General features: G+C 71.3%; 105 protein-coding genes and 3 pseudogenes (2 of these 108 running past the window's edge). 36 read left to right on the top strand and 72 right to left on the bottom strand.

What is annotated here, in order from left to right; all coding sequences use genetic code 11:
* Positions 1-1,037, bottom strand: partial view of an XdhC family protein gene (locus AB0F98_RS15050; RefSeq protein ID WP_357734486.1) — the 5' portion only. It extends 115 nt beyond the left edge of the window; only the first 1,037 of its 1,152 coding nucleotides appear in the window; it begins with the start codon at positions 1,035-1,037; its stop codon lies off the left edge, out of view.
* 196 nt (positions 1,038-1,233) lie between these two features.
* On the opposite strand from AB0F98_RS15050, the gene AB0F98_RS15045 reads away from it, so the two are divergent.
* The 3 genes from AB0F98_RS15045 to AB0F98_RS15035 are packed head-to-tail and all read left to right on the top strand — an operon-like array spanning position 1,234 to position 4,929.
* Complete coding sequence (locus AB0F98_RS15045; protein WP_281251414.1) at positions 1,234-1,713, top strand: (2Fe-2S)-binding protein; 480 nt, start codon at positions 1,234-1,236, stop codon at positions 1,711-1,713.
* A complete protein-coding gene (locus AB0F98_RS15040) occupies positions 1,700-2,695 on the top strand; it encodes a xanthine dehydrogenase family protein subunit M (RefSeq protein ID WP_357734483.1) in 996 nt (331 codons plus the stop codon). Before AB0F98_RS15045 ends, AB0F98_RS15040 begins: the two co-directional genes overlap by 14 nt.
* Positions 2,692-4,929 carry a xanthine dehydrogenase family protein molybdopterin-binding subunit gene (locus tag AB0F98_RS15035; protein WP_357734480.1) on the top strand — a complete coding sequence of 746 codons (2,238 nt, stop codon included), beginning with the start codon at positions 2,692-2,694 and terminating at the stop codon, positions 4,927-4,929. Before AB0F98_RS15040 ends, AB0F98_RS15035 begins: the two co-directional genes overlap by 4 nt.
* Before the next feature lie 123 nt (positions 4,930-5,052).
* Here AB0F98_RS15035 and asnB read toward each other — a convergent pair whose 3' ends face one another.
* The gene (gene asnB, locus AB0F98_RS15030; protein ID WP_357734478.1) at positions 5,053-7,014 is read right to left on the bottom strand and encodes an asparagine synthase (glutamine-hydrolyzing); all 1,962 of its coding nucleotides are present in this window, start codon (positions 7,012-7,014) and stop codon (positions 5,053-5,055) included.
* Between the two features lie 168 nt (positions 7,015-7,182).
* Here asnB and AB0F98_RS15025 point away from each other — a divergent pair, with 168 nt between their 5' ends.
* Together AB0F98_RS15025 and AB0F98_RS15020 are read left to right on the top strand one after the other, a co-directional pair.
* Positions 7,183-8,664, top strand: coding sequence for an aminopeptidase P family protein (locus AB0F98_RS15025; RefSeq protein ID WP_357734475.1), 1,482 nt, complete (start codon positions 7,183-7,185; stop codon positions 8,662-8,664).
* Positions 8,665-9,159: 495 nt separating this feature from the next.
* A complete protein-coding gene (locus tag AB0F98_RS15020; RefSeq protein WP_357734472.1) occupies positions 9,160-11,583 on the top strand; it encodes a hypothetical protein in 2,424 nt (807 codons plus the stop codon).
* Between the two features lie 166 nt (positions 11,584-11,749).
* On the opposite strand, the pseudogene AB0F98_RS15015 reads toward AB0F98_RS15020, so the two are convergent.
* Positions 11,750-11,984, bottom strand: a pseudogene (locus AB0F98_RS15015) (alpha-1,6-glucosidase domain-containing protein); the annotation flags it as partial.
* A gap of 64 nt (positions 11,985-12,048) precedes the next feature.
* Positions 12,049-12,387 carry a cellulose binding domain-containing protein gene (locus AB0F98_RS15010; protein ID WP_357734469.1) on the bottom strand — a complete coding sequence of 113 codons (339 nt, stop codon included), beginning with the start codon at positions 12,385-12,387 and terminating at the stop codon, positions 12,049-12,051.
* Between the two features lie 10 nt (positions 12,388-12,397).
* Between AB0F98_RS15010 and AB0F98_RS15005 the strand changes: the two genes are divergently transcribed.
* On the top strand, positions 12,398-12,658 hold the full coding sequence (locus tag AB0F98_RS15005) for a hypothetical protein (RefSeq protein ID WP_357734466.1): 261 nt from the start codon (positions 12,398-12,400) through the stop codon (positions 12,656-12,658).
* Between the two features lie 12 nt (positions 12,659-12,670).
* Positions 12,671-12,814 (top strand): hypothetical protein, encoded by a 144-nt coding sequence (locus AB0F98_RS15000; RefSeq protein WP_357734463.1) that lies wholly within the window; start codon positions 12,671-12,673, stop codon positions 12,812-12,814.
* A gap of 4 nt (positions 12,815-12,818) precedes the next feature.
* On the opposite strand, the gene AB0F98_RS14995 is transcribed toward AB0F98_RS15000, so the two are convergent.
* From AB0F98_RS14995 to AB0F98_RS14985, 3 genes are all read right to left on the bottom strand, one after another.
* On the bottom strand, positions 12,819-13,481 hold the full coding sequence (locus AB0F98_RS14995; RefSeq protein ID WP_357734460.1) for a hypothetical protein: 663 nt from the start codon (positions 13,479-13,481) through the stop codon (positions 12,819-12,821).
* 107 nt (positions 13,482-13,588) lie between these two features.
* Positions 13,589-13,978 carry a hypothetical protein gene (locus tag AB0F98_RS14990; RefSeq protein WP_357734457.1) on the bottom strand — a complete coding sequence of 130 codons (390 nt, stop codon included), beginning with the start codon at positions 13,976-13,978 and terminating at the stop codon, positions 13,589-13,591.
* Positions 13,979-14,015: 37 nt separating this feature from the next.
* Positions 14,016-14,699 carry a hypothetical protein gene (locus tag AB0F98_RS14985; RefSeq protein ID WP_357734454.1) on the bottom strand — a complete coding sequence of 228 codons (684 nt, stop codon included), beginning with the start codon at positions 14,697-14,699 and terminating at the stop codon, positions 14,016-14,018.
* A gap of 356 nt (positions 14,700-15,055) precedes the next feature.
* On the opposite strand from AB0F98_RS14985, the gene AB0F98_RS14980 reads away from it, so the two are divergent.
* Positions 15,056-15,238: a hypothetical protein gene (locus AB0F98_RS14980; protein WP_139337880.1), complete on the top strand. Its 183-nt coding sequence runs from the start codon at positions 15,056-15,058 to the stop codon at positions 15,236-15,238.
* 10 nt (positions 15,239-15,248) lie between these two features.
* Here AB0F98_RS14980 and AB0F98_RS14975 read toward each other — a convergent pair whose 3' ends face one another.
* Both AB0F98_RS14975 and AB0F98_RS14970 read right to left on the bottom strand, forming a co-directional pair.
* Positions 15,249-16,919, bottom strand: a complete 1,671-nt coding sequence (locus tag AB0F98_RS14975; protein WP_357734450.1) for a right-handed parallel beta-helix repeat-containing protein — start codon at positions 16,917-16,919, stop codon at positions 15,249-15,251.
* A 156-nt stretch (positions 16,920-17,075) separates the two neighbouring features.
* Entirely contained in the window at positions 17,076-17,456 is a 381-nt protein-coding gene (locus tag AB0F98_RS14970) for an ArsC/Spx/MgsR family protein (protein ID WP_357734446.1), read from the bottom strand.
* A gap of 741 nt (positions 17,457-18,197) precedes the next feature.
* On the opposite strand from AB0F98_RS14970, the gene AB0F98_RS14965 reads away from it, so the two are divergent.
* Positions 18,198-18,860, top strand: coding sequence for a C39 family peptidase (locus AB0F98_RS14965; protein ID WP_357734443.1), 663 nt, complete (start codon positions 18,198-18,200; stop codon positions 18,858-18,860).
* A 62-nt stretch (positions 18,861-18,922) separates the two neighbouring features.
* On the opposite strand, the gene AB0F98_RS14960 is transcribed toward AB0F98_RS14965, so the two are convergent.
* On the bottom strand, positions 18,923-19,561 hold the full coding sequence (locus AB0F98_RS14960; protein WP_357734440.1) for a DedA family protein: 639 nt from the start codon (positions 19,559-19,561) through the stop codon (positions 18,923-18,925).
* 214 nt (positions 19,562-19,775) lie between these two features.
* On the bottom strand, positions 19,776-20,132 hold the full coding sequence (locus AB0F98_RS14955; protein ID WP_357734758.1) for a VOC family protein: 357 nt from the start codon (positions 20,130-20,132) through the stop codon (positions 19,776-19,778).
* A 155-nt stretch (positions 20,133-20,287) separates the two neighbouring features.
* On the opposite strand from AB0F98_RS14955, the gene AB0F98_RS14950 reads away from it, so the two are divergent.
* Positions 20,288-23,140 carry an aconitate hydratase gene (locus AB0F98_RS14950; RefSeq protein WP_357734438.1) on the top strand — a complete coding sequence of 951 codons (2,853 nt, stop codon included), beginning with the start codon at positions 20,288-20,290 and terminating at the stop codon, positions 23,138-23,140.
* A gap of 147 nt (positions 23,141-23,287) precedes the next feature.
* Here the strand turns inward: AB0F98_RS14950 and AB0F98_RS14945 are convergent, their stop codons facing one another.
* The 12 genes from AB0F98_RS14945 to AB0F98_RS14890 all read right to left on the bottom strand — a co-directional run bounded on the left by AB0F98_RS14945 (position 23,288) and on the right by AB0F98_RS14890 (position 34,025).
* A complete protein-coding gene (locus AB0F98_RS14945; RefSeq protein WP_357734435.1) occupies positions 23,288-23,890 on the bottom strand; it encodes an ATP/GTP-binding protein in 603 nt (200 codons plus the stop codon).
* On the bottom strand, positions 23,871-24,257 hold the full coding sequence (locus tag AB0F98_RS14940; RefSeq protein ID WP_357734432.1) for a DUF742 domain-containing protein: 387 nt from the start codon (positions 24,255-24,257) through the stop codon (positions 23,871-23,873). The genes AB0F98_RS14945 and AB0F98_RS14940 overlap by 20 nt, the downstream gene beginning before the upstream one ends.
* A gap of 5 nt (positions 24,258-24,262) precedes the next feature.
* A complete protein-coding gene (locus AB0F98_RS14935; RefSeq protein ID WP_355144411.1) occupies positions 24,263-24,685 on the bottom strand; it encodes a roadblock/LC7 domain-containing protein in 423 nt (140 codons plus the stop codon).
* Positions 24,686-24,776: 91 nt separating this feature from the next.
* Positions 24,777-24,983: a hypothetical protein gene (locus AB0F98_RS14930; RefSeq protein ID WP_357734428.1), complete on the bottom strand. Its 207-nt coding sequence runs from the start codon at positions 24,981-24,983 to the stop codon at positions 24,777-24,779.
* The gene (locus tag AB0F98_RS14925; protein ID WP_357734425.1) at positions 24,967-25,440 is read right to left on the bottom strand and encodes a hypothetical protein; all 474 of its coding nucleotides are present in this window, start codon (positions 25,438-25,440) and stop codon (positions 24,967-24,969) included. Before AB0F98_RS14925 ends, AB0F98_RS14930 begins: the two co-directional genes overlap by 17 nt.
* Positions 25,441-26,153: 713 nt before the next feature.
* Positions 26,154-26,771 (bottom strand): ATP/GTP-binding protein, encoded by a 618-nt coding sequence (locus AB0F98_RS14920; RefSeq protein WP_357734423.1) that lies wholly within the window; start codon positions 26,769-26,771, stop codon positions 26,154-26,156.
* Positions 26,752-27,132, bottom strand: a complete 381-nt coding sequence (locus AB0F98_RS14915; protein WP_357734419.1) for a DUF742 domain-containing protein — start codon at positions 27,130-27,132, stop codon at positions 26,752-26,754. Before AB0F98_RS14915 ends, AB0F98_RS14920 begins: the two co-directional genes overlap by 20 nt.
* An 8-nt stretch (positions 27,133-27,140) precedes the next feature.
* On the bottom strand, positions 27,141-27,563 hold the full coding sequence (locus tag AB0F98_RS14910; RefSeq protein WP_076467596.1) for a roadblock/LC7 domain-containing protein: 423 nt from the start codon (positions 27,561-27,563) through the stop codon (positions 27,141-27,143).
* A gap of 15 nt (positions 27,564-27,578) precedes the next feature.
* A complete protein-coding gene (locus AB0F98_RS14905; protein ID WP_357734416.1) occupies positions 27,579-29,981 on the bottom strand; it encodes a nitrate- and nitrite sensing domain-containing protein in 2,403 nt (800 codons plus the stop codon).
* A 179-nt stretch (positions 29,982-30,160) separates the two neighbouring features.
* Positions 30,161-31,726 (bottom strand): prenyltransferase/squalene oxidase repeat-containing protein, encoded by a 1,566-nt coding sequence (locus tag AB0F98_RS14900; protein WP_357734754.1) that lies wholly within the window; start codon positions 31,724-31,726, stop codon positions 30,161-30,163.
* 31 nt (positions 31,727-31,757) lie between these two features.
* Complete coding sequence (locus AB0F98_RS14895; RefSeq protein WP_357734413.1) at positions 31,758-32,666, bottom strand: terpene synthase family protein; 909 nt, start codon at positions 32,664-32,666, stop codon at positions 31,758-31,760.
* Positions 32,667-32,678: 12 nt separating this feature from the next.
* Positions 32,679-34,025: a cytochrome P450 gene (locus AB0F98_RS14890; protein ID WP_357734751.1), complete on the bottom strand. Its 1,347-nt coding sequence runs from the start codon at positions 34,023-34,025 to the stop codon at positions 32,679-32,681.
* Positions 34,026-34,854: 829 nt separating this feature from the next.
* Here AB0F98_RS14890 and AB0F98_RS14885 point away from each other — a divergent pair.
* Positions 34,855-35,109, top strand: a complete 255-nt coding sequence (locus AB0F98_RS14885; protein WP_357734410.1) for a DUF2630 family protein — start codon at positions 34,855-34,857, stop codon at positions 35,107-35,109.
* A 99-nt stretch (positions 35,110-35,208) separates the two neighbouring features.
* On the opposite strand, the gene AB0F98_RS14880 is transcribed toward AB0F98_RS14885, so the two are convergent.
* The 3 genes from AB0F98_RS14880 to AB0F98_RS14870 form a co-directional block, all read right to left on the bottom strand.
* Positions 35,209-36,144, bottom strand: coding sequence for an RIO1 family regulatory kinase/ATPase (locus AB0F98_RS14880; protein ID WP_357734407.1), 936 nt, complete (start codon positions 36,142-36,144; stop codon positions 35,209-35,211).
* Positions 36,145-36,400: 256 nt separating this feature from the next.
* Complete coding sequence (locus AB0F98_RS14875) at positions 36,401-37,045, bottom strand: HAD family hydrolase (RefSeq protein WP_357734404.1); 645 nt, start codon at positions 37,043-37,045, stop codon at positions 36,401-36,403.
* Between the two features lie 55 nt (positions 37,046-37,100).
* Complete coding sequence (locus AB0F98_RS14870) at positions 37,101-37,964, bottom strand: carbon-nitrogen hydrolase family protein (RefSeq protein ID WP_357734401.1); 864 nt, start codon at positions 37,962-37,964, stop codon at positions 37,101-37,103.
* A gap of 99 nt (positions 37,965-38,063) precedes the next feature.
* On the opposite strand from AB0F98_RS14870, the gene AB0F98_RS14865 reads away from it, so the two are divergent.
* From AB0F98_RS14865 to mug, 6 genes are all read left to right on the top strand, one after another.
* Positions 38,064-38,636 (top strand): TetR/AcrR family transcriptional regulator, encoded by a 573-nt coding sequence (locus AB0F98_RS14865; RefSeq protein WP_076467611.1) that lies wholly within the window; start codon positions 38,064-38,066, stop codon positions 38,634-38,636.
* A gap of 91 nt (positions 38,637-38,727) precedes the next feature.
* Positions 38,728-39,657, top strand: coding sequence for a TIGR04222 domain-containing membrane protein (locus AB0F98_RS14860; protein ID WP_357734398.1), 930 nt, complete (start codon positions 38,728-38,730; stop codon positions 39,655-39,657).
* Positions 39,654-40,472 (top strand): DUF692 domain-containing protein, encoded by an 819-nt coding sequence (locus AB0F98_RS14855; protein ID WP_357734394.1) that lies wholly within the window; start codon positions 39,654-39,656, stop codon positions 40,470-40,472. The genes AB0F98_RS14860 and AB0F98_RS14855 overlap by 4 nt, the downstream gene beginning before the upstream one ends.
* Complete coding sequence (locus tag AB0F98_RS14850; protein ID WP_357734391.1) at positions 40,469-40,969, top strand: hypothetical protein; 501 nt, start codon at positions 40,469-40,471, stop codon at positions 40,967-40,969. Before AB0F98_RS14855 ends, AB0F98_RS14850 begins: the two co-directional genes overlap by 4 nt.
* A gap of 24 nt (positions 40,970-40,993) precedes the next feature.
* Positions 40,994-41,755: an SDR family oxidoreductase gene (locus tag AB0F98_RS14845; protein WP_357734388.1), complete on the top strand. Its 762-nt coding sequence runs from the start codon at positions 40,994-40,996 to the stop codon at positions 41,753-41,755.
* Positions 41,756-41,802: 47 nt separating this feature from the next.
* Positions 41,803-42,426, top strand: coding sequence for a G/U mismatch-specific DNA glycosylase (mug, locus tag AB0F98_RS14840; protein WP_357734385.1), 624 nt, complete (start codon positions 41,803-41,805; stop codon positions 42,424-42,426).
* Positions 42,427-42,534: 108 nt separating this feature from the next.
* Here the strand turns inward: mug and AB0F98_RS14835 are convergent, their stop codons facing one another.
* From AB0F98_RS14835 to AB0F98_RS14820, 4 genes are all read right to left on the bottom strand, one after another.
* Entirely contained in the window at positions 42,535-44,514 is a 1,980-nt protein-coding gene (locus tag AB0F98_RS14835; protein ID WP_357734748.1) for an ABC transporter ATP-binding protein, read from the bottom strand.
* A gap of 117 nt (positions 44,515-44,631) precedes the next feature.
* Positions 44,632-45,399 (bottom strand): enoyl-CoA hydratase/isomerase family protein, encoded by a 768-nt coding sequence (locus tag AB0F98_RS14830; RefSeq protein WP_357734382.1) that lies wholly within the window; start codon positions 45,397-45,399, stop codon positions 44,632-44,634.
* A 46-nt stretch (positions 45,400-45,445) separates the two neighbouring features.
* Positions 45,446-45,673, bottom strand: coding sequence for a helix-turn-helix domain-containing protein (locus tag AB0F98_RS14825; protein WP_007462679.1), 228 nt, complete (start codon positions 45,671-45,673; stop codon positions 45,446-45,448).
* Between the two features lie 281 nt (positions 45,674-45,954).
* Complete coding sequence (locus AB0F98_RS14820) at positions 45,955-47,559, bottom strand: ABC-F family ATP-binding cassette domain-containing protein (protein WP_357734378.1); 1,605 nt, start codon at positions 47,557-47,559, stop codon at positions 45,955-45,957.
* 242 nt (positions 47,560-47,801) lie between these two features.
* Here AB0F98_RS14820 and AB0F98_RS14815 point away from each other — a divergent pair, with 242 nt between their 5' ends.
* On the top strand, positions 47,802-48,710 hold the full coding sequence (locus AB0F98_RS14815; protein ID WP_357734375.1) for a neutral zinc metallopeptidase: 909 nt from the start codon (positions 47,802-47,804) through the stop codon (positions 48,708-48,710).
* Between the two features lie 129 nt (positions 48,711-48,839).
* Here AB0F98_RS14815 and AB0F98_RS14810 read toward each other — a convergent pair whose 3' ends face one another.
* The 10 genes and pseudogenes from AB0F98_RS14810 to AB0F98_RS14765 form a co-directional block, all read right to left on the bottom strand.
* Positions 48,840-49,502: an acVLRF1 family peptidyl-tRNA hydrolase gene (locus AB0F98_RS14810; protein ID WP_357734371.1), complete on the bottom strand. Its 663-nt coding sequence runs from the start codon at positions 49,500-49,502 to the stop codon at positions 48,840-48,842.
* Between the two features lie 87 nt (positions 49,503-49,589).
* A complete protein-coding gene (locus tag AB0F98_RS14805) occupies positions 49,590-50,213 on the bottom strand; it encodes a LysE family transporter (protein ID WP_357734368.1) in 624 nt (207 codons plus the stop codon).
* A 424-nt stretch (positions 50,214-50,637) separates the two neighbouring features.
* Entirely contained in the window at positions 50,638-51,009 is a 372-nt protein-coding gene (locus AB0F98_RS14800; protein ID WP_076467628.1) for a metal-sulfur cluster assembly factor, read from the bottom strand.
* Positions 51,006-51,476 (bottom strand): Fe-S cluster assembly sulfur transfer protein SufU, encoded by a 471-nt coding sequence (sufU, locus tag AB0F98_RS14795; protein ID WP_076467630.1) that lies wholly within the window; start codon positions 51,474-51,476, stop codon positions 51,006-51,008. The genes AB0F98_RS14800 and sufU overlap by 4 nt, the downstream gene beginning before the upstream one ends.
* Positions 51,476-52,780 carry a cysteine desulfurase gene (locus AB0F98_RS14790; RefSeq protein WP_357734363.1) on the bottom strand — a complete coding sequence of 435 codons (1,305 nt, stop codon included), beginning with the start codon at positions 52,778-52,780 and terminating at the stop codon, positions 51,476-51,478. Before AB0F98_RS14790 ends, sufU begins: the two co-directional genes overlap by 1 nt.
* 17 nt (positions 52,781-52,797) lie before the next feature.
* Positions 52,798-53,571, bottom strand: a complete 774-nt coding sequence (gene sufC, locus AB0F98_RS14785; protein ID WP_076467634.1) for a Fe-S cluster assembly ATPase SufC — start codon at positions 53,569-53,571, stop codon at positions 52,798-52,800.
* Positions 53,571-53,897 (bottom strand): non-heme iron oxygenase ferredoxin subunit, encoded by a 327-nt coding sequence (locus AB0F98_RS14780; RefSeq protein WP_357734358.1) that lies wholly within the window; start codon positions 53,895-53,897, stop codon positions 53,571-53,573. Before AB0F98_RS14780 ends, sufC begins: the two co-directional genes overlap by 1 nt.
* Positions 53,897-55,039 carry a Fe-S cluster assembly protein SufD gene (gene sufD / locus AB0F98_RS14775; protein ID WP_357734355.1) on the bottom strand — a complete coding sequence of 381 codons (1,143 nt, stop codon included), beginning with the start codon at positions 55,037-55,039 and terminating at the stop codon, positions 53,897-53,899. The genes AB0F98_RS14780 and sufD overlap by 1 nt, the downstream gene beginning before the upstream one ends.
* A 131-nt stretch (positions 55,040-55,170) precedes the next feature.
* Entirely contained in the window at positions 55,171-56,601 is a 1,431-nt protein-coding gene (sufB, locus tag AB0F98_RS14770) for a Fe-S cluster assembly protein SufB (RefSeq protein ID WP_357734352.1), read from the bottom strand.
* A pseudogene (locus AB0F98_RS14765) lies at positions 56,598-57,366 on the bottom strand (HTH domain-containing protein). Before AB0F98_RS14765 ends, sufB begins: the two are co-directional and overlap by 4 nt.
* Positions 57,367-57,518: 152 nt before the next feature.
* Between AB0F98_RS14765 and AB0F98_RS14760 the strand changes: the two are divergent.
* Positions 57,519-58,466 (top strand): COX15/CtaA family protein, encoded by a 948-nt coding sequence (locus tag AB0F98_RS14760; protein ID WP_357734744.1) that lies wholly within the window; start codon positions 57,519-57,521, stop codon positions 58,464-58,466.
* 145 nt (positions 58,467-58,611) lie between these two features.
* On the opposite strand, the gene AB0F98_RS14755 is transcribed toward AB0F98_RS14760, so the two are convergent.
* From AB0F98_RS14755 to AB0F98_RS14745, 3 genes are all read right to left on the bottom strand, one after another.
* A complete protein-coding gene (locus tag AB0F98_RS14755) occupies positions 58,612-59,532 on the bottom strand; it encodes a hypothetical protein (protein WP_357734348.1) in 921 nt (306 codons plus the stop codon).
* Positions 59,533-59,539: 7 nt separating this feature from the next.
* Positions 59,540-59,869 carry a hypothetical protein gene (locus AB0F98_RS14750; protein WP_076467644.1) on the bottom strand — a complete coding sequence of 110 codons (330 nt, stop codon included), beginning with the start codon at positions 59,867-59,869 and terminating at the stop codon, positions 59,540-59,542.
* A 290-nt stretch (positions 59,870-60,159) separates the two neighbouring features.
* Complete coding sequence (locus tag AB0F98_RS14745) at positions 60,160-61,116, bottom strand: heme o synthase (RefSeq protein ID WP_357734344.1); 957 nt, start codon at positions 61,114-61,116, stop codon at positions 60,160-60,162.
* Between the two features lie 264 nt (positions 61,117-61,380).
* On the opposite strand from AB0F98_RS14745, the gene tkt reads away from it, so the two are divergent.
* The 6 genes from tkt (at position 61,381) to pgl (ending at position 69,915) form a co-directional block, all read left to right on the top strand.
* Positions 61,381-63,516, top strand: coding sequence for a transketolase (gene tkt / locus AB0F98_RS14740; protein WP_357734341.1), 2,136 nt, complete (start codon positions 61,381-61,383; stop codon positions 63,514-63,516).
* Positions 63,517-63,533: 17 nt separating this feature from the next.
* On the top strand, positions 63,534-64,712 hold the full coding sequence (tal, locus tag AB0F98_RS14735; protein WP_357734338.1) for a transaldolase: 1,179 nt from the start codon (positions 63,534-63,536) through the stop codon (positions 64,710-64,712).
* A 55-nt stretch (positions 64,713-64,767) separates the two neighbouring features.
* Positions 64,768-66,417 (top strand): glucose-6-phosphate isomerase, encoded by a 1,650-nt coding sequence (locus tag AB0F98_RS14730; protein ID WP_357734335.1) that lies wholly within the window; start codon positions 64,768-64,770, stop codon positions 66,415-66,417.
* A gap of 2 nt (positions 66,418-66,419) precedes the next feature.
* The gene (gene zwf / locus AB0F98_RS14725; protein ID WP_357734741.1) at positions 66,420-67,970 is read left to right on the top strand and encodes a glucose-6-phosphate dehydrogenase; all 1,551 of its coding nucleotides are present in this window, start codon (positions 66,420-66,422) and stop codon (positions 67,968-67,970) included.
* Between the two features lie 88 nt (positions 67,971-68,058).
* Positions 68,059-69,072: a glucose-6-phosphate dehydrogenase assembly protein OpcA gene (locus AB0F98_RS14720; RefSeq protein WP_357734332.1), complete on the top strand. Its 1,014-nt coding sequence runs from the start codon at positions 68,059-68,061 to the stop codon at positions 69,070-69,072.
* A 72-nt stretch (positions 69,073-69,144) separates the two neighbouring features.
* A complete protein-coding gene (gene pgl / locus AB0F98_RS14715) occupies positions 69,145-69,915 on the top strand; it encodes a 6-phosphogluconolactonase (RefSeq protein WP_357734329.1) in 771 nt (256 codons plus the stop codon).
* A 98-nt stretch (positions 69,916-70,013) separates the two neighbouring features.
* Here pgl and AB0F98_RS14710 read toward each other — a convergent pair whose 3' ends face one another.
* The 8 genes from AB0F98_RS14710 to rapZ form a co-directional block, all read right to left on the bottom strand.
* A complete protein-coding gene (locus tag AB0F98_RS14710) occupies positions 70,014-70,355 on the bottom strand; it encodes an RNA polymerase-binding protein RbpA (protein WP_357734326.1) in 342 nt (113 codons plus the stop codon).
* Between the two features lie 130 nt (positions 70,356-70,485).
* On the bottom strand, positions 70,486-70,746 hold the full coding sequence (gene secG, locus AB0F98_RS14705; RefSeq protein WP_076468253.1) for a preprotein translocase subunit SecG: 261 nt from the start codon (positions 70,744-70,746) through the stop codon (positions 70,486-70,488).
* A 98-nt stretch (positions 70,747-70,844) separates the two neighbouring features.
* The gene (gene tpiA, locus AB0F98_RS14700) at positions 70,845-71,636 is read right to left on the bottom strand and encodes a triose-phosphate isomerase (protein ID WP_357734323.1); all 792 of its coding nucleotides are present in this window, start codon (positions 71,634-71,636) and stop codon (positions 70,845-70,847) included.
* Positions 71,636-72,835 carry a phosphoglycerate kinase gene (locus AB0F98_RS14695; protein WP_357734320.1) on the bottom strand — a complete coding sequence of 400 codons (1,200 nt, stop codon included), beginning with the start codon at positions 72,833-72,835 and terminating at the stop codon, positions 71,636-71,638. The genes tpiA and AB0F98_RS14695 overlap by 1 nt, the downstream gene beginning before the upstream one ends.
* Positions 72,836-72,887: 52 nt before the next feature.
* Positions 72,888-73,892, bottom strand: a complete 1,005-nt coding sequence (gene gap / locus AB0F98_RS14690; RefSeq protein WP_357734317.1) for a type I glyceraldehyde-3-phosphate dehydrogenase — start codon at positions 73,890-73,892, stop codon at positions 72,888-72,890.
* A 324-nt stretch (positions 73,893-74,216) separates the two neighbouring features.
* The gene (gene whiA / locus AB0F98_RS14685; RefSeq protein ID WP_043967505.1) at positions 74,217-75,197 is read right to left on the bottom strand and encodes a DNA-binding protein WhiA; all 981 of its coding nucleotides are present in this window, start codon (positions 75,195-75,197) and stop codon (positions 74,217-74,219) included.
* Positions 75,198-75,251: 54 nt separating this feature from the next.
* Positions 75,252-76,223 (bottom strand): uridine diphosphate-N-acetylglucosamine-binding protein YvcK, encoded by a 972-nt coding sequence (gene yvcK, locus AB0F98_RS14680; protein WP_357734314.1) that lies wholly within the window; start codon positions 76,221-76,223, stop codon positions 75,252-75,254.
* On the bottom strand, positions 76,220-77,122 hold the full coding sequence (gene rapZ / locus AB0F98_RS14675; protein WP_357734311.1) for an RNase adapter RapZ: 903 nt from the start codon (positions 77,120-77,122) through the stop codon (positions 76,220-76,222). Before rapZ ends, yvcK begins: the two co-directional genes overlap by 4 nt.
* A gap of 292 nt (positions 77,123-77,414) precedes the next feature.
* Between rapZ and recQ the strand changes: the two genes are divergently transcribed.
* Positions 77,415-79,256 (top strand): DNA helicase RecQ, encoded by a 1,842-nt coding sequence (gene recQ / locus AB0F98_RS14670; protein ID WP_357734308.1) that lies wholly within the window; start codon positions 77,415-77,417, stop codon positions 79,254-79,256.
* 9 nt (positions 79,257-79,265) lie between these two features.
* On the opposite strand, the gene uvrC is transcribed toward recQ, so the two are convergent.
* From uvrC to rsgA, 4 genes are all read right to left on the bottom strand, one after another.
* A complete protein-coding gene (gene uvrC / locus AB0F98_RS14665) occupies positions 79,266-81,248 on the bottom strand; it encodes an excinuclease ABC subunit UvrC (protein ID WP_357734305.1) in 1,983 nt (660 codons plus the stop codon).
* Positions 81,249-81,644: 396 nt separating this feature from the next.
* Entirely contained in the window at positions 81,645-82,136 is a 492-nt protein-coding gene (locus AB0F98_RS14660; RefSeq protein WP_357734302.1) for a Rieske (2Fe-2S) protein, read from the bottom strand.
* 319 nt (positions 82,137-82,455) lie between these two features.
* Positions 82,456-85,398, bottom strand: a complete 2,943-nt coding sequence (uvrA, locus tag AB0F98_RS14655) for an excinuclease ABC subunit UvrA (RefSeq protein ID WP_357734299.1) — start codon at positions 85,396-85,398, stop codon at positions 82,456-82,458.
* Positions 85,399-85,736: 338 nt separating this feature from the next.
* Positions 85,737-86,816 (bottom strand): ribosome small subunit-dependent GTPase A, encoded by a 1,080-nt coding sequence (gene rsgA, locus AB0F98_RS14650; RefSeq protein ID WP_357734296.1) that lies wholly within the window; start codon positions 86,814-86,816, stop codon positions 85,737-85,739.
* Between the two features lie 179 nt (positions 86,817-86,995).
* Here rsgA and AB0F98_RS14645 point away from each other — a divergent pair, with 179 nt between their 5' ends.
* Complete coding sequence (locus AB0F98_RS14645) at positions 86,996-87,712, top strand: maleylpyruvate isomerase family mycothiol-dependent enzyme (protein WP_357734293.1); 717 nt, start codon at positions 86,996-86,998, stop codon at positions 87,710-87,712.
* Positions 87,713-87,719: 7 nt separating this feature from the next.
* A complete protein-coding gene (locus tag AB0F98_RS14640; protein WP_357734290.1) occupies positions 87,720-88,373 on the top strand; it encodes an MBL fold metallo-hydrolase in 654 nt (217 codons plus the stop codon).
* Between the two features lie 6 nt (positions 88,374-88,379).
* Here AB0F98_RS14640 and AB0F98_RS14635 read toward each other — a convergent pair whose 3' ends face one another.
* Positions 88,380-89,003: a VTT domain-containing protein gene (locus AB0F98_RS14635; protein WP_357734287.1), complete on the bottom strand. Its 624-nt coding sequence runs from the start codon at positions 89,001-89,003 to the stop codon at positions 88,380-88,382.
* Between the two features lie 114 nt (positions 89,004-89,117).
* Positions 89,118-89,813, bottom strand: a complete 696-nt coding sequence (locus tag AB0F98_RS14630) for a 50S ribosomal protein L11 methyltransferase (RefSeq protein WP_357734284.1) — start codon at positions 89,811-89,813, stop codon at positions 89,118-89,120.
* A 175-nt stretch (positions 89,814-89,988) separates the two neighbouring features.
* Between AB0F98_RS14630 and AB0F98_RS14625 the strand changes: the two genes are divergently transcribed.
* Positions 89,989-90,192, top strand: a complete 204-nt coding sequence (locus tag AB0F98_RS14625; protein ID WP_076467683.1) for a cold-shock protein — start codon at positions 89,989-89,991, stop codon at positions 90,190-90,192.
* Positions 90,193-90,243: 51 nt separating this feature from the next.
* Here the strand turns inward: AB0F98_RS14625 and AB0F98_RS14620 are convergent, their stop codons facing one another.
* From AB0F98_RS14620 to AB0F98_RS14605, 4 genes are all read right to left on the bottom strand, one after another.
* Positions 90,244-91,605, bottom strand: coding sequence for an MFS transporter (locus tag AB0F98_RS14620; RefSeq protein WP_357734280.1), 1,362 nt, complete (start codon positions 91,603-91,605; stop codon positions 90,244-90,246).
* On the bottom strand, positions 91,602-92,177 hold the full coding sequence (locus AB0F98_RS14615) for a metalloregulator ArsR/SmtB family transcription factor (protein WP_357734277.1): 576 nt from the start codon (positions 92,175-92,177) through the stop codon (positions 91,602-91,604). The genes AB0F98_RS14620 and AB0F98_RS14615 overlap by 4 nt, the downstream gene beginning before the upstream one ends.
* A 108-nt stretch (positions 92,178-92,285) precedes the next feature.
* Positions 92,286-93,197: a hypothetical protein gene (locus AB0F98_RS14610; protein WP_357734274.1), complete on the bottom strand. Its 912-nt coding sequence runs from the start codon at positions 93,195-93,197 to the stop codon at positions 92,286-92,288.
* 300 nt (positions 93,198-93,497) lie between these two features.
* On the bottom strand, positions 93,498-94,010 hold the full coding sequence (locus AB0F98_RS14605) for a MarR family transcriptional regulator (RefSeq protein ID WP_357734736.1): 513 nt from the start codon (positions 94,008-94,010) through the stop codon (positions 93,498-93,500).
* A gap of 110 nt (positions 94,011-94,120) precedes the next feature.
* Here AB0F98_RS14605 and AB0F98_RS14600 point away from each other — a divergent pair, with 110 nt between their 5' ends.
* The gene (locus AB0F98_RS14600; protein WP_357734271.1) at positions 94,121-96,241 is read left to right on the top strand and encodes an MMPL family transporter; all 2,121 of its coding nucleotides are present in this window, start codon (positions 94,121-94,123) and stop codon (positions 96,239-96,241) included.
* Between the two features lie 366 nt (positions 96,242-96,607).
* Here AB0F98_RS14600 and AB0F98_RS14595 read toward each other — a convergent pair.
* Positions 96,608-97,957 (bottom strand): annotated as a pseudogene (locus AB0F98_RS14595) (DedA family protein); the annotation flags it as partial.
* A gap of 136 nt (positions 97,958-98,093) precedes the next feature.
* Here AB0F98_RS14595 and typA point away from each other — a divergent pair.
* Together typA and AB0F98_RS14585 are read left to right on the top strand one after the other, a co-directional pair.
* Positions 98,094-99,962: a translational GTPase TypA gene (gene typA, locus AB0F98_RS14590; RefSeq protein WP_357734269.1), complete on the top strand. Its 1,869-nt coding sequence runs from the start codon at positions 98,094-98,096 to the stop codon at positions 99,960-99,962.
* 225 nt (positions 99,963-100,187) lie between these two features.
* Positions 100,188-101,042: a serine hydrolase gene (locus AB0F98_RS14585; protein ID WP_357734266.1), complete on the top strand. Its 855-nt coding sequence runs from the start codon at positions 100,188-100,190 to the stop codon at positions 101,040-101,042.
* Positions 101,043-101,086: 44 nt separating this feature from the next.
* Here AB0F98_RS14585 and AB0F98_RS14580 read toward each other — a convergent pair whose 3' ends face one another.
* Positions 101,087-101,236 (bottom strand): hypothetical protein, encoded by a 150-nt coding sequence (locus AB0F98_RS14580; protein WP_357734263.1) that lies wholly within the window; start codon positions 101,234-101,236, stop codon positions 101,087-101,089.
* Between the two features lie 142 nt (positions 101,237-101,378).
* On the bottom strand, positions 101,379-102,176 hold the full coding sequence (locus tag AB0F98_RS14575) for a tyrosine-protein phosphatase (RefSeq protein ID WP_357734260.1): 798 nt from the start codon (positions 102,174-102,176) through the stop codon (positions 101,379-101,381).
* Positions 102,177-102,345: 169 nt separating this feature from the next.
* Between AB0F98_RS14575 and AB0F98_RS14570 the strand changes: the two genes are divergently transcribed.
* Positions 102,346-103,443, top strand: coding sequence for a dipeptide epimerase (locus tag AB0F98_RS14570; protein ID WP_357734257.1), 1,098 nt, complete (start codon positions 102,346-102,348; stop codon positions 103,441-103,443).
* A gap of 53 nt (positions 103,444-103,496) precedes the next feature.
* Positions 103,497-104,429, top strand: a complete 933-nt coding sequence (locus AB0F98_RS14565) for a C40 family peptidase (RefSeq protein ID WP_357734254.1) — start codon at positions 103,497-103,499, stop codon at positions 104,427-104,429.
* Positions 104,430-104,573: 144 nt separating this feature from the next.
* On the opposite strand, the gene AB0F98_RS14560 is transcribed toward AB0F98_RS14565, so the two are convergent.
* From AB0F98_RS14560 to pnuC, 3 genes are all read right to left on the bottom strand, one after another.
* Complete coding sequence (locus AB0F98_RS14560; RefSeq protein WP_357734251.1) at positions 104,574-105,572, bottom strand: TerC family protein; 999 nt, start codon at positions 105,570-105,572, stop codon at positions 104,574-104,576.
* Between the two features lie 382 nt (positions 105,573-105,954).
* Complete coding sequence (locus tag AB0F98_RS14555; protein ID WP_357734248.1) at positions 105,955-107,046, bottom strand: AAA family ATPase; 1,092 nt, start codon at positions 107,044-107,046, stop codon at positions 105,955-105,957.
* Positions 107,043-107,711, bottom strand: a complete 669-nt coding sequence (gene pnuC / locus AB0F98_RS14550) for a nicotinamide riboside transporter PnuC (protein WP_357734245.1) — start codon at positions 107,709-107,711, stop codon at positions 107,043-107,045. Before pnuC ends, AB0F98_RS14555 begins: the two co-directional genes overlap by 4 nt.
* A gap of 92 nt (positions 107,712-107,803) precedes the next feature.
* On the opposite strand from pnuC, the gene AB0F98_RS14545 reads away from it, so the two are divergent.
* A complete protein-coding gene (locus tag AB0F98_RS14545) occupies positions 107,804-108,097 on the top strand; it encodes an antibiotic biosynthesis monooxygenase family protein (protein ID WP_357734242.1) in 294 nt (97 codons plus the stop codon).
* Positions 108,098-108,250: 153 nt separating this feature from the next.
* Here AB0F98_RS14545 and AB0F98_RS14540 read toward each other — a convergent pair whose 3' ends face one another.
* The 5 genes from AB0F98_RS14540 to uvrB all read right to left on the bottom strand — a co-directional run bounded on the left by AB0F98_RS14540 (position 108,251) and on the right by uvrB (position 113,062).
* Entirely contained in the window at positions 108,251-109,111 is an 861-nt protein-coding gene (locus tag AB0F98_RS14540) for a helix-turn-helix transcriptional regulator (protein ID WP_357734239.1), read from the bottom strand.
* An 84-nt stretch (positions 109,112-109,195) separates the two neighbouring features.
* Complete coding sequence (locus tag AB0F98_RS14535) at positions 109,196-109,468, bottom strand: hypothetical protein (protein WP_357734236.1); 273 nt, start codon at positions 109,466-109,468, stop codon at positions 109,196-109,198.
* Positions 109,469-109,661: 193 nt separating this feature from the next.
* Positions 109,662-110,030: a VOC family protein gene (locus tag AB0F98_RS14530; RefSeq protein WP_357734233.1), complete on the bottom strand. Its 369-nt coding sequence runs from the start codon at positions 110,028-110,030 to the stop codon at positions 109,662-109,664.
* 58 nt (positions 110,031-110,088) lie between these two features.
* The gene (locus AB0F98_RS14525) at positions 110,089-110,937 is read right to left on the bottom strand and encodes an AraC family transcriptional regulator (RefSeq protein WP_357734229.1); all 849 of its coding nucleotides are present in this window, start codon (positions 110,935-110,937) and stop codon (positions 110,089-110,091) included.
* Between the two features lie 16 nt (positions 110,938-110,953).
* Complete coding sequence (gene uvrB, locus AB0F98_RS14520) at positions 110,954-113,062, bottom strand: excinuclease ABC subunit UvrB (protein WP_357734226.1); 2,109 nt, start codon at positions 113,060-113,062, stop codon at positions 110,954-110,956.
* Positions 113,063-113,404: 342 nt separating this feature from the next.
* On the opposite strand from uvrB, the gene AB0F98_RS14515 reads away from it, so the two are divergent.
* Positions 113,405-114,272, top strand: the 5' portion of a protein-coding gene (locus tag AB0F98_RS14515) for a hypothetical protein (RefSeq protein WP_357734223.1). Its footprint extends 626 nt past the window's final position; 868 of the gene's 1,494 nt are visible here — the first part of the coding sequence; its start codon is at positions 113,405-113,407; its stop codon lies beyond the right edge, outside the window.

Below are 114,272 nucleotides of genomic sequence, written 5' to 3'. Positions count from 1 at the left end.
CCGCCCAGGTCGAGCCCGATCGGCGAGGCGAGCCGGGTCAGCTGCTTCGGCGTCACGCCCGCCTCGCGCAGGCGCTTGCGCCGCTCGTCGTGTGTACGGCGGGAGCCCATCGCTCCGACGTACGCCATCGGGTGGCGCAGCGCCAACGCGAGCACCGGCACGTCGAACTTCGGGTCGTGGGTCAGCACGCAGACGACCGTCCGCCCGTCGACCCGTCCCGCGTCCAGCTGCGCCTGCAGGTAGCGGTGCGGCCAGTCGACGACCACCTCGTCCGCGCCGGGGAGACGCCGAGCGGTGGCGAACACCGGTCGGGCGTCGCAGACGGTCACCCGGTAACCGAGGAACGAGCCGATGCGGGCGACCGCCGCGGCGAAGTCGATGGCACCGAAGACGATCATGCGTGGTGGTGTGGTGTACGACGCGACGAAGAGGCTGACGCCGCTGCCGCGGCGCTGTCCGTCGTAGCCGTACCGGAGCATGCCGCTGCGGCCCGCGACGAGCAGCCCGAGCGCGTCGGCGGCGACAGCGGCGTCCAACCGTTCGCTGCCGAGCGAGCCGAGGACCCGATCGCCCACGAGCACCAGCCGGCGGCCCAGCCGGCGGCCCGGGTCGGCGGGGACCCCGCCGGGCTGGTCGCCGGAGTCGGCCGCGACGCAGGTGACGACCGCCGCCGCCGTCCCGGCCCGACGGGCCACGGCGACCGCGTCGAGCTGCGGAAAGCCGACCGGCTCGATCCGTTCGACGAACACCTCCAGCACTCCGCCGCAGGTCAGGCCGACGTTGAACGCGTCGTCGTCGCTGACGCCGTACCGGACCAGCTCGGGCAGGCCGCTGCCGAGCACGCCACGCGCCCGTTCGTAGAGGTCCGCCTCGACGCAGCCGCCGGAGACGCTGCCGGTGACCGTGCCGTCGGCGGTGACGAGCATCGTGGCGCCGGGTGGCTGGGGCGCCGACCGCCAGGTGGCCACGACCGTGGCGAGGGCCACCGCTTCGCCGGCCCGCCAGCGGCGGTGCAGTTCGTCGAATGCGTCCTGCATTCGCACCGTCCCACCTCCCGGCGCGCCGCCGGGCTCTCACCGCCAGACGGGTTAAGTCCGGCCATGCCTGCCAAAACGTAACGATTCGGAATATATGGTCGGCCCGACGACTAGGGGGTGCGAGTTGGCGAAGTCTCACCAGGCGATCCAGACCGCGCCGGCCCCGGACAGCGCGGTGGTCCGAGGTCCGGACGAGGTGGAGGTCCGCCTGCGGGTGAACGGGACCACCCGGAGGATGTTCATCGAGCCCCGGGTCAGCCTGCTCGATGCGCTTCGCGACCGGCTCGACCTGCACGGCACCAAGAAGGGCTGCAACCAGGGCGCCTGCGGCGCCTGCACGGTCTGGGTGGACCGGCGGCGGGTGCTCGCCTGTCTGACCCTCGCGATCAGCTGCGAGAACCGCGAGATCACCACGATCGAGGGCCTGGCCGAGGGCGACACGCTGCACCCGATGCAGCAGGCGTTCCTGGACGCGGACGCGTTCCAGTGCGGCTACTGCACCCCCGGCCAGATCATGTCCGCCGTCGCGCTGCTCACCGAGGGACACGCCCGTGACGACGACGAGATCAAGGAATGGATGAGCGGAAACCTCTGCCGCTGCGCCGCGTACCCACACATCCGCCGAGCGATCCGGCGGGTCCGGGACGAGCAGGGAGGCGAACGTGCGTCCCATTAGCTATTCGCGGGTCTCGGACGTCGGGACCGCGATCGGCACCGTCGCCGCCGACCCCGACAGCGCCTTCCTGGCCGGCGGCACCACCCAGGTCGACCTGCTGCGCATCTACGTCGAACAGCCCCGCCGCTTGGTGGACATCAACGACCTGCCGTTGAAGCAGGTCGAGGAGCTGCCCGGCGGCGGGCTGCGGCTCGGCGGGCTGGCCCGGATGAGTGACGTGGCCGAGCACCCGACGGTACGCCGGCGCTATCCGATGGTGACCGAATCACTGCTGCTGGGCGCCTCGCCGCAGCTGCGGCACATGGCGAGCGTCGCGGGCAACCTCATGCAGCGGGTTCGGTGCTCATACTTCCGCGACACCGAGGCGTCCTGCAACAAACGCGCACCCGGCACGGGGTGCAGTGCCATGGAGGGAGTCAACCGGGGGCACGCCGTGCTCGGCACGAGCGAGTGCTGCATCGCCACCCATCCGTCCGACCTGGGGGTCGCCCTGATGGCGCTGGACGCGGTGGTGCAGACCGAGGGCCCGGCCGGGCAGCGCAGCATCCCGATCGACGATTTCTACCTGCTGCCGGGGCGGACCCCGGAACGGGAGCACCCACTGACCCACGGCGAGCTGGTGACCGGCATCGACCTGCCACCGCTCCCCGTCGCGGCCCGCTCCCGCTACATCAAGATCCGCGACCGGGAGTCGTACGAGTTCGCGCTCGCCGCGGTCGCGGTGGCCATGTCGGTGGTGGGCGGGCGGATCGCCGAGATCCGCCTGGCCCTCGGCGGGCTGGCGACCAAGCCGTGGCGGGCCCGCGCGGCCGAGCGTGAACTCGACGGCGCCCCGGCGACCACCGAGTCCTTCGCCAGGGCCGCCGAGGCGGAGATGGCGGGCGCGACACCGCACGGGATGAACGCCTTCAAGATCGAGCTGGGCAAGCGGACGATCGTCCGCGCCCTCACCGAGATGGCGGAGCGGGAGGGATCGGCATGAGCCCGGCGATCGGCGCCACCCTGAACCGGGTGGACGGCCGCTACAAAGTACGCGGCGAGTCCCGGTACTCGGCCGAGGTGCCGGTGACCAATCTGGTCCACGCGGTAGTGGTGAACGCGAAGGTGGCCAGCGGGCGGATCACCTCGATCGACACCAGCGCGGCGGAACGCGCCACCGGGGTGCTGGCCGTGCTCACCCACCGCAACCTGGGGCGGGTCGCCAACGTGCCGCGGCTGCTGCCGTCGCTGGCCGGGCTCGCCGCGCCCGGCCAGACGTTCTTCCCGATGCAGGACGAAACCATCCACTACGGCGGCCAGCCGGTCGCCATCGTGGTCGCCGACACCATCGAGCGCGCCGACCACGCCGGCACCCTGATCCGCATCGAGTACGAGACCACGCCCGCGACCACCCTGCTCGATCAGGCCCGCGACCGGGCATACGTGCCGGAGCGGATCTTCGGCGGCCTGCTGCCGGGGCAGGGCTCCCGCGGTGACGTGGCGAAGGCCCTGGCCGAGGCGGAGGTACACGTCGACGCCACCTACCGGTTCGCGCCCAACCACCACAACCCGATCGAGATGTCGGCCAGCACCGCGATCTGGGAGGACGTCGACCGGCTGACCATCTACGACTCGACGCAGGGACCGAACGCCGTCCAGCTCACCGTCGCCGAACTGCTCGGCCTGCCGCCGATCTCGATCCGGGTCGTCAGTCACGCCGTGGGCGGCAGTTTCGGCTCCAAGGCGATGGTCTGGCACCACCCGACGCTGGCCGCGCTGGCCGCCCGGCACGTGGGCCGGCCGGTCCGGCTGGTGCTCACCCGGGAGCAGATGTTCACCTCCTGCGGGCACCGTGAGGAGCAGGAGCAGCGGATCACCATCGGCGCCCGCGCCGACGGACGGATCACCGCGCTACGCCATCACAAGATCTCCCTGACCTCGCCATTCGACGACTGGGCCGAGCCGTCGTTGCAGAGCGCGGCGGTGGCGTACCTCAACCCCAACTACGAGGGCATCTACCACCTGGTCCGGGGCAACACCATCACCCCCACCTTCATGCGGGCGCCCGGCGAGGCGAGCGGCATGTTCGCGCTCGAGTGCGCGATGGACGAACTGGCCGAGCGGGTCGGGGTCGACCCGCTGGAGTTGCGGATGCGCAACTACTCGGACACCGACCCGGAGAGCGGGAAACCCTGGTCCAGCAGCGGGCTCCGGGAGTGCCTCCAGCGGGCGGCCGAGCTGTTCGGCTGGCACGACCGGGACCCGCGGCCCGGGTCCCGGCGCGAGGGGCAGTGGCTGATCGGGACCGGCTTGGCCAGCGCGCTCTACCCGGTGACCCAACCGATCAACCCGCAGCGCGCGAGGGCTCGGATCTACAACGACGGCACGGCGGTCATCGAGGCCGGGGTCTCGGAGTTCGGCACCGGCGTCTTCACCGCGATGACCCAGGTCGCCGCCGACGCGCTGGGCCTCCCGGTCGAGCGGGTGCGGTTCGTGGGTGGCAGCAGCGACCTGCCGAACATCACCGCCGCGGTGGGGTCGGCCGGCACCAGTGCGGTGGGCTCCGCCGTGCATGTGACGGCGTGCGAGCTGCGTGACCAGTTGATCCGGCGCGCCGTCGGCGACGACCATTCACCGCTGCACGGTGCCGACCCGGCCAGGGTGGAGGTCCGCGACGGCAAGATGGTGCTGTCGGACCGTCCCGACGTCGGCGAGACGTACTCCGACCTGCTGCACCGCACGATGACGCCGGACGTGGAGGTGCTCGGCACCTGGAACCCGCCGCCGCAGGACGCCGGGTACGGCATCCACACCTTCGGGGCCCAGATGGCCGAGGTGGCGGTGGACGCGGACCTGGGTGTCGTGCGGGTACGCCGGATGGTCGGCGTGTTCGCACCGGGACGGGTTCTCAACCGCAAGCTGGCGCACAGCCAGCTCATGGGCGGAATGCTCTGGGGGCTGGGCCAGGCGCTGCTGGAGGCCACCCGGATGGACCCGCGGCTGGGACGCTGGGCCAACGCCAGCCTCGCCGACTACCTGGTGCCGGTGAACGCGGACGCGCCGGACGTGGTGGTGGACACCATCGAGATGCGGGACGACGTGGTGAACCCCATCGGGATCAAGGGAGTGGGTGAGATCGGCGTGGTGGGCGCGGCCGCCGCCATCGCCAACGCCGTCCACCACGCCACCGGTCGCCGCATGTACGAACTGCCGATCACCCTGGAGAAGCTGCTCTGAAGCCGCGCGGGTTCGAGCCGCGAGATGAGCAGGGGCCTGCGTCGCGGCGGACGCAGACCCCGTGCTCATCGGGTGACGCGGTCCGGACGCCCCGCCGGGGCGGGTCGCCGGGCGCGCGACCCGTCAGCGGACCATCGAGCCGACCACAGGCTTCGTGAGCAGGGCCGACTGGTTGCGCTGGATGCCCGGGTCGAGGGTCTTGGCCACGAAGATGGCGTGCCAGATGCAGAAGATCAACACGGTCCACACCTTGCGGGAGTGGTCCGCCTCCTCCCGCTTGTGCTCGTCGAGCAGGCGCATCGCGTACGACAGGTCGAGCAGGTCACCGGCGCCCGAGGTGGCCAGCACGTGCCGCGCCCACTCGTACATCTCGCCCCGCAGCCAGACCCGCGTCGGGGTCGGGAAGCCCAGCTTCTTCCGGTTGACGATCGCCGGCGGCACCACGCCCTGCAATGCCTGGCGCATCGCGTACTTCGTGGCGTCGGAACGCGGCGGCAGCTTCAGATCCACCGGGATCTTCGCCGCCACGTCGAAGACCTCACGGTCGAGGAAGGGCACCCGCACCTCGAGTGAGTGCGCCATCGAGATCCGGTCGGCCTTCACCAGGATGTCGCCGCGCAGCCAGGTATAGAGGTCGACGTACTGCATCCGGGTGACGTCGTCCAGCTCGGTGCTCTCGGCGTAGATCGGCGCGGTGACGTCGGTGTAACGCACCGAGGGGTCGTACCGGCGCAGCAGGTGCTGCTTCTCCTCCTCGGTGAACATCCGGGCGTTGCCGTAGTACCGCTCCTCCAGCGGAGTGGTGCCACGTTCGAGGAAGCTCTTACCCTTCACCCCCTGCGGGATGGCCTTGGAGACCGCCCGCAGCCCCTTCTGCACACCACCCGGCAGGTTGTTCACCGAGCTCAGCGAGAGCGGCTCCCGGTAGATGGTGTAGCCGCCGAAGAACTCGTCCGCGCCCTCGCCGGAGAGCACCACGGTGACGTGCTCGGCGGCCTTCTTCGCCACGAAGTAGAGCGGCACCAGGGCGGGGTCGGCGACCGGGTCGTCGAGGTGCCAGACGATCTTCGGCAGCGCCTCCATCATGTCCTGCGGCCCGATCTTGGTCGGGATGGTGGTGACGTCGAGGTGCCGCGCCGAATCCTGGGCGACGTCGATCTCCGAGTAGCCGGGCACGTCGTAGCCGACGGTGAAGGTGAGGATGTTCGGGTTGAACTCGCGGGCCAGCGCCACCACGGCGGTCGAGTCGATGCCGCTGGACAGGAACGAGCCGACCGGCACGTCCGAGCGCATGTGCATCCGGACGCTCTCCCGGAGCGTCTCCCGGATCTCGTGGTACAGCTTCTGCTCGTCGGGCACCGGGGCGGGCCGGAACACCGGCCGGTACCAGCGGCGCACCTCGATCCGGCCACCCGGGGTCCAGGTCAGGTACTCCCCCGAACCGATCCGGTGGACCCCCTTGTGCAGGGTGCCCGGCTCGGGGACGTACTGGAGGGTCAGGTAGTGGCTGAGGTTCGCCGCGTCGATACCGGCGTCGCCCTCGTAGTTCGAGTGCGCGAAGGGCAGCAGCGCCTTCTTCTCCGAGGCGAGGTAGAGCCCGTCCGCGGTCTCCAGGTAGTGCAGCGGCTTGATGCCGAAGTAGTCGCGGCCGCCGAAGGCCCGCCGCTCCTGCCGGTCCCAGATGACGAACGCGAACATGCCGCGCAGCCGGGTGAGCACCTGCTCGCCCCAGTAGTGGTAGCCGGCCACGATCACCTCACCGTCGCCGGCCGTGGCGAACTGCGCACCGAAGTCGCGGATCAGCTCGTCCCGGAGCTCGATGTAGTTGTAGATCTCGCCGTTGAAGGTCAGCAGGTAGCGGCCGTTCGCGTACGGCAGCGGCTCGTGACTGGAAGCCACATCGATGATCGCCAGACGCTTGTGCGCGAAGACCGCGTCCGCGTACCGGCCCGACGCGTCGCCCACCAGCTCGACCCCTGTCTCGTCGGGGCCACGGTGGTGCAGGCACTCCAACGCGCCGGCGATGTGGTCGCGGTGCGCGCCGGCGTCACCGCGCGCGCTGAAGAAGGCCAGGAGTCCGCACATGGTCGTCATCTTTTCACGCGCGGAGAAGAGCCGTCGCGGCCGTCCGGCGATCCGGAGGGCCACTCACGCCGCTGCGGGTGGCGGGCCGGTCGCCGCCTCCCGCGGGTTCACGAGCGAACGGGTACGCAGGTACCGTCGGCACCAGGATCCACGCGAGAGGAACACAGCATGACCGAGGAGCGCGCCGCCGAAAAGCCGACGGATGGTACGGAATCACACGATCCGGCCTTCCCGGAGGCGTTTCTGTCCTTCATGCGGCAGGGCTGGCGGGACAGCGAGCTGGCGGTCACCCCCGCCCTCCAGGCACCCAACCACGCCAAGCGCCGGGCCGCCCTCTCGGCCGCCTTCCCAGGCGAGACGCTGGTGATCCCCACCGGGAACGAGAAGGTACGCGCGAACGACACCGCCTACCCGTTCCGGGCCGGCAGCGACTTCGCCTATCTGACCGGCGATCTCGAGCCGGACAGCGTGCTGGTGATGCGGCCGAACGGCTCCGGACACGACGCGACGCTGTACATGCGCCCCCGCTCGTCCCGGCAGACCGACGAGTTCTTCCGCAGCCGACACGGCGAGCTGTGGGTGGGTCGACGGCCGACGCTGACGGAGAAGTCGACCGAGCTCGGTCTGCCCACCGCCGACCTGGCCGAGCTGGACGTGGCCCTCGCCGACCTGGCGCCACGGCGTACCCGGGTGCTGCGCGGTTTCGACTCGCGGGTCGATGCGGCCGTGCGCCCGTACGACGGCCCGCGCTCCGAGGGCCAGCCGGCCCGGGACCACGAGCTGGCCGTCGTGATCTCCGAGCTGAAGCTGGTCAAGGACGAGTGGGAGATCGCGCAGCTCCAGGAGGCGATCGACGCCACCGTACGAGGCTTCGAGGACGTGGCACGGGTCCTCCCCGCCGACCGGGGTGTCTCCGAGCGGCTTCTGGAGGGTGTCTTCGCGCTGCGGGCCCGGCATGACGGCAACGACGTCGGTTACGGCTCGATCGTCGGAGCCGGGGAGCACGCCACCACCCTGCACTGGGTGCACAACCACGGCGCCACCCGTCCGGGTGAGCTGCTGCTGATGGACATGGGCGTGGAGAACCGCAACCTCTACACCGCCGACGTCACCCGGGTGGTGCCGGTGAACGGCCGCTTCACGCCGCTGCAGCGCCAGGTCTACGACATCGTGTACGCGTCGCAGCAGGCCGGCATCGACTTCATCAAGCCGGGAGTCGAGTTCCGCGAGGTCCACCGGACCTGCATGCGGGTGCTCGCCGAGGGCCTGGCCGACCTGGGCCTGCTTCCGGTGAGCGTGGACGAGGCGATGGACGAGAAGTCGACCGTCTACCGTCGCTGGACGCTGCACGGCTTCGGGCACATGCTCGGCATCGACGTGCACGACTGCGCCAACGCCTCGAAGGAGAAGTACCGCGAGGGCACTCTCGGCGAGGGCTACGTGTTGACGGTCGAGCCCGGGCTCTACTTCCAGCCGGATGACGAACTGGTCCCCGAGGAGCTGCGCGGCATCGGCATCCGCATCGAGGACGACGTGCTGGTCACCGCGTCCGGTGCGGTGAACCTCTCGGCCGGCCTGCCGCGGGCGGCCGACGAGGTGGAGACCTGGCTGGCCGCGCAGCGGGAGGCGGGTCCCCGCCTCCCGAGCTGACCCCGCACCCACGACCCCACGGCGGGCCCCGCCGCCGACGTCTGCGACGCATCTCGTCGTCAGGACGCCGGCGGCGGGGCCCGTCGGCGTCGTGGCCTGATCTCGCCCCTCCACGCCGGAGTTGCCCGGCCTGCGGTCCCTCGACCCGAATCTGCCATCTGCAGGGCACCACGAGCCAAGCGTGCCCGATCATCACCCTCGCCCCTCCGGGGTATCCGCGCACGCTTCTCGCCGCCAGCCATGCCCTGGTGGCATCCGTGGGCTCTCCGTCACCGGGCGCGCTCCGAGCACCAGTCGTGCCAGGCATGACTTGGGCGTCCCAACTTCGGCCATCCGCGCCGCACATACCTAATGTGGGGTTATCTCAGGTATGGCCGCATAGTGAAGAACTCTCCCATACGGTGTTGTTCAGCAGCTACAACCGATTTGTAGCGAAGGCCGCCTCGCATGGCGAAGCGACCTTGTCTGGGTACAAGGAGAGGGCAGAGAGCTCCGATGTCCAACCACCTTCGCAAGAACGATGACGCAACTGGCGAGAAGACCTCGCCGTTCCGCCGGCGCCGGCTCTGGCTCGTCACAGGCGTTGCGGGCCTCGCGGGAGCGGTCGGCCTCACAGGCGTCGCGTACGCCACCACCGGGGTGACCGGCGCGCACCGACTGGCTGACGTCAAGTGGTCGACCTCCCAGTTGGTCAGCGACGACGGCAAGGACCAGGCCAAGGACGACAAGGACAAGGACGACAAGGGCAGGGACAAGGACGACCGCGACGAGGTACGGGAGGTGAAGTGCGACGACGATGACCTCGTCGAGGCCCTCGAACTCGCCAACCGTGACGACGGCGGAACCTTGAAGCTGGCCAAGGACTGCACCTACGAGCTCGACCAGCACGACAAGAAGTCCGAAGCGGGCCTGCCGACGATCAAGCAGGAAGTCACCATCGAGGGCAACGGCGCGACGATCAAACGGGAAGCCGAGGAGGGTTTCCGGATCTTCCGGGTCGCCGACGGCGGCAACCTGACCCTGAAGGACGTCACGGTCCGCAACGGCGCCGCCGGCGAAGACCGCAAGGACGACAAGGACAAGGACAAGCACGACAAGGACAAGGAGCCGCCGAAGAAGTGGGTTCCCGGCAACCAGTCCGGGAGCTGGGGCGGGGCTCCGGCCGCGCCCGCCGCTCCCGCTGCGGCTCCGGCCCAGGCTGCGGCACCCGCCCAGGCTGCGGCACCGGCCCAGGCCCCCGCTCCGGCCAAGGCCGCCGCCCCGGCCAAGGCCGCCGCCCCGGCCAACGCTGCCGCCCCGGCCAACGCTGCCGCCCCGGCCAACGCTGCCGCCCCGGCCAACGCTGCCGCTCCGGCCAACGTTGCGGTCGAGGCCGCCGCACCGGCCCAGGCTGCCGCCCCGGCTGCGGCCGAGGCTGCGGCACCGGCCCAGGCTGCCGCCCCAGCTGCGGTCGAGGCTGCGGCACCGGCTGCGGCCGTCAAGGCACCCGCCGCTCCCGCTGCGGCTCCGGCCGCCGCTGCGGCTCCGGCCGCCGCTGCGGCTCCGGCCGCCGCTGCGGCTCCGGCCGCCACGTCCACGAAGCCGGCCGAGGACAAGAAGGAGTGGGACGGCAAGGACAAGCACGACAAGGACGGCAAGGACAAGCACGACGAGGACCGCAAGGACGACAAGGAGCACGAGGGCGACGGCGGTGGCCTGCTGGTCGAACGCGGCGGCGAGGCCCACCTGGTGAACGCCAAGTTCGTCCTCAACAGCGCCGAGAACAACGGCGGCGCCATCGCCAACTTCGGCCGGGTCAAGGCCGAGGGCAGCACCTTCGACAACAACCACGCCGGAGAGGACGGCGGCGCCATCTTCAACGCCGGGGTCCTCGACGTCAAGGGCAGCGACGGCAAGGGCCCTGAGTCCCGCATCAGCAACAACACTGCGGGCAAGGACGGCGGCGGCATCGCCAACGGCCACAGCGACAAGAAGAAGGACGAGCACGACAAGAAGGACGAGCACGACAAGAAGAAGGACGAGCACGGCAACACGAGCCTGACCAGCGGTGGCTGGAACGGCGAGGAGTCCGGCAAGGACAAGGACAAGGACAAGCACGACGAGGACCGCAAGGACGACAGGGCCGGCACCGTCACGATCGAGAAGACTCTCATCGAGGGCAACACCGCCAAGAAGAACGGCGGCGGTCTGTCCAGCAGCGACGGCTTCGTCGAGGTCAGGTGGACGTTCATCAAGAACAACACCGCCGGCGAGAACGGTGGCGGCATCGCCGCCGTCGACACCGTCCTGACGGTCAAGGACAGCTCCGTCGAGAAGAACAAGGCTCACAAGGACGGCGGCGGCATCTACAACGTCAGCAGCGACGACGACAAGAAGCACAACTCCTGGAACGGCAAGGACAAGGACAAGGACGAGGAGGACCGCGCCTCCGCCACCGTCACCGACAGTGAGATCTTCGAGAACAGCGCGGGCCGCTTCGGTGGCGGCATCTTCAACGGCAAGCCGTTCGAGGACAAGGACCAGGACAAGGACTGGCACAACGGCGCCAACATGGCCGGCCCGACCGCCTGGGACACCTCGTGGTGGAAGGACAAGGACGGCGAGGACCGCAAGGACCTCGGTGCCAGCCTGGCCCTGCGCGACACCAAGATCAAGGAGAATTTCGCCGGCAAGAACGGCGGCGGCATCTACAACAACGAAGGCAAGGTGACCCTGACCAACACCAAGGTCACCAAGAACAAGGCCGACAACGGCAACGACCACGACAACGGCAAGGGCAAGGACGGCGACAAGGACCACAAGGGGATCGCCGGCGGCATCTTCAACAAGGATGGGAAGGTCAAGCTCGACGACGACTCGACCATCAGCGACAACGACCCCACCAACTGCGCCAACACTGTCGAGGACTGCTTCAACTGAGCAACGCGACAGCGAAGCAACGACGCAGAAGTTCGGCCCCCTGCCACTCCCGGTGGCAGGGGGCCGACCCGTGCGAACTGACGCTGCACGAAGACCGCCACGCTGCGGGCCGGCACGCGTCCGCACTCCGCAGCCCGGGCAACCGCCCAGTCGCCGCCCGTGGGGTGTCGATCGCCGCGCAATCCGGCAACAGCGCCGGATCGGCCAGCAGTGGCCTTGCGTACGACCACTTGTCCTGGTTCGCCGCCGGAGGCAGGCCGGCACCGAACCCGTTGCCCCGGGTGCAGTCCCAACGGATCTGGTTGAACCAGTCCCCCCGAGTCGTACGAGTTCCGGTCCAGCGACTTCGAACGCGGCCGTTCGGTGCCGGCGGTGACGCAGCCGCTGCCCTGCCCGAACACCAATTGCTGAGGAACGCGACGCCGCGGGCCTACCGCCCGTACCGCAAGTTCGGGGAAAGAGGAGTCAGAGGCCGGCGCAGGTGACGCCGTTGACCGAGCACGCAACCGGGTGGGTGTCTGCCCCCTCCGCGACGAACATGAGTCGCGCCGACGCGCCGGGCGCGAGGTCAACGCCGCTTCTGTAGGTGTAGGGGTTGTCGTCTTCGCTCGGCTCCCCCTGCACGGCGTTCATCACCCAGGCTCTGGTCACGCGACCACCGGAGAACTCCAGCCGTACCTCCCAGCCCTGTGCGCTCCCGGAGACGTTGCTGACCCGCACCTCCCCGATGAAGCCGCCGCTGAAGGTGCTGTTGACCCGGTAGCGGCCGGTCACCGTGGCCGGTGCCGGCGGTGCCGCCGACACCTGCGGCGCGTTGGAGAGCAGCGGGCTCGGGGTGGCCGAGGGCGATCCGGGCGGAGCCGCCGTCGCACTCGACGACGCCGACGCCGACGACGTCGGGGCGGCCGAGGTCAACGAGGGTGTCGGCGTGGACGACATCGACGGTGGACGCGTCCCGCCGGTCGAGTCGGCGGACGCGGAACCGGTCGGCGACGCGGACAGCCAGGGCGGCGTCGGCATCGGCGCTCCGATGTCGAACCCGCGCGGCACCTCCGAATCGGAGCGGCCCCGGTAGGTGCTGAGCACGATGACCAGCAGCACCACCATGACCACCACGCCGGCGAAGACCACGATCCAAGGCGAGGACGCCACGGCCCTGCCATGTCTGCGTCGGGTGCCCCGATCCGTGCCGGACATGTCCCTCCCTCTCCTGGTCGCCCGGGGAGCGTAACGGGTCAGGCGAGGACGCACTCGTCGCCGTTCACCGTGCACGCGCTGAGCTGGTCGCCGCGGCTGAACCGCAGACGCAGTTCGACGCTTCGCCCCTGCGCGAGCGAGCCGTGACCGCGCAGCACGTACCGGCCGTCACCTCGGGGCACGACCCGGACCGGCGCGCCGAAGACCCGCAGGCCCCGGACCCGACCGGTGAAGCTGAGCTCGACCGTCCACTCCTCGGCGTGGCCGGTTTCGTTGCGCAGCACCAGCTCCGCGGCGACCTCGTTCCGGTCGGCGTCCCGCACCCGGTAGGTGGCCGTCAACGCTCCGCCGTCGACCGACGCCGGCTGGTCGGATCGGGGCGCGGACGGGGACCGGGGCGCGGTCGCGGACGGCGACGGGCGTACGGCTCGGGACGGACGTACCGCAGCGCGGGAAGAGCTCGTCCTCAGGGTGGGCGACGCGGCGGTGGAACCGCTCGTCGCCGCCGGCGGAACCGGTGACACCGGCGGGGGCCCCGGGGCGGCAGCCGGTTCCGGCTCACGGACCCGGAAGGACAGCGACGCGACGAGCAGGAGGATCGCCAGGGTGAGCACGCCGAGCAGTACGACGACCCACGGTACGGACGCCACCACCTTGGACGCGGTCCCCGGTTCCGGCGCCCCGGCAGGCCGCACAGGCATGTGTCCCCTCTCCTCGAAGCCGACCCGCAGCGTAGTAAGGCTCGACGGCGAGGGAAACGGCATCTCGACGGAAGGGACCGGCCGTCCGGACGGAAGGCACGCTCCGGTCAGCCGGCACGTACGACGGTACAGATGACCGGGCCGGTGTCGGTGCCGCGCAGCAGGTACCGGTAGCGCTCGCCCGGCACCCGCGCGCCGGCGCTGTCCAGGAACTCCCACTCCACGGCAACCATGGTGAGCAACGCGGAGACCGGTTGCACGTCCTCAATGAGCGCGTGCGCGGCGATCAGCTCCCGTTCCCGGTAGTCCGGTGCCGCACCGATGAAGGAGAGCGCCACCGCCGCCAGCGAGCTGAAGGAGAAGCTGTAGGTGCCGGCGACCACCAGCCCGGGCAGGGCGTAGCAGCCGGCGAGGGCGGGCACGTCGCCCGCGGTCAGCGCCACACCGTACCGGTCGAAGAAGTCGGTCAGCGTATCGAGATCGGTGGAGGCTCTCACAGCGCAAGCAGTTGCCGGTCGTCGCCGTCGCCAAACCTCAACGCGGCGGAACGCGTACCTCGATCTCGGCGCCGAGCCGGGCATTCCCGGCCAGACCGAGGTCGTCGCCGCTCCAGAACCGGCCCGGGTCGTACCAGTTCGGACGCCGGCCGGATGGCAGCAGACCCATCGCCTCGTAGGTCACCGCCACCACCTCGGCGCAGTACGCCGTCTCCAGCGCCCGGTCGGGAATCCTCGCCGACCGGGACGAGCTGCTCCCACCAGCGCGCGACAGCATGTCACGGCCGGGCTGGGGCAGCTGCGGCAGACGGCCACGCAGCCAGCGCCAGGCGAGCTGGGCGGTCGACGGGAACGGAGTGCCGTCGAGCCGGGCGATCGTACGGAGCACCGCCTGCTCCATCTCCGCGCCCGCTGGCGGATCGAGCTGGCGCAGCCAGGCACGCTGCCCGTAGCGGTTGGCCCAGACACGGACGGCGTCCGCCAGGTCGTGCAGCTGCACGCCGCGCTGGTGGCCGCCGGACCACAGATCCGGGAGCGACTTGCCCAGCTCCGCGTGCCACATCAGGGGAGGCATGTCGTCCAGCACCACGGCCATGCCGACATGGTTCACGGGGCTGTTGGTGGTGAGCTGGATGGCTCGGTCCGGCACGCTGCGGCCACGGAACACCCACAGGTCCCCGGTGCGGGCCAGCTCCACCGCCTCGTCGAGGCTGACGCTCATAGGCGCTGAGCCTATGCCGATGTCGCTGCCATGGACATGTTCGACTCGGTTTCGGACGGACGCCAGGCGCATGCTCCGGTGGCCGAGGCCGGACGGGGGACGCGGCATGATGAATCGGCGCTGCCAGCCGGTGGGGCGCGGTCGCCGTCCTCGTCGGCAACGCGGGTGGCACCAGCGGGCCCGGCTGTACCGAGGCGGACGCGGGTGGCACCAGCGGGCCCGGCTGTACCGAGGCGGACGCAACGTGCGGGGACGTCCTGCTCTCGTGCCAACCGGCGCTGGAGGCCACGCCCCGATGGACTCGCCCCGGCCAGTGACGCACCTGCTCGCGACGGCCGGGCGTCTACGCTGGACCGATGCGGCGACGGATGCGGTGGTGGAAGGTGCTCGGATTGGCCGGTCTCGCCGGTGTGGCGGCCACCGGGGTGGTGATCGCGCGCGCCGAGCGGCGCCGCCGCGCGTACACCCCGGAGGAGATCCGGGCACGACTGCTCGCCCGGCACGCGGAGGCCACGGCGCAGGGCGACGACGTCCGCTGAACGCGGCGAGTCAGTCCTCGTCGTGGTGGTTGTCCTCCCAACGCCCACCGGTCGGCGGGGTGTCCAGCCGTAGCGGGCCTTCGGCGTTGCCGGCGAAGTCGTTGTCCTGGACCCGGCAGCTGACGCAACTTCCCCCCGAGGTGACCCAGATCCCGTACGTCTGGCCCTGCTCGTCGCGGCGGTCCCAGATCCGGTTGCCCCGTACCGTGGCCGAGTCGAAGGCCGCGTTCACGGTGATACCGGCCCGCACCGGCGGTGGTTCCGGCAGCTCGTACCTGGTGCCCGGGCCAGGAACGGCTTCGTTCCAACCGGTGGTGGCGTCCGGGCGCACCTCGGCGAGGCTGAGCTCCGTGTCGGTGTTCCTCGCCACCAAGGCCACCCGGGAATCGACCCGCACCGCCTTGCCCCGATGGCCGTCGGTGGGCCAGCGCGCCGTCCGGTCCGTCACGGACCGTGGGCCGTACCGCACGGCTTCGCCGCCGCCGGTGGCGGCGGGAGCGCGTCGGCGGCCGTTGTTGCGGATCCGGTTGTTGACGATGACGGCATCCGCCATCGGACGGTCGATCCGGATCCCGTCGAGGCCGTTGTCCCAGATCTCGTTGCTGTCGATCACGACGTGCTCGGCAGGGCCCGGGTAGGCCGGCCCGAGGTCGTGCTCGTGGTGGCCGTGGGCCCCGTTGCCACTGATCCGGTTGCCCCGCACGGTGTACGGACCCGGCGTGTTGCCGATGCTCACGCCGTCTCCGACGTTGCGGTCGATGACGCAGTCGGTCAGCAGGCCGCCGCGACCGGCGACGCCGGCGGTGCCGTTGCCCGAGACGTCGAAGCCGGCCTCGAGGTTGCCGGTCAGCGTGCAGGCCGACACGATGAGGCCGTCCGCACCCCAGTCGGAGATGCCGAAGCGGTTGGCCTGGCTGTGGCAGCCGATGATGCGGAACCCTCGCGGTGGCGTCCAGTAGTCCTTCTGCAACTCGAGGAAGATGCCGTTGGTGCCGTTGCCGACCGTGGTGCAGTTGGCGATGGTGAGACGCTCCACCGCGCCCCAGCCGCCGATGCCGACGCCGATCCCCGCACCACCTATCTCCTCGCCGCTGTCCAGTCGGCCGCAGCCGACCACCACGCACCCCTCGATGAGGCTGTCCTGCAGGAAGTCGCAGCCGAGACCGGTCGCCGCGGTGTGGTGGATGTACAGGTTGCGGAACACGCCCCGTACCACGTATTGGAGCCCGAGCCCCTTGGCGAGGTAGCTGTACTCGGCCATCGCCACCCCGGATCCGTCGATCTCGAAGTCGGCGAACGAGCAGTCGGCGATGTGCCGGTCCCGGTCGGCGCCGTGCTGCACAGTGGTCCAGTACGCGAGGGGCGTCGGATCGGCCCGGTTCCCCTCGTTGCTGAGCACGAAGCGGGTGGCCGCCGGGCCCGCCCCGATCAGCGACACCCCGCTGCGCCAGACCGTGCCGGCGTCACGAATCGAGTAGATGCCCGGCGGACAGTAGATGACCCGGGGACGGCCGTCGGAGACGTACCCGGCGCCGAGGCGGTCGACGAGAGCGGAGAGCGCCGGCTGGTCGTTCGTCACACCGTCGCCCTGCAAACCGCACTCGCGCGCGTCGCAGTAGAGAGGCGCGCCGGCGACCGGCGTGGGCCGCTGCGCGACCGTCGGCAACCCGTGCTGCGACACCCGGCGCTCCTTCCGCGGTCGGTCCCGTCAAGCGCCGCACGCATTCCCGCTCGCCTCGGCCGAAAACGCCCGGCCCCGGCACGCCACCCTCGAAGAGCCACCCGGCCGTCGGCCCGGCGACAGGTCCGGCCTCGGGAGCACGGGTCGGGGGTACGGTCAGCCCTCGGTCGACCGATCGACAGCCAGCCGCAACGCCTCCGGGGTACGGCCGACCAGCGCGCCCCCGTCGTCCAGCAGCAGGATCGGCCGCTGGATCAGTTCCGGGTGCGCGACCATCGCCTCGATCCAGCGCGGTTCGCACGCCTCGTCCTGGGGCCAGTCGGCCATGCCCAGCTCACGCGCTGCCGGCTCCTGCGTCCGGCACACCTCCCACGGCCGCGCCCCGAGCCGCTGCAACACCGTCGTGAGCTCTGCGGCGCTGGGCGGCTGTTCCAGGTACGCCCGCAGCCGGTAGGGCACCCGGGCCTCGTCGAGGGTCGCCCGGGCGGTCGCGCACTTCGAGCACGCAGGGTTGTTCCAGATCTCCACGCCCGCCATCGTCCCAGCGCCCCCGATCCGACCATGTCCGGGGACCAGCGGAACCAGCGGGCGTGGCGGGACCAACGGGCACGGCGGGCCCACCGGGCGTGGCGAGACCGGCGGGATCGGCGCGGTTGATCGACTCGGGCTCGTTGATGTCGGGGTGTCCCCGGCGTCCGGTTACGCCGACTTCAAAGAAGCCGAGTCGATCATGCCTGCGCCGCCGACCCGGCCGGGCCGATCATCCGGTTCGACGGCCGGCGGATCACCCGCAATGCCCGGTATCGGGGGTGGACGTCCGGTGTCCGAGGCCACCCTGGCGCTGGAATCATGCCGGGGGCCGGGTCGTTGAAAGAACAGGCCGCGCGGCCCCGGTCGCCGGCACCGGGGACAGCACCCCGACCGGGAATCACCACCCACCCCGGCTCGTTGAATCCCCCAGCCGCGTAGGACACGTAGCGCGGCCATGGGCGACCGGCGACGGCACCGGGAACGATCAGCGCCCGACGCCCGTTGAGCACCACGGCCCGACCGTCGGGTAGCCGCGCGCGGCGTCCGGGTGGGCCGCACCTTCACACCCGGGATCGCCCGCGCCAGGCCACGTCGGCGGGCATCACCTCGTCCTCACCGTGGGCGGACACCAGTTTTCCGGTGTCCTCTGGCTGCCCGTCCGGCCCCGTCCACCCGGCCCCGACGCACCACGTGCACACCGCTGAAGGCCGCACGTGGAGCAGATCCCCGACCAGAAAGGCACACATCATGCGTACCGATCTGATCCGCAAGACCGTCCTGACCGCCGCTGGAATCGCCGCCGCAGGCGGCGGCATCGCCGGCCCCGCCATCGCCGCCAACGCCGCGCCTGCCGAGAAGCCGAACACCACGGCCTCGCAGCAGAGCGACCGCAAGGGCCACAGCGAGCACGAGCTCACCATGCACTACCAGGCCCAGCCGAACTTCTTCTACTGCGGCCCCGCCGCCGCCCGCAACGCCCTCTCCGTCCAGGGCAAGGACATCAGCATCGACGCCATGGCCAACGAGATGGGCACCAACGTGCACGGCACCAACTCCATCTTCGACATCACGCCGGTGCTGAACAAGGAGACCGGCAAGAACGCGTACCACAGCGTCGAGATGTCCAGCCCGAGCGCCGACGACAAGCAGACCAACCAGCTCCAGGCTGACATCGTCCGCACCGTCGACGACGGCCGCGCCGTCGTGGCCAACATCTTCGGCACGGCCACCGACACCGACGGCAACGTCCACTCCTACGAGGGCGGCCACTACATCAGCGTCATCGGCTACCGCGACGGCGGCAAGACCGTCACCATCGCCGACTCGGCCAACCCGAACATGGCCTCCTACCGGATGAGCGTCGACAACCTCGCCGACTGGATCGCCACCCGCGGTTACGCCACCAGCTGACCGGAGTAACCAGCACTACCGACCGAGGGCCGGCCCCCTGTGGGGACCGGCCCTCGTGCGTGTCAGGGAGTTCCGCTGGAAACCGTCTCGTCCTGCTCGGGCGTGCGGTGCGCCCGTCTCCGCAGCCACCAGGTGCTGCCGACCCCGGCCAGCAGCGCCACGGCCAGCCCGGCCCAGGAGAAGTTCTTCAGCCAGTGCTCGGCGACCCGGCCGAGGTGGAAGAGCAGGTATGTGGTGGCGAAGGCCCAGACCAGGCCGCCGGTCGCGTTCGCGAGCAGGAACCGGCGGTACGGCACGTGCAGCGCGCCGGCCAGCGGGCCGGCGAGGATGCGCAGCAGCGCGATGAACCGGCCGAAGAACACCGCCCACACGCCGTGCCGGGCAAAGGTCTGCTCGGCACGGGCGAGGTGGTCCGGGCCCAGGTGCCGGGGAAAGCGCCGACCGAGCCGGACGAGCAGTGGTCTGCCACCCCGGCGTCCAACGGTGTAGCCGAGCGAGTCACCGACGATCGCGCCGAGCGCGGCGGCCACCGCCACCCATTCCGGCTCGACGACGCCGGTCGCGGCGAGCAGCGCGGCGCTGAGCAGGGTGATCTCGCCGGGCAGCGGTATGCCCATGCTCTCCACCCCGATGATTCCGGCGACGGTCAGGTAGATCACCAGCGGCGGCAGCGCCCCGAGCCACTGTTGTACGTCCAGCACGCCACCCTCCCCGCTTCGGCGCTCGAACGCTACCTGCGCCCGGTAACGACCGGCGAGGCGGACTGAGGCGTTTCCCGTCACGCCGGGGGCCGCTCGCCCGCAGACGCCTCACCTGGAGCGCCGGCCGGCACACCTGACCGCCGTGACCAGGGCGAGGCGACCGAGGTCTACCGCGCTAACGCCCGTGCTTCGCCAGGGCGCCGAGGCCTGCCGGTCAGGCCACCGGCGTGACGAACTCCAGCCGGTTGCCGTGCACGTCCTCGGTGTGGAACCGGCGCATCCCGGGCAGTTCGTCGTCGCCCCAGATGACCGGGGCACCGGCCGCGGCGAGCCGGGCGGCCAGGGCGTCCAGGTCCGGGCGGAGCAGGGCGGGATGGGCCTTGCGGGCGGGCCGGAAGTCATCCTCGACGCCGAGGTGCAGTTCGGCCCCGTACCCGGTGAACCAGCAGCCGCCGCGTGCCGCGAGCACCGGCGGCTTGGCCTTCTCCGTCATGCCGAGCAGACCGACGTAGTACGCGCGGGAGGCCTCCTCAGAGCCGCGCGGGCAGGCGAGTTGGACGTGGTGGATCATGAAGGCACCCTCCTCGTGGCAGACCATGGCACGAGGTTGCGTTAATAGCAAGACGGACGTACGGTTTTGTTTGCACGCGGTGCGCGGGTAAGTGTCGCCTAACCTCGGCGGCCCCCCTACCGGTGCGACAGACTGCTCAGGACACGGTCGCTGGTGTGAAGGAGTACGACGTGGCGAGCCTCGACACCTTCGGTGCGAAGACCCAGCTACGCGTCGGTGACGCGAGCTACGAGATTTTCAAGATCGACAAGGTGGACGGCCACGCCCGGCTGCCGTACAGCTTGAAGATCCTGCTGGAGAACCTGCTGCGGACCGAGGACGGCGCGAACATCACCGCCGACCACATCCAGCAGCTCGGCGCGTGGGACCCCACCGCCGACCCGAGCGTGGAGATCCAGTTCACCCCGGCGCGGGTGCTCATGCAGGACTTCACCGGCGTGCCCTGCGTGGTCGACCTGGCCACCATGCGCGAGGCCGTCCGCGAGCTCGGCGGCGACGCCACCAAGGTGAACCCGCTCGCCCCGGCCGAGCTGGTCATCGACCACTCGGTGATCGCCGACCTGTTCGGCCGTGAGGACGCGTTCCAGCGCAACGTCGAGCTGGAGTACGAGCGCAACAAGGAGCGCTACCAGTTCCTGCGCTGGGGGCAGACCGCGTTCAACGAGTTCAAGGTCGTCCCGCCCGGCACCGGCATCGTGCACCAGGTCAACATCGAGTACCTGGCCCGCACGATCATGGAGCGCAACGGCCAGGCGTACCCGGACACCGTCGTCGGCACGGACTCCCACACCACGATGGTCAACGGCCTCGGCGTGCTCGGCTGGGGCGTCGGCGGCATCGAGGCCGAGGCCGCCATGCTCGGCCAGCCGGTCAGCATGCTGATCCCGCGGGTCGTCGGCTTCAAGCTCTCCGGCGAGATGCCGGCCGGCACCACCGCCACCGACCTGGTGCTCACCATCACCGAGATGCTGCGCAAGCACGGTGTGGTGGGCAAGTTCGTGGAGTTCTACGGCCCCGGCGTGAGCGCCGTGCCGCTGGCCAACCGGGCCACCATCGGCAACATGTCGCCGGAGTACGGCTCCACCGTGGCGATCTTCCCGATCGACGGTGAGACCATCCGCTACCTCCAGCTGACCGGGCGCAGCGAGGAGCAGGTCGCGCTCGTCGAGGCGTACGCCAAGGAGCAGGGCCTCTGGCACGACCCGGCCGCCGAGCCGAACTACTCCGAGCACCTCGAGCTCGACCTGAGCACCATCGAGCCGTCGCTGGCCGGCCCGAAGCGCCCGCAGGACCGGGTGCCGCTGGGCAGCGCCAAGACGCTGTTCCGCTCGGCGCTCAAGGACTACGTGGCCGACGACCAGACCGGAGGCGACACCGACGCCCGCGGCGGCGTCCGCACCAACCCGCCCTACGGGGTGGTGGGCCACGCCGACGAGGCCAGCGCCGAGTCCTTCCCGGCCAGCGACTCGCCGGCCAACGACGTCAACGACCCGGCCGACGCCCCGCGTGACCTGGAGACCGCGGCGGTCGGCGCCGGTGGGCGGGCCACCAACCCGATCCGGGTGACCGGCGAGGACGGCACCGAGTTCGAGCTCGACCACGGCGCGGTGGTGATCGCCGCGATCACCTCCTGCACCAACACCTCGAACCCGCAGGTCATGATCGGTGCGGCTCTGCTGGCCCGCAACGCGGTGGAGCGTGGCCTGACCCGCAAGCCGTGGGTCAAGACCACCCTGGCCCCCGGGTCCAAGGTCGTCATGGACTACTACGAGCGCGCCGGGCTGACGCCGTACCTGGAGAAGCTCGGCTTCCACCTGGTCGGCTACGGGTGCACCACCTGCATCGGCAACTCCGGCCCGCTGCCGGAGGCGATCTCCGCCGCGGTGAACGAGGCCGACCTGTCGGTCGTCTCGGTGCTCTCCGGCAACCGGAACTTCGAGGGCCGGATCAACCCGGACGTCAAGATGAACTACCTGGCGTCCCCGCCACTGGTGGTCGCGTACGCGCTGGCCGGCACGATGGACATCGACCTGGCCAACGAGCCGATCGGCGAGGACAGCTCCGGGGAGCCGGTCTACCTCCGCGAGATCTGGCCGAACAGCGCCGAGATCCAGGACGTCATCGCCTCGGCGATCGGCGCCACCGGGTTCAGCTCGGCGTACTCGGACGTCTTCGCCGGGGACGAGCGCTGGCAGTCGCTGCCCACCCCGACCGGTGACACGTTCTCCTGGAGCGGCGACTCCACCTACGTGCGCAAGCCCCCGTACTTCGAGGGCATGGAGCGGGAGCCGAAGGCCGTCGTCGACATCGCCGGCGCTCGGGTGCTGGCCAAGCTCGGCGACTCGGTGACCACCGACCACATCTCGCCGGCCGGATCGATCAAGGCCGACTCCCCCGCCGGCAAGTACCTGGCGGAGCACGGCGTGGCCCGCCACGAGTTCAACTCGTACGGCTCACGTCGGGGCAACCACGAGGTGATGATCCGGGGCACCTTCGCCAACATCCGGCTGCGCAACCAGCTGGTCCCGGGCGTCGAGGGTGGCTTCACCGTCAACCACCTCACCGGTGAGCAGACCAGCATCTACGACGCCTCCCAGGCGTACCAGGACGCGGGCGTGCCGCTGGTGGTCCTGGCCGGCAAGGAGTACGGCTCCGGCTCGTCGCGCGACTGGGCGGCGAAGGGCACCATGCTGCTCGGCGTCAAGGCGGTCATCGCCGAGTCATACGAGCGCATCCACCGCTCGAACCTGATCGGCATGGGCGTGCTGCCGCTGCAGTTCCCGACCGACGAGAACGCCGAGTCGCTGGGCCTGACCGGCACGGAGACCTTCTCCATCACCGGGGTGACCGCACTGAACGACGGCGAGACGCCGCGTACGGTCAAGGTCACCACCGACACCGGCATCGAGTTCGACGCGGTCGTCCGCATCGACACTCCCGGTGAGGCGGACTACTACCGGCACGGCGGCATCCTGCAGTACGTGCTGCGCCGGATGATCAGCAACTGACGCAACGCACGAGGGCCCCTTCCCGCAGCTCGCGGGGAGGGGCCCTCGTCGTCGTGGGACGGACGGGACGAGACGTTGGCAGCGCCGGGCGGACGCGTCGGCGTCCGGTGCCCGGCGGACACTGGCGGCAGGGGCGCCGCCGCCCGGTCAGTCGGACGCGCGGCGGGCGTCGCGGGTCTTCATGGCGTGCTCCAGCAGGGTGATGAGCACCTCCTTGCTGGATTCCCGCCTGCGCGCGTCGCAGAGGAGCACCGGCACACCCGGGTCCAGGTTCAGCGCCGCCTGCACCTCGTCCAGCCGGTACTGCCTTGCCCCCTCGAAGCAGTTGACCGCCACCACGAACGGCGTCCCCCGCCCCTCGAAGTAGTCGATGGAGGGGAAGCAGTCGGCCAGCCGGCGGGTGTCGGCGAGCACCACCGCACCGATCGCGCCGAGCGCCAGTTCGTCCCAGACGAACCAGAACCGGTCCTGCCCCGGCGTACCGAAGAGGTAGAGCACGAGGTCGTCGCTGATCGTGATCCGGCCGAAGTCCATCGCGACGGTGGTGGTGTTCTTGCTCTCCACACCGGACAGATCGTCGATGCCGACCCCGGACTCGGTCAGCACCTCCTCGGTACGCAACGGGCGTGTCTCGCTGACCGCGCCGACCATGGTGGTCTTACCCACCCCGAAACCGCCCGCGACCAGAATCTTGATCGCGGTGGGCAGTGGGGTAGCTCCCGCCGGCCGCTCAGAGGGCCCGTAGTCCATTGATAACCGCCTCGAAAACACTGTTGTCGGGAAGCCCGGCCGAGGTGCGCGGCTCGCGAACCTGGACCAGGTTGCGGGCCACCAGATCACCCAGCAGGACCCGGATGGTGCCCACCGGGAGGTCCAGGTGGGCGGCGATCTCGGCGACGGACTGCATGCGTTGGCAGAGCCCCACGATCGCCACGTGCTCCGGCCCCAGGCCGATTTCCGCGTTCACGTCGGCGCGGGTCGCCGTGACCAGCGAGATCAGGTCGAACGTGCCGGTGACCGGGCGGGCCCGGCCGCGCGTGACCGCGTACGGACGCACGACCGGCCCAGCATGGTCGTCCACCCACTGATGCTCTGCGGACTCCCCCTGCACCGTCATCGCGGTTACTTCTCGCCGGTCGGCTGTTCGGCGGGCCGGGTCGGCGAGGCCACGTGCTTGCCGACCCGGGTGACGAGCATCGCCATCTCGTACGCGATCAGCCCGACGTCGGCGTCCTCACTGGCCAGAACCGCGAGACAGGCGTTTCGCCCGGCGGCTGTGACGAAGAGGAACGAGGACTGCATCTCGATGATGGTCTGCTGTACCTGGCCACCACCGAACCGCTTCCCCGCACCCCGGGCGAGGCTCTGGATCCCGGCCGCCATCGCCGCCAGATGCTCGCCGTCGTCCCGGCTGAGCCCCTGCGAGGAGGCCATCAACAGGCCGTCCGTCGAGAGCGCGACCGCGTGCTCGGCCTGCTTCACCCGGCCGACCAGGTCATCCAGCAACCACGTCAGGTCGGCACCCGATGCCGTCTTCTGGGCCACTCGTCGTCCTCTTCTCCCACGGCTGATGTAGCCGTCTTCGTCTGGTGCTGACCGCTCCGTCGCGGGCGGACTTCCGCGCCGCCGGCACTGGTCAGGTCGCTTGCTGCTCGTCGGCGTCCGGGCCCGGCCCGGCTTCCGGCGCGTCATCGTCGCCTAGCAGGCGCGCCGCCTCCGTCCGCCCCCGGCGGGTCCCCTTCTGATACGAGCTCATCATCCGGCGCACCTGCTCGGGCTGCCGCACCATCTCCTCGTCCTCGTCAGCGCCGGTCGCTGCGGGATCGTCACGCAGTTCGGGCACGATGCGCCCCGGTCTCCTGCGTGATCTGACGGTCGTCCAGACCGCCGAGCGCGTCGAACACGTGGAAGATCGAGTCGATCACCCCGACGTACGCGCTCATCGTGCGGGTCTGCTCGACTTCGATGTCGACGGTCCGGCCGTCCCGTGACGGCTTGTCGAGATCGTCGACCGACTCCCGGATGGCCTCGGCCATCCCGTCCAGCAGCGCCTCGATCCGTTTGGCGGTGAACGTCGGCTGGAGCACCTTCCGGCGGGCCGACCCGATCTGTCGTCCCTCGCCGAGGATCCCCTCGCCGAATTGCCGCTCCACGGCCCGCCAGGACAAGCCGTCGTCGGCCCGCTCGTAGTTTTCCGACCGCTCGCGCGGCACGTGCTGCACGTGCCGCGGATGCGTCACCAGGTACGGCCGGAAAGAGCCCAGGTTGATGCGGACCAGTTCCCCCGCCGGTCCGGTCACCGACGGCTATCAGCGCACGGGCCGGGTCTCGGAGCATGCTCGGCACCATCCGGTGCGGCAGGACGGTGTGCGCTGGTCGGACGCGGGACTGCCCGCGATCTGGCGATTGCACCTTGGCCCGACCTCCCTCTTCGCAACTGTCCGTCGTGGAATGACTCTGTGGTCAAAACTCAGCGAGCATGCCACTGCACCGTCAAACTTCGCTAAGCTTGATCTTCACCCTCCGAGGTTACTGTCGCGACCCCGGCCGGACAGAAACAGCCCTTGGTCGATGATCTTCTCATCTAGGGAAGAACACCAATAACCAGAGGCTGTTCTGGTGATCAATGTGCATAACCGTGGTCCGGCTGATGCCGTCGTGAGTTGGCAGGGCTTCCGGTGGGAGTTCCAGCCCTCGTCTGCGGGCGTCTGGACATCAATTGGGTGCGACCTGCCTCACGGCGGTGCCGTTGCTGCGGCGGCTGATGAGGCCTGCCTTCAAGGCGGTTCCGGTCGCACAGAGGCTCGCGAACAGCTCGTCAGGCTGCCGGAGCAGAACGTCGCCTGGGAGCGTCTGCCCAATTCGCACGCAGCCGTCGAGCCATCACGAACGGGTCAGTGGGCAGTATGAAACCAATCGTGGCCAAAGTCGGCCAGACTGGTGCTCTGGGGGCGGGACACATCTCGGACGCCTGACCTTGTCGGCCCGCGTGCTGCTCAGCACGCCCCGAACGTCATGACCCGACCGATGCCGGCTCTCGGCCCGCACCGCGGCCTTTCATCACGTGCTCAAGCAGGGTGATGAGAACATCCTTGCTCGAGTCCCGCTCCCTGGCGTCACACAGCATCACGGGCACCTCTGGGTCCAGGTTGAGCGCCAGCTTCACTTCGTCGATGCTGTACCTGCGCGCACCGTCGAAGCAGTTGACCGCCACCACGAACGGCAATCCGTGCTGCTCAAAGTAGTCGACAGAGGGAAAGCAGTCGGCCAAGCGGCGCGTGTCGGCGAGAACAACAGCGCCGAGGGCACCGAGGGCCAGCTCGTCCCAGACAAACCAGAACCGGTCTTGTCCAGGTGTACCGAAGAGATACAACACGAGGTCGTCGCCGAAGCTGATTCGACCGAAGTCCATGGCGACCGTGGTCGTTGACTTTGACTCCACCCCGGAGATGTCGTCGACCCCCACTCCCTGCTCGGACAGGAGCTCCTCCGTCCGCAGCGGCTTGGTCTCGCTAACGGCACCGACGAGGGTGGTTTTGCCGACGCCGAAGCCGCCGGCGACGAGGATTTTGACGGCGGTGGGTAGGACGGCGGCCCGGGCCTCGTCCCCGTCAGAGCGCTCGTAGTCCATTGATCAGTGCCTCAAATACGCTGTTGTCGGGAAGGTTGGTGTGTTGCGCGGGCTCGGTGACTCGCACGAGCTGGCGAGCGAGCAGGTCGTCAAGCAGGACACGAACCGTGCCTAGAGGCAGGCCGAGGTGCGCGGCTACCTCGGCCATCGCCAGAGGGCGTTCCTGACAGAGTCCGACGATCCTGATGTGCTCTGGTCCGATGCCGACCTCGGCCGGTGGCGCCACCCGGGTGGCGGCCACCAGCGAGATCACGTTAAAGCGGTTCTTCGCGATGGCGCGGCCCCGGGTCATCGCGTAAGGCCGCACCACGGGTCCCGCGTCGTCGTCCACCCACCGCGGCTCTGCATCCGACGTTGTCATCGCGGCTCCTAGCTGCGTGCCGACGTCTGAGGAGTTCGAGACGGCGACGCGAGATACTTGCCCGCGCGGTCGACAAGCGTGGTCATCTCGTAGGCGACAAGCCCGAGGTCGGCGTCCACCGCCGCCAGAACCGCGAGGCAGGCTCCGTAACCGGCGGCGGTGACCAGCAGGAAGGACTTCTCCAGCTCGATGATGGTCTGTTGGACAGCGCCACCGCCGAATCGTGTTCCGGCGCCCTTGGCGAGGCTGTGGATGCCTGACGCGATGGCAGCCAGGTGTTCACCGTCGTCGCGGTTCAAATCAGCGGACGCGGCGATGAGCAGCCCGTCGACGGAGAGAACGATGGCGTGCTCGGCCTGCTTCACCCGACCCACCAGGTCGTCCAGCAAGAAGGCAAGATCGCTGCTGGATCTGTGCTGTTGCTGTACCACTTCGAGTTCCTCTTTCTACCGTTCGGTCTCGGTCGCTGCCGAGCCATCGGTGTCCCGTGGGTCCGTGTCGTTGTCGTCGCTGAGTCGGCGCTCCGTCTCCGCGCGACCGCGCTGGGTGCCCTTTTGGTAGGAGCTCATCATCATGCGGACGCGGTCGGGGTTTCGCGCCGGCTCATCCTCATCCGTGCTCTCCGCCGCTGGGCGGTTGTTGTCGCGCAACTGCGGTGCCAGGCTGCTCTGTCGCACGCGGACCGGTAGCCCACTCGGCGTCTGGGATTCCTGCGCTGAAGGCGCCGCCGGTGGTGCCGACCGTGCGGGTAGCACGGAGGGGCTGCCGGTCGCCGCATCCGGCGTTCGCTGGCGCGGCACCTGATGCACGACGGGGGAACCGAGCTTGGGTGTCGGAGATGTCAGCGCAGAGATCGGGGCGTCGACGAGCCCCTCCGGGCGGCTGGGCGCGGTGAGCGCAGGTTGCCGCTCGGCCGGTTTGCCACTAGCCGTCTCGCCCTCGATGCCCCCCGCGCCTACGCCGGGGGCTGTGGCGTTGGTGACCAGCTCCATCGGGATGAGTACCACAGCGGTCGTGCCGCCATACGGGGAGGTCTTGAGGTGCACAACGCACTTGTGCCTAAACGCCAGCCGACTGACCACGAACAGGCCGAGTTTGTTGGCGTTGGACAGCGAGAACTCCTGGTGCTGCGCGATCTGCTCGTTGGCCGCCTTGAGCTCTGCCGCGTCCATGCCCAGCCCGCGGTCTTCGATCTCAACGGCGAAGCCCCGCGCGACGAGCTGGCCGCGGACCTGCACCTCGGTGTGAGGAGGCGAGAACGACAAAGCGTTCTCGATCAGCTCAGCGAGCAGGTGGATGATGTCACCGACCGCACGGCCGGCGAGGCCGACCGATTCGATCGGCATGACGCTGACCCGCTGGTAGTCCTCGACCTCCTGCACGGCGCCACGGACGACGTCGACCATCGGCACGTCGCGACGCCAGGCACGGGCGGGAGCCGCGCCCGACAGCACTACCAGGTTTTCGGCGTTGCGGCGCATACGAACGGCGAGGTGGTCCACGCGGAACAGGTCCTCGAGCTCTTCGGAGTCTTGCTCACGGCGCTCCATCTCGTCGAGGAGCGAAACCTGCCGGTGAACAAGGCTCTGGGTACGCCGGGCAAGGCTGAGGAAGACATCGCGGACCCCTTGGCGCAACTGCGCCTGCATCACTGCGGTGGCGATCGCCGTCTCCTGGACCCGGTTGAACGCCTCGCCCACCTTGCCGATTTCATCGTCACCGAAGTCGAGTGGCGGCGCTTCGGCCGCGACGTCGACCTTCTCGCCGCGCCCGAGGCGCTCAACCACGCCCGGCAGTTGCTCGTCGGCTAGCTTGTGGGCTGCGGCGCTCAGACGCTGCAGCTGCGCGACCAGCGCCCGGGCGGTGGTGACGGAGACCACGATCGACGCGATGACAGCAAGCAGACCAAGACCGGCTGCGAGCAGCAGCCGAACGATGACCCACACCGCGACCGGGGCAGCCCGGTCAACGACCGCGTCGCCGGCGGACAGCACCATCTCTTGCAGCTCGGACAGAGCGGACTGAGAGGCATCGTCCCACTCCTGTGCCGAGACGGCTGGCTTGGACCTGGTGCGCTCGCTCTGAAGAATGCGGTCTTCGATTTGCCGGAGTTTGGTGAACGACGGACCCGCGATCACCTGATCGAACTGGGTGCGCTCGGAGGGACGGAGCTGGTCCGAAGCCCGACCGGCCAGGAACCGCTGCGCGGCGACGAGCTGAGTGAATTCGACGTTTTCGGCTGGGGTGGTACGCCCCGCGGCGAGAGCACCGGTGAGCAGTGCGTCCTCCTGGGACATTAGCTCGCGAATCCGGTAGAGCTCGATGAGGTTGCGGGTGTCCGCCTCGATGTCCGGGTCGTCGAGGCCGCCCACGACGTCGTAGAGCTGGAACATGGAGTCGACGACTTGGGTGTAAGCCTTCGCGACTGCCGCACGATCGAGGTCACGGCTGTCAATTGACTCGCGGGTGGCAGGCAGGGTGTTCAGCGCCGCAATCGCCGCGTCGACGGTGCGTTCGGCTTCGGCCCCAGCCATCAGGTCGGCTAGCCAGCTCTGGGCAGACTCTCTGAACTTTGCCGCGGCAGCGTCGACCCTCTGCCGGCTCGCGGCCAACTCATCCTTGCTGGCTGAGCTGGACGAACCCAGCCGCGCCGTAGACAGCCGCCGTTCGACTTGCAACTCGAGCAGCAGGGGTTCGCTTGGCGCGACGATTTTGCTGTCGACTGTTTGGACTCCCAGCAGGTTGACCCCGTCCCGGAGCGTCACCCATGCCGCGAACGACCAGAGAGCGACCAGTGACACCAGGAGAGCGACAACCTTGGTGCGCAGATTGGTACCGCGAGACCGCATTAGACCGTCCCATGCCGGACATCATTCACTTGTCGGCGATGTTTGCCGTACAAGCCTTCGAGTGTGCAGACCGGGGCACGCTAGCAGGAATCTGACTCGTCACTCAAGGTCGCCTTGAACATCCACGGTACGTATCGAGAATCCGCACTTGAGCGATGTGCGGGCATCGGCATTGCTCGTTACATCCTGCTGCCCGACAGATACTCCTGCCCGTGGGCCGTAGTGACACGCTCGGCTGCGTGCCGTGCTGCGAGGACAGCTGCGCGAACGATCATGGTAGGGCGGTAGAGGTCCTTGTCGTGCCACAGCGCTGGCCCATCTTCCTCGCTGTGCTCCTCGAGGTACGCGCGGCCGCGCAGGAGAGCGGCGCCCGCGCCGGGCAGGTTCCGGCCGGCGGCCACAAGCACCTGTATCGCGTACGCGGTTTCCTCCACCGTGCCGCCCCACCGGCCCCAGGAGCCGTCTACCCGTTGCGACGCGGCGACCCAACGCGCCGCTCGGACGAGAGCGCTGGCAGCCGATGGCTCGGCGGCATCAGCTACCGCGAGGGTGCAACACATAGTCGCGTAGTACGGAGAGGCGTGCCATCGGTCCTGCCAGCTACCGTCCGCCTGCTGACGGGATTGCAGCGCGTCGACCAGGCGGCGGACGGCGACCGGGTAGCGCGTGGACGTGTTGGGACGGGCAGCCACGTGCTGGGTGAGGGCATCCAGGACGTGCGCGTTGGTGGTCAGTGAAAACCCATCCTCCCCCGGCCATGTGCAGAAGCCTTGCGGTGTCTCGTACCGCCACAGGCACTCGGTGTCGCCCGGAGCGCCGAGGGCAGTGAGGGCATACAAGGTCACGGAGGTTGTGTCTGCGTCCGCCGGCAGCCCGGGCCCGGTCGGAATGCCGTCCACCGTGAGATCCGCTGTGAGGCTGCGGATGAGATCCGGCGATGCCGGAACCCTCAGTCCGGCCCGTTTCAGGCTGCTGACGACCCAGGAGCGCTCGAACGCCGTGATCGGTGTCGCACACGGCGCGAGGCTGCCGTGTCGCTTGACGACGGACTCCAGGTACGCGCGGGACGCGGGATGGTTCGCCGCGCCACCAGGCCCTCCGAGCCACGCCGCGGTCGCCGCCGCCGATGCGCCAACGATGCCGTCCGACGGCGGTTCGACGCCGCGGGCCTGTCGGGCGAGGTCACCGACGACCTCCAGAGCGTGCATTAGCTTTTGCGGCACGCTGCCGCCACTGGCTATCAGCCTGCGGACCGCCGCGAGTCTCCGTCCGTCCATTCCGATCGGCAGGTTGAGAAGTGGGCCGGCGTGCCAGTGTTTCAGTTCGGGGATCGCCTCTGGCCGGGAGAGATGCGCGTTGATTGACTCGACCAACGCCGGCACGATGAGCTCAATCGCGGGCGTGTCGGGGATGGCGCGTACGGCAGGAAGCCACTTAGCGAGCGCCTGCAAGCCGCGATCCGCTGCGGCGAGCAAATCCTCCTGTGGTGACGTCCGCGCGACGGCGAGCAGAGCCTCGGTAGCGCTCAAGGAGGGAACGAGGGCGTATTCCCCGCGAGGGCCCCATCCGCCGTCTGGACGCTGACTGCTCAGCAGGAAGCTCACCCGATCGACATGCCCAGTCAGCCAGGGCGCCAGGCTGACAAGTCGAGCGGTCTCGTACACAGACGGGGACACCTGACCGGCGGGCTCGCTTGCCATCGCGGCGAGCAGACGCTCGACGGCGTCGGCACGCTGCGTCGGCAGAACGGCTGATGTGGTCGTTGCCGCTGCTTGGCTAGCGCTCAAAGCTGCCCCAGAAGTCGGTGCCGTGGTAGAAGCCCGTGGTGAAGCCAATCTCGCGGGCCAGGTAGTGGGCCTGTTGGGGGCAGCATGCCTCCACGCTGCTGTCCAGGAGATGTCGGCACTGGCTGATGCGGTCGGCCACCCGCCGCTGGATGTCGTCCCGGTCGACGCCGAGCATGAGCCCGTTGAGGTCGCCGGACTTCAGGTCACGCTCGTAGCTGGCCAGGTCGTTGACCAGCCGAAGCACCTGCTGCACTTCCCTGCTCGCCGCTATCAACTCGGGAAGGTGGTCCAGCGTGTCCTCGTCACCCGTCGCGATCCAGTGGGACACATTGACAAAGGTCGCGCCGTAGTTGTCGGCGTTGGCGAGGTACTCCGCGAAGGTGGGCAACTGCGTCTCGTCGGTCGCCCGGGCGGCCCGCCACCGCCACTCGCGCGCGTCGGCGGTGAGAACCCTGCGTACTTCCTCCCGCCAGAGCGGCTGCACCGCGCCGAACGACGCCGTGGTGGCCAGCTCGTCGCGGATCTCGGCGAGGAACTGGCCAAGCTCGTCTTCTTCTGTGGGAGCATCACCGTCGGCGACGCTGAGGCAGGCGGAGACGGTCGCCTCCACCTCGTCGACAGTGGTTGCGACGTTGTCGATCCGCCAGTCCTCGGCGGTGATCCACAGCGAGGCGCGGTTGGCGACCCGGAGTTGCTCGGCCGTGCACCACGGAGCGATGAACGCCGTGCTCAGCGCCAGGGCACTCAGCATGGCATCGTCGACCGGCGGGTTGGGGAACAACTTCGGGTATGCCGCTACCCGCTTCTGCAGGTCGCGTTGACCGCGGGCGGCGAGTGAGCAGATGCGTCCCTGCTCGGTGGCGACCGTGAGCCCGTCGCGGACGGCGTACGGAGGCACGATGGTGTTCCCCTATCGGGTGACGGATCGTTTGAGAGGAATCAAGGTCATTTCTACCCTGCGCGCTGGGCGCAGCGAGGCGGCGACCCGGGTCCCGGGCATGGTGGAGTCGGTGAGCCTGAACCGGTACCGGCTGAGCAGCGTGCTGACGATCAGCACGGCCTCCAGGTTGAACAGGTGCTCGCCGAGGCAACGGTGCATCCCAGCCCCGAATGGGTAGTGGGCGTAGCGGTGCTGGCCGTCGGCAGCGGCGCGGCCGGGCGCGAACCGTTCGGGGTCGAACTCCGTTGCCGTCGGCCCCCACCAGGCGGACATGCGCTGGGTCGCGTACGGCGAAAGAATAATCGTCGCGCCCTTGTCGATGCGCACTCCGCCGAGCACATCGTCGGCGGCCGCGCGGCGAGGCACGATCCAGCCCGCCGGGTACAGCCGGAGGAGTTCCTCCAGGACCATCTTGGTGTAGGTCAGCTCGGGCAGATGGTCGGCGTTGACCGGTCCGGGTCCGACCACGCGCTCGATCTCGTCGACCAGCCTGTCGGCGATGTGGGGGTGGTTGGCGAGCACCGGCCACAGCCAGGTCAGCACCACGTAGCTGGTCTCGGTGGTCACGGCGACCATCGACACCAGGTCGTCACGCATCTGCTTCTCGCTCAGTGGCTGGCCGTCGGGGGTCCGGGCTTGTGCGAGCGTGGACAGCACGTCGTCGCCGTCATTCGGTTCGCGTACGGCCTCGCGGAGCACCGGTAACAAGATGTCGTCGATGCCCTGCACTGCGGCGCGGAAGCGGCGGTCTCCGGGCATCGGAACCCACCACGGCATGAACGGTGCCAGCAGTCGCGGCGCCATCGCGGTGACGATGGTCTCCTGGGCGGCCATGATCCGTAGCCCGTCCTGAACCGAGATGCGGTCGGCGAAGAAGACTCTCATGATGGCGCTGCAGACGATTCGCGACAGCTCACGTCCGACGTCGACCGTCTGCCCGGCGGCCGCGGGGGCGTCGAGTTCGTCGACCGCCGTGGCGATCGCATCGGCCATGACCTCGACCAGGCGGTTGATGCGGGCGGGCCGGAACAACGGCGCGAGGATGCGGCGGCTCGCCGCCCACGTCTCGCCCTCGGCGAGGATGCCATCGCCGACGAGCTGCCGGACGGAGCGCCAGAGCGCGGTGTCGTCGCCTCGCGGGTAGATAGCCGCCTTCTCTTGCAGAACCTCCTGCACGTGGGCAGGGTTGGTGACCAGGTAGGGGCGTGAGACGCCGAGCGAGACACGCACGACGTCCCCGCCGTACTGGTCTCCGACGTCGACGAGAGCGCCGTGAGCGTCACGGACGACCGATGGTAGGGCCCGCCAAGCGGGGATCACCTTGGCGCGGGCTCCTGACAGTGATCTAGACATGCGAGTTCTCCACAAACGCCCCTTCCCCGCCGGCGGCCGAGCCTGATTGATCCGCGGCTCAGGATCTAAGCGGCGTTAAGTGTCCTCTCTGCACCTACCGTCATGCAATGTGTGATCGGCTTCGCTTTCCAGTGTGGGCGGCCTCCACCCATCCTGTCGCTCGCGGGGGGAGGCGTCCTTGCGGGTCGGCGCCGCATCAACACGCCTCCGACTGTTCCGCGCACGCAAGGGACACGTAAACGATGGACCATGGGACGTGGTGTGTGGCGTGAGTGGCAGTCCTGTCCGGGTGGCTCACGGCACCGTGGCGGCATGCGCGGCGTGCGGCACTCCAATGACGACCGAGCGGTTGCCGCAGCGTGCGCCGTTAGAGGTGGCCGGCAACACGTGCCCGTGTGTTCCGCGGTGCCAGGCGAGGCGTGCCGCATGGTGTTGTCGGAGCCGTGGGCTAGAAGGCTGCGGCTCGGTAGCCGAACGCCGAAGGTGCACCGGCGGCGACGGGCAGCAGCCAGTGACGCGGCACGTCGCCAGTCGCATGCGCCGGGCGGAGCGCCTGCGGATGGCGCGCAGCCGACGGACGATTCCCTCCCTGCCAGCGGGCGCAGCCGGCTGGCCGGGTAGGTCAACGGGCCGGGGCTGGGGCGGGCTGACGGGCGGCGGTCAGCGACGTCGCGAAGCGGCGGCCACCCCGCGAGCGGCAGCCGCGCCGGGTCATGATCAGGCCCTACAGGCAGGTCGGACGAGCGGATCGGCGGGGTAACCTGCGCGGCTCCAGGGCACCTGTGCCAGGCTCATGGTCATGGACGACAAGAACATCCTGAACCGGATCTCCGAGCTGGTCGACGAGGAGCACCAGCTGCGCGCGGCGGCGCAGGCCCACGAGAAGGGCACCGACGAGGAGGCACAGAACCGGCTGCGCGAGCTGGAGGAGTCGCTCGACCAGTGCTGGGACCTGCTGCGCCGGCGCCGCGCCGCCCGGGCCACCCACGGCGACCCGGACGCCCAGGGCACCCGCCCCAAGCCCGAGGTCGAGCGCTACATGCAGTGACCTGACGGGTGGGCCGGGCGGCTTCGCCGCCACGGTGCCGGACCCGGGCGAAGCCCGGTCACGCCAGGCCCGTGGCGCAGCCGCCCGGCCCACCCGCTTTCAGCGGATACCCGCCTCCCGCAGCAACTCCCCCGTCAGCGCGGTCGGGTCGGCCAGTTCGACGGGCAGTCCGCGCGCCGCGAACCAGTTGCCCACCACCCGGACGTCCCGGGCCAGGAACTCGGGCCCCTGCGGGTTGCCCACCAGGTCGACCACCTGCGGCAGGTCGATCATGACCAGCCGGTCGCGGTGCACCAGGAGGTTGTACGGCGACAGGTCGCCGTGCGCGTACCCGGCGCGGGCCAGCACCACCAGCGCGTCGACCAGTTGGGTCCAGAGGTCGCGCAGACCAGCCCGGTCCGGCCGGAGCTGGGCCAACCGGGGTGCGGCCTGCCCGCCCTCCGGGTCACCGAGAAACTCGAGCATCAGCTCGGTGCCGCGCAACTGCACCGGGTAGGGCACCGCGATCGTGCCGTGCTCGGCACCGATCTCCCAGAGCCGGGCGAGCGCGGCGAACTCGGCCGCCGCCCACTGTCCGGCGATCAGCTGCCGCCCGAAGGCGGTCCGCCCGGCCATCGCCCGGTTCTCCCGGGAGCGGCGGACCCGCCGCCCCTCCAGGTAGCCGGCGTCCCGATGGAACAGCCGGTGCTCGGCGTCCCGGTAGCGCTTGGCGGCCAGCAGGCAGGCCCGGTCGGTGCCGGGCACCGCCCGGCGGACGAGGTGGACGTCCGCCTCCTTGCCGGTTTTGAGCACACCGAGCTCGGTGTCCTTCGCCGCCAGCTCGGTGACGAGCCAGGCGGGGTGCGGCTGCGGGCCGTGTACGGCGTCGTCCCAGGACGACCAGCGCTGGCCGGTCTCCGGGTCGGACCCGTCGTCCGGGTCACCGTCGACCGGCTCGGTCCGCCGGCCGTGCTTCAGGAACTGTGGTTCGTCATCGTCGAAGCGGCGTCGGCCGCGGGCCCGGCGCTCCGGCGCCGGGAAGTCGTACTCGCGCACTGCGGTGCTCGTCCCTTGTTCGAGGTTGATGAAGGCCGGTGGGAACGACCTGCGAAGACGGCCATGACCGACCTCCCCTCCTCGACCGGGCGCATGCCCGGGTGCACGATGCGCGGACCATGCTCATCCCCGGTCCGGCATCAGTCAACCGAAATACGGCCGTCCGCCCAGCGAGCGGAACCGGCCGGTCGATCGCGGCGCGGGCCCGAACGGCCGCGTCCCGGGCGGGCCCGCCAGGTGACTGGGCAGCGACCGTTCAGCCGGCCAGCACGGCGGCGACCGCCGCGATCAACCCGTCCGCCGTACGGGTCGGCCGGAACCTGCCGTCCGACCAGGTACGTCCCCGGTGCAGCCAGACGCTGGGCAGGCCGACCGACGAAGCGCCGCCGATGTCCGCCTCCGGGCTGTCGCCGACCATCCACGCACCCCGCAGCGGCATCCGTACGCGCTGGGCGGCGAGCGCGAAGATCCGGGGATTGGGCTTGCTGACGCCCGCCTCCTCGGAGATCACCCAGTCGGCGACGTACCGGTCCAGCCCGGTCCTGCGAATCTTGCCCTCCTGCTGCCGGACGGCACCGTTGGTGACCACCACCGGCACCCAACCGGCGTCGTCCGCGATCCGCAGCGCGCAGGCGATCAGCGGATCCAGTCGGGTGTGCGCGACCACCCCGTCGTGCAACTCCTCCACGAGGTCGATCGAGGGGACGCGCAGGTCGTACCGGTCCCGGATCGCGTCGGCCACGTCCCAGCGGTCGGTCAGCCCGTCGGCGTCGATGGAGAGCAGCCACTCGATGTCGGCCGGAGGCGCGCCGATGCCGTCCAGGAAGCGTTGCCCCCAGGCGCGGAACGGCCCGGCTCGGTCGAGCAGGGTGTTGTCCAGATCCAGGAGGAGCAATGGCACTCGGGCACCCTACGGGAATGAGCGCTTCCAGCGACAGATCCGTTACGTTAACTCCCTATCCCAGCAACGAGAGCCGGGTGGGGCCCTGATCGGGCAGCCGGTCGACGAGCATCGAGTGCGCGGCCCGAGTGGCCGCCAGCTGAGCCGGGTCCAGCGTCACGACCAGCACCTCCTCGCCGGTGTCCGCGCCCCGGGCCAACGTGCGCCCCTCGGGGTCGTGGACGGCGGCCCCGCCGTTGAACCGCCACGGGTCGGTGCCCCCGACCGAGTTGGCGAACACCACGTACATGGTGTTGTCCAACGCGCGGGCCGCGTAGTAGAGGTCGCGGCGATGCTCGGAGCCGGCCAGGTAGCCGCTGGGGCAGAGGTAGCCGTGCGCGCCGTCGACAGCGGCGGCCCGCCCGTGCTCCGGGAAGCAGCCGTCGTAGCAGATGCCCAGCCCGAGCCGCCAGCCGTCGACGAGCAGGGTGGCCCCTCGCGTGCCGGGCACGAACAACTCCCGTTCGCCACCCCAGAGCTGCTGCTTGTCGTAACCGGCCCGAACCTTGCCGCGCCGGTCGACGACCAGCGAGGAGATGGTCCGCCTGCCGTCGGGGTGACGCACCGCCGCGCCGATCACCACGCTGACGCCGCCGGCCACCGCCGCGGCGCTCAGCGGCGCCAGTCGCGGGTCGTCGACCGCACGGTCGCCGGCGGCCACCACGTCGGTCCCGGCCGGGTCGGCGGCGAGGGTCGGTGGGTGGTACGCGGTGAGGAAGAGTTCCGGCAGGACGGCGATCCGGGCGCCCGCGGCGGCGGCCCGGGCGACGAGGCGGGCGGCGGCGGCCGCGTTACCGGCGACGTCTCCGGGGACCGGTTCGGCCTGGACGGCGGCGACGGTCAGCGGGGCGGAGGGCAGGGTGGCGGGGGGCGGCGTCACGGGGGAGATGCTAGACCCGCGGCCCGACGGCCACGATCCCGCGATCCCAAGCCGTACGTACGGTTTGCATGATGCCCGGCCACCTGGGACCATCGAGGCGTGCCCAGAGTAAGCCAGGACCAACTCGACGCGCGCCGCCAGGAGATCCTCGCCGCCTCTCGGGCGTGTTTCGCGCGGCACGGCTACGAGGGCGCCACCGTGCGCCGCCTCGAGGAGGCCACCGGTCTCTCCCGGGGAGCCATCTTCCACCACTTCCGCGACAAGGATTCGCTCTTCCTCGCCGTCGCCGAGGACGACGCGGCGGCCATGGTCGAGACGGTGGCCCGCAACGGTCTGGTCCAGGTGATGCGGGACCTGTTGGCGGGGGCCATGTCGCCGGACACCACCGGCTGGTTGGGCACCCAGCTCGAGGTGTCCCGCCGGCTGCGTACCGACCCGGCGTTCGCCCGCCGCTGGGCCGAACGGTCCGCCGCCATCGCCGAGGCGACCCGCGAGCGACTGGCTCGCCAGCGGGACGCCGGCGTGCTGCGCGAGGACGTCCCGATCGACGTGCTGGCCCAGTTCCTCGAACTGGCCTACGACGGTCTCGTGCTGCACCTGGCGATGGGACGCCCCGCCGGCGACCTCGGCCCCGTGCTCGACCTGGTCGAGGAGGCGGTCCGCCGGCGTTGAACCCGGCGGCCGCGTCGCCGGTAAGGGCTCGTGGCGTTGGCCGAGTTGCTCCACAATGGTTCCGCCGACCCTTCGGTGACAGGAGCAACCGATGGCCGATTTCGAATTCGCCGCTTCGGGCGACACCTGGGGCGTCTCCGGTCCGACCTTCCTCCGGTTCTACCTGACCGCGGCGGCCCTGCTGGTAGCCGTCGCCGTGGTCCACCGGATCCGGCTCATCAGCGGCGGGCGGGAGGGTGGCCGTGATCCGCTGGACCCCCAACAGGCCGCGTACCTCAACGGCGGGGACACTCTCGCCGTGCACGCCGCGCTCGGCGGACTGCGCGCCCACGGCGCGATCGGCGTCGGGCGAAACCACCAGTTGAAGGCCACCGGCCCGCTGCCCGCCGGGGCGACGCCACTGGAGCAGGCGATCCACCACGCGGCCGGTCAGCGTGCCCGGGTCCGTGAGCTGCGCCGGGACCAGTGGGTGGACCGGGCGCTCACCGACCTGCGCGAGGGTCTCGAGCGGCGCGAGCTGCTCCTGTCGCCGGCGCACCGCATCGCGGCCCGGCGCGCCTCGCTGGCCCTGCTCACCCTGATCGCGATCGGCGGGGTGCGGGCGGTCCTCGGGCTCACCAACAGCCGGCCCGTCGGCTACCTGATGCTCAGCCTGGTGGCACTCGTCGTGGTCTCCCTGTTCCTGAGCCGGGTCCCACGGGTGACCCGGGCGGGTCGGCAGGCCCTGCACGACATGCGCCGCCAGCACGCCCACCTCGCGCCGTCCGCCGCCCCGTCGTACCCGACGTACGGCGCGGTCGGCGTGTCCACGGGCGTGGCGCTCTTCGGCGCCGCCTCGCTCTGGGCGCTCGACCCGGGCTTCGCCGAACAGGCCGAGATCCCGCGACAGGCCATCTCCAGCGGAGGTGTCGGCTCGTCGGGTGGTGACGGCGGCTCCGGTGGCGATGGCGGCTCGTGCGGCGGCGGCTCCTGCGGGGGCGGTGGCTGTGGCGGGGGCTGCGGCGGAGGCTGTGGCGGGTGAGCGGGCCGACCGGCGTCGGCATCGGCTGGCGCCCCGAGATCGCCGGTTTCGTCGCCGAACTACCCGGCCTGCGCTTCGTCGAGGTGGTGGCGGAGGCGCTGGCACCCTCCGGCCCGCTGCCCTCGGGGCTCACCGCGCTGCGCGAGCGGGGCGTGACCGTCGTACCGCACGGGGTGCGGCTCTCCCTCGGCGGCGCGGAGCCGGTCGACCCCACCCGGATCGAACACCTCGCCGCAGTCGCCGAACTGGTGAACGCGCCGCTGGTCAGTGAGCACATCGCCTTCGTCCGGGCCGGCGGATTGGAGGCCGGGCACCTCCTGCCCCTGCCGCGCAGCCGGGCGGCCGTCGACGCGGTCTGCGCGAACGTCGCCCGCGCCCGGGAGCGGCTGCCGGTGCCGATCGCGCTGGAACCGATCGCCGCGCTCTTCGACTGGCCCGACGACGAACTGGACGAGGCCGCCTTCCTCACCGAGATCCTCGAACGCTCCGACGCGCTGCTGCTGCTCGACATCGCCAACGTGTACGCGAACGCACGCAACCGTGGCACCGACCCGCTCGACCTGCTCGACCGGCTGCCGCTGGACCGGGTCGCGTACGTGCACGTGGCCGGCGGCGCCGAGCACGGCGGCTTCTACCACGACACGCACACCGACCCGGTGCCCCGGCCGGTGCTGGAGCTGGTCGGCGAACTCTGTGCCCGGCGGCGGCCGCCGGCTCTGCTGCTGGAGCGGGACGGCGGCTACCCACCCGCGCAGGCGCTCCGCGCCGAGCTCGACGCCCTCGCGGCCGCGTCGGGCTTCCCGGTGGTGACGTGACCGGCGACGCCCGGACCGACCGGGCGGACACCCTGGCCGCACGGCAGGCGGAGCTGGTCGCCGCCCTGGTGGCCGGCGGGCCGGTACCACCCGGATTCGCGCCCGCGCCGCTGGCCGCGGCCCGGGCCGCGTTACTGCGTAAGCGCGCCGGCGGGGTGGCCCGGCACTGGCCGCTGCTCGCCGCCGCCCTCGGCCCGGACTGGCCGACGACGTTCGCGACCTGGGCGGCCGACCGGCCGGCCCACGGTTCGCTCCGCGACGGTTGGGACCTGGCCCGCGCCCTTCGCGACGAAGGCACACTGCCCCCGCTCGGCGCGGAGGAACTGGCCGTCCGAGAGGCCGGTGCCCGCTACGACGGGCAACGTCCGCCCCGCCCACGCCGCCTGCCGGCCGTCCGCCGGGTGCGCGGCGCCGTGGCGGTCCAGCTCGCCGGCCGGGTACGCCTGCTCCGTCCCGCACCCCGCGTGAGCTTCGACCCCGCGGGTCGCGACCGCTGAGTCCGGTACGGCAGGATCGGCAGCATGGATCTCGGACTCAGCGAACGGGTGTACGTGCTGACCGGCGCTTCCCGGGGCCTCGGTTACGCGACCGCCGAATGCCTCGTAGCCGACGGGGCGCGGGTGGTGCTCTCCGCCCGGGACGCCGACATGGTCGCCGCCGCCGCGGACCGCCTCGGCGGCCCGGAACGGGCGATCGGGGTGCCGGGTGACCTGGGCGACCCGACGTTGCCGGAGCGCCTGGTCGGGGCGGCCGAGGAGCACTTCGGGCGGCTCGACGGCGCACTGATCTCGGTCGGCGGCCCGCCGGCCGGCAGCGCCGCGTCGGTCACCGACGAGCAGTGGCGCGCCTCGTTCGAGACGATCTTCCTCGGCACGGTCCGCGCCGTACGGACGATCACCGCCAACCTCGCCGACGGCGGCGCGATCGGGCTGGTCCTGTCCAGCTCCGCCCGCAGTCCACTACCCGGGCTCGGCATCTCCAACGGGCTCCGGCCCGGCCTGGTCGGTGCGGCCAAGGACATCGCCGACGAGTGCGGCCCCCGCGGCGTCCGTGTCGTCGGCCTGCTCCCCGGCCGCATCCTCACCGACCGCAGCCGGGAGTTGCTGGCCGCCACCGGTGACCCGGAGCGGGCGCTCACCGAGATCGAGGCGGCCATCCCGCTGCGCCGCCTCGGCGATCCCGCCGAGTTCGGCCGCGTCGCCGCATTCGTCCTCTCCCCCGCCGCCAGCTACGTCACCGGGGTCACCATCCCCGTCGACGGCGGCTCGCTGCGCGGGCTGTGAACCCGGACCCGCCCGGCGGTCGCCGGCCCGGCCGGTCGCGTCCCGGCGTGCCCGCCCCCGGCGACCGACGCCCCGGCTCCGGACCGCCGCTCGGCGACCGCCGTCCCGGTCCCGCCGGCCGGTACCCGCGACCGACCCGGGAGGAACTCGCGGCGGCGGCCGACCGTACCCTCCCCGATCTCATCGCGCCAGGCCTCGACGTGCTCTTCGTCGGCATCAATCCGGGCCTGTGGTCGGCCGCCACCGGATGGCACTTCGCCCGGCCGGGCAACCGGTTCTGGCCGGCGCTCTACCGGGGCGGCTTCACCCCACGGCTGCTGCATCCGAGCGAACAGGACGAACTGCCCGGGTACGGCATCGGCATCACCAACATGGTGGACCGCGCCAGCGCCCGCGCCGACGAACTGACCGCGGCCGAGCTGGTCGCCGGGGCGGAGACGCTGCGGGAGAAGGTGGCGCGGTACCGGCCGCGCTGGGTGGCGGTGGTCGGCGTGACCGCATATCGGATCGGGTTCGCCCGGCCCAAGGCGACGTTCGGCGTGCAACCGGAGCTGCTGGCAGCCGCCCGGCTCTGGGTGCTGCCCAATCCGAGCGGGCTCAACGCACACTTCACGCCCGAGAGTCTCGGTGCCGCCTTCGCCGAGCTACGCCAGGCGTCGAAGAGACTCTGACCCACCCCCCGGTGCCCGTCGATGCGGGCCGTGCGGGGTCGCCGGACCGCCTCGGCCCCCGCGCGTGCCGGGCGCGGCGGCGCACCGGTGTGTCGACCGGGGCCGCGTTCAGTTCGCGGCGGCCGGTGGCATCGTCTCCTCGGCCACGTACGTGCCCATCGGCACGACCATCGGCTCCGGGCCGGTCGCGTCCACGTACGGGGTGGGCGAGTCGGCGACCGCGAACTGCGTCCGGTAGAGCTCGGCGTAGAGGCCACCGACGGCGACCAGCTCGTCGTGCCGCCCCCGCTCGACGATGCGGCCGCCGTCGAGGACCAGGATCTGGTCGGCGTCACGGACCGTGGAGAGCCGGTGCGCGATCACCAACGCCGTACGCCCCGCCAGCGCCACGGACAGCGCCCGCTGGACGGCGGCCTCGCTCTCCGAGTCCAGGTGCGCCGTCGCCTCGTCGAGGATGACGATCGACGGGGCCTTGAGCAGCAGCCGCGCGATCGCGATCCGCTGCTTCTCACCCCCGGAGAACCGGTAGCCGCGTTCGCCGACGGTGGTCTCCAGCCCGTCGGGCAGAGACCGGACCAGGTCGGCGATCTGCGCACCGGCCAGCGCCGCCCACAGCTCGTCGTCGGTGGCGTCCGGCTTGGCGTAGCGCAGGTTCTCCCGGATCGACTCGTGGAACAGGTGCGAGTCCTGGGTGACCACGCCGATCTCGTCACGCAGCGAGGCGAGCGTGGCGTCCCGCACGTCGACGCCGCCGACGAGCACCTGGCCGTCGGTGACGTCGTAGACCCGCGGGATGAGCATGGACAACGTCGACTTGCCGGCGCCGGAGGGGCCGACCAGGGCGACCATCTGCCCCGGCTCGGCGGTGAACGAGACGCCACGCAGCACCGGCTCGGTGATCGTACGGTCGAGAGCCGCGACCTCCTCCAGCGAGGCGAGCGAGATGTCGGCTGCGCTCGGGTAGCGGAACCGCACGTCGCGGAACTCGACCCGGCCGTTGTCCTTGGGCACCGGCAACGCTTCGGGCTTCTCCTCGATCGCCGGGCGCAGGTCGAGCACCTCGAAGACCCGGTCGAAGGAGACGAGGGCGCTCATCACGTCGACGCGGACGTTGGAGAGCGCGGTCAGCGGGCCGTACAGGCGGGTGAGCAGCAGTGCGAGCGTCACGACGGTGCCGGCGCTGACGTTGCCGCTGACGGCGAGCCACCCGCCGAGGCCGTAGGTGAGCGCCTGGGCCAGCGAGGCGACCAGCAGCATGGCGACGAAGAAGGTCCGCGAGTACATGGCGGACTGGATCCCGATGTCGCGTACGCGCTCCGCCCGGCCGGCGAATCGGCGTGCCTCGCCGTCCGGCTGACCGAACAGCTTCACCAACAGCGCTCCCGCCACGTTGAACCGCTCGGTCATCGTGGCGTTCATCCTGGCGTCGAGGTTGTACGCCTCACGGGTGATGTCGGCGAGGCGCCGGCCGACCCGGCGGGCCGGGATGATGAAGACCGGCAGCAGCACCAACGACAGCGCGGTGATCTGCCAGGAGAGCGTGAACATGACGCCGGCGGTGAGCACCAGCTGGATGACGTTGCTGACGACGCCGGAGAGCGTCGAGGTGAACGCCCGCTGCGCACCGAGCACGTCGTTGTTGAGCCGGCTGACCAGCGCACCGGTCTGGGTCCGGGTGAAGAACTGCAACGGCATGCGCTGCACGTGGTCGTAGACCCTGGTGCGCAGGTCGAGGATGATGCCCTCGCCGATCCGGGCGGAGTACCAGCGTTGGGCCAGGGAGAGCAGCGCGTCGGCGATCGCGAGACCCCCGATGACCAGGGCGAGGCGGATCACCAGCGATCCGGCCTCGCTACCGCCCCGGTTGATCGCGTCGATGACGTCGCCCGCGAGCAGCGGAGTCGCCACACCGATCACCGCGGCGATCACCACGGTGATCAGGAAGACCACGATGTCGCGCCGGTACGGCTGGGCGAAGGCGAGGATCCGCTTCGCGGTGCCGCGCTTGATCTGGTGCGCCGAGACCTCGTCCTGACTGCGCATCGACCGGAGCATGCTCCAGCCGCCGCCCATGCCACCGCCGCCCATCGGGTTGGACACGCTCACCTCCAGGGTCGTCGGGCTGACCACACCGCCAGGTCAATTCTCCCGACGACACTGACAACCTCGACCGCAACCCGGATCTTCCCGAACGGTCCTCGCCGCTTACTCCCCTCGGCCGGCGAGGTCACGTAGCCGGCGGGTCTGTGCCTCGCGCTCCGCCCGCTGCTGTTCGGCGGGTGAGCGACCCGCGGCGCCGGCGAGCAGTGCCTTGATCTCGATCACGGCGTCCCGGTTGCCGGCCAGCAGCCCGATGGCCAGGTCGCGCACCGCGCCGTCCAGCTCGTCCGGCGGTACGACGAGAGTGGCCAGGCCGATCCGGTCCGCTTCGGCGGCGTCCATGCGGCGGCCGGTGGCACAGATCTCCAGCGCACGGGAATAGCCGACGAGCTCGACGAGGCGCTTCGTGCCGGCGAGGTCCGGCACGAGGCCGAGCGTCACCTCGGCCATCGACAACTTCGCGTCCTGGGCGAGCACCCGCAGGTCACAGGCGAGGGCCAACTGGAAGCCGGCTCCGATGGCGTGCCCTTGCACGGCCGCGACGGAGATGATGTCGGGGCGGTGCAGCCAGGTGAACGCGGCCTGGAACTCGGCGATGCGATCCGCGCACTCCTGCTCGGGCAGGGTGGCGAGCTCGGCGAAGGACCCCGGCCCGGAGGCGCCGGCCACCGACAGGTCGAGGCCGGCGGAGAACGCACGCCCTTCTCCCCGTACGACCACCACCCGCACGTCACCGGGCAGCTCGTGGGAGAAGGTGCTCATCGCGCGCCACATCGCCGGTGTCTGAGCGTTGAGCACGTCGGGCCGGCACAACGTCACCGTCGCTACCGGCCCGTCGCTTTCCAGCCGCACTCCGATCGCGTCGGCGGTCACCGGGCGAGCCGAGGGACGGCGCTGATGGACGACGTAACGGGCCCGATCACGCCTTCTTGCGGCGCCGGGCACCGCCGCGCTGGCGCAGCTGCACCCCGGACTCGGTGAGCACCCGGTGGATGAACCCGTAGGAACGGCCGGTCGAGGCCGCGAGCGCCCGGATGCTCTCCCCTGAGGTGTACCGCTTTACCAGGTCCTTGGCGAGCGTCTGGCGCTCGGCCCCGACGATCCGGCGACCCTTCTCAGTGCTGGTGGCTGTGCCGGTGGCTGCCATGCTGTGTCCTCACGTCCCAGACTGTGCGGTTCGGATACGGTCCCACCTATTAGACCGCCTCGAACGATCATGCGCCAGATATCAACTATTCGCCAACCGACACGCTATGCGATGTCAGCTTCCCGATAGGTGACGTCAGAACGGGCCCCACCTGCACCGACCAGGAGGTGGGTGCAGGTCTGCCGGCGATCTCTTGATCGACGGACGTCCTCGCGGCAGGATGAACCTCCCTGCCGGAGGGGCGACGTCCCACGGGGGGCGACGAGCGGATCCGCCGGAGGTCAGGCGAGCTCGACGAGTTCGAGCAGGTCGTCGCTCCAGGCGTCCTCGTCGCCGTCGGGCAGCAGGATGGCCCGGTCCGGCTTCAACGCCAGCACTGCGCCCGGGTCGTGGGTGACCAGCACGATCGCCCCGGGATAGCGGGCGATCGCGTCGAGCACCTGCTCGCGGCTGACCGGGTCGAGGTTGTTGGTCGGCTCGTCGAGCAGCAGCACGTTGGCGCCCGAGCAGACCAGGGTGGCCAGCGCCAGCCGGGTCTTCTCGCCACCGGAGAGCACCCCGGCCGGCTTGTCCACGTCCTCACCGGAGAAGAGGAAAGCGCCGAGGATCTTGCGCAGGTCGGTGTCGGTCTGCTCGATCGCGGCGGCCCGCATGTTCTCCAGCACCGTCCGGGTCACGTCCAGCGTCTCGTGCTCCTGCGCGTAGTAGCCCAGCCGCAGACCGTGCCCGGCGTGCACCTCGCCGGTGTCCGGCTGAAGCAGGCCGCCGAGCATCCGCAGCAGGGTCGTCTTACCGGCACCGTTGAGCCCGAGGATCGCCACTCGCGAGCCCCGGTCCACCGCGACGTTGACGTCGGTGAAGATCTCCAGCGACCCGTACGACTTGGAGAGCCCGCTCGCCGTCAGCGGCGTCTTGCCGCACGATGCGGGGGTGGGGAAGCGCACCTTGGCCACCTTGTCGGCAACCCGCACCTCCTCCAGCCCGGCGATCAGCTTCTCCGCCCGGCGGGCCATGTTCTGCGCGGCGACCGTCTTGGTGGCCTTGGCGCGCATCTTGTCCGCCTGCGCCATCAGGGCGCCGGCCTTCTTCTCGGCGTTGGCCCGCTCCCGGCGGCGTCGCCGCTCGTCGGTCTCCCGCGCCTCCAGGTACGCCTTCCAGCCCAGGTTGTAGACATCGACCACGGAGCGGGTGGCGTCCAGGAACCAGACCTTGTTGACCACGGCGTCCAGCAGCGAGGCGTCGTGACTGATCACGATGAGCCCGCCCTTGTGGTTGGCGAGGAAGCTGCGCAGCCAGGTGATCGAATCCGCGTCGAGGTGGTTGGTCGGCTCGTCGAGCAGCAGGATGCCGCCCCCGTTCTCGCCCGCGTCGCGGAACAGGATCCGGGCGAGCTCGATCCGGCGGCGCTGACCGCCGGAGAGGGTGCCGATGGTCTGGGCGAGCGCCCGGTCGGGTAGGCCCAGGTTGGCACAGATCCGGGCGGCCTCCGCCTCGGCCGCGTACCCGCCCAGCGACGCGAACTGGTCCTCCAGGGCGCCGTAGCGCCGGACCAGCTTCTCGTCGGCGTTGTCGGCGAGCTTGGCCTCGATCTCGGCCATTTGTGCCATCAGCACGTCCAGGCCGCGCGCGGAGAGCACCCGGTCGCGGCCGGTCACCTCCAGGTCGCCGGTACGCGGATCCTGAGGCAGGTAGCCGATGGCGCTGCGGCGGTCGATCTGGCCGGCGTACGGCTGACCCTCCCCCGCCAGCACCTTCAGGGTGGTGGTCTTGCCCGCGCCGTTGCGCCCGACCAGGCCGATCCGGTCACCGGGCTGCACGCGCAGCGTGGTGTCGGACAGCAGGATCCGGGCGCCGGCGCGCAACTCCAGGCCGGTGGCAGTGATCATGTCGTGAGGCTCGCTCTCGGGGTCCGGAAGGCTGACTCAGGGCACGCGAAAACGCCGGCGGGCGACGGGCCCGTCGGCGCGGGGCGGTTCAGCCTTCGCAGCGCAGCACCCGACAAGTGTACCGGCCGCTTCCCGACCTCCCCGCCGGATTACCGTTCAAGATCATCGGGTACGGAACCAGACGTCCGGACCCGGTCCGGTACCGCAACCACCCACACGGACGAATCGGCGATCGGGGACAGATGGAGCTGAACGAGAACGCGCAGATAGACACCAGCCAGGTGGACGATAGACGGGAGTCCGGCGGGGGCGGCCTCGGCGGGATACCAATCCCGATCGGTGGCGGGCGGGGCGGGATCGTGGGCGTCGTCATCGCCGTCCTGGTCGCCCTGGTCGGCGGCGGCTTCGGCCTCAACGCCGCCATGGACGGCGGCGACCCGGCGGGCGACAACACCGCCCTGGAGCAGAAGTGCTCGGCGGACGACGCGCTGCGGCAGCTCGACTGCCGCAACACCCTCTACGTCAACTCGATCCAGGCGTACTGGCGTACCGCGCTCCCGCAGGAGTTCGGCGAGCAGTACCGGCCCTCGCGGACCGTGTTCTTCAGCCGGGCCGTCAACACCGCCTGCGGCGCGGCCGACTCCGGCGTCGGCCCGTTCTACTGCCCCGCCGACGACCTCGTCTACATCGACCTCGGCTTCTATCGGGTGCTCGCCGAGCAACTGGGCGCCCAGGGCGAGTTCGCCCAGCCGTACGTGCTGGCCCACGAGTACGGCCACCACGTGCAGGACCTGATCGGCACCGAGGCGCAGATGCGCCGACAGCAGCAACGCGATCCCGGCAACGCCAACGCGCTCTCGGTGAAGCTGGAACTCCAGGCCGACTGCTACGCGGGCGCCTGGGCGCGTAACGCCACCGGCACCGCCGACGCCAGCGGCCAGAAGATCTTCGCCAGCATCACCGAGCAGGACATCCAGCAGGCGATCGACACGGCCGAGAAGATCGGCGACGACGCCATCTCCGCGCGGGCGAACCGGCCGGTGAACCCGGAGGAGTTCACCCACGGCTCGTCCGCCCAGCGCAAACAGTGGTTCAGCCGGGGCTACTCCGCCGGCGACCCGAAGGCCTGCGACACCTTCGGCAGCGGCTGAGCGCCGTCCCTTCCCCAACCCGGCCCCCGGCCACCGCCGGGGGCCGGGCCCGTGCGGGGGGCTTGATCGACGGAGGTTCGGCGTGGTCAGGCCGGCACGGGATCGTTCCGGGCCAGCGGTCCCGGGTGGTCAGGCCGGCGCGTCGCCGTCCGGGTCACGGACCAGGATGTGTACGGACCGAGCGCCGGCGATCGCGTCGACCAGTACCGCGTGCCGCGGCTCGGGCACGTCCAGCAGCCGGTCGGCGCGCAACGCCGCGAGCGGGGCGAGCCGCCGATCGGCGAGCACGGTGTCGATCGCTCGTCGATCACCGCCGCAGACCAGCGCGTCCAGCGACGAGACCTGCGGGAGCAGCAGTCGTACCGCCAGCTCGATCGCGTCGCCCAGCGCCGCCTTGGTCTGGTTGTCGCGCCGGCGGGCGAAGCGCTGCTGGGACCAGCCTCCCGCCGCCGTCCGTCCTTGCACGTAGCGGCTGTCCACCTTCGACACCACGAGGTCCACCCCGTCGGCGATGCCGACCGCCACTCCACCCTTGCGGGCGAGCAGCAGACCGAGCCGGCGTGGCGCGGTCGCGGCGGCGACGAAGCCCGGCACGTCGGTGGCGGCCGGAGCACCGGGCGGGGCGTGGAGTTCGGCGGTCCCGCCGTCCGGGGCCGTGAGCAGCAGCCCGTACGGCTCGGTGGTGACGGCGGGCGGGCCGTGCCGGCCGGCGAAACCGTCCACCCAGCGGGCCACCCGGGCCGGGTCGACCTCGACCCACCGGCCGCCCCCGGCAGCGGGTCGACTCGACATGGCACTGACCGTACGGCACCCCCGGCTCCTCGCCGCTCGCACCCCATCGACACCACCCATGATCAACGGGATGGAGGCGTGCCGGGGTCAGGCGTGGAGGAGGGTGGTCAGGGCCAGCGCTGCGATGATGGCGCTGGACGCTAGCGCGGTCAGCAGGCGGCCGCGCGGGCCGGCGAGCGTCCGGCCGACCAGGGTGCCGCCTCCGGCGATCAGCAGCTGCCAGCTCGCCGAGGCGACGAACGCGCCCAGGACGAAGAGCACGGCGGCCCACGGATCCGAATCGGCCGCATCGCCCCGCCCCAGCACCAGCGCGGTGAAGTAGACGACGGTCGCCGGGTTCAACAGGGTCAGCGCGAGCACGCCGGCGAACGCCCGCCCCGGATTGTCCAGCCCGCCGCCGCCACGCCGGGCCTCCGTTGGCCGGGGACGGAACGCCCGCCAGGTTGTGAGGGCGGCGATCGCGAGCAGGACGACCGCCGCCACAACTCGCAGCGGACCGGCCGCCGGCGCGATCACCGCGGCCAGGGCGGCGCCGCCGAGCGCCGCGACCGCGGCGTAGAGGCCGTCGGCGGTGGCCACGCCGAGCGCCGCGGCGGCGCCGACCCGGAAGGAGGTCCGGGCGCTCAGCCCCAGGATCAGCACCGCGATCGCACCGACCGGAACAGCGACCCCGTAGCCGGCGACCAAGCCGGCGAGGAATGCCCTGGTCACGACGGTCGGCGGTGGGTCGAGACGCGACCACACGGCCGCTGCTGTCGACGGGCGCTGCCGCCCTCGGCGACAGGAACGGACTTCATCCGGTACGTCTCGAACACGCCGTCATCCTGGCCCGTCGCTGCCGGTGCCCGCGACTGATTTCACCCCGAGTCCGCGAGCCGGCCGGGCTTATGCCGGCCGCGCCCGCCGTAACCCCCCGGAGCGTGATACCTGAGGGGTATAAAAATGCCTCTGCGGTATCACGGTTCGCATCAACATGTGTGTCCTGGCCGGCGGGCACCCCGGCGACAGCCATCGCCAGGGCGGCACCGTTGGCGGGGACGGTGGCCCTGGCGGAGACGGTGAACTTGGCGAACGGGCGCCGGAGACACGTCGGGCGCGGCACCCGCTGGGTGTCGCGCCCGACGAGCAGGCTCGCTCAGACGTTGAAGCCGAGGGAGCGGAGCTGGTCGCGTCCCTCGTCGGTGATCTTGTCGGGGCCCCACGGCGGCAGCCACACCCAGTTGATCCGGATGTCGTTGACCAGTCCGCCGCCCGGGCCGGTGGTCAGCGCCTGCCGCGCCTGGTCCTCGATGACGTCGGTCAGCGGGCAGGCCGCCGACGTGAGCGTCATGTCGAGGGTGACCACGTTCTCGTCGTCGACGTGCATCCCGTACACCAGGCCGAGGTCGACCACGTTGATGCCCAGCTCCGGGTCGACGACGTCCTTCATCGCCTCCTCGATGTCGGCGAGGGCGGCCTTGCCGCCGCCGGTCGCCGGCGTCGCGGCGGTGGTGGTTTCGTCGCTCATGCCTTCACCTCCGGGCTCACGCCCACCCCGGCGCGTGCCGCGGCGTCCTTGAACGCCATCCACGGCAGCAGCGCGCACTTCACCCGAGCGGGGTAGCGGGCCACACCCGCGAACGCCACCCCGTCACCGAGCACATCCTCGTCCGGCGTGACCTGGCCACGCCCGGACATCAACTCGACGAACGCCTCGTGCACCTCGAAAGCTTCCCCGGCCCGCCGGCCCCTCAGCAGCTCGTGCAGCACGCTGGCCGACGCCTGACTGATCGAGCAGCCCATGCCCTCGTACGAGATGTCGGTGAGCACGCTGCCGTCCGTCGCCACCCGCACGGTGACCTCGTCCCCGCAGGTCGGGTTCACGTGGTGCGCCTCCGCGAGGTGCGCTCCGCCGTCGGCGTCGCGCAGCCCGCGCCCGTGCGGGTGCTTGTAGTGATCCAGGATGATCTCCTGGTAGAGCTGGTCGAGCTGCATCAGTTGAACACCTTCCGCACCTGCTCCAGACCCGCCACCAGAGCGTCGATCTCCTCGGTGGTGGTGTAGAGGTAGAACGAGGCCCGCGTCGTCGCCGGCACCCCGAAGCGGGTGCAGACCGGGCGGGCGCAGTGGTGACCCACCCGCACCTGCACACCCAGCGAGTCGAGCACCTGACCCACGTCGTGGGGGTGCACGTCGCCGAGCGCGAACGAGATGGTGCCGCCCCGGCCGACCGGCACGGTCGGCCCGAAGATCCGCAGGCCGGGCACCGTGGCGAGAGCGTCGAGCGCGTACGCCGTCAGCTCCTTCTCGTGCCACTGGATGGCCTTCATGCCGATGTCGGAGAGGTAGTCCACCGCGGCGCCGAGCGCCACGGCCTCCGCGATCGGCGGGGTGCCCGCCTCGAACCGGGCCGGCGGCGCGGCGAACGTGGAGCCGGACATCGCCACCGTCTCGATCATCGAGCCGCCACCGAACACCGGCGGCATCGCCGCCAGCAGCTCGGCCCGCCCCCAGAGCACCCCGATGCCGGTCGGACCGCACATCTTGTGACCGGTGAAGACGATGAAGTCGGCGTCGTAGTCGACCACGTCCATCGGCAGGTGCGGCACGGACTGCGAGCAGTCCAGCAGCAGCAGCGCCCCCACCTGACGCACCCGCTCGGTGATCCGCGCGGTGGCGTTCACGGTGCCGAGGATGTTCGACATGTGCACCAGCGAGACGATCTTCGTCCGCTCGGTGATCAGGTCGTCCAGGCCCGACTCGTCGAGGCGCCCCTGGTCGGTGACCGGGAACCAACGCAGGGTCGCGCCGGTGCGCTCACAGAGCAGCTGCCACGGGACGATGTTCGAGTGGTGCTCCATCTCGGAGATGACCACCTCGTCACCGGGCCCGAGGCGGAACCGGGGGTCGGCGTCCGGACGCAGCGAAGCGTTGGAGAACGCGTACGCCACGATGTTGATCGCCTCGGTGGAGTTCTTGGTGAACACCACCTCGTCCGGGCTCGGCGCGTTGATGAACGCGGCGAGCTTCGCCCGGGCGCCCTCGTACGCCTCGGTGGCCTCGGTGCCGAGGGTGTGCACGGACCGGGACACGTTCGCGTTGTGTCGCGCGTAGTGCTCGGCGAGCACGTCGAGCACCTGACGCGGCTTGTGCGAGGTGTTGGCGCTGTCGAGATAGACCAGCCGGTGCCCGTTGATCTCCCGGTCGAGGATCGGGAAGTCGGCGCGTACCTTCGCTACGTCGTAGCGCGGCACGTCGCCGTACTGCGGCATCCCCGGCGGGATCGCGATCGTGGTCATCTCCGCGTTCCTAACGCTCAGGCCCGGGCCGAACCGGCCCCGGCGACGTACCGCTCGTAGCCCTCGTCCTCGAGCTTGTCGGCCAGCTCCGGGCCACCCTGCTCGACGATCCGGCCGGCCACGAACACGTGCACGAAGTCCGGCTTGATGTAGCGCAGGATGCGGGTGTAGTGGGTGATCAGCAGCAAACCGGTGTCACCGGTGTCGCGGACCCGGTTGACGCCCTCGCTGACCACGCGCAGCGCGTCCACGTCGAGGCCGGAGTCGGTCTCGTCGAGGATCGCCATCTTCGGCTTGAGCAGCTCCAGCTGCACGATCTCATGCCGCTTCTTCTCACCGCCGGAGAAGCCCTCGTTGACGTTGCGCTGGGCGAACGCCGGGTCCATCTGCAGCCGCTCCATCGCCCCACGCAACTCGCCGGCCCAGGTGCGCAGCTTCGGCGCCTCGCCGTCGATGGCGGTCTTGGCGGTACGCAGGAAGTTGGCCACCGACACGCCGGGCACCTCGACCGGGTACTGCATGGCGAGGAAGAGACCGGCGCGGGCCCGCTCGTCGACGGACATGGCCAGCACGTCCTCGCCGTCGAGGGTCACCGAACCGCCGGTGATCTCGTACTTGGGGTGGCCGGCGATCGAGTACGCGAGAGTGGACTTGCCGGAGCCGTTGGGGCCCATGATGGCGTGGGTCTCACCGGAGCGGACGGTCAGATCGACACCGGCCAGGATCGGCTTGAGCTCACCCTCGGGCAGCTTGACCGACACCTTCAGGTCGCGGATCTCCAGGGTGCTCATTATCGGGTCACTCCATTGCTCGGCGTCAGGCTGACGTAGATGTCGCCGTCGCGGACTTCGACGGGATAGACGGGGACGGGTTCGGTGGCGGGCAGCCCGGTGGGCTCGCCGGTACGCAGGTCGAAGCGGGAGCCGTGCAGCCAGCACTCCAGCGTGCAGCCCTCGACCTCGCCCTCGGAGAGAGCCACCGCGGCGTGCGAGCACTCGTCGTAGACGGCGTAGAAGTTGTCGTCCTCGCCGTGCACCAGCGCGATCTGGGTGCCGTCGACGTCCGCGCTGATCACGGCGCCCTTGGGCACGTCCTCGGTGGAGCAGATCCGGATCATCAGGCGCCCGCCTTGGCGAGCCGCTCCTCGATCGCCGCACCGAGCCGCTCGCGCAGCTCCTCTACCGGGATCTTGTTGATCAGCTCGGCGAAGAAGCCGCGCACCACCAGCCGGCGGGCCTCTCCCTCCGGGATACCCCGGGCCATGAGGTAGAACAGCTGCTCGTCGTCGAAGCGGCCGGTCGCGCTCGCGTGGCCCGCACCGGCGATCTCGCCGGTCTCGATCTCCAGGTTCGGTACGGAGTCGGCCCGCGCACCGTCACTGAGCAGCAGGTTCCGGTTGATCTCGTACGTGTCGGTGCCGGTCGCCTCGGCCCGGATCAGCACGTCACCGACCCAGACGGTGTGCGCGCTGTCGCCCTGCAGGGCGCCGCGGTAGCCGACGTAGCTGCGGCAGTCCGGGGTGTTGTGGTCGACCAACTGCCGGTGCTCCAGGTGCTGGCCCGAGTCGGCGAAGTAGACGCCGTACAGCTCGGCCTCGCCGCCCCGGCCGGTGTACTCCACCGAGGTGTACTGCCGGACCAGGTCACCGCCGAGCGAGACCTGGACGTGCACCACCTTCGCGTCGCGGCCCAACTTCACCTTGAGGTGCTGCGCCTGCACCGCGTCATCGGCCCAGTCGGCGACCGTGACGAGGGTCAGCTTCGCCCCGTCGGCCACGGCCACCTCGACGTTGTCGGCCAGCGTGGCCGAACCGACGTGCTCCAGCACCAGGGTCACCTCGGCGAACCGGCCAACCTCGACGAAGGTGTGCCCGAAGGCCAGCCCTTCCGCACCGTCGCCGACCACCCGCACGGTCACCGGCGCCGCGACCACGGCCTCCCGCGCAACCTGGATCAGCAGCGCCTCACCGGCACCGCTGTACGCCAGCGCGCTGACCCGGTCGAACGGGGTGAGCACGCTGCCCACCCGCGGGTCGTCCTTCGCGATGCGGCCGAGCGTCACGCCCGCGGGCAGGTCGCCGTGCTCGTGCCGGACCGCGCCGGTGGCGGCCTGCGGCTGGCCCACCAGGCCACGCAGCCGCTTGAGCGGGGTGAAGCGCCACTCCTCCTCCAGGCCGGTGAGAGCCGGGAAGTCGGCGACGTCGTACGAGCGGAGCGCCTGCGACTTCGTGGTCGGTGGCGCGGAAGCCTGGGTAGTCATCTCTTCCTTGGTCTGTTCTGCGATTAGTCGGAGGGTCGGTCGGGGCTGGTCGCGGCCCCGACCGGCCCGCCGGGCTGGGCTCGGACCGGCCGTGTTTCGCCCGACGGGTCAGGCGGGATCAGCCGGCTGGGTCAGCCGACCGCGCCCTCCATCTGGAGCTCGATCAGGCGGTTGAGCTCCAGGGCGTACTCCATCGGGAGCTCCTTGGCGATCGGCTCGATGAAGCCGCGCACGATCATCGCCATCGCCTCGTCCTCGGACATTCCCCGGCTCATCAGGTAGAAGAGCTGGTCCTCGCTGACCTTGGAGACGGTCGCCTCGTGCCCCATCGCCACGTCGTCCTCGCGGATGTCGACGTACGGGTAGGTGTCCGAGCGGGAGATGGTGTCGACCAACAGCGCGTCGCACTTGACCGTGCTCTTGCTGTGGTGCGAGCCCTCCATCACCTGAACCAGGCCACGGTAGGAGGTGCGGCCACCGCCGCGGGCGATCGACTTGGAGACGATCGTGCTGCTGGTGTGCGGCGCGGCGTGCACCATCTTGGCGCCGGCGTCCTGGTGCTGCCCCTCGCCGGCCATGGCCACCGAGAGCACCTCGCCCTTGGCGTGCTCACCGAGCATGTAGACCGCCGGGTACTTCATGGTGACCTTGGAACCGATGTTGCCGTCGACCCACTCCATGGTCGCGCCCTCCTGGCAGGTGGCGCGCTTGGTGACCAGGTTGTAGACGTTGTTCGACCAGTTCTGGATGGTCGTGTAGCGGCACCGGGCGTTCTTCTTGACGATGATCTCGACCACGGCGCTGTGCAGCGAGTCCGAGGAGTAGAGAGGCGCGGTGCAGCCCTCGACGTAGTGCACGTACGCGCCCTCGTCGACGACGATCAGCGTCCGCTCGAACTGGCCCATGTTCTCCGTGTTGATCCGGAAGTAGGCCTGCAGCGGGATCTCCACGTGCACGCCCTTCGGCACGTAGATGAACGAGCCACCGGACCAGACGGAGGTGTTCAACGCGGCGAACTTGTTGTCACCCACCGGGATGACGGTGCCGAAGTACTCCTTGAACAGGTCCTCGTGCTCCCGCAGCGCCGTGTCGGTGTCGAGGAAGATGACGCCCTGCTCCTCGAGGTCCTCACGGATCTTGTGGTAGACGACCTCGGACTCGTACTGCGCCGCGACACCGGCGACCAGCCGCTGCTTCTCCGCCTCGGGGATGCCCAGCCGGTCGTAGGTGTTCTTGATGTCCTCGGGCAGGTCCTCCCAGCTGGTGGCCTGCTTCTCCGTCGACCGGACGAAGTACTTGATGTTGTCGAAGTCGATCCCGGTGAGATCGGCGCCCCAGGACGGCATCGGCTTGCGCTCGAACAGCCGCAGGCCCTTCAGGCGCAGGTCGAGCATCCAGGCCGGCTCGTTCTTCTTGGCCGAGATGTCCCGCACCACGGCCTCGTTGAGGCCCCGCTGGGCGGCGGCCCCGGCGACGTCCGGGTCGGCCCAGCCGTACTCGTAGCGGCCCAGGGCGGCGAGCTGCTCCTCCTGGGTGAGTGGCTGGACGATCTGCTCGGTCATCTATCTGTCCTCACAGTGGTGACGGGTCTTTCCGGACTGGACACGCCCCGGCTGGGCGGGGATGTGCGTGGTGCACACCCCGTCGCCGTGCGCGATGGTGGCCAGGCGCTGCACGTGGGTGCCGACCAGGCGGGAGATCACCTCGGTCTCGGCCTCGCACAGCTGGGGAAACTCGGCGGCCACGTGTGCCACCGGGCAGTGGTGCTGGCAGAGCTGGCCGCCGGAGGCGATCGTGGATGCGCTCGCAGCGTAACCCTCGGCGGTCAATGCCCCGGCGAGTGCCTCCGCCCGGGCGAGCGGATCGTCGCCGGCGTCCTCCATGGCCGCCCGGCAGCGGGCCTCCAGGGCGGAGACCTGCTCGGCGGCGAACGTCTCCACCGCCTCCGAACCGCCGCTGCGGGCGATCCAGCGCAGCGCGGCGGTGGCCATGTTGTCGTAGTGGTGGGTGCCGCAGCGGAGCCGGGCGGCCTCGGTCAGCACGAAGACCTTCGCCGGGCGCCCCCTGCCCCGGTGGCCTTGGATCGTCTGGTCGCGGGCGATGACGTCGCCGTCCGCGAGCATCGCGTCGAGGTGCCGGCGGATCGCGGCCGGGCTGAGCCCGAGCGCCGAACCGAGCTGCGCCGCGGTGGTTGCGCCCTGCTCCAGCAGCAGCTGGGTCACCCGGTCACGGGTGGACAGGTCGGCCCCGACGGTGGCGGACGCGCGCTGACCGGCGACCGGATCGGTCGCCGACCGGTGCCGGGAGACTCCCGCCGCCTTTTTCACAACGCCCACGTTACGTATTTCGTCCGAGGCCCGCAAACCGATGTCCCGGTGATTCCAACCACCGTGTTACCGGACTCGAAGGAAGATCGATCACTACGTTGCGTAGGATTTGCGCCGTGAAGCGATACGTCCGGTTCCCGGTCCCCGCCGCGCTGCACCGCCTGCTCGATCGGTTCCCGGTCCCGGCGGCACTGCTGCGCCGGCTCGCGCTCGCCTCGATCATCGCGAACGTCGGAATCGTGGTCACCGGCGGGGCGGTGCGGTTGACCGCCTCCGGGCTCGGCTGCCCGACCTGGCCACGATGCACCGACGGGTCGTACGTCCCCACGAACGAGATGGGCGTGCACGGGGTGATCGAGTTCGGCAACCGGACGCTCACGTTCGCGGTGGGCATCATCGCGTTCGCCACCGTGCTGGCGGCGCTGGCGCACCGGCCTCGCCGACGCGGAGTGCTGGCGCTGTCCATCGCGGTCTTCTGCGGCATCCCGGCGCAGGCGGTGGTCGGCGGCATCACGGTGCTGACCAACCTGAACCCGTGGGTGGTCGGCCTGCACTTCCTCGCCTCGATGGCGGTGATCGCGGCCGCGTACGCCCTCTGGCGCCGCACCGCGGACCCGGACGGGCCGGCGGTGGCCGTGGTACCCGCACCGCTGCGGACGCTGGCCCGGCTCACCACGGTGGTCGGCGTGGCGGTGCTGCTGATCGGCACCTGGGTGACCGGCAGCGGCCCGCACGCCGGCGACCGGGACGCGGTGCGCAACGGCCTGGACCCGGAGTCGATCTCGCAGGTGCACGCCGACAGCGTGTTCCTGCTGCTCGGGCTCTCGGTGGCGCTGGTCTTCGCGTTCCGCGCGGTGGGCGCGGCGCGGGCCGAACGCGCCGCGCTGCTGCTGGTCGGGGTCGAACTCGGTCAGGGCCTGATCGGCTTCGTGCAGTACTTCACCCACCTGCCGGGAGTCCTCGTCGGCGCGCACATGTTCGGCTCGTGCCTGGTCCTGTTGGCCGCGCTGCACGTGCAGTGGTCGACCCGGGAACGTCGAGCCGTGCCCGCGGCCCCAGCGCCAACTCCGGCCGCCGAACCCGTCACCGTCGCCGTCTGACCCGCCACCGCGCAGCCGTCGGCCCGGGCCCGGTCCGGCCTCGGGGCCGGGGCCGACGTGGAGACACCCTCGAGCGGTATGCCCGCGTACGCGCCTCTTGTGCCATGCCACCACTGCATGATCGCCGAAATGGTGGACGAGGGGATCAGGTTTCGCTTACCAGCCGGGTGAGGATCGCGTCGGCGAGCCGGTCGGCGGCGCCGGCGCTGTGGCCGAGGAAGAGCGAGGGTTCGGTGAGTTCCAGCTCGACCAGGATCGGCCGGCCGTCCGGACCGGGGATCAGGTCGACCCGGGCGTAGAGCAGCCGGTCCGACCCGCCCGGCACCGCCGCGAGGGTCTTCGCGGCCACCGCCAACTGCTCCTCGGTCGCCGTACGAGCGGTGATCTCCTCCGGCCGGTAGAGCCCGTCGACCCCGAAGTCGGGTCCGGTCAGCATCGGGCCCTTGCGGATGGCGTGGCTGAACGCCAGCCCCTGCCGCCCGGCCAGGAAGAGCAGTGCGGTCTCGCCGGCGGTGTCGACCGCGCTGAGGTACGGCTGGACCATGGTCACCCGTCCGGCGGCCGACAGCCGCCGCACGTGCGCCACCGCGAGCTCGCGGTGCTCCGGGTCGGCCAGGTCGTACCGGCCGGTGTCCTGACTGCCCGCACTGACCGCAGGCTTGATCACGTACTCACCCGAGTCGGCGGGCGGCGTCCAGGACTCGCCCGGGCCGACCCACGCCGTCGGGACCGTCGGGACGCCCGCCGCCGACAGTTCGTCGAGGTAGCGCTTGTCGGTGTTCCAGCGCACCACGTCGGCGGGGTTCGCCAGCCGCGGCACGCGCTGCGCCCAGGCCACGAACTCGTCCCGGCGGGGCATGTAGTCCCAGGGCGAGCGGAGCACGGCGAGGTCGTACGCCGCCCAGTCGGCGGCCGGGTCGTCCCAGACGACGGCTTCGGCGCCGACGCCCCGGGCGGCCAACGGCGCGAGCACGAGCCGGTCGTCCGGGTCCAGGTCGGCGAGTTCGCCACAGGTTATGAGAGCGACCCGGGGTTTCCCCCGGGCCGGCTGGTGGTGGTTGTTCAACTCGTCCTCAACGGGCCATCGTGCGCCGGGCCATCGACCGCCAGAGGTCGTTGCTCGGCCGCATCTGGTCCATCAGTTCCCGCTCCCAGGCGTTCTCGACGGTGACTCCCGCCTTGGCGCACGCCTCACGCGCGGTGACCGTGTCGGTCGCCATCTGGTCGCCCCACTCGCCGTCCTCACCGACGAGGACGATGCGTGCACCGCGCTTGCCGACGTACTCGATGACGGCCTTCGCACCGCCGTGTCCGGCGGCGAACGACTTGATCCCCGCGACCAGACCGTTCGGGGCCTGATCGCTGTGCTCAGCCGTCAGCGTCGTATCGGAACCATCTGCCATGACGCGAAGCCTATGCAGGTTGCCACTGATACGGACGAGAACAGTGAAGCTTTTGTGATGCCTGTTACCTGGACGTTTAAGGAAGACCACAGGAGTTTTGCCCAGGTTTTTCAGCACTTTTCGCGGCATAGCGCTTCGACAAACCGCACGTGGTCCGGCGCAAGTTGAGTCGATCCGACTCATCCCGACAGACGACACGATGTAACGCTAAACCCGGACAACTCATCCATGATGATGATTTTTGTGGGCGCCTTCCCCACGGTTCGCCGCGCAGCAGGCCGCACCGGCCGTCAGAGCAGCGCGTCCAGCGCGACCGCGGCGAAGACGATGGTCAGGTACGTCGTCGACCAGTGGAACAGCCGCATCGGCTTGACCGCCTGGCCACTCGCCGCCCGACGGGCGAGCTTGTGCGCCTCGACCACGAGCACGCCGCCGACCACCAGCGTCGGTACGCCGTAGACGAAGCTCATGCCCAGCGGCCAGACCGCCAGCGACGTCAGCACGGTCAACCAGGTGAAGATCAGGATCTCGGCGTTGACCCGGCGGGTGGAGGCCACCACCGGCAGCATCGGGATCCCCGCGCGGGCGTAGTCGTCCTTGTACTTCATCGCCAGCGGGTAGAAGTGCGGCATCTGCCAGAAGAAGACCACCGCGAACAGACCCCAGGCGGCCGGCGAGAGCGAGCCGGTGACCGCGGCCCAGCCGATCAGCACCGGCGCCGCGCCGCAGGCGCCACCCCAGAAGGTGTTCGCCGCCGTCGTGCGCTTCAGCCAGAGCGTGTAGATCAAGTCGTAGTAGACGATCGCGGCCAGGGTGAGCCCCGCGGCCAGCAGGTTGGTGAACACGGCCATCAGCGCCACCGAGATCACTGCGAGCGTGAGGCCGAAGATGAGGGCGCTACGCGGCGAGACGGTGTGCGCGGGCAGCGGGCGGCGCTTCGTCCGCCGCATCAACTGGTCGATGTCCCGGTCGATGTAGCAGTTGATCACGCTGGCCGCGCCGGCCGCGAGCGAGCCACCGACCAGCACCACGGCGACCAGCCAGAGCGACGGCAGCCCGTCGGCGGCGAGCATCATCGCCGGCACCGTGGTCACCAGGAGCAGTTCCACGATCCGCGGCTTGGTCAGCGTCACGTACGCCCGAACGACCGCCCGGACGTCCCGCCGCGGCGCGACCGAGCCCTCCGCCGTCCGCACGGGCGGCTGCCCGGCGGAGTTGCTGACGGGGCGCTCGGTGATCATGCTCACGGATTGCCACCTTCCGGCGTCGGCGCGGGAGATTCGGATCGGCCGGGCCCAGATCGGGCCCCACACCGCCCACACACTACGCGCTGTCGTTTTGGCTGCCCGGCCGACCCGGCAACGGTGCGGGCCGTCACACGTTCTGACCTACCGCCGAATCCTCCGGAAGGAGTACCAAGGACCATGCAGTGATCCCCGGGCGGACGTTTAGGACGGCTCGATAGGGTCACCAATGAGGGTTCCGCCCATCTGCCGAGGAGCACAACCAACGTGGCTGCCAACCAATCCGAGACCGAACTCAACTGGTCTGACCTCGACCGCCGGGCCGTGGACACCGTACGCGTGCTCGCCATGGACGCCGTGGAGAAATCCGGTAACGGCCACCCCGGCACCGCGATGAGCCTCGCGCCCGCGGCGTACCTTCTCTTCAACCGCGTGATGCGGCACGACCCCGCCAACCCCGCCTGGCCCGGCCGGGACCGGTTCGTGCTCTCCGCGGGCCACTCGAGCCTGACGCTCTACATCCAGCTCTTCCTCTCGGGCTACCCGCTGAACCTCGAGGACCTGAAGTCGCTGCGCCAGTGGGGCTCGCTCACTCCGGGTCACCCGGAGCACGGGCACACCCCCGGTGTGGAGACCACCACCGGTCCGCTCGGCCAGGGCCTGGGCAACGCGGTCGGCATGGCGATGGCCGCCCGCCGCGAGCGTGGCCTGTTCGACCCCGAGGCCGAGGCGGGCGCCTCCGCGTTCGACCACCACATCTGGTGCATCGCCTCCGACGGTGACATCGAGGAGGGCATCAGCCACGAGGTCAGCGCCCTCGCCGGCCACCAGCAGCTGGGCAACCTCGTCGTCATCTACGACGACAACGAGATCTCCATCGAGGACGACACCCGGATCGCCAAGAGCGAGGACGTGGCAGCCCGCTACGAGGCGTACGGCTGGCACGTGCAGACCGTCGACTGGCGCCGCGGTGACGCCGACCAGGGCGACTACCACGAGGACGTCGAGGCGCTCCACCGGGCGCTGCTGGCCGCCAAGGCGGAGACCGGCCGTCCCTCGATCATCGCGCTGCGGACCATCATCGGCTGGCCCGCGCCGAACAAGCAGAACACCGGCAAGATCCATGGCTCGGCGCTCGGCGCCGACGAGGTGGCCGCCACCAAGAAGATCCTCGGGTTCGACCCGGCGCAGAGCTTCGCCGTCGACGAGGAGGTGCTCGCGCACGCCCGGCAGGTGCTCAACCGCGGCGAGCAGGCCCAGCAGCAGTGGAACACCACGTTCGGGAACTGGGCGAAGGCCAACCCGGAGCGCAAGGCGCTCTACGACCGGATGGCCGGACGGGTCCTGCCGGCGGGCTGGACGGACGCGCTGCCGGAGTTCCCGGCCGACGCCAAGGGCATCGCCACCCGGGCCGCCTCGTCCAAGGTGCTCGACGCGCTCGCCCCGGTCCTGCCCGAGCTCTGGGGCGGCTCGGCCGACCTGGCCGAGAGCAACAACACCACCATGAAGGGCGAGCCGTCGTTCATCCCGGCCTCGCACGCCACCAAGGCGTTCCCCGGCAACGAGTACGGTCGCACGCTGCACTTCGGCATCCGTGAGCACGCCATGGGCGCCATCCTCAACGGCATCACCCTGCACGGCGGCACCCGGCCCTACGGCGGCACGTTCCTGGTGTTCAGCGACTACATGCGGCCCTCGGTGCGGCTCGCCGCCCTGATGAAGCTGCCGGTGATCTACGTCTGGACGCACGACTCGATCGGCCTGGGCGAGGACGGCCCGACCCACCAGCCGGTGGAGCACCTGACCGCGCTGCGGGCCATCCCCGGCCTGGACGTCGTCCGCCCCGCGGACGCCAACGAGACCGCCTGGGCGTGGCGGACGGCCCTGGAGCACACCGACCGGCCGACCGCGCTCGCGCTGAGCCGGCAGGCGCTGCCGACGCTCGACCGCAGCACGCTGGGCAGCGCCGAGGGCGTGGCCCGTGGGGGGTACGTGCTGGCCGAGGCGTCCAACGCCCAGCCGCAGGTGATCATCGTCGGCACCGGCTCCGAGGTGCAGCTCTGCCTCACCGCCCGCGAGCGGCTGGAGGCCGACGGCACCCCCACCCGCGTCGTCTCGATGCCCTGCCAGGAGTGGTTCGCCGAGCAGGACGAGGCCTACCGGGAGTCGGTCCTGCCGCGCGGGGTAAAGGCACGGGTGAGCGTGGAGGCGGGCATCGCGATGTCCTGGCGGCACATCGTCGGCGACTGCGGCGAGAGCGTGAGCCTGGAGCACTACGGTGCCAGCGCGCCGCACACGGTGCTCTTCGAGCAGTTCGGGTTCACTCCCGACCGGATCGTGGCCGCCGCGCGGGCGGCGCTGACTCGGGTTGGCGACATCACCGGTTACACGACCGGCAACTGAAGGGGAGCGTGGACGAAATGACGGACAGACTGGGCGAGCTCAGCTCCGCCGGCGTGGCGATCTGGCTCGACGATCTCTCCCGGACTCGGCTTACCTCCGGCGGGCTGGAGCAGCTGCGCCAGGAGAAGCACGTGGCCGGGGTGACCACGAACCCGACGATCTTCGCGAAGGCGTTGAGTGACGCCAACGAGTACAACTGGCAGCTGCGGGACCTCGCCGTACGGGGTGTGGAGGTCGAAGAGGCCGTCCGCATGCTCACCACGTACGACGTACGGTGGGCCTGCGACGTGATGCGCCCCTCGTACGACAAGAGCGGCGGCGTCGACGGCCGGGTCTCCATCGAGGTCGACCCCCGGCTGGCGCACGAGACCGAGAAGACGGTCGCCGAGGCGAAGGCCCTCTGGTGGCTGGTCGACCGGCCGAACCTCTTCATCAAGATCCCGGCCACCGAGGCCGGCCTGCCGGCGATCACCGCGACGCTGGCGGAGGGGATCAGCGTCAACGTCACGCTGATCTTCGGCCTGGACCGCTACTCGCAGGTCATGGAGGCGTTCCTCGCCGGCCTCGAGCAGGCGAAGGCGAACGGGCACGACCTGTCCAAAATCGGTTCGGTCGCCTCGTTCTTCGTCTCCCGGGTCGACACCGAGGTGGACAAGCGGCTGGAGAAGATCGGCTCGGACACGGCGAAGGCGCTGCGCGGCAAGGCGGCCATCGCCAACGCCCAGCTGGCGTACGAGCGCTACAACGAGGTCTTCTCCTCCAAGCGGTGGCAGGCGCTCGCCGACGCCGGGGCGCACCCGCAGCGGCCGCTGTGGGCCTCCACCTCGACCAAGAACCCGGACTTCCGGGACGTCATCTACGTCGAGCAGCTGATCGCGCCCGGCACGGTCAACACCATGCCGGAGTCGGTCATCAAGGCGTACGCCGACCACGGCGAGACCCAGGCCGACACCATCACCGGCGCGTACGACGCGGCCCGCAAGGCCTTCTCCGACCTGGAGGCGGCCGGCGTGGACCTGACCGACGTGATCGCGGTGCTGGAGCGCGAGGGCGTGGAGAAGTTCGAGGCGAGCTGGCTGGAGCTGCTCGACGGCGTACGCAAGTCGCTGGAGTCCGCGGCGCAGGGTGTGGGCACCCCGGGCCGGGTCGCGCAGGGCAACGCCAAGGCGGCCGCCCAGGCGGGAGGCAACGCGTGAGCGAGCTCAGCGTGCGGAACCCTCGGGCCGCCACCGAACACAGCGAGGAGGCGGCATGAGCGACCTGTTCGCAACCCCGGCCGAGTCGGCCGCGGGACTCACCGTGCACGGGGCGGAGGCGGTCGACAAGGCCGCCCCGGCCTCGGCCCGCGACGCGCTGGTCAACGCCGGCGTCCCAGCCAAGCTGGCCGCCAAGGACCCGACCCTGTGGGGCCCGGACGCCGAGGCCGAGGCGAAGATCCGCCTCGGCTGGGTGGACACCCACCGGCGCAGCCGGGAACTGCTCCCCCAGCTCGCCGAGCTGAAGGCGGAGCTGGCCGACCTCGACCACGTGGTGCTCGCCGGCATGGGCGGCTCGTCACTGGCCCCCGAGGTGATCACCCGCACGCTCGGCCGGCCGTTGACCGTGCTGGACACCACCGACCCGGGCCAGGTACGCGCGGCCCTCGGTGACCGCCTCGAGCGCACCGTCGTCGTGGTGGCCAGCAAGTCCGGCTCGACCGTGGAGACCGACAGCCACCGCCGGGCGTACCTGCAGGCGTTCCTGGACGCCGGGATGACCGAGGCGGAGGCCGGACGGCACTTCGTCATCGTGACCGACCCCGGTTCGCCGCTCGAGGAGACCGCCGCCGCGATGGGCGCGTTCACCGTGCTCGCCGACCCGAACGTGGGTGGCCGCTACTCGGCGCTCACCGCGTTCGGGCTGGTCCCGTCGGCGCTGGCCGGCGTGGAGGTGTCCGAGCTGCTCGACCAGGCCGAAGCGCTGGCCGCCACGCTCACCGGCGACAAGGACAACCCGGCGCTGGCGCTGGGCGCCGCCCTCGGCGCCGCGGCCACCGACGGCCGGGACAAGGTCGCCCTGGTCTCCGACGGCACCGGCATCGACGGGCTCGGCGACTGGGCCGAGCAGCTGATCGCCGAATCCACCGGCAAGGCCGGAGTCGGCATCCTTCCGGTGGTGGTCGAGTCGCCGCAGAGCGCCGGCGCCAAGGGCCCGGACGTGCTGTCCGTGAGCTACGGCGGCGCACTGGCCGCGGGCGAGACGCCCGGCGGCGGGGGCGACCCGGACGTGACGATCAACGGCCCGCTCGGCGCGCAGTTCCTGGCCTGGGAATACGCCACCGCGGTCGCCGGCGTGGTGCTCGGGATCGACCCGTTCAACCAGCCGAACGTCACCGAGTCCAAGGAGAACACCAACAAGATCCTGGCCTCGGGGCTGCCGGCGGAGACGCCGTCGTTCACCGAGGGCGCGATCGAGGTGTACGCCCCGGCCGGCGCTCCGGGCGACCTGGCCGGCGTGCTGCGCTGGCTGCTCGACGGCCTCGGCGACGAGGGGTACCTCGCGGTGATGGCGTACCTCGACCGGTTCGCCGACGCGGACACGGCCCGGCTGCGCCCGCTGCTGGCCGAGGCGGCCGGACGACCGGTCACGTTCGGCTGGGGTCCCCGCTTCCTGCACTCCACCGGCCAGTACCACAAGGGCGGCCCGCAGGTCGGCAGCTACCTCCAGCTGACCGGCGCGGTGACCGAGGACCTGCCGGTGCCCGGCAAGCCGTACACCTTCGGTGAGCTGCAGGCGGCCCAGGCCGGCGGCGACCGGCAGGCGCTCGCCGGGCGGAACCGGCCGGTGCTCCGGCTGCACCTGACCGACCGGTCCGCTGGCGTGGCCCAGCTGCTCGATGCGGCCAGTGGGCTGCGGGCGTGAGGATGGACGACGTGGAACAGTCGGAGCGGAGAAGCGGCGTCAACCCGCTGCGCGACCCGCAGGACCGCCGGCTGCCGCGGATTCCCGAGCCGTGCGCGCTGGTGATCTTCGGGGTCACCGGCGACCTGGCCCGGAAGAAGCTGCTGCCGGCGGTCTACGACCTCGCCAACCGGGGGCTGCTGCCCCCGGGCTTCGTGGTGCTCGGCTTCGCCCGCCGCGACTGGGGTGACGGCGACTTCGAGACCCTCGCCTGCGAGGCGGCCCGCAAGCACGCGCGGACGCCCTGGCGGGACGAGGTCTGGGCGCGGCTCGCCGGCAACATCAAGTTCGTGGGCGGGTCGTTCGACGACGACGAGGCCTTCGACCAGCTGGCCGCCACTCTCGACGAGCTGCGGGAGACCCACGGCATCCCGGGCAACGCGGCCTTCTACTTCAGCATCCCCCCGGCCGCCTTCCCCGTGGTCCTCAAGCAGCTGGCCCGTACCGGCATGGCGGACAACGCCAAGTCGGGCGGCTGGCGCCGGGTGGTGGTCGAGAAGCCGTTCGGGCACGACCTGCCGTCGGCGAAGGCGCTCAACGACCTGGTGGACAACGTCTTCACCAGCAAGGACGTCTTCCGGATCGATCACTACCTGGGCAAGGAGACCGTCCAGAACATCCTCGCCCTGCGGTTCGCCAACAACCTGTTCGAGCCGCTGTGGAACTCCAAGTACGTCGACTCGGTGCAGATCACGATGGCCGAGGACGTCGGCATCGGCACCCGAGCCGGCTTCTACGACTCGGCCGGCGCGGCCCGCGACGTGTTCCAGAACCACCTCCTCCAGCTGCTCGCGCTGGTGGCGATGGAGGAGCCGACGAGCTTCGACCCGGACGAGATCCGCACCGAGAAGCTGAAGGTGCTCAAGGCGATCACGCTGCCGAAGGACGTGAGCAAGGGCACCGTCCGCGGCCAGTACCTGCCCGGCTGGGTGGGCGGCGAGCGGGCCGTCGGCTACCTCGACGAGGAGGGCGTCCCCGAGGACTCCACCACCGAGACGTACGTGGCGGTCCGGCTCGGCATCCAGAACCGGCGCTGGGCGGAGGTGCCCTTCTACATCCGGGCCGGCAAGCGCCTGCCCCGGCGGGTCACCGAGGTCGCCATCATGTTCAAGAAGGCGCCGCACCTGCCGTTCAACCCGACCGACGTGGAGTCGCTCGGCAACAACCAGCTCGTCATCCGGGTCCAGCCCGACGAAGGCGTGGTGCTGAAGTTCGGTTCCAAGGTGCCCGGCACCGCCATGGAGGTCCGCGACATCGCGATGGACTTCCAGTACGGCGAGGCGTTCACCGAGTCCAGCCCGGAGGCGTACGAGCGGCTGGTGCTGGACGTCCTCATCGGCGACCGGACGCTCTTCCCGGACGCGGCCGAGGTCGAGCAGAGCTGGCAGGTCGTCGACCCGCTGGAGCGGGCCTGGCAGGGCGTCAAGCCGGAGCCGTACCGGGCCGGCGAGTGGGGTCCCCGGGCCGCCGACGAGATGCTGGCCGGCGAGGGCCGCGCCTGGCGGCGGGCGTGAGCGGCGTGAGCGGACGAACGATTCGGCACAGCGGAGACGCGCTCGCGCCCCGGCGGAGCGGCGCGAGCGCGCGAAGCGGGAGGCTTCAGTGATCGGCCTGTGGGACACCACCGGCAACGAGGTGGTCAAGGCGCTCGCCGCGGAACGGCGCAGCGCGGGCGGTGTGGCCAGTGGGATGGCGCTCACGCTCATCGTCGTGGTGGACGAGAAGCGGGTACGCGAGGCGGAGGCTGCGGCCACCATCGCCGCCGCCGCCCACCCCTGCCGCCTGCTGGTGGTGGTCCGCTCCGAGATCGAGCGCGACCGCAACCGGCTGGACGCGGAGATCGTCGTGGGCGGCCGGCTCGGTCCCTGCGAGGCCGTGGTCATGCGGACGTACGGCCGACTGGCGCTACACGCCGAGTCGGTGGTCATGCCGCTGCTCGTGCCGGACGTGCCGGTGGTCACCTGGTGGCACGGCGAGCCGCCGGAGGAGATCGCCACCGACTTCCTCGGGGTGGTGGCCGACCGCCGGATCACCGACACAGCGCAGGCCAGGGACCCGATCGCGGCGCTGCGCCAGCGGGCCCACGACTACGCCCCGGGCGACACCGACCTGGCCTGGACCCGGATCACCCCGTGGCGCACGTTGGTCGCGGGCGCCTTCGACACCACCGAGGCGAGGGTCAGCGAGGCCCGGCTGGTGGCGCCGCGGCAGGACCCGACCGCGGCGTTGATGTGTGGCTGGCTGAGCAGCCGGCTCGGCATCAACCCGCGCTGGGAGCACACCGACGAGTTCCCCCGGATGCGGGAGGTGCAGCTGAGCTGCACCAACGGTGACGAGCTCACGCTCACCCGGGAGGACAGCGTCGCCACCTTCCGGCGTACCGGTCAGGACGACCGGCAGCTGCCGCTGGTCCGCCGCCCGCTCGGTGACGAGCTGGCCGAGGAGCTGCGCCGGCTCGACGCCGACCAGGTCTACGCGGAGGCGCTGAGCGCCATCTCGGGCGTCACCGGCCTGGAGCAGCGCCCGGCCACGCGGGTCCACGTGTGGAAGGACCCCGCCACGGCCGAGCGGGCGGAGGCGGGAGTCACCGCGCACGCCGGCACCAGCCAGCGGTGACGGTGGCCGTACCCGCCCGAGCAACGACGTACCGACCGCCAGACGGTCGGCTCGAACAGGAAAAGGCACAAGATGAGTGAGGCGAGTGTCGCCGTCCACGCCGACGCCGAGTTGCTGGCGCAGGCGGTGGCGGCACGCTTCGTGGTAAAGCTGCTCGACGCGCAGGCCGAACGGGGTCAGGCATCCGTGGTGCTGACCGGCGGCCGGATCGCGGCGGCCGTCTACCGGGCCGTGGCGACCCTGCCGGCGCGGGACGCGGTCGACTGGTCGCGGGTCGACGTCTGGTGGGGTGACGAGCGGTTCCTGCCCGCAGGCGACCCGGAGCGCAACGAGACCCAGGCCCGCGCGGCGCTGCTCGACGTGGTGCCGCTGGATCCGGCCCGGGTGCACCCGATGCCGGCGTCGGACGGCCCGGCCGGACCGGATCCCGAGGAGGCCGCCGCCCGGTACGCCGCCGAGCTGGCCGCGGCCGCGCGACCCGGTACCGCCGAGCTGCCCCACTTCGACGTGCTGATGCTCGGCGTCGGCGAGGACGGGCACATCGCCTCGGTCTTCCCCGAGCACCCGGTGCACTACGAGAGCCGACCGGTCAGCGCCGTGCGGGGCAGCCCGAAGCCACCGCCGGTGCGCACCACGCTCACCCTCCCGACGATCAACACCGCCGAGGAGGTCTGGCTGGTGGCCAGTGGCGGCGACAAGGCGCGGGCCGTCGGCATGGCCCTGGCGGGTGCCGGGCCGGTGCAGCTGCCCGCGGCCGGCGTACACGGCGTCAGCCGTACCCTCTGGCTGCTGGACCGGGCCGCGGCGGCCGACGTGCCCGCCCGCCTACGCAGCCTGCGCTGACCCGCCGCCCCCCGCACCACCTCGTTCACGGAAAGAGTGGCCATTCCCCGGAGAATGGCCACTCTTTCCGTGTTTCTGATCGAGAGGGGGCGCGGGGGTCATCGGCCGCGACGGCGGTGGAGAGCGGCGAGGGCCTCGGCGAGGATCGCCGCACCCTCCTCGTCGGTGCGCCGCTCCTTCACGTACGCCAGGTGCGTCTTGTGGGGCTCGGCACGCGACCGCCCGGGCGGGTTCTGCGCGTCCGGGCCGGCCGGGTGCCCGCACCGCCGGCAGTCCCACTGCGGCGGCGCGACGGCGTCCGCGGCGATCAGGATCTCCATCCAGTGGCCGTTGCGGCACCAGTAGGTGACCGCTCGGCGCGGAGCCGGCTCGTAACGCTGGGGCAGGCGCTCCGGGGCGGACCCGATCCGGGCACCCCGGATCACGTTGTGCTGGGACACGGCTGCTCGCTCCTGTCGTCGGAGGGGAACCGCCGCGAGGGGACGGCGGGCGACGCGGTGCAGCAAAAAGTTTGCGCGCGGCCCGTCGAGTGACGGACCGCGCGCAGATTGTACGACTCGAACCGGCCGATCAGGCCCCGCTGCTCATCTGCAGACGGAGCCAAAGGCCGAGCCCGACGATGCAGGCGAACCAGACGATGCCCACCAGGACGGTGTAGCGGTCGAGGTTCTTCTCCGCGACGGAGGAACCGGCGAGGCTGGAGCTGACACCCCCGCCGAACATGCTGGACAGCCCACCACCCTTACCTCGGTGCAGCAGAATCAGCATGGTGAGCAGGATGCTCGTGATGATCAGCAACACGATCAACGTGTATGCGAACCAGGTCGGCAGCATGGCTGGGGTCAGTCCTCTCGTAGCGATCCTCGCCCGGACAGGTCGGGCACGGCGGCACCGACCGGCGGACGGGCGGAGTCAAGGATAGCGAGCGATCAGCGAGCGATGTGTTCCGGGAACCGGCAGATCTGCGCGAATTCCTCGGCGTCCAAGCTCGCACCGCCCACCAGCCCGCCGTCCACGTCCGGTTGGGCCATGGTCGCTGCGACGTTCGCCGCCTTGACCGAGCCGCCGTAGAGTATCCGGACCTGCTCCGCGGTGCCCCGATCGTAGAGATCGGCCAGCCGATCACGGACCGCCCCGCACACCTCCTGGGCGTCCTCCGGCGTCGCGGTCTTGCCGGTGCCGATCGCCCAGACCGGCTCGTACGCCACGACGACCTTGGTGACCTGCTCGGCGCTGATGCCGGCGAGGGCACCCTCGAGCTGGTCCGAGCAGTGCGCCACGTGCCGCCCCTGCTCACGCACGTCCAGCCCCTCCCCCACACAGAGGATCGGGGTCAGTCCGTGGGTCAGCGCCGCCTTCACCTTGGCGTTGCACAGGGCGTCGCTCTCGTAGTGGTGGATCCGGCGCTCGGAGTGCCCGACCACCACGTACGTGCAGCCGAGCTTGGCCAGCATCGACCCGGAGATGTCGCCGGTGTACGCGCCCGAGGCGTGCGGCGACAGGTCCTGCGCGCCGTAACCGATCATCAGCTTGTCGCCCTCCACCGCGGTCTGCACGGTGCGCAGATCGGTGTACGGCGGCAGGACCACCACCTCGACGTCGGTGAGCTGCTTCTCGTTGAGGCTCGCCGCCAACTTCTGCACGAGCAGGTTCGCCTCGAAGTGGTTGAGGTTCATCTTCCAGTTGCCGGCCATCAGCGGCCGGCGAGTGGGGCCCGCCATCAGTTCTCCAGAGCAGCGATGCCGGGGAGGGTCTTGCCCTCCAGGTACTCCAGGGATGCCCCACCACCGGTGGAGATGTGCCCGAACGAGGACTCGTCCAGGCCGAGCGCCCGCACCGCCGCGGCGGAGTCGCCACCGCCGACGACCGTGAACGCCCCGGAACCGGCGATCGCCTCGGCCACGCCTCGCGTGCCGTGGGCGAACGGCGCCATCTCGAACACGCCCATCGGGCCGTTCCAGAAGATCGTCCGTGCGCCCTTGAGAGCGGCGGCGAACCCGGCCACGGTCTCCGGGCCGATGTCCAGACCCAGCCGGTGGCTCGGGATGCCGTCGGCACGGACCGTGTCGTGCGTGGCGTCCGGCGAGAACGCGTCGGCGGCCACCACGTCGACCGGGAGCAGGATCTTGCCCGGCGCACGCTCCATGAGGTTGCGGCAGGTCTCGACCATCTCCTCCTCGAGCAGCGAGGTGCCCACCTCGTGGCCCTGAGCCTTGAGGAAGGTGAAGCACATGCCGCCGCCGATGAGCAGCCGGTCGACCTTCGGCAGCAGGGCCTCGATCACCGCCAGCTTGTCGGAGACCTTCGAGCCGCCGAGCACCACCACGTACGGCCGCTCGGGCTCGCCGGTGAGCGTGGAGAGAACCTCCACCTCGCGCAGCACCAGCCGGCCGGCGAAGTGCGGCAGGCGGGCCGGCACGTCGTAGACGCTCGCGTGCTTGCGGTGCACCGCGCCGAACGCGTCGTCGACGTACGCCTCGCCGAACCCGGCGAGCTGGTCGGCGAAGGACGCCCGCTCCGCCTCGTCCTTGCTGGTCTCGCCGGCGTTGAAGCGCAGGTTCTCCAGCAGGGCGACCTCACCGTCACCGAGCGCCTCGACCGTGGAGCGGGCCGAGTCGCCGACGGTGTCGGTGGCGAAGTGCACCGGAGCGCCGAGCAGTTCGCCGAGCCGGTCGGCGACCGACCGCAGGCTGAACTGCGGGTCCGGCGCCCCCTTCGGACGGCCCAGGTGCGAGCAGACGGTCACCTTCGCACCGGCCCCGATCAGCGCGCTCAGGGTCGGCAGGACGGCGCGGATACGGCCGTCGTCCGTGATGGAACCGGTCTGCTTGTCGAGTGGGACGTTCAGGTCGGCGCGCACCAGGACGCGCCGACCCGAGACCCCCTCGGCGAGCAGGTCGTCGAGGGTTCGGATGCTCACAGAGCTAGTCCTCCGTTCGCGACTGCGGGGCTCGCAAGCTCGCTCCTCGCACTCACAGCGAGCTACCGACCAGCTTGACCAGGTCCACCAGGCGGTTCGAGTAACCCCACTCGTTGTCGTACCAGCCGACGACCTTGACCTGGTTGCCGATCACCTTGGTGAGCGGCGCGTCGAAGATGCAGGACGCCGGGTCGGTGACGATGTCGGTGGAGACGATCGCGTCCTCGTTGTAGATGAGGATGCCCTTGAGCGGGCCGTCCGCAGCGGCCTTGAGCGCGGCGTTGACCTCGTCGACGGTCGTCTCGCGACCGACCGTGACGGTCAGGTCGGTGACCGAACCGGTGGGGATCGGCACCCGCAGCGCGTAACCGTCCAGCTTGCCCTTGAGGTCCGGCAGCACCAGGCCGATCGCCTTCGCGGCACCGGTCGAGGTCGGCACGATGTTCAGCGCGGCGGCCCGGGCCCGGCGCAGATCCTTGTGCGGCGCGTCCTGCAGGTTCTGGTCCTGCGTGTACGCGTGGATGGTCGTCATCAGACCCTGCTGGATGCCGAACGTGTCGTGCAGCACCTTCGCCATCGGGGCGAGGCAGTTGGTGGTGCACGAGGCGTTCGAGATGATGTTGTGCTTGGCCGGGTCGTACGTCTCGTGGTTGACGCCCATGACGACCGTGACGTCCTCGTTCTTCGCCGGCGCGGAGATGATGACCTTCTTGGCCCCGCCGTCGATGTGCGCCTTGGCCTTGGTGGCGTCGGTGAAGAAGCCGGTGGACTCGATGACCACGTCGGCGCCGACCTCGCCCCACGGCAGCTTCGCCGGGTCCTTCTCGGCGTACGCCTTGATGGTCTTGCCGCCCACGGTGATCTCGTCGGCGGTCGCCTTGACCTCCTGCGGGAGGCGGCCCAGGATGCTGTCGTACTTGACAAGGTGGGCAAGCGTCGCGTTGTCGGTCAGGTCGTTCACCGCCACGACCTCGACGTCAGCGCCGGACGCCAGCACTGCCCGGAAGAAGTTGCGGCCGATCCGACCGAAGCCGTTGATGCCAACCCGGATGGTCACAGGTCCCATCTCCTCGCGTTCTGGTCCGCCGGCCGCAGACCGTGTCGCCGGCGGAGTGATGTGCGCCGACCGTTGGAGCCGGCCGTTGACAATTCATCTCGGCCACCCCGCCGCGGTCTGTGAGGACCTGACCGCCCGAGGCGGTACGCGCGGCGTGGAGTACCGGTGCCGGCCCCCTTGCCGTACGCTGCGACCCTATCCGAGCGCGTGACAGGGCGCTGCGCGGGGTGGTGACCGGCTCGCGTTCCGGACCCGCCGCACACCACGGCGCAGGGCAGGGCGCGCCTGCCGGCCCGCCCGTCTCCGCTGACCGTCACCGTCCTATCAGACCACGAGCATGTCGGGCGTGACGGCCGCTTCGGTATCCGGGATGCCCAGGTCGCGGGCCCGCTTGTCGGCCAGCGCCAGCAGCCGGCGGATCCGCCCGGCGATGGCGTCCTTCGTCAGCGGCGGGTCGGCGAGCGCGCCGAGCTCCTCCAGCGAGGCCTGACGGTGCTCCAGCCGCAGCCGGCCGGCCGAGGTGAGGTGGTTCGGGGCGTCGTCGGCGAGGATCTCCAACGCCCGGGTCACCCGGGCCGCGGCGGCCACCGCGGCCCGCGCCGAACGGCGCAGGTTGGCGTCGTCGAAGTTCGCCAGCCGGTTGGCGGTCGCCCGCACCTCGCGGCGGACCCGGCGCTCCTCCCAGGCCAGCACGCTGGAGTGCGCGCCGATCCGGGTGAGCAACGCGGCGATCGCGTCGCCGTCCTTCACCACCACCCGGTCCACCCCGCGCACTTCGCGGTTCTTGGCCGTGATGCCGATCCGCCGGGCGGCGCCGACCAGGGCGAGCGCCGACTCGGGACCGGGGCAGGTGATCTCCAGAGCGCTGGAGCGGCCCGGCTCGGTCAGCGAACCGTGCGCCATGAACGCGCCCCGCCAGGCGGAGACGGCGCAGCAGACGTTTGCGGCGACCACGTGCGGTGGCAGGCCACGCACCGGACGGCCTCGGACGTCGAGCAGGCCGGTCTGCCGGGCCAGCGCCTCGCCGTCCTTCACCACCCGGACGATGAAGTGGCTGCCCTTGCGCAGCCCGCCGGAGGCGAGCACGTGAATCTCGCTGGAGTAGCCGTAGACCTCGGCGATCTCCCGCCGCAGCCGGCGGGCCACGGCGCCGGTGTCCAGCTCCGCCTCCACCACCACGCGACCGGAGACAATGTGCAGCCCGCCGGCGAAGCGGAGCAGCGCCGCCATCTCCGCCCGCCGACAGCAGGGCTTGGGCACGTCGACCCGACTCAGCTCGTCCTTGACCGCAGCCGTCATCGCCATTGTGCGTCCCCTCACGGACCGGTTCCGGCGTGTCGCCGGAGATTACGTACGTGTCTAACGATCGGCGCCCAGGACAGGCACCAGGGCGGCGCCCAGGGCGGCTGGATCATGGCGAGGAGTGCCGTCGGTGACGGCGACGGGGGCGAGGACCAGCCGGGCACCAAGCGATTCTGCCGCACGTTCGACCGGTTCGGGGTCACCGACCGCCTTGGCGTCGGCCAGCACGTGATCGACCTTCAGCTTCGGCAGGTACCAGCGCAGCGCGGCCAGGTGATCGGCCACCGAGAGACCGAGCGTCTCCTTCTCCGCGGCGAGGTTGAGGGTGACCAGCCGGCGGGCCGGGCTGGACACGATCGCCTCGGCCAGCTGCGGTACCAGCAGGTGGGGCAGCACGCTGGTATACCAGCTGCCCGGGCCGAAGATCAGCCAGTCGGCCGCACCGATCGCCTCGACCGCCTCGGGGCACGCCTCCGGCTCGTCCGGCGTCAGCCGCAGCGACTCCACCCGCCCGGTCGTGACGGCGACCTGGTGCTGGCCGGTGACCGTCCGCACCTCGTCGGGGCGGTCCGGGTCGGTGCCCCGGACCCGCGCCTCGATCCCCACCGGCTGGCAGGACATCGGCAGCACCCGGCCCACCGTGCCGAGCATCGCCCCGGCATGCTCCAGCGCGGCGACCGGATCGCCGAGCAGCTCCATCAGCCCGCACAGCACCAGATTGCCGACCGCGTGTCCGGCCAGCCCGTCAGCCGTGTCCCCCCGGGACACCTCGATGAAACGGTGCTGGAAGAGCCCCGCGCTGCGCCGGGTGGCCGGGTGGTCGCCGGCCAGCGCGACCAGCGCCTGCCGCAGGTCCCCCGGCGGGAGCCCGCCCCGCTCGGCGCGCAGCCGGCCACTGGAGCCGCCGTCGTCGCCCACCGTCACCACGGCCGTGATGTCCAGGTCCAGCTCCGGGGCGCACCGACGCAGCGCCCGCAGCGAGGCGGAGAGGCCGTGGCCCCCGCCGAACGCCACCACTCTCGTCGTCATTCGCGCCCCAGGTCACGATGTTGGGCGTTGGCGGCGAGACCGGACTGGCGCAGCCGCTCGGCCAGCTCCTCGGCGATGGCCACACTGCGGTGCTTGCCGCCCGTACAGCCGACCGCCACCGTCAGGTACCGCTTGCCCTCGCGTTCGAAGCCGGGTGTGGTGGCGTTGACCAGGTCGGCGTACGTGGCCACGAACGTGTCCGCCCCCTCCTGACCCAGCACGTACGCGCTGACCGCCTCCTCCCGGCCGGTGTGCTCGCGTAGCTCCGGCACCCAGTACGGGTTGGGCAGGAAGCGGGCGTCCAGCACGAAGTCGGCGTCCGGCGGAAGGCCGTACTTGAAGCCGAAGGAGAGCACCGTGACACGCAGCCGGCGCGCGTCCTCGCCGCCGAAGAGCTCCTCGATGCGCCGGCGCAGCTGGTTGACGTTGAGGTGGCTGGTGTCGATGATCACGTCAGCCTGGTCGCGGGCCTCCTCCAGGAGGCCACGCTCGACGGCGATGCCGTCGGCGAGCCGCCCGTCGCCCTGCAGCGGGTGCGAACGTCGGACGCTCTCGAACCGGCGGATCAACACCTCGTCGTCCGCGTCGACGAAGACCACGCGGGGCGAGAAGCCCCGGTCGCGCAGCTCGCGGATCGCGCCCGCCAGGTCGGTGGAGAACGCACGTGAGCGTACGTCCAGCACCATCGCGGTTCGCCGGGTCGCACCGCCCGCCTTGAGCGCGAGCTCGGCCATGTCCAGCATGAGCGCCTGCGGGAGGTTGTCCACCACGTAGTAGCCGACGTTCTCCAGCGCCCGGGCAACCGTGCTGCGTCCGCCACCGGACAGCCCGGTGACCACCACGAGGGTGGTCTCCGACTCCGCCGGCGCCGACTGCCCGACGGTTGTCTCCGCCGACATGTCGTGCCACCCCTCAGCTGTACGCGCCTCGCTCACCCACTACCCCCAGCCGTGGCGCCGCGGCCGGTCGGCCGCGCATGGTTAATCGCCGACTCTAACCGCTGCGACGTCGTCCGGGATTCCGCAGGGTGATGACCGGAACAGCCAGTTGTCCGGTTCGCGGCCCCGCCGGCCCCGGCGAACCGGTCGGGCAGGCCGGCCCGCCCGTTCCGCCCGGTCCCGGCGACACCGGCCCCCGACGACGCGCTCGCCGGAGCCGGACGTCGTCGGGGGCGGCTCGTACACTTCCCGGATGGCCTCCCCCGCCGACCTACGCACCTCGGACGCGTTGCAGGTGCTGCGCCGCGTCTTCGGCTACGACACGTTCCGCGGCTTCCAGCAGGACGTGATCGACCACGTGGTGGCCGGCGGCGACGCGCTGGTGCTGATGCCCACCGGGGGCGGCAAGTCACTCTGCTACCAGATCCCCGCGCTGGTGCGTCCCGGCGTCGGGGTCGTCGTGTCCCCGCTGATCGCGTTGATGCAGGACCAGGTCGACGCGCTGACCGCGCTCGGCGTACGGGCCGGGTTCCTCAACTCGACGCTCGAGCTCGACGCCCGCCGCCGGGTCGAGGCGGCCTTCCTCGCCGGCGACCTGGACCTGCTCTACCTGGCGCCGGAGGCACTCGGCTCCCGTGCGACCGTCCAACTGCTCGAACGCGGCAAGATCGCGCTGTTCGCGATCGACGAGGCGCACTGTGTCTCCCAGTGGGGGCACGACTTCCGGCCCGACTACCTCGCCCTGTCGATGCTGCACGAGCGGTGGCCGGACGTACCGCGGATCGCCCTGACCGCCACCGCGACCAGCGCCACCCGCACCGAGATCGCCACCCGGCTGGACCTGACCGGCGCCCGGCACTTCGTGGCGAGCTTCGACCGGCCCAACATCCAGTACCGGATCGTGCCGAAGCGGGAACCGCGCAAGCAGCTGCTGAGCCTGCTGCGCGACGAGCACCCGGGCGACGCCGGCATCGTCTACTGCCTCTCCCGCGCCTCGGTGGAGAAGACGGCCGACTTCCTCACCGCCAACGGGATCGCCGCGCTGCCCTACCACGCCGGTCTGGACGCGGCCACCCGCGCCACTCACCAGCAGCGTTTCCTCCGCGAGGAGGGGCTGGTGATGGTCGCCACCATCGCCTTCGGCATGGGCATCGACAAGCCGGACGTCCGCTTCGTCGCGCACCTCGACCTGCCGAAGTCGGTCGAGGGCTACTACCAGGAGACCGGCCGCGCCGGGCGGGACGGGCTCCCGTCGACCGCGTGGCTGGCGTACGGGCTGCAGGACGTCGTCCAGCAGCGGAAGCTGATCGAGACCTCGGAGGGCGACCTGGCGCACCGACGTGGGCTCGCCCGGCACCTCGACGCGATGCTGGCGCTCTGCGAGACCGTCCGCTGCCGCCGCTCGCAGCTGCTGGAGTACTTCGGTGAGCCGGGCACGCCCGACTGCGGCAACTGCGACACCTGCCTGACACCGCCGGAGTCGTGGGACGGCACGATCGCCGCGCAGAAGCTGCTCTCCACCGTGTTCCGGCTCGACCGGGAACGCAACCAGCGGTTCGGGGCCGGACACTGCATCGACATCCTGCTCGGGCGACGCTCCGACAAGGTGACCCAGTTCGGGCACGACTCGCTCACCGTCTTCGGCATCGGCGGCGAACTGCGGGAGGCCGAGTGGCGCGGGGTGGTCCGGCAGTTGCTCGCCGAAGGCCTGCTCGCGGTCGAGGGCGACTACGGCACGCTGGTGCTCACCGAGACGAGCGCCGAGGTGCTGGGCCGCCGGCGGTCGGTGCTGCTGCGACGTGAACCGGAGCGGCCCGCCCCCACCCGATCCGGACGGTCCCGTGCGGCCGCCGTCGTCGAGCTGCCGCCGGCCGCCGCGCCGGTCTTCGAACGGCTGCGCGCCTGGCGCGCGGCCGCCGCCAAGGAGCAGGGCGTCCCGGCGTACGTGATCTTCCACGACGCCACGCTGCGGCAGATCGCCACCGACGCTCCCACCTCACTGACCGAGCTCTCCCAGGTCAGCGGGGTCGGGGAGAACAAGCTCGCGAAGTACGGCGAGCAGATCCTCACGGTCCTCGCCGACTCCCCGGTCTGACCGGCGCGGTCAGTCGGTGGACGACGCCTTCGCGGACTCGCCGCCGAGCGCGGTGAGGATCGCCTCGGCCGTACGCCGGCCCACCCCCGGCACCTCGGTGATCTCCTCGACGGTCGCTGCCGAGAGCCGCTTCAGTGACCCGAAGTGCCGCAACAACGCCTTGCGCCGCACCTCCCCCAGCCCGGGTACCGAGTCCAGCGCCGACTGCGTCATGCGCTTGGAGCGGCGCTGCCGGTGGAAGGTGATGGCGAACCGGTGCGCCTCGTCGCGTACCCGCTGCAGCAGATAGAGCGCTTCGGAGCTGCGCGGCAGGACGACCGGGAACTCGTCGTCGGGCAGCCACACCTCCTCCAGCCGCTTGGCCAGTCCGCAGAGGGCGACGTCGTCGATGCCCAGCTCGGCGAGGGCCTGCGCGGCGGCCGCCACCTGCGGTGGGCCGCCGTCGACCACCACCAGCTGCGGCGGGTACGCGAACTTGCGGGGTCGCCCGGTGGTCGGGTCGACCAACGCGCCGACCCGCGGCTCGTCGACGGCGGCCGAATCGCCCGGCACCTCCAGGTCGTCGGCCGATTCGACGCCGGCCTCGCCGGTCTCGGCCCGGGAGTCGAGGTAGCGGGCGAATCGACGGCGCAGCACCTCGGACATCGCGGAGAGGTCGTCGGTGGCGCCGCGGATGATGAACCGGCGGTACTCGCTCTTGCGCGGCAGCCCGTCCTCGAAGACGACCATGCTCGCCACCACATCGGTGCCCTGGATCTGCGAGATGTCGAAGCACTCGATGCGCAGCGGCGACGTGCGCATCCCGAGGGCCTCGCTGATCTCGTCGAGCGCCTTGCTCCGGGTGGTCAGGTCGCCGGCGCGGCGCAGCTTGTGCCGGGCCAGCGCGTCCTTGGCGTTACGCTCCACCGTCTCCATGAGGGCGCGCTTGTCGCCGCGCTGCGGCACCCGCAGCGCGACCCGGCTGCCACGGTGGCTGGAGAGCCAGTCGGCCAGCGCGTCGGCGTCGCCGGGCAGCTCGGGAACGAGCAGTTCCCGGGGCACGTCGGCCTCACCGTGCTCGCCGCCGTACACCTGGGTGCAGAAGTGGTGCACCAGGTCACCGGTGGTGAGTTCCTCGGTCTTCTCCACCACCCAGCCGCGCTGGCCCCGGACGCGGCCGTCGCGCACGTGGAAGACCTGGACGGCCGCCTCCAGCGGGTCGTCGGCGAACGCCACCACGTCGGCGTCGGTGCCGTCGCCGAGCACGACGGTCTGCTTCTCCATCGCCCGTCGCAGCGCGGCGATGTCGTCACGCACCCGCGCGGCCCGCTCGAACTCCAGCTGCTCGCTGGCCTCGGCCATCTCGCGTTCGAGCTTGCGCACCATCGTGTCGGTGCGGCCGGCCATGAAGTCGCAGAAGCCGTCGACTATCGCCCGGTGCTGCTCGGCGGAGACGGTGCCCACGCAGGGCGCCGAGCACTTGCCGATGTAGCCGAGCAGACAGGGCCGGCCGACCTGACCGGCGCGCTTGAACACACCGGCGGAGCAGGTGCGGGCCGGGAACACCCGGAGCAGCAGGTCGAGCGTCTCGCGGATCGCCCAGGCGTGGGAGTACGGCCCGAAGTAGCGCACGCCCTTACGCTTGGCACCCCGCATCACCTGCAGCCGCGGGTATTCCTCGTCGAGGGTGACGGCGAGATAGGGGTACGACTTGTCGTCCCGGTAGCGGACGTTGAACCTCGGGTCGTACTGCTTGATCCAGGTGAACTCCTGCTGGAGCGCCTCGACCTCGGTGCCGACGGTGATCCAGTCCACCGACTCCGCGGTGGTCACCATCTGTCGGGTGCGGTCGTGCAGGTTCCAGAGGTCGCCGAAGTAGGAGTTGAGCCGGCTGCGCAGGTTCTTCGCCTTGCCGACGTAGATCACCCGGCCGGTGCCGTCGCGGAAGCGGTAGACCCCCGGCGACTCCGGGATGGTGCCGGGTGCGGGGCGGTAGGTCGAGGGGTCAGCCACGGCTGCAAGCCTAGTCCGCGGCACCGACAGCCCCTCGCCACGCCGCGTCGCGGCCGTTGGCGTCGGCTTCACCACCCGGGGTGCTGCCCGGCTCGGAAGGTCGGCCCCGCCGCGACACCGGACCCACCGGTGACTCGAGTTGAGCTTGCCGCCGCCGGGACGCCGCCACGATCTGGCGGCGTCGCGCGCAGCTGTTCACCAACCGTGCCCGTTCCTGGGCGGGCCGACCGGCCGACTTCCGCCCGGCAGCCGCAGCCGCCTTCCGCCGGGCGGGCCGACCGGCCGCTCCCCGCCGGGTGGGGCCGGTCAACTCGCGCCCGGCAGGCCAGACCGCGCCCCGCCAGACCGACCAACTGCCGCCCGGCCGCCCGCCGGACGGGCGGGCGGCGGGCCGGATCAGGCGAACGAGATCTGGTCGCCGACGACCTTCACCGGCTTGGCCGGGAGCGGCCTGGTGGCCGGTCCGGCCTTCACCGATCCGTCCTCGATCGAGAACTTGCTGCCGTGGCAGGTGCAGTTGATCGTGCCGCCGTCGACGTTCGACACCGGGCAGCCCTGGTGGGTGCAGATCGGGTCGAAGCCCTTGAACTGCCCAGCGGTGGGTTGGGTGATGACGACGCCCTGGGCGGCGAGCACCCGGCCACCGCCGAGTGGGATGTCGGTGGTGGTCGCCAGCGACTGCGAGCCCTGCCGGTTGCCGCCGCCGGCGTCCCCGGTGCTGGGCACGACCGGCCCGCCACTGGTGGGCTGCTGCCCGATCGCGCCGTCGCCCGCGTCGTTTCCGCCGCAGGCCGCCAGGACGACGGCCGCTCCGGCCGCACCGGCGCCGGCGAGCAGCGCCCGCCGCGTCTGCGTGCCCGAACGGGTCAGCTCCTGATGGTCACTCATGCCTTGCCTTTCTCTCGGCTGCTGCGGCTCGTCCCGACCCCCGGCGCCACATCTTCTCCACACGTCCGACTGTGCCCGACGGTTCACTCACAGCGTGCCGGAACGCCTGATCGGTCGATCACTCAGCCCACCCTGGTTCGCCGACCCCGCTCACCCACGCCGCTGCGGCCCTGCCGCGGAGTGCGTACGCCCGGCTGATCGGCTCGGCTGCCTGACAGCCGCGGCACCCGGGGAGGCGGAACATCCCCGACACCACACCAGGACGCCCGAGACGCCGGCGTGGGACTCCCACGCCGGCGTCGGATCGGGGATCCGCTCGTCACCGCGCCCCGGCGGGCACCTTCCGGCTGCCACGGGCCTTCGCCCCGTTGGCCTTGGCCGCCCGCGAGATCGCCGCCGCGGCACCCTTCGCCTCGCCGTCGAGCTTGAGCACCTGCCGCAGGAACTGCCCGGTGTGGCTCTCGGGGACCTCGGCGACCTCCTCCGGGGTGCCGGTGGCCAGCACCGTCCCGCCCCGGTGCCCGCCCTCCGGGCCCATGTCGATGAGCCAGTCCGCCGTCTTGATCACGTCGAGGTTGTGCTCGATGGTGATCACCGTGTTGCCCTTGTCGACCAGACCCTCGAGCACCATCAGCAGCTTGCGGATGTCCTCGAAGTGCAGGCCGGTGGTGGGCTCGTCGAGCACGTAGACCGTCCGGCCGGTCGAGCGCTTCTGCAACTCGGAGGCGAGCTTGACGCGCTGCGCCTCACCGCCGGAGAGCGTCGGCGCCGGCTGACCGAGACGTACGTAGCCGAGACCGACGTCGACCAGGGTCTTGAGGTGCCGGTGGATGGCCGGGATGGCGGAGAAGAACTCGGCCGCCTCCTCGATCGGCATGTCCAGCACCTCGGCGACGGTCTTGCCCTTGTAGTGCACCTCCAGGGTCTCCCGGTTGTAGCGGGCACCCTTGCAGACCTCGCAGGGGACGTACACGTCGGGCAGGAAGTTCATCTCGATCTTGATGGTGCCGTCACCCGAGCACGCCTCGCAGCGCCCGCCCTTGACGTTGAAGGAGAACCGTCCCGGCCCGTAGCCGCGTACCTTCGCCTCGGGCGTCTCGGCGAAGAGCTTGCGGACGTGGTCCCAGACACCGGTGTAGGTGGCCGGGTTCGACCGGGGCGTACGACCGATCGGCGACTGGTCGACGCCGACCACCTTGTCGACGTGCTCCAGGCCGGTGACCCGGGTGTGCCGGCCCGGCACCAGCCGGGCACCGTTGATCTGGTTGGCGAGCACGGTGTAGAGGATGTCGTTCACGAGCGTCGACTTGCCCGAGCCGCTGACGCCGGTGACCGCGATGAGCTGGCCTAGCGGGAAGTTCACGGTGAGGTTGCGCAGGTTGTGCTCGCGGGCGCCGTGCACCACCAACTCCCGGCCGGGGGTCTGCGGCCGGCGTCGCTGCGGCGTCGGAATCGACTTGCGACCGGAGAGGTACGCCCCGGTCACCGACTCCGGGTTCTCCAGCAGCGCGGGGACGGAGCCGCTGTGCACGATCCGGCCGCCGTGCTCACCGGCGCCCGGCCCGATGTCGACGATCCAGTCCGCCACCCGGATGGTGTCCTCGTCGTGCTCGACCACGATCAGCGTGTTGCCCAGCCCGCGCAGCCGCACCAGGGTCTCGATCAGCCGGTGGTTGTCGCGCTGGTGCAGCCCGATCGACGGTTCGTCGAGCACGTAGAGGACGCCGACCAGGCCCGACCCGATCTGGGTGGCCAGCCGGATGCGCTGGGCCTCGCCGCCGGAGAGCGTGCCGGCCGGGCGGTCCAGGGAGAGGTAGTCCAGGCCGACGTCGAGCAGGAACCGCAGCCGGGCGTTGATCTCCTTGAGGACCCGCTCGGCGATCATCTTCTGCCGGTCGGTGAGCTCGATGCCGGCGAGCAGGTCGGCGCACTCCCCCACCGACAGGTTGCAGACCTCGGCGATGCTCTTACCGGCGATGGTGACCGCCAGCACCTCGGGCTTGAGCCGCGTGCCGCCGCAGGCCGCGCAGGGCACGTCGCGCATGTAGCCCTCGTACTTGTCGCGCGACCACTCCGACTCGGTGTCGTTGTGCCGGCGCTCGATCCACTGCACCACACCCTCGAAGCCGGTGTAGTAGGAGCGCTCACGCCCGTACTTGTTGCGGTAGCGGACGTGCACCTGGTCGTCGGAGCCGTGCAGGATCGTCTTCTGCGCCCGCGACGGCAGTGCCCGCCACGGCGTGTCCACGTCGAAGTGCTCGGCCTGCCCGAGCGCCTCCAGCAGGCGCAGGAAGTATTCCAGGTTGTGCCCGGTGGACCAGGGCTGGATCGCGCCCTCGCGCAGGGTGCGCTCCGGGTCGGGTACGACCAGCTCCGGGTCGACCTCCTTCTTGGTGCCGAGGCCGGTGCACTCCGGGCAGGCGCCGTAGGGCGCGTTGAAGGAGAAGACCCGGGGCTCCAGGTCCTCGATGGCGAGCGGGTGGTCGTTGGGGCAGGCCAGGTGCTCGGAGTAGCGGCGTTCCCGGTCGGGGTCGTCCTCCGGCAGGTCGACGAAGTCGAGCAGCACCAGCCCGCCGGAGAGGCCGAGCGCGGCCTCGACCGAGTCGGTCAGCCGCTGCTTGGCGCTCGCCTTGACGGTGAGCCGGTCGATCACGACCTCGATGGTGTGCTTCTCCTGCTTCTTGAGCTTCGGCGGCTCGGTGAGCGGGTGCACCACACCGTCGACCCGGGCCCGGGCGTAGCCCTTGGCCTGGAGCTCGGTGAAGAGGTCGACGTACTCGCCCTTGCGGCCCCGCACCACCGGGGCGAGCACCATGAACCGGGTGCCCTCGGGCATGGCCAGCACCCGGTCGACGATCTGCTGGGGGCTCTGCTTCGAGATCCGCTCGCCGCAGACCGGGCAGTGCGGCTCACCGACGCGGGCGAAGAGCAGCCGGAGGTAGTCGTAGACCTCGGTGATCGTGCCCACGGTGGAGCGCGGGTTGCGCGAGGTCGACTTCTGGTCGATCGAGACGGCCGGGCTCAGCCCCTCGATGAAGTCGACGTCGGGCTTGTCCATCTGGCCGAGGAACTGCCGGGCGTACGACGAGAGCGACTCGACGTAGCGGCGCTGCCCCTCGGCGAAGATCGTGTCGAAGGCCAGGCTCGACTTGCCCGATCCGGAGAGCCCGGTGAATACGATCAGGGCGTCCCGGGGCAGGTCGAGACTGACGTCACGCAGGTTGTGCTCGCGCGCGCCACGGATGATCAGTCGGTCGGCCACGGTACGTGTACTCCCGGGTGAAGAAGATGAGGCGGATCTGTCCGCTCGGAGGCGGTTCTGAGCGGTTGTCTGGGCGCAGAAGAACGCCTCGGCAACTCTAGCCCCGAGGTACGACAATTCTCCGTGCCCACACATTCCCCCAGGTCAGACCGGTCCGCCGCCCGGGTCGGAGCCGGACCGGCCGGAAGACCGACCGGCCGGAAGACCGACCGGCCGGACCGCGGCCGGGCCCGCCGGTCAGGCGGCTCAGTAGCCGCCGCGCGCGAGTGGCCGGGCCCGCCGGTCAGGCGGCTCAGTAGCCGCCGCGCGCGAGTGGCCGGGCCCGCCGGTCAGGCGGCTCAGTAGCCGCCCGGGGCCGGTGGCCGGGCCGGGCGGCTCGCCCGGCGGCGGGCCCCCCGCCAGCCGCCGCGACGCTCGGCGGCAACCCGTGCCTCGCGCCGCCGCGTCTCGAAGGCCACCTCCCGCTGCAGCCGGCGCCAGCTCTCCCAGCGTCGGGCGGTCAGCTCACCGTTCTCCAGCGCATCCCGCACCGCGCAGGCGGGCTCACCGTCGTGCGCGCAGTCGGCGTACCGGCAGTCGAGGGCGAGCTCCGCGATATCGGCGAAGGCCCGGTCCAGGCCCGCCGAGCCGTCCAGCAGGCCGACCGCACGTACGCCCGGGGTGTCGATCACCGCACCCCCGCCCGGCACCGCTACCAGCGCGCGCCACGTGGTGGTGTGCCGGCCCTTCCCGTCGACCCGGCGGATCGCCTGCGTGGGCATGACCACGGCGCCGGCCAGCGCGTTGACCAGGCTCGACTTGCCCGCGCCGGACGGGCCGAGCAGGCCCAGCGTGCGGCCGGGGGCGACCTGGGCCCGCAGCGGTTCGAGGCCCGTACCGTGCTCGGCGCTGATCGGCAGCACCGGCACACCGGGGGCCACCGCGGCGAGTTGACGGGCGATCGCGTCCGGGTCGGCGGCCAGGTCGGCCTTGGTGAGCACGACGAGTGGCCGGGCGCCGGACTCGTGGACGAGCGAGAGCAGCCGCTCGATGCGTCCGGTGTCCGGTTCGGGGTGCACCGGCTCGACCACCACCGCGGCGTCGAGGTTGGCGGCGAGCACCTGCCCGCTGGCGTCCTTGCCGGCGGTGCGGCGCACCAGGGCGCTACGTCGGGGAAGCACGGTCTCGACGGTGCGGCGTCCGTCCGGCCAGGTGCCGACCAGCACCCAGTCACCCGCGCAGGGCAGATTGGTCAGGTCACGGGCGGCGGCGGCGAGCAGTGTGCCGCCCACGCTGGCGCGGACCGGCCCGTCCGCGCAGAGCACGGTGCACACGCCCCGGTCGACCCGGGCCACCCGGCCCGGCTGGTGACCGCCGCGCCGACGCGCCTGGGCCGCCCAGTCGGCGTCCCAGCCGAGGGCGGTCAATTCGATCTTCATGGCATCCTCATCGGTTTCGTAGGTGATGGCGGGACACGCGTGCCAGGACCGGCATGAGCCCTCACCTCCTCCCGATCGATCCGGTGCCGCGTCGTCGCCGAAGACGGTAGGGGGCGCGGCGACGCGCCGAAAGCCATTTCCCCGCCGATGCGGTACCGCGATACCGCTAGGGTCGGAGCGTGACTACGGACCCGCTGCTGCTGACCGGCGAGGTACAGGCCGCGACCGCACGGCTGCTGGGTACCGCCGCCGTCCTCGACGAGGTCGGTCTGGCCTCCGCGTCGCTGCTGCCCGGCTGGAGCCGTGGGCACGTCCTGGCGCATCTGGCCCGCAACGCCGACGGGTTCGTGAACCTGCTCACCGCCGCCCGCACCGGCGAACCCCGACCGATGTACGCCTCGCCCGCCACCCGGGCCGGGGACATCGAGGCCGGCGCGGCCCGAACGGCCGACGCCCACCTGGACGACCTGCGCCGTTCGGCCGACCGGTTCGGCGACGCCGTGGCCGCGATGCCCGCCGAGGCGTGGGCCGCCACCGTCGCCACTCCGGGCGGGCCGAGAGTCGCCGCGGAGCTGGTCTGGTGCCGGCTGCGCGAGCTGGAGGTGCACCACCTGGACCTGGCCGCCGGGCACCGCCCCGCCGACTGGCCCGAGGGCTTCGCCCACCGGCTGCTGCACGAGGTCGCCACCGACCTGGCCGGCCGGCCGGACGTACCGGCCATGGTGCTGCGCTTCGACGGGACCCGGCACGAACTGGTGGTCGGCGCGCGCGACGGCGCTCCGGTCGTCGCCGGCCCCGCCCCCGACCTCGCCGCCTGGCTGATCGGCCGGGGCGGCGCGGACCTCCTCACCGTCACCCCCGAAGGCCCCGTGCCGAACCCACCGGAATGGATGTAGACACCACATGACCTACAGCGGAGAGGTGCTCCCCGGCGGCGACCCGGCGGTACGCGAACTCGACCGGCTCATCATCAGCAAGCTGTCGGTTGGCCCGATGGACAACAACGCGTACCTGCTGACCTGCCGCGCCACCGGCGAGCAGGTGCTGATCGACGCGGCGAACGAGGCGCCCCGGTTGCTGGAGCTGATCGGTGACCGCGATCTCACCGCCGTGGTCACCACCCACCAGCACATGGACCACTGGGTGGCGCTGGAGGAGGTCGTGGCCAAGACCGGCGCCCGCGCTCTGGTGCACGCCGACGACGCGGCCGGCCTGCCGATCGAGGCGGAGACGCTCACCGACGGGGACACCGTACGGTTCGGCGACTGCGCCCTGGAGGTCATCCACCTGCGCGGGCACACACCGGGTTCCGTCGCGCTGCTCTACCGCGACCCGGCCGGTGTGCCGCACCTGTTCACCGGTGACAGCCTCTTTCCGGGTGGAGTGGGGAACACCGACAAGGACCCGGAGCGGTTCGCCGCCCTGATCGACGACGTCGAACACAAGCTCTTCGACCGGCTGCCGGACGAGACCTGGTTCTATCCGGGGCACGGCAAGGACAGCACGCTCGGTGCGGAGCGGCCGGCGCTGCCCCAGTGGCGTGCCCGCGGCTGGTGACCGCCGTCAGGCGGGGTGATCCTCGGCGGTGACGGCGCGCAACCGGCGCCGGGTGCCGAGCAGCACCACCCCGGCGAGCGCCAGCCCGATCGCCATCGTCACCAGCATCGGGCTGGCCTCGCCGGGCAACAGGCCGGCCAGGGACCGGGAGGCGGTGCCGAGCACCAGGTAGAGCCCGGCCCAGGAGGCGGCGCCGAGGGTCGCGCAGCCGATGAACCGCGGGTACGACATCCGCAGCCCCCCGGCGGCCAGCGGCAGCAACGCGTTGAACACCGGCAGGAACGGCGCGACAAGCACCATCCGACCGCCGCCGCGGCGCAGTACACCCTCGGCCGCCGACCACCGCGACTCACCGATCCAGCCGCCGACCCGGCTGTTGCGCAGCCGGTCGCCGTAGCGCCGGCCGGCCAGGAAGCTCAGCGACCAGCCGGCCACGCAGCCGCCGACCACGGCGCCGAAGGTGGCCAGCCCGGTGGCGGGCCGGCCCACCCCCACCGCGGCGAGAATGGCCACGTCACCAGGGACCAGCACTCCCAGCAGCGGTACGGCGTCGAAGAGCATGACCACTCCGAGGACTCCCACCAGCAGCACGGTGGGTAACTCTCCGACCTGCGCCAACCACTCCGCCATGACCCGTACGTTATGGCCGGTCGGCAACCCGCCGCATCCGGCCGGATCCCCCAGCCCACCCTGACTCCGGCTCGGGGTGGTCCCTGATCTGTCACGGGTCGGCGGCCTGCGGTCTCAGGCGGGTCGCAGCACCTGCACGCGGCGCACCGGGGAGTCGACCGCGGGTTCGGTGGTCGGCACCGGATAGCTGGCGACCACGGCCAACCGGTCGGGTGGCAGGTGCCCCCGGTCCGGGTCGCCCACCAGCACCTCGGTGCCGTTCGCGGCGGCCCGGGCGAGGAAGGGCAGTACCCGGTCGGCCAGCGCCCCGTCGTAGAGCACGTCGCCGGCCAGCAGCAGGTCGGCACCGGTCGCGACCGTGTCGAGCAGGTCACCGCTGGTGGTCGCGACGCGTACCCGGTTCGCCCGGGCGTTGACGGTCACGGCGGCGACCGCGTACGGGTCGATGTCGTTGGCGGTCACCTGTTCGGCGCCGGCGAGGGCGGCGGCGATCGCCACCAGCCCGGAACCGGCGGCCAGGTCCAGCACCCGGCGTCCGGCGGCCAGGTCGGGATGGTCGAGCAGGTGACGGGCGAGGGCCTGACCGCCGGCCCAGACCGAGGCCCAGTACGGCGGTGGCAGGCGGTGGCCGGCGTACGCCTCCATCCGCGCCCACCACAGGATCGGATCCTCCGCGACGTGCAGCCGCACCTCGGGCACGAACGGGGTGGGGGCCAGCCGCAGCCGGTCGAGTCCGCCCCCTGGCGCGCCGATCTCGCGCTCCAACTCGGACAGGGCAGCGACCGCGGCATCCCTCACCGACGCAAGCATGCCCCAGCCGGGCTACTGCGAGGGCACGGTTTCCCCGGCTCGCCGGAGAGTTCACCCGGTCGCCTACGGCACTTCGCCCGGCAGATAGGCGTTTGGCCCGTTACTGTCATGGGTGATACAGGGCGATCACCGGTCGGCGGCCGGTGCTCAGCCGTTTTGGAACAGGGAGAGACGCATGGCAACCGGCACGGTTAAGTGGTTCAACTCGGAAAAGGGCTTCGGCTTCATCGAGCAGGACGGCGGAGGCCCGGACGTGTTCGTCCACTACTCGGCCATTCAGAGCAGTGGCTACCGGGAGCTGAGCGAGGGCCAGAAGGTCGAGTTCGAGGTGACCCAGGGCCAGAAGGGCCCGCAGGCGGACAACGTCCGCCCGATGTAGATAGCCGCGCGCTACGGCGGCGGTCGGCGATCCGGCCGCCGCCGCAACGCGTCACGGCGCGTTTCCCCCGAGCATCGGCGCGTCCACGACCGCGCCCGCTCCGGCGCGTGCCGGCGTTCCGGCTCCGGTTCGCCGTCCGGCCTGTGCAGGGGTGACGGGCAGGTCCCGTCGGTGCCGTAGCGGCCCGATCAGCAGGATCAGCGGGGTCACCGCGAGCCAACCGGTCATCGCCAGTACCGCGACCCGGACCCCGAACATGGTGCCCAGCGCGCCGGCCAGCAGCGCGGCCAGCGGAATGGTCCCGTAGTTCAGCAGTTGCATGCTCACCGTGACCCGGCCGAGCAGTTCGTGAGGCGGGTAGGTCTGCCGGAAGCTGCCTTTCAGCACGTTGCCCACGGCCACTCCGAGGCTGACCAGCACCCCGCCGAGGGCCGGCCACAGCAGCGCCGGGCCCGGCCCGGCCAAGGGGATGAGCAACGCCGGCGGTCCGGTGAACACCGCCGCGAGCAGCATCGCCCGGGCGGTGCCGAACCGGCGGCCGACGGCGGTGGCCAGCAGCGCGCCCGCGACCCCGCCCAGGCTCATCGCCGCGACCAGCAGGCCGACCGTCCCCGGCACCAGCCGCACGTCGCGGACCAGGAAGACCACCAGCACCGCCTGGTAGCCGACCAGCCCGAGGTTGCTCGCCGCGCCGAAGATCGCCATCACCCGCAGGTACGGGTCGCGGGCGACGAACCGTACGCCGTCGACGATCTCGCGGCGCAGCGACCGGGCGGGACCCGACCGGGTCGGCGTGGGCTCCTTCCGGCGGATCCGGGCCAGGCACACCGCGGAGACGAGGAAGGTCAGCGCGTCGAGCACCAGGGCGGCGACCGCTCCGACGGCCTGCGCGATCAGACCGGCGAGGCTCGGCCCCACCACGTAGCTCGCGGTCTGGGTGGCCTGCAGCTTCGCGTTGCCTTCGGGGACCTCCGCCGGGCGGAGCAGGAAGGGTAGGTAGACCTGGTCGGCGGTCTCGAAGAAGACCCGGGCCAGTCCGGCGCCGAGGGCCACCGCCAGCAGTAGCCCGACGCTGAGCGTGCCGGTCACGGCGGCGGCCGGGACGCTGAGGAAGAGCAGCGCCGACACCCCGTCACAGGTGATCATGACGGGTCGCCGCGGCAGCCGGTCCACCCAGGCGCCGGCCGGCAGGCCGACCAGCAGCCAGGGCAGCCACGCGGCGGCGGTGAGCACAGCCACCTGGAATGCGCTCGCGTCGAGCACGGCCACCGCGACCAGCGGCAGGGCCACCGTGGTCACGTTGCTGCCGATGCTGCTGACCGTCTGGGCGGCCCAGAGCCGTCGGAAGTCCCGGTGCCGAACCAACCCGCCCCGCTGCGGCTTCACCGAGGTCGTCGGCGAGGCCGCGGTCACGGCTGCGCCGGCACGCCGTAGGCGAAGACGAAGGCCGGCTGCCGCTCCCGCCCGTCGTCGGGAACCTTCCGGTCGGCCCAACGGGCCAGCAGATCGATCAGCTCGCGGCCCAGTTCGGCCAGTTCCTCAGGAGTGAGGTGCAGCCAGCGGTCGGTGGAGAACGGGCCGTCACCCCAGGCCGCCTGCTCCGCCTCGTCCGCGCCGTGCCAGGCCCGGACCAGCGAGACGTGCCGGTCCAGGTTGAGCGAGGTGGCGGCGTCGGCCACCGCCCGGGCCGCCGGGTCCGTGTCGAAGTCCGCGTTCGACCAGCGCACGCCCCGACTGACCAGCCGCCACCACCGCTCGCGTCGGTCCCGGGCCAGCTCCGGCGCCTCGGTGACCAGCTCGGCCGCCGCCAGGACCTTGAGGTGGTGGCTGACGTTCGCCGGCGCCTGACCGGTGCGCTCGGCGAGCAGACCGACCGTCGCCGAGCCGTACACCTTGAGCACGTCCATCAGCCGGCGGCGCAGCGGGTGGGACAGGGCGGCCAGCACCCGCGAGTCGGTGACCTGGCGTACGTCGTGGTTCTCCATGTCAGGCAGCATCACATGAGCAACAGGCATTGCGCAAGAACAGTTGCGCAATGCGTGTTGTTCACCGGCGGGTGGGCCACTCCCGGGCCGGAGCGGCCCACCCACGACTCACTCGGCCAGCCGGCGGGCGAGTTCCTCGGCGACCTGCTCGGCCATCGTCGGCGGGATAGCGGCGGCGATCTTCTCCGGTGTGAGCGCGGCCAGCACGCCCTGGACGATCGCCGGCTCGTCGGTGAAGTCCTTCGACGCCAGCCCGTTGAGCTGCGCCACCAGCGCCGGGTATGCCCGCGCCATGGCGAGCATCAGCGCCAGCGGCGAGTTGGCCGCGGGCGGGCCGACCAGGCCGGAGGTGCCGACCGGCGAGATCAGCCAGTTGCGCAGGTTCGACAGGTCGGCCAGTACGTCGTCGACGGTTCGGTTCGGATTGCCGGTGTTCCGGCGGATCTTGTCGGTGAGTTCCATCTCGTCCTCCTCGGGAGGGGCCGCAGCGATGAGTCCGATGCTGGTCAGATAGCGGCGGAACAGCGGGGTCTGGTCCCGGCCCGCCTTGATCGAGTCACGGAAGAAGCTGAAGTGCGTGTGCCACAGGTGTGAGTTGTCCCCACTGCTTCGTCGACCGAGCCGGTCCCACCGTCTGACGACCCGGCCGTCGGGGCTGTAGATGATCTCGCGAATGTCGCCCGCGTCCGCGGCGCGCGCCGCACACTGCGCCACACACCAGGTGGAGAAGGTGCGCAGGTCATGGGTACGCCCACCGGACGCCACCCGGAACTGGCCCACGTCGAGCGCCGCCGCGTCGAGAGTCAGTCCGTTGCGGTCGCGGGACGACTCGACGACGGAGTAGTCGTTCTTCACCACCCGGTCCGAGCCGCAGTGGTAGCCGCCCCGGTGTTTCGGATCGCCGACGATGCCGACCTCCGCGGGCTCGAGGTCCGCGTCGCGGGTCGCGTTCTTGTCGATGTTGAGATGAGTGAGCAGCAGGCTGCGTACGGCCATGAGGTTCGCCGGAGCCCGGGTCATGGCGCCCCCTTTCCGATGGATGAGGGCCAGACACGGCGTTACATGGCGTGATCGTGATGGAGGTAACGCGCAAGCCCGGCCGATTGGTGCACAGCGCCGGGCGTTGATTCGACAATAGCTCGACCCTCGGGCAAACGCCCAGGTCAGAGCGTTTCGCGTTCACATTCGACGGTTCCGCTGCACCATTTCGGACTTCGGTGAACGCAATCGATGCGACGTCCGCGGGATAAACCCAGCGTGACGCTCAGCTTCAGCCGCGCTCGGCCGCCGGCAGCGGCTCGGTGCCCACCCGGAGTCCGATCAGGACGGATCCCGCGAGGGACCGGGTCGGGCGGCGCGCATCTCGTCGCGATGTTCCCGCGTCGACTCGACCATGGCACGCAGGAACCGGTGCACCACCTGCAGTTCGTCGTCACCGAAGCCGGCCGTCACCGCGTCGGTACGCCGGCCCAGCGGCTCGAAGAACGCCACGGCGAGCGCGACGCCCCGGTCGGCGTAGCGCAGCAGGATCTTGCGCCGATCGGTCGCGCCCCGGTCCCGGCGGATGTGGCCGGCGCGCTCCAATCGGTCGACCAGCGCGGTGACCGAGCCCGAGGAGAGATTCAACTGCTCGCCGAGCCGGCCGGGGGTGAGCGGATCGTCGAGCAGTTCGGCGTCCATGACGGCGATCAACGCCTGCAGGTCGGTGGCGTTGAGCCCGTGCAGGTTGGCGAAGGCGTGCCCGATCTGCTGCGCGTCCACCGAGTAGCGCCGCAGGTCGGTGGCGATCTCCGCCACCAGCCGCGCGCGCGGGGTGTCCCGCCGCCGGAACATGCCGTGCACCGTCACCTGCGTGTCACCCCCGTCGCGGTCGTTCGACTTGCAGCATAGTTCACCGGGAAATAATCTCGGTCATCAAGATTCTTCACAGGCGGGAGTATGTGATGGGAATGCTGCGCGCCGTCGGTCGTCAGGTCACCCGGACGATCAGCGGCCGATGGAGCGCCTGGGTCGTCCTGCTGGTCGCCGTGGCGGCCTCGGGCGCTCTCGTCGTCTACGGCGGCGAGGCGCGCACCAGCAACGACCCGACCGGCGCCCTGCCGGCCAGCACTGAATCGGTCGAGGCCGCCGCCCTCGCACGGCAGTTGCCCAGTGGGCAGCTCAACCCGGCTCTGGTCGTCTACTCCCGTGGCGACGATCCGCTCACCGCTCAGGACGAGGCCGCCGTCGCCGCGCAGGCCACCACGTTCGCCCCGCTCGCCACCGGCCCGATCTCCCCGCCGGTCCTCTCCCCCGACCGCCGCGCCGCGATCCTCGCCGTGCCGATGCCGGCGCAGGCCGCGCCCGACGAGGTCACCGACGCCGTCGACCGGCTGCGCGGCGCCGCCCGCCAGGGGCTGCCGCCCGGGCTGGCCGCACAGGTCAGCGGTGGTGCCGGATTCCGCGCCGACGTCGCCTCCTCGTTCGACGGGGCCAACCTCACGCTGCTGCTGGTCACCGTCGCGGTCGTCGCGGTCCTCTTGATCGTCACCTACCGCAGCCCGTGGCTCTGGCTCGTACCGCTGGCCGTCGTGGGGACGGCCGACGTCGTGGCCAACGCCCTGATCGCCGTGGTCAGCCGCGCCGTCGACCTGCCCATCGACCCCTCCACCACCGGCATCGTCGACGTGCTGGTCTTCGGCGCCGGCACCAACTACGCCCTCCTGCTGATCGCGCGCTACCGCGAGGAGCTGCGCCGCCGCCCGGACCGACGCGACGCGCTACGCCACGCACTGACCTCCGCCGGCCCGGCGGTCGCCGCCAGCGCCACCACTGTGGTGCTGAGTCTGCTGACACTGACCGCCGCCGTGCTGCGCAACGACCGGGCGATCGGTATCGCGGGCGCGGTCGGCATCGGTACCGCGGCGCTGTACGGCCTCGTCGTCCTCCCCTGCGCGCTCGCGGTCTGCGGACGGGGGCTCTTCTGGCCGTTCGTGCCCCGGCCGGGGCAGCCCGAACCGACCCGCAGCGGCGGCTGGGCGAAGGCCGGCGCCATCGTCGCCCGGCGACCACGGGCGGTGCTCGCCGGCGCCCTGATCCTGCTGGTCGTACTCACCACGGGGCTCTCCGGGGCACGCCTCGGGCTCAGCAAGACCGAACAGTTCCGGGTGCAGGCCGAATCGATCGACGGTCTGCGCACACTCAGCCGCCACTTCCCCGCCGGCACCGCCGATCCGACGATCGTCGTCGGGCGGGCCGACGCCGAGGAGGCGCTGCTGGCGGCGATCACCGGCACCCCTGGCGTCGCGAGCGCCCGGCCCACCGGGCGCACCGCCGACCTGGTCGGCGTCAACGTGGTGCTGACCGCCGAACCGGACAGCAGCGCGAGCTACGACACCATCCGTGAGCTGCGGGACCGGGTGCGCTCGGTGCCGGCCGCCGAGGCCCGGGTCGGCGGCACCGTGGCCACCAACCTGGACACCCGGGACGCGGCCGTACGTGACCTGAAGGTGGTCGTACCGCTGATCCTCGCGGTGGTGCTCCTCGTCCTGCTGCTGTTGCTTCGCTCGCTGGTGGCGCCACTGGTGCTGGTCGCGACGGTGGTGGCCACCTTCTTCGCCTCGCTCGGCGCGAGCGCCTTCCTCTTCACCCACGTGCTGGGCTACGCGGCCCTCGACACCAGCGTGCCGCTGCTGTCGTTCCTGTTCCTGGTGGCGCTCGGCGTGGACTACAACATCTTCCTCACCACCCGCGCCCGGGAGGAGAGCGCCGCCGAGGGCACCCGACAGGGCATCCTCACCTCCCTCGCCGTCACCGGCGGAGTGATCACCAGCGCCGGCATCCTGTTGGCCGCGGTGTTCGCGGTGCTCGGGGTGCTGCCACTGGTCCTGCTCACCGAGATCGGCGTCATCGTCGGGCTGGGTGTCCTGCTCGACACGTTGCTGGTTCGCACGCTGCTGGTGCCCGCGATCGTGCTGCTGCTCGGGCGGCGTTTCTGGTGGCCCAGCGCGCTCGCCCGGCAGGCCGACCCGGCGCCGGTCGGCCTCGCGCCGCCGGCCCCCGGACCTGCGGTCATCCGCGGTTGACCCACCGCCCGACATCACCACCGGACGCCACCGCTCGACCGCCTGGACGCCACCGTCGGATCACGCCGCCCGACCGCCCACCGCCCGACCGCCTGCCGCCCGACCGCCGGCCTCGGCCATCCCGGTCGAGGGCCTGTTTCACAAGCCTGGCGGTCCCGGGAACAGGCCCTGACCGGGCTCGACCGGGTGCCGTCCCCCGGGCCGCTCCGGGGCCGGCGGCTGCCCCTCCGGAGGCTCGGGAGCCCGGTTCTCCGACGGCGGTGCCGCCGGGGCCTGCGGTGCCGCCGGTGCCGCCGGTGCTGCCGCCGGTGCTGCCGAAGCCTGCGGTGCCGCCGGTGCTGTTGGTGCTGCTGGTGCCGGCGTTGGCGCCGATCGGCCGACCGCGCGGTTCCGGGTCGCCCAGGCGACCATGAACACGGCAGTCCAGAGCACCCCGAGCAGGACGGCCGCCACCGTCCCGCTGGCCGTGCTGAGCCCCAGGTAGAGGCGAGCGACGGCGAGGTAGACGACACCGGCGGCGGCGCCCGTCCAGGTCGCCACGGCCACCGGCCAGCGCGTGTTCCGCGACAGCAACCAGGCGAGCGTGCAGAGGCTCGCCGTCACCACCGCGTTCTGGGTCGGGAAGACCCCGTCGTCCGGGTCGGACCCGGCCGAGCCCGCCAGATGCGCGGCCAGGGCCAGCACCAGCAGCGGAACGAACGCCCCCACCGTGCCCACCAGGCTGAGCAGGTCCGCCCGCCACGACCGCTGCCGCCACGCCAGCACCGCTGCCACCACCGCCACCAGCGTGATCAACACTGGCCCGCGCAGCGCCGACACGGTCGCGAGCCCGACCTCGACCGCCCCCGGGGTACGCCGGTCGGCGAACCAGCGGGCGATGGCGTCGTCCACCAGGGCGAGGCCACTGTTGCGCACGACGAACTCCAGCAACCCGGCGAAGGCGAGACCGGCGGCGAAGAGCAGCAGCAGCCCGGCCGTCAGGTTGAGCAGCAGGGTCCAGCCCGGCCCGATGCGCATGCTGAGCAGGAAGAAGAGCACCCCGTACCGGCCGGCGAGCCAGCGCACCGGCGGCAGGGCCGCGGCTCGGAGCAGCAGCGCCTGGGCGGGGTCGGGGTTGCGCCCGAGCCAGCGACCGATCAGCACCACCGCCACCAGCGCGGCGAGCAGCAGCAGCACCGCGCCGGTGGCCCGACCCAGCAGCCGGGACACCGTCTCGTACGATTCCCCGGCCACGTACCCGACCAGGACCGAGCCCCCTACCCAGCCGACGATCCCGGCCAGGTTCCACACGGCGAAACGCCGGTACGGCATCCCCCCGGCGCCCGCGAGACGGGGTACCAGGGTGCGGGCGAAGGCGATCCAGCGGGCCGTGAAGACGCCCCGGCCGCCGAGCCGGCTGAGCAGGCCGTCCGCCCGCTGCCAGCGCTCCGGACCGACCCGCCTGCCGAGCCCGCTGGCGCGCAGTTTCCGCCCGTACCGGCGGCCTGCCCGGAACGCGAGTGTGTCACCGATCACCGCTGCGCCGATCATCACGAGCAGCGCCGGGGCGAGCCGTAACGTCCCCGCGTACGCTAGGAAGCCGACCAGCAGCAGGGTCGCCTCTCCCGGCACCAGCAGCCCGAAGATCACGGCGGTCTCACCCGCGACGATCAGCGCGGCGACCAGGTAGATCAGCAGGGGCGGCAGACCCTGCACGAAGGTCAGCAGGTCGTGCACTCGGCCCCCATGAACACGAGGGTCAGCATGCCAGCCGTGCCCGCGGCTGGGACAGGAGTTCCACCACAGATCCGGGCCAATCGGGGGATGACCCCGAGGCGGAACCGGCAACCTCGGACAGGAGAGTATGGAGGGTATGCAGCTACGCACCGACCTCCGCAACGTCGCCATCATCGCCCACGTCGACCACGGCAAGACGACTCTGGTCGACGCCATGTTGCGGCAGGCCGGCGCGTTCAGTGCCCGGGCCGAGGTGGCCGATCGGGTCATGGACTCGATGGACCTGGAGCGGGAAAAGGGCATCACCATCCTGGCCAAGAACACCGGCGTGCACTACATGCCGGCCGACGGCTCGGACCCGGTGACCATCAACATCATCGACACTCCCGGCCACGCCGACTTCGGCGGCGAGGTCGAGCGCGGCCTGACCATGGTCGACGGCGTCGTCCTGCTGGTGGACGCCAGCGAGGGTCCGCTGCCGCAGACCCGCTTCGTGCTCCGCAAGGCGCTCCGGGCCCGCCTGCCGATCATCCTGGTGATCAACAAGGTGGACCGGCCGGACGCCCGGATCAAGGAGGTCGTGGACGACACCTACGAGCTCTTCCTCGATCTGGACGCCGACGAGGAGCAGATCGACTTCCCGATCGTCTACGCCTGCGCCCGCGACGGCATCGCCTCGCTGACCCAGCCCGCAGACGGGGCCGTGCCGGACGACAGCCACAGCCTCGAGCCGCTCTTCCGCACCCTGCTGGACACCATTCCGGCACCCGCGTACGAGCAGGACGCCCCGCTCCAGGCGCACGTCACCAACCTGGACGCGTCGCCGTTCCTCGGCCGGCTGGCGCTGTGCCGGGTCCGGCAGGGCACCATCAGCAAGGGCCAGACCGTGGCCTGGTGCCGCACCGACGGCAGTACCCAGCGGGTCCGCATCTCCGAGCTGCTGATGACCGAGGGCCTGGAGCGCAAGCCGGCCGAGTCGGCCGGCCCGGGCGACATCATCGCCGTCGCCGGCATCCCGGAGATCATGATCGGTGAGACGCTCGCGGACGCGGAGAACCCGATCCCGCTGCCGCTGATCACGGTCGACGAGCCGGCCATCTCGATGACCATCGGCACCAACACCTCGCCGCTGGTCGGCCGGGTCAAGGGCGCCAAGGTCACCGCCCGGATGGTCAAGGATCGGCTCGACAAGGAGCTGATCGGCAACGTGTCGCTGCGGGTGCTGCCCACCGAGCGCCCCGACGCCTGGGAGGTGCAGGGCCGCGGTGAGCTGGCCCTCGCGATCCTGGTCGAGCAGATGCGCCGCGAGTCGTACGAGCTGACCGTCGGCAAGCCGCAGGTCGTCACCCGGGAGATCGACGGGAAGACCTGCGAGCCGGTGGAGCGGCTGACCATCGACGCCCCCGAGGAGTACCTGGGCGCGATCACCCAGCTCCTCGCGACCCGCAAGGGCCGAATGGAGCAGCTGGTCAACCACGGCACCGGCTGGATCCGGATGGAGTGGCTGGTCCCGGCCCGCGGCCTGATCGGTTTCCGCACCGAGTTCCTCACCGAGACTCGGGGCACCGGCATCCTGCACCACGTCTTCGAGTCGTACGAGCCGTGGTTCGGCGAGCTGCGGACCCGCAACAACGGCTCGCTGGTCGCCGACCGCGCCGGCACGGTCACCGCCTTCGCGATGACCAACCTCCAGGAGCGCGGGCAGCTCTTCGTCGAGCCCACCACCGAGGTGTACGAGGGCATGATCGTCGGGGAGAACTCCCGCTCCGACGACATGGACGTCAACATCACCAAGGAGAAGAAGCTCACCAACATGCGCTCGTCCACCGCGGACGAGACCGAGAAGCTGATCCCGCCGCGGAAGCTCTCGCTGGAGCAGGCGCTCGAGTTCTGCCGCGAGGACGAGTGCGTCGAGGTGACCCCCACCGCGGTGCGTATCCGCAAGGTGGTGCTCGACCAGCAGCAGCGTGGTCGGGCGGCGGCCCGCCGCAAGCACGCCGGCTGACCCGTCCAGCGCCCCGGAGCCCGGCCCGCCGCCTCGGCAGGCCGGGCTCCCGCCTTCTCCCACCCACCCCACCCTCTCCCTCCCCCTTCCCCCGGCCTCCCGCCCAGCTCCCGTTGATCATGAAGTTATTGCCCTGACACGCCGCGTTGGGGCGCAATAACTTCATGATCAACGGGGTGACCCCCCGGGGTGGGGGGTAGGGGGTGGTTCGTTACGGTCACGGGTGTGATGTGGGACGAACTCGACGCGCACCTCGACACGGTGCCCGGCACCGTCTCCGTGTACGTGGGCCGGCCCGGCGCCGCACCCGCGTGGACGCGGCAGTCGGAGGCAACCCACTACGCGGCCAGCACCATGAAGCTCGCCGTCCTGGTCGCCCTGCACCGGGCCGCCGAGGCGGGCACCCTCGACCTGGACGCCCCGGTGTCGGTGGCCAACGCGTTCGACTCGGCGCAGCCCGGCGCGCCCCGCTTCACGTGCGCCCGCAACTATGACAACGACGACGAGGTGTGGGCCCGAGTCGGCGGCAGCGCTCCCCTGCGCTGGCTGGCCCGGCGGATGATCGTCCGCTCCAGCAACCTCGCCACCAACCTGGTGATCGGTCACGTCGGCCTGCCCGCGGTGGCCGACGTCTGGGCGCTCGCGGGCGCCCGGCACAGCGTCACCGGCCGGGGCATCGAGGACTTCGCCGCCCGCGACGCCGGCATCACCAACCTGGTGACCGCCGCCGACCTGGCCGCCCTGCTCGGCGGCCTCGCCACCGGGGCCACCCGGCCCGGCCCGCTCGCCTCCCCGGCCGGCTGCGCCGCCATGCTCGACGTGCTCGCCGACCAGGAGCACCGCGACGACCTGGCGGCCGGCCTGCCGCCGGGCACCCGCATCGCCCTCAAGAACGGCTGGGTGCGCGGCGTCCGGCACGGCGCCGGCGTCGTCTTCCCCGACGACGCCCCTCCGTACACGGTGGCCGTCTGCACCACCAGCGACGAGGGCGACAGCGCGACCGACGACACCGACAACGACGCCTGCCGCCTGATCGCCGACATCTCCGCCCGGGTGTGGGCCGCCCGCCACGACCTGTAGGACCGCCACCGGCGGCCGGGCCGGGCCGCGCGCGGGCGTACGGCTCAGGCGCGGGCGGCCAGAGCGGCGCACAGCCAGTCGACGGTGGCCGCCACCGCCTCCGGCAGAGGCGTGGGCCGGACCCCGAGCCGCGTCTCGAACGCGGTCGAGTCCATCACCTGCGGCTCCTCGTGCTGGTCCGCGTCCTCGCGCATGAACGTCTCACCGAACGGTCCCGGCGGCGGCCCGCCGCGCTGCGCCGGCCGCCGTGCCGCTCGGGTACGCCGTGACGGCCCCCCAACGCGGCCGGGCAGCCGCTGGTCGCCGCCGGCCGGGCAACCGCCAGCCCGACGGCAGTCACTCCAGCACCTGTTCCCGCAGGGCCGCGATGACGTCGCCGGTCAGCCCGAGACCGTCGTGCAGGTACGCCTCGAACGAACCGTGCACCCGGCGCACCTCGTCGTAGCCCGCGTCCAGGTACTCCGGGCGGACCTCCAGCACCGGCAGCACCGCCGCCACGTCCAGCTCCGGTTGCCGCCGCCGCATCGCCTCCACGATCACCGCACGCAGGCTCTCGGTCAGCGGGTTGTTCCGCAGGTACTCGGCCCGGATCGCGTCCTCGTCCACCCCGAGCGCGGTCAACAGGATCACCGTGAGCCAACCGGTCCGGTCCTTCCCCGCCGAGCAGTGGTACACCAGCGGCAGGTTCTCCGCCCGCGCCGCCAACCGCACCGCCTCGGCGAAGCCCGCCCGGGCCGACACCGCGGTGACGAACCACCGGTAGATCGCCGCCATCGCCGCCGGCGTCCCCTGCCGCGCCAGTTCCGCGTACGCGGACAGGTCATGGCCCAGCAGCACCGCCGAGATGTACGTGAACACCGGATGCTCCGGGTCGTACACCGGAAGGTGCACCAGCCGCGGCGCACCGACCAGCCGGTCCGCCGGCGCGACCAAGACCTCGGAATGATCCCGCAGATCGACCACACAGGCCGGGCCGAGCTTGCCGAGCATCGGCAGATCGTCATCGGTCAACCGACCCAAGGCCGGAGTACGGACCAGCCGGCCGGGCCGCACCCGCCGACCTCCCGCCCCGATCAGACCGCCGAGGTCACGCGCGTTCGGCGCGCCCACCAGTTCCCAGTCCCGCCCGCTCATCCCGACGCCTCCGCACACCTGGTGGCCCGCCCGCCACGTTCGCCCGACCCGATGCCCACGCCTCCCCCGGCCTCATCGGCGCCGGGCCGCACCGCGCCTGGCGGCCGCCGGCAGGGCCACGCTCGTCCGGCCACTGACGCGACAGTGGTCTGCGTATAGGGTGCCGCACATGACGATCGCCGCGGTACGCACCCACCGGCTCACCGCCCCCTTGCACACCCCGTTCGTCACCGCGCTGCGCCGGACCACCACCGTGGACACCCTCGTCGTCGAGGTGGTCGACGCCGACGGTCGTTCCGGGTTCGGCGAGGCGCCGCAGGTGTGGCAGGTGACCGGCGCGTCGATCGACGGCTCCGAGGCGTGCGTCCGGCAACTACTCGGACCACTGCTCACCGGCCGCGACCCGGACGAGCTGGTGGCCCGCTGCACCGAGGTGCAACGCGCGGTGGTCGGCAACGAGGCCGCCAAGATGGCCGTCGACGTGGCGCTGCACGACCTGGCCGCGCGGCGGCTCGGTGTACCCCTGGTGCGGCTGCTGGGCGGCACCGCGCTGGCCGTGCCGACCGACGTCACGCTCGCCGCCGGCGAGGCCGCCGACCTGGCCGAGACCGCCGGCAAGCGGCACGCCGAGGGCTTCGACGTGCTCAAGCTCAAGGTCGGCACGGACGCCGCCGGCGACCTCGAACGTGTCCGGGCGGTACGCGCCGCGGTCGGCCCGCACGCGCGGGTCAGGCTCGACGCCAACCAGGGCTGGACCGCCCGCGAGGCGGTCCGGGTGATTCGCGGCATCGAGGACGCCGGGCTCGACGTGGAACTGGTCGAGCAGCCGGTGGCCCGCTGGGACCTGGACGGGCTGGCCTGGGTGAGCGACCGGGTGGACGTGCCGATCCTCGCCGACGAGGCGGTGTTCGGTGTTCGCGACCTGGTCGAGGTGATCCGGCGTCGGGCGGCCGACCTGGTCAACGTCAAGCTGGCCAAGTGTGGCGGCCTGCACCCCGCGCGGACCATGCTCGAACTGGCCGCCGCGCACGGCCTCGGCACCGTCGTCGGCTCCATGATGGAGAGCGAGGTCGGCATCGGTGCGGCGGCCAGCCTGGTCGCCGCGTACGGCACCACCGCCGTGCCCGACCTCGACGCCGCCTGGTGGCTGGCCCGGTCGCCGGTGCGCGGCGGGATCCGTTACGAGGGCGCGTCGGTCGTGTTGCCGGACGCGCCCGGCCTCGGCATCACCTCGGTGACTGAAGCAAAAGTGCAGACGCCAGGTTGAGAGATGGCGGTTTCTTTCACTAAGGTCGCGAGGACAGCAAGCACCAACTGGGGGTGGACGTGGAGCTGCAACCGGGCCGCGAGGCCGTCGTCCGGGTCGCGGTCGCGACACTCTGGACCTCTCCCGAGGCGGTACGCCCCGTCGACCGTCCCGCCCTCGCGGCACGCACCGACATCCCCGCCTGGATTTCCGGGATGGACAGCGACCAGCAGGTCGGCGACTGCGTCCTGAGCCAGCTGCTGCTCGGCGAGCGGGTCCTCGTCACCGAGCTGCGCCCGGACGGCTGGGCACACGTCATCGCCGTCGAGCAACCCGCCGCCAAGCTGGACCCGCGCGGCTACCCCGGCTGGCTCCCCGCCGATCAGCTCGTCCCCGTCGACGCGGCCACCTCGGCCATCGGCGCCTCGCCGCTGGTGCTGGACGCCAGCGTCAGCGCCCTGCGGGCCACGCCCGACGGCCCGGTGGTGCTGCCGGGGGTGATCCTCGGCACCCGGCTCGCCGCGGCCGGGCCGGCGCGGGACGGCTGGCGGCCGGTACACGCCCCCGGCCACACCGACCCGCTCTGGCTTCCCGACGCGCACCTCGCGGAACTACCGGCGGCCCCGCCGACGGCCGCCGAGGTGCTCGCGGTCGCGCAGCGGCTGCTGGACGTGGTCTACATCTGGGGCGGGGTGTCCGCGTACGGGATCGACTGCTCGGGCCTGGTGCACCTGGCCTGGCGGCGGTTCGGGGTGCAGTTGCCCCGCGACGCCGACGACCAGGCGGCCGCCACCGTCCCCCTGGCGCTCGGCGACGAGCGCCCCGGCGACCTCTACTTCTTCGCCCGCCCCGGCCGCAAGATCCACCACATCGGCATCGTCACCGCAGAGCAGGGCTCCGACGGCGACCGGCGCATGCTGCACGCCTGTTACCGGCAGCGCCGGGTGGTGGAGGAGGCGCTGCCCGCCGAGCGGGTCGCCACCCTGGTCGGCGTCCACCGGGTCTGACCTCCGCGTACGCGCGAGGGGCGGCTCCCGATCTCGGGAGCCGCCCCTCGCGTTCTCGTCACCCTCGCCGACCTCGACGGTGGGGTCGACGTCCCGCCGCCCGGCCGGGGCGGACCGATCAGCCACCCGGCCGGGGCGGAACGATCAGCTGCGCGCCTCGGCCAGCGCCCGGCGCCGGTCCCGGGCCGACTTGGCCAGGCTGGCGGCCGTGGCCACCAGCAACGTGCCGATGATCACCAGCAGCGAGAGCCAGATCGGGATGTGCGGCGCCCAGGCGACGTGCTCGCCGCCGTTGATGAACGGCAGGTTGTTGTCGGCTAGCGCCTCCAGCACCAGCTTCACGCCGATGAAACCGAGCACCACCGCCAGGCCGTAGCTGAGGTAGATCAGCCGGTCCAGCAGGCCGCCCAGCAGGAAGTAGAGCTGACGCAACCCCATGAGAGCGAAGACGTTGGCGGTGAAGACCAGGTACGCCTGCTGCGTGATCCCGAAGATCGCCGGGATCGAGTCCAGCGCGAAGATCAGGTCGGTGGTGCCGATCGCGATCATGACGATCAGCAGCGGGGTGAAGAGTCGCTTGCCGTTCTCGTGCGTGACGAGCCGGGCGCCGTCGTACGTGCGGGACAGCGGCAGTGCCCGGCGGCTCCACCGGATCAGCACGTTCTCGGAGAACTCGTCCTCGTCCGGCTCACCCTGGCGAGCCAGGTTGATCGCGGTGTAGATGAGGAACGCGCCGAAGATGTAGAAGACCCAGGAGAACTGGGAGATCAAGGCCGCGCCGGCGGCGATGAAACCGCCTCGCATGATCAGCGCCAGCACTATGCCGACGAGCAGCACCTTCTGCTGGTATGGCCGGGGCACCCCGAACCGGGCCATGATGATCACGAAGACGAAGAGGTTGTCCACCGACAGGCTGTACTCGGTCAGCCAGCCGGTGTAGAACTGGCCGGCGGCGCTCGCCCCGGAGAACAACCACAGGCCCGCGCCGAAGAGCAGCGCCAGACCCACGTAGAAGCCGACCCAGAGGCTCGACTCACGCACACTCGGCTCGTGCGGGCGGCGGCCGATGATCAGCAGGTCGACCGCTAGGACGGCGACCAGTGCGACAAGCGTGACCGCCCAGACCAGCCCGGACACATCCAACGTTCATTCCTCCGGCAGACACGCGACATCGGGCACACCGTACGCCCGGTGGAGGCACGGCGTGCCGCTGATGCTCGCTGTGGTGACTGTCGGAGGTCTCTTCCGTCACCGCAGGAGCGCGGTGACCGACGGGGCCGGGTCGTGCCACCCTCGGGCGGTCGACCGTGCTGACGACTCCGTCACGGGGGAATACTCCCCTCCTCGATCACCATTGTGGCGCACCGACTCGCGTGATCGCGAATCGGGCGGGGGTGGTTGAGGCCACCGCGGCCCACCCTGATCTGACATTTCGGCCCGTTCCGGCGCTCCGGCCGACCAGGTGGGCCGCGGCAGTCACGGTGACGACCGAGTCACCACCGCTACGGCATCCTAGGAGGCTGGGTCATGCGGGCGGCCGGAGCGGGTCGGCCAGATCCCAGCCGGCCGCGAGCAGCGCGTCACAGGCGGCCACCGCCCGCGCCAACCGCTCCTCGTGGGAACCGGTCAGCTCCAGCACCGGCACGCCGCAGCCGGCCAGTTCGGCCCGAAACCGGTCGGTCATCCAGGCCCGCAGGTGCGCGCCGTCACGCAGGCCGTCATCGGTGAACGGCACGCCCCGGTGGTCGGTGAGCAGATACAAGGCGGGCCGCCGGGCCGCCCCGCGTACCGCCGCGGAGGTCGACCCCAGATAGCGCTCCTCCCAGACCGCGGTGGCCCGCGCGTCGGTGTCGCAGATCAGCAGCGGGCCACCGGACCGGGCCGCGGCGTCCTCCGCCGCCTGCTGCTCCCGGACCACCTCCAAGAAGTCGTCCCGGTCCCAGGTGACGTCGAAGACGGTCGCCTCCGCCCGCCGTTCACGCAGTCGCGCGAGCTTGCGAGCGGTCAACTCCCGGCCGTACTCCGGAACCCAGGCGGCGCCGTAGTGGGCTGCCAGAGCGGCGGCCATGGTGGTGGTGCCGGTCGACTCCGCGCCGACCACCACCACCCGCCGCACAAACCAGGCCCGCACCGGCGCGGCCAGCCACCGCCAGTTCGCCACCGGGTCCGCCCGCACGGCGGTCCCGGAGACCGGCAGGTCGCGCCGATCCAGGTCCAGAGTCACGGGTACGGCGTCGAAACGTCGGGCCAACTCGACGCCGTACGCCTCGGACGAGAAGACCGCGTCCACCCGCCGGCCGCCGACGGCCTCGCGGAACACCGCGCAGTGCGCGTCCCACGCCGCCGGGTCGGCGTAGTCGACCGGGTGGTCGTCGTACCGACCGACGAACCGGACCCAGGGCGTGCCGGCGTGCACCTCGCGCAGCCAGTCGAGCCGGTCGGAGAGCGGAATCGACTCCCGGCGGGACGGCGCGACCACCACGGTGACCGCCGCGCAGCGAGCCGCCGCGGCATTGATCAGCGCGTGATGACCCGCGTGCGGCGGATAGAACTTGCCCACCACCATGCCGTGCCGGAAGTCCCGCCCCGGCAGACGAGGGGTTTCGACGGCGGTCACCGGCCGAGGCCGGCCGGGTCGCCGGTCACGCGCTCGACGATCCCGGACGGCGCCGCGGCGGCCCGGCGCAGGTCCGCGCGCCACGTCCGCAGCCCGACCACGCAGAGGACCAGGAACACCACGTAGAGACCGGCGGTCAGGTGGAGCCCCTTGTACGCGTACAACGGGATGTAGATCAGGTCGGCGGTGATCCAGAGCCACCAGCTCTCCACCCGTTTGCGGGTCTGCCCGTAGGTGGCCAGCAACGACAGCGCCGTGGTCAGCGCGTCCGGCAGCGGCACGGTGGAGTCGGTGGCCCGGTCCAGCAGTGCCCAGAGCCCACCCGTGAGCAGCACACCAGCGGCGGCCACCGCCAGCCACTCCGAGCGTCCGGTACGGCTCACCGTGAGGCGGCTGCGCTGCTCGCCCCCGAAGAGCCAGTGCCACCAGCCGTACAGCCCGAGCCCCACATAGACGACCTGGAGCCCGGCGTCCGCGTACAGGCCGGCCGTCCAGAACAACACCATGAGCAGCAGCACGTTCGCGATGCCCACCGGCCAGTTCGCGATGCGCTGGCGGGCCACCAGCCATACGTTGACCACGCCGGTGGCGAAGCCCAGCAGTTCCGCCCAGGTGGTGGCGGTGCCGGCCACGGTGAACGCCGTGCCGGTGAGCCAATCGATCATCCTTGTTCCTCCCGCCGGTCACCCTAGGGCCGGCGCCGCCCACTGGACAGACCCCGATCCGGCCGGCACGAGCGGCGTGGCAGGCTGTCGGCATGGTGCTCGAGGTTGCGCTAATCGACGTACTGCCCGGACACGAGGACGCGTTCGCCGCCGCGTACGCCCAGGGGCACCCGCTGCTGGCCGGCACGCCCGGCTGCCGGTCGGTGCGGATGACCCGGGGCGTCGAGTCGCCGTCCCGCTTCGTGCTGATCGTCGAGTGGGACTCGGTCGAGGCGCACGACGAGAACTTCCGCGGCACGGAGCGGTTCACCCAGTGGCGGGCGCTCATCGGGCCGCACTTCGCCAACCCGCCACTGGTCGAGCACTTCACCGACGTACCGGCCTGACGGCAGCCGGCCCCGACCGGCCCACACGACCGCTGTCGGACCCCTGTCCTAGGGTGCGGACGCACGCGTGGGCCACCGGTCCCGACGGGCTCGGGGGCGCCGGGCCCGGTGCCCGCGCGCCGGCACCCCGTCCGCCTCGTGCGGACCGGGCGATCAGTCGCCGAAGCTGCGGGCCAGCACGGTCACCGTCTCCTCCGCCGGGAGCGCCGCGCTCAGCAGCGCCTCGGTGATCCGCTCGTACCGGTCGACGTCGGCCGCCGTGGTGAGCCGCACGTCGGTGGTCAACGTCTCCAGCATCACGGTGCGCGGATCCGCCGGGTCGGGAAAGGCGTAGCAGGAGTACGGCGTGAGCGGATGAAGGCCGCCCAGCGCGGCCGTGCCGCGGGGCAGCAGCCGCAGGGTGACATTCGGCAGAGCGGTCAACGCGACCAGGTGACGCGCCTGCTCCCGCCAGACCTCGACCGGTATCTCCTCCGGGTCGCAGGCGGCCTCGGCCAGCAGCGCCGTGTACCGGGGCGGGTCCGCCCGGCGCAACACCTCCTGCCGCACCGCCCGGGCACGCACCTCGGCGTCCACATCGTGCTCCGGATCGAGCGCGACGGCTGGGGCGAGCCTCAGCCGGGCGTACGCCGGGGTCTGCAGCAGCCCCGGCACGACGGCCGGCTGGTACTCGACGATGCGCGCCGCCCCCGCCTCCAGTTCGGCGTACGTGCGCTGCCGCTCCCCCATCTCGCCCAGCGTCTTCCACCAGCCCCGGCTGGTGGCCGCGTCGCGGGCGATGACGATGAGCTGGTCCCGCAGCGGCACCGGCACCTGGTAGACGTCCAGCAGGTCGAGCACGTCGGCCAGGTCGGGACGGCTCTGGCCCAGCTCGATGCGGGACAGTTTCGACGTCGAGGCCCACCCCAGCCGGTCACAGACCTGCTCCAGGGTCAACGCCTCGCGTCGGCGTAGTTGGCGCAGCTCGGCACCGAGCCGCACACGGCGAATGACAGGACTCGTTGGCAGCGGCATTCCCGGCCTCCCCACCGAGGGAGAGTACGCAGCGCAGTCACACAGCGCAATACCTTGCTTGCACAACGCAACCGAACCCCGGCGTCACCGCCCGCCGGAGAGCAGGGAGCGGAGACGAGACCTCCGTCGGGGTGGGACCAGCCAGGCCGCGACGTCCGCCACGACCACGGGATCGACGTGTTGCGGGGCCTCGCACTCGGCGGGAGTCGACGGACCTGAACCAGGGAAGAACAAGTGGTTGTCGGCGTCGTAGACCCGGATCGTCACGTCCGGTCGGTGCGCCAGGCCGGCCCGCCACCGGCTCAGGTCCGCCCGCACGGTGACCTGGTAGTCGCGCCCGCCCCGCAGGATGAGCATGGGCTTGCCGAATGTCGCCGCTGTCCCCGCAGTACCTGCTCAGCCCGATTCTCTTCCCGTCGAGGAGGCGCCGGACGTCGACGCCCTCCGCGACCAGCCGTCCGGCGACATGGGACCGGCCGGGCGTTAAGGCCTGCTTCACAAGACCGTGCCCGAGCGAGCCTGATGAAACAGGCCTTATGGCGCCTCGCGGTCAGGCTCGGTAGGTGCCGAAGCTCCACACGTTGCCGGCGAGATCACGGGCGGCGTAGTCCCGTGAACCGTAGTCGGTGTCGAACGGCTCGCGGATGATCTCGGCGCCGGCGGCCCGGGCCCGCGCGTGGTGGGCGTCGACGTCGTCGATCGCGACGTACACCGCCGCGTCCTCCTCGGCCGGCCGCGGCCGGGGCTCGGCACGTCCGCCAAGCATGATCATGCCGGTGTCCAGGATGAGTTCGGCATGGGCCACGCTGCCGTCCGGGGCCTCATGCACGGCGTGCACCGCGAAGCCGAAGGCGGCGCAGAGCCAGTCGATGGCGGCGTGGGGGTCTGGGTAGCGAAAAACGGGATAGAGGGTACGCATGGCTCCGAGTCTGCCGCCGGATCGGCCACGGCGATTGGACGAATGTGACCTCGGCCAGTCACCCCGGACGACTGCCCGCGGACAGCGCCGCGGGCGTGTCACCGGCGAACTCCCGGAAGTCGCGAATCAGATGTGACTGGTCGTAGTAGCCGAACCGGGCGGCCACGTCGGCCCCACTGTCGAACGGTCCGAGGTCGGGCGCTGGCGACACCGGCAGCAGCGGGCCGGTCAGCGCCGCGTACGCCCGCTGGAAGCGCAGCAGCCGCGCCGTGGTCTTCGGCGACAGCCCGACCTCGTGCCGGAACCGGGCGGCGAGGTGTCGCCGACTCCATCCCACCTCGTCGGCGAGCAGTCCGATTCCGACCCGGCCGCCGCTCGCGTCGAGCCGCCGCCAGGCCCAGGCGACTCGTGGGTCAGCCGGCGCCGAGGCGGCCAGCCGGGCGGTGAACACCTCGTCCAGCAGCGCGAACCGCTGCGACCAGGCCGGCGTCTCCGCGAGCCGCTGCCGGAGCCGGTCGAGCCAGCTGCCGGGCAGCACGGCCACGTCCGCGGCCCGGTTCGCCAGCTCGACCAGGGGCAGGCCGAGGATCCGGCGGGCGGTCAACGGTGCCAGCAACACCTGGGCGCCCTCCCCCACGCCGACCGTCTCGGTACGACACCACCTGTCGAACGTGCCGGCCACGAAGGAGTTCACGCCGTACGCGCTGCGCTGCCTGCTACGCGGATCGATCACGTCGAGCGGGGCGCCCCAGCCGAGGATGAGCACCACGAACGCGCCGGCCGTCTCGCGGCGCACCAACGGCAGCTCCGCGCGCTCCCGATAGCCGACGTACCGCTCGACGTACGGGCGCAGCGCGACCGAGGGAAGCCCGAGGACGACCCCGTCGGCCGGCCCGCCCGTCGTCACCGGCGGGGACCCGCGCTCACTTCACACCGGCGGCGTCCATGCCGCGCAGCTCCTTCTTCAGGTCGGCGATCTCGTCGCGGATCCGGGCGGCCAACTCGAACTGCAGCTCCCGGGCGGCGCCGAGCATCTGGTCGTTGAGTTCCTGGATGAGCTGCGCCAGGTCGGCCCGGGCCATCCCCTCCCGCGACGGGGTGGAGGCAGCCGCCCGGCCACGGCTGCGGGTCTCCTTGACCGGCGCCTTGCCTCGGGACAGCTGCCGCACCGCACCGCCCACGGTGTTCTGCGCGGTGTCCTCGGCCTCGCGGTAGATGTCGTCGAGGATGTCGTGGATCTTCTTACGCAGCGGCTCGGGGCTGATGCCGTGGGCCTCGTTGTGCGCAATCTGCTTGGCCCGCCGCCGGTTGGTCTCCTCGATCGCGTCCGCCATCGACGGAGTGATCTTGTCGGCGTACATGTGGACCTGGCCGGACACGTTACGGGCCGCCCGGCCGATGGTCTGGATCAACGATCGGCCGCTGCGCAGGAAACCCTCCTTGTCGGCGTCGAGGATCGCCACCAGCGACACCTCGGGCAGGTCGAGACCCTCGCGCAGCAGGTTGATGCCGACGAGCACGTCGTAGTCGCCCTTACGCAGCTCGCGCAGCAGCTCCACCCGGCGCAGCGTGTCGACCTCGGAGTGCAGGTAGCGCACCCGGATGCCGTTCTCCAGCAGGTAGTCGGACAGGTCCTCGGCCATCTTCTTGGTGAGCGTGGTGACCAGCACCCGCTCGTCCCGCTCGGTACGCAGCTTGATCTCGTGCATGAGGTCGTCGATCTGCCCCTTCGTGGGCTTCACGATGACCTCCGGATCGATCAGGCCGGTCGGGCGGATCACCTGCTCGACGAACTCGCCCTGCGCCTGCTCCAGCTCCCACGGGCCGGGCGTGGCGGAGAGGAAGACCATCTGGCCGACCCGCTCCAGGAACTCGTCGAAACGCAGCGGCCGGTTGTCGGCGGCGCTGGGCAGCCGGAAGCCGTGGTCGATGAGCATCCGCTTGCGGGAGGCGTCGCCCTCGTACATGCCGCCGATCTGCGGGATCGTCACGTGCGACTCGTCGATCACGGTCAGGAAGTCGTCGGGGAAGTAGTCGAGGAGGCAGTGCGGGGGGCTGCCCGGCAGCCGGCCGTCGATGTGCATCGAGTAGTTCTCGATGCCGGAGCAGAAGCCCACCTGGCGCATCATCTCGATGTCGTACGTGGTGCGCATCCGCAGCCGCTGGGCCTCCAGCAGCTTGCCCTGCCGCTCCAGCTCCGCCAGCCGCTCGGCCAACTCGGTCTCGATGTCACGGATCGCCCGCTCCATCCGCTCCGGACCGGCGGCGTAGTGGGTGGCCGGGAAGATCATCAGGTGGTCGACCTCGCGGACCACGTCGCCGGTGAGCGGGTTGAGGTAGTAGAGCTTCTCCACCTCGTCACCGAAGAGCTCGATCCGGACGGCCAGTTCCTCGTACGCCGGAATGATCTCCAGAGTGTCGCCCCGGACCCGGAAGGTGCCCCGGTTGAAGGCCATGTCGTTGCGGGTGTACTGGATGTCGACCAGGCGGCGCAGCAGCTGGTCGCGGTCGAGTTCCTGGCCGACGGCCATCCGCACCGCACGGTCGAGGTACTCCTCCGGGGTGCCCAGACCGTAGATCGCCGACACGGTGGCCACCACGACCACGTCGCGGCGGGTGAGCAGCGACATGGTCGCCGAGTGCCGCAGCCGCTCGACCTCCTCGTTGATCGAGGAGTCCTTCTCGATGTAGGTGTCGGTCTGCGGGATGTAGGCCTCGGGCTGGTAGTAGTCGTAGTAGGAGACGAAGTATTCGACGGCGTTGTTCGGCAGCAGCTCGCTGAACTCCTTGGCCAGCTGCGCGCAGAGCGTCTTGTTGGGCGCGAGCACCAGCGTCGGCCGCTGCAACCGCTCGATGAGCCACGCGGTGGTGGCGCTCTTGCCGGTGCCGGTCGCACCGAGCAGCACGGTGTTGCGGTCGCCACGCCGGACCCGCCGCTCCAGGTCGTCGATGGCCGCCGGCTGGTCACCGGCGGGCTGGAATTCACTGACGACCTGGAAACGGCCGTCGAGCCGGGGAATGTCGAGCGCCATGACCTCAACGGTACGCCGCCGGTCCGACAGGTTCGGCCGACCAGAAGGCGGGTGACCAGCTTCGATATTCCCATTGTGTGCCACATGCCACCGGACTACCCTCTGCGTGTAGGCCGCTCGCGGCGGCCGACCGGTCCGGCGGCCCGGCCGACATCACGGCCGGCGGTCGCCCCCGGCACGGTGGTCGCAGCACCCGGTTGCCTGGCGTGCGCACCCGACGTGGTCGCGCCAGAGGCGCACCGGCCGCCGCGAGCGCCCTGCTCGTCACTCCGTGCACCTCCGGCCGTTCAACAACGCGTGGAAGCATCCCGAGCCCGGGCCTCCCGTCCGGATCCCACGGACGTGCCCCTGACCGCCCGCAGCGGCCCGAGTCGCGCCCTGCCCGCCGTCGCGGTGCCGCCGCCCGGCCCCGCGGGTGCCGGCCCCGACGACACCGGGCTGTTGCCGAAGGTCACCGCCCGGCGTCGGCGTAACCTGCTGGCGCTGCTCGGCCTGGTCGCGGTCCTGTCCGCCGCGGGACTGGTGCTCGGGTTGCTCAGCTGGGCGCCCGAACCGTCCGCGCCGCCCCGGGCGCTGACCCCCGTCGAGGCCGAGCGGCTGGCGGCGGTCCGGGTGACCAACTACCGCGACCTGCGCGCCGGGGTGCACGTGACGATCGGCACCGAGCAGTCCCGCATCGAACTGGTGGGCTGGGTGGACTGGTCCCGCCCGCTGCTCTACCTGGACGTCGGCGGTCCCGGTGCCGGCGCCGAACGCGGTCTGCTCCAGGCCACGCCCGCGGTGCTGGTGATCCGGCCCGACCCGTCGGCCGTGCCCACCGCCGCGCCGCCCCCGCTGGTGCCTCCCGCGGACCGCTGGCGACTGCACGAGCTGCCCGCCGGGCATGCCCTGGCGCCCGTGCTCAAGCTGCTCTTCGACCTCGCCGCCGATCGCCCGGACCCGGCCCCGCCGGCCGGGGCCCGCTGGGTGGCCCGCGAGACCTTCGCCGCCGGTCCGGTCGACGTACTACAGGCTCCCCTGCCGGGGTCGGCGACCATCGAGCCCGACCCGGACGACCGGCCGCGGTACTGGGTCGACGACGACGCCCGGGTGCACCGGATGGCCGTCCGGCTTCCCGGGTCGGGAGCGGTGAACGTCGACCTCAAGCGGACGGACCGACCGACCCTGCGCCCCATCGACGCCCTGGGCGGCCGGCCCGGTCTGCCCCGGG

Origin of the sequence: Micromonospora sp. NPDC023737 (genome assembly GCF_040639715.1) — a bacterium.
Lineage (GTDB): Bacteria > Actinomycetota > Actinomycetes > Mycobacteriales > Micromonosporaceae > Micromonospora.
The sequence above is the reverse complement of the archived record's forward strand: the minus strand, read 5'-3'. Positions and strand labels throughout refer to the sequence as shown.

What these genes read in the sequence shown, in the direction of transcription:
- rsgA (WP_357734296.1), bottom strand. Translation starts at nt 86,816, where the DNA reads ATGAAGATCGAATTGACCGCCCTCGGCTGGGACGCCGACTGGGCGGCC.
- AB0F98_RS14790 (WP_357734363.1), bottom strand. Translation starts at nt 52,780, where the DNA reads ATGACCACGATCGCGATCCCGCCGGGGATGCCGCAGTACGGCGACGTG.
- typA (WP_357734269.1), top strand. Translation starts at nt 98,094, where the DNA reads ATGCAGCTACGCACCGACCTCCGCAACGTCGCCATCATCGCCCACGTC.
- AB0F98_RS14610 (WP_357734274.1), bottom strand. Translation starts at nt 93,197, where the DNA reads ATGACCCGGGCTCCGGCGAACCTCATGGCCGTACGCAGCCTGCTGCTC.
- yvcK (WP_357734314.1), bottom strand. Translation starts at nt 76,223, where the DNA reads ATGACGACGAGAGTGGTGGCGTTCGGCGGGGGCCACGGCCTCTCCGCC.
- AB0F98_RS14835 (WP_357734748.1), bottom strand. Translation starts at nt 44,514, where the DNA reads ATGGGCGGCGGTGGCATGGGCGGCGGCTGGAGCATGCTCCGGTCGATG.
- AB0F98_RS14540 (WP_357734239.1), bottom strand. Translation starts at nt 109,111, where the DNA reads ATGCCGCTGCCAACGAGTCCTGTCATTCGCCGTGTGCGGCTCGGTGCC.
- sufB (WP_357734352.1), bottom strand. Translation starts at nt 56,601, where the DNA reads ATGACCGAGCAGATCGTCCAGCCACTCACCCAGGAGGAGCAGCTCGCC.
- AB0F98_RS14615 (WP_357734277.1), bottom strand. Translation starts at nt 92,177, where the DNA reads ATGGAGAACCACGACGTACGCCAGGTCACCGACTCGCGGGTGCTGGCC.
- AB0F98_RS14730 (WP_357734335.1), top strand. Translation starts at nt 64,768, where the DNA reads ATGAGCGACCTGTTCGCAACCCCGGCCGAGTCGGCCGCGGGACTCACC.
- AB0F98_RS14915 (WP_357734419.1), bottom strand. Translation starts at nt 27,132, where the DNA reads ATGACAACGTCGGATGCAGAGCCGCGGTGGGTGGACGACGACGCGGGA.
- AB0F98_RS14530 (WP_357734233.1), bottom strand. Translation starts at nt 110,030, where the DNA reads ATGCGTACCCTCTATCCCGTTTTTCGCTACCCAGACCCCCACGCCGCC.
- AB0F98_RS15025 (WP_357734475.1), top strand. Translation starts at nt 7,183, where the DNA reads ATGACCGAGGAGCGCGCCGCCGAAAAGCCGACGGATGGTACGGAATCA.
- AB0F98_RS14970 (WP_357734446.1), bottom strand. Translation starts at nt 17,456, where the DNA reads ATGGCGGGCGTGGAGATCTGGAACAACCCTGCGTGCTCGAAGTGCGCG.
- AB0F98_RS14545 (WP_357734242.1), top strand. Translation starts at nt 107,804, where the DNA reads ATGGTGCTCGAGGTTGCGCTAATCGACGTACTGCCCGGACACGAGGAC.
- AB0F98_RS14605 (WP_357734736.1), bottom strand. Translation starts at nt 94,010, where the DNA reads ATGTTCCGGCGGCGGGACACCCCGCGCGCGCGGCTGGTGGCGGAGATC.
- AB0F98_RS15035 (WP_357734480.1), top strand. Translation starts at nt 2,692, where the DNA reads ATGAGCCCGGCGATCGGCGCCACCCTGAACCGGGTGGACGGCCGCTAC.
- asnB (WP_357734478.1), bottom strand. Translation starts at nt 7,014, where the DNA reads ATGTGCGGACTCCTGGCCTTCTTCAGCGCGCGCGGTGACGCCGGCGCG.
- sufU (WP_076467630.1), bottom strand. Translation starts at nt 51,476, where the DNA reads ATGCAGCTCGACCAGCTCTACCAGGAGATCATCCTGGATCACTACAAG.
- AB0F98_RS14945 (WP_357734435.1), bottom strand. Translation starts at nt 23,890, where the DNA reads ATGGACTACGGGCCCTCTGAGCGGCCGGCGGGAGCTACCCCACTGCCC.
- tpiA (WP_357734323.1), bottom strand. Translation starts at nt 71,636, where the DNA reads ATGGCGGGCCCCACTCGCCGGCCGCTGATGGCCGGCAACTGGAAGATG.
- uvrB (WP_357734226.1), bottom strand. Translation starts at nt 113,062, where the DNA reads ATGGCGCTCGACATTCCCCGGCTCGACGGCCGTTTCCAGGTCGTCAGT.
- AB0F98_RS14885 (WP_357734410.1), top strand. Translation starts at nt 34,855, where the DNA reads ATGGTCATGGACGACAAGAACATCCTGAACCGGATCTCCGAGCTGGTC.
- AB0F98_RS14660 (WP_357734302.1), bottom strand. Translation starts at nt 82,136, where the DNA reads ATGAGTGACCATCAGGAGCTGACCCGTTCGGGCACGCAGACGCGGCGG.
- AB0F98_RS14780 (WP_357734358.1), bottom strand. Translation starts at nt 53,897, where the DNA reads ATGATCCGGATCTGCTCCACCGAGGACGTGCCCAAGGGCGCCGTGATC.
- AB0F98_RS14825 (WP_007462679.1), bottom strand. Translation starts at nt 45,673, where the DNA reads ATGGCAGCCACCGGCACAGCCACCAGCACTGAGAAGGGTCGCCGGATC.
- whiA (WP_043967505.1), bottom strand. Translation starts at nt 75,197, where the DNA reads ATGGCGATGACGGCTGCGGTCAAGGACGAGCTGAGTCGGGTCGACGTG.
- AB0F98_RS14905 (WP_357734416.1), bottom strand. Translation starts at nt 29,981, where the DNA reads ATGCGGTCTCGCGGTACCAATCTGCGCACCAAGGTTGTCGCTCTCCTG.
- AB0F98_RS15020 (WP_357734472.1), top strand. Translation starts at nt 9,160, where the DNA reads ATGTCCAACCACCTTCGCAAGAACGATGACGCAACTGGCGAGAAGACC.
- AB0F98_RS14810 (WP_357734371.1), bottom strand. Translation starts at nt 49,502, where the DNA reads ATGTCGAGTCGACCCGCTGCCGGGGGCGGCCGGTGGGTCGAGGTCGAC.
- sufC (WP_076467634.1), bottom strand. Translation starts at nt 53,571, where the DNA reads ATGAGCACCCTGGAGATCCGCGACCTGAAGGTGTCGGTCAAGCTGCCC.
- zwf (WP_357734741.1), top strand. Translation starts at nt 66,420, where the DNA reads ATGGACGACGTGGAACAGTCGGAGCGGAGAAGCGGCGTCAACCCGCTG.
- AB0F98_RS14860 (WP_357734398.1), top strand. Translation starts at nt 38,728, where the DNA reads ATGGCCGATTTCGAATTCGCCGCTTCGGGCGACACCTGGGGCGTCTCC.
- AB0F98_RS14600 (WP_357734271.1), top strand. Translation starts at nt 94,121, where the DNA reads ATGGGAATGCTGCGCGCCGTCGGTCGTCAGGTCACCCGGACGATCAGC.
- AB0F98_RS14995 (WP_357734460.1), bottom strand. Translation starts at nt 13,481, where the DNA reads ATGCCTGTGCGGCCTGCCGGGGCGCCGGAACCGGGGACCGCGTCCAAG.
- AB0F98_RS14920 (WP_357734423.1), bottom strand. Translation starts at nt 26,771, where the DNA reads ATGGACTACGAGCGCTCTGACGGGGACGAGGCCCGGGCCGCCGTCCTA.
- AB0F98_RS14640 (WP_357734290.1), top strand. Translation starts at nt 87,720, where the DNA reads ATGACCTACAGCGGAGAGGTGCTCCCCGGCGGCGACCCGGCGGTACGC.
- AB0F98_RS14630 (WP_357734284.1), bottom strand. Translation starts at nt 89,813, where the DNA reads ATGCTTGCGTCGGTGAGGGATGCCGCGGTCGCTGCCCTGTCCGAGTTG.
- AB0F98_RS14820 (WP_357734378.1), bottom strand. Translation starts at nt 47,559, where the DNA reads ATGATCACTGCCACCGGCCTGGAGTTGCGCGCCGGCGCCCGGATCCTG.
- AB0F98_RS14535 (WP_357734236.1), bottom strand. Translation starts at nt 109,468, where the DNA reads ATGCTCATCCTGCGGGGCGGGCGCGACTACCAGGTCACCGTGCGGGCG.
- rapZ (WP_357734311.1), bottom strand. Translation starts at nt 77,122, where the DNA reads ATGTCGGCGGAGACAACCGTCGGGCAGTCGGCGCCGGCGGAGTCGGAG.
- AB0F98_RS14940 (WP_357734432.1), bottom strand. Translation starts at nt 24,257, where the DNA reads ATGACGGTGCAGGGGGAGTCCGCAGAGCATCAGTGGGTGGACGACCAT.
- recQ (WP_357734308.1), top strand. Translation starts at nt 77,415, where the DNA reads ATGGCCTCCCCCGCCGACCTACGCACCTCGGACGCGTTGCAGGTGCTG.
- sufD (WP_357734355.1), bottom strand. Translation starts at nt 55,039, where the DNA reads ATGACTACCCAGGCTTCCGCGCCACCGACCACGAAGTCGCAGGCGCTC.
- pgl (WP_357734329.1), top strand. Translation starts at nt 69,145, where the DNA reads ATGAGTGAGGCGAGTGTCGCCGTCCACGCCGACGCCGAGTTGCTGGCG.
- AB0F98_RS14575 (WP_357734260.1), bottom strand. Translation starts at nt 102,176, where the DNA reads ATGAGCGGGCGGGACTGGGAACTGGTGGGCGCGCCGAACGCGCGTGAC.
- AB0F98_RS14800 (WP_076467628.1), bottom strand. Translation starts at nt 51,009, where the DNA reads ATGAGCGACGAAACCACCACCGCCGCGACGCCGGCGACCGGCGGCGGC.
- AB0F98_RS14580 (WP_357734263.1), bottom strand. Translation starts at nt 101,236, where the DNA reads ATGCGCGAGGACGCGGACCAGCACGAGGAGCCGCAGGTGATGGACTCG.
- AB0F98_RS14570 (WP_357734257.1), top strand. Translation starts at nt 102,346, where the DNA reads ATGACGATCGCCGCGGTACGCACCCACCGGCTCACCGCCCCCTTGCAC.
- pnuC (WP_357734245.1), bottom strand. Translation starts at nt 107,711, where the DNA reads ATGATCGATTGGCTCACCGGCACGGCGTTCACCGTGGCCGGCACCGCC.
- AB0F98_RS14980 (WP_139337880.1), top strand. Translation starts at nt 15,056, where the DNA reads ATGCGGCGACGGATGCGGTGGTGGAAGGTGCTCGGATTGGCCGGTCTC.
- AB0F98_RS14965 (WP_357734443.1), top strand. Translation starts at nt 18,198, where the DNA reads ATGCGTACCGATCTGATCCGCAAGACCGTCCTGACCGCCGCTGGAATC.
- AB0F98_RS14815 (WP_357734375.1), top strand. Translation starts at nt 47,802, where the DNA reads ATGGAGCTGAACGAGAACGCGCAGATAGACACCAGCCAGGTGGACGAT.
- AB0F98_RS14625 (WP_076467683.1), top strand. Translation starts at nt 89,989, where the DNA reads ATGGCAACCGGCACGGTTAAGTGGTTCAACTCGGAAAAGGGCTTCGGC.
- AB0F98_RS14845 (WP_357734388.1), top strand. Translation starts at nt 40,994, where the DNA reads ATGGATCTCGGACTCAGCGAACGGGTGTACGTGCTGACCGGCGCTTCC.
- AB0F98_RS15000 (WP_357734463.1), top strand. Translation starts at nt 12,671, where the DNA reads ATGACCAGCAGCACCACCATGACCACCACGCCGGCGAAGACCACGATC.
- tal (WP_357734338.1), top strand. Translation starts at nt 63,534, where the DNA reads ATGACGGACAGACTGGGCGAGCTCAGCTCCGCCGGCGTGGCGATCTGG.
- AB0F98_RS14955 (WP_357734758.1), bottom strand. Translation starts at nt 20,132, where the DNA reads ATGATCCACCACGTCCAACTCGCCTGCCCGCGCGGCTCTGAGGAGGCC.
- AB0F98_RS14985 (WP_357734454.1), bottom strand. Translation starts at nt 14,699, where the DNA reads ATGAGCGTCAGCCTCGACGAGGCGGTGGAGCTGGCCCGCACCGGGGAC.
- AB0F98_RS14635 (WP_357734287.1), bottom strand. Translation starts at nt 89,003, where the DNA reads ATGGCGGAGTGGTTGGCGCAGGTCGGAGAGTTACCCACCGTGCTGCTG.
- AB0F98_RS14750 (WP_076467644.1), bottom strand. Translation starts at nt 59,869, where the DNA reads ATGGCAGATGGTTCCGATACGACGCTGACGGCTGAGCACAGCGATCAG.